Raw genomic sequence first — 111,941 nt, forward strand, 5'->3', positions numbered from 1 at the left:
GTCGGTCTGGTTGAAATCGTGGCCCCAGAATGCGTTGATTCTCTCTTCTTAAGCTACTTTCTCCGCACGAGTAGTTACCGCGCCCACATCTTAGCCTTGATCCACCGATCCGCCTGGGTGGGTGATCGGGATCCGGTTTCGGCGGGTTTGCGGGGTTGAGGGCATGATGGGGTGCCGGGCCTCGCTGCCCTTCGGTGTTCCACTGGTGGTCCTGGTTGCGCCGTGTGGCGGGGCGGACGGGGGTCAGGCGGCTTGCGGCGGCGGGTAGAGCTGGTCGAACAGGTCCTGCCATGGTGTTTGCCAGGGCCAGGCTTCGGGCAGGTGAAGCCGGATTTTCCGGGCGCTGGTGGCGATGCGGGCAGGGACGTGGATGAGTTTGCGGCGGACCGTGCCGGTCCGGGCTTTGCGGAAGGGCCCGGCGGCGAGGATCCCGGCGGTACGGGTGAGGTTGTAGGCCATGACCGCGGCAACGAGCCAGGCCGAGTTCGCGGCAAAAACGCTTGAGGGCATATGTGCCAGGGCGCTGTCCTTCAGATCGGCGTTGACCTGCTCGATGATGGCGTGTTTCCGGTGGATCTTGTCCGCCGCGACGGTGTCCAGGACGTCGGCGCGGACGGTGGTGAAGAAGGCGTGGTGCCGGTGGGTTTCGAACAGGGTTTCCTGCCCGTCGCTGGCTTTCGTGTTGAGTTCGGGGATGCGGCGCACGACCAGGCGGCCGGCGATCTGCTCGGCCTTTTTGCGTGAGCTGAACGCGGTGAAGGCGGTCTCGGCGACTTCGGCCTTTGAGACCCAGGTGTTGGTGGTCTCGTCGAAGACCGCGTCGGTGTATTCGATGGTTTTCCATGCCGTTTCAGGGATCCCGGCGATGGCGCGTTTGATGGCCGGGTCCATGCGCACGGTCACCGAGACGGCCGCTCCGCCGGCGAGGGCCGCGGAAACCGCGGCATGGCCGTAGAAGGCCGAATCGAAACGGCAGAGCACCCGCCCGCCGGCGTGGACGCGCTTGAGGGTGGACAGGGCGTCGGTGATCAGCCGTTTGGCTCCGCGGGCCGAGTTCGCCGCGCCCTTACGCAGCCGCTGGGCGGCGATTACCGGGGCGGTGTCTTTCGTGGAGACTATGGCCAGCAGGGTGTTCAGCCCGCGGACCCCGGAGTACCCGTAACCGGAGCCCTGCTTGGCGTAGCCGTGGACCTCGATGATCGTGTCATCGACATCCACGAACACGAAGTCCTCCGGGCCGGGACGCCCGAGCAGCGGGGCCCGGGATGCCAGGCTGGTCAGGAAACGCGACGCGACCGCGTCCAGCTGCCGGACGTGCCCGAACGTGAAGGCGCGCAGGAACGAGCCCAGCGTGGAGGGCGCGTAACAGGCGGTGAAGAGCCGTTTCATCCCGCCGTGGCGCAGCACGGCCATGTCATCAATCGAGTCCGCGCCGGCGACCATCCCGGCGACCAGGGACGCAACCTTCAGCCCGGCGTTCGCACCCTTGTCCGTCGGGACCGTCAGCCACTCATCGACCAGCTCGTTCAGGCCGGCGTCACGGGCCAGCGTCATCACCGGCAGCAGCCCAGCCGCCGACACGAGATTCGGCTCGTCGAAGGAAACTGACACCGCGGACGGCTTATGGGAAACTTGCATCTACGAGATGTCCTCTTCCGGTACGGAAATTTTGACTGTGGTAAGCCAATTTTCCCCCGAAAGACGGGCATTTCGTGTTTAAAACGCCGGACCCGATCCCACCCTCATCGGTGGATCAAGGCTTAGGAACGGCGTCGGGGAGCACCGTCCGTCACACCAGTCCGTCACGCATCGGTTCATTCGAGACTTCCCTTCCTCCGCTGCACGAACAAGCCGCGATTGCGGAGGTGCTGGGCGCCCTCGACGACAAGATTGCCGCCAACACCAAACTCGCCGACACAGCCAATACCCTTGCCGGGCTGATCTACGACCAGGCTACTGCCCAGATCGAGTCGCAGCCAATGAGCCAAGTGCTGCAGCCGGTATTAGGCGGAACACCGCCACGATCCCGCAGTGACTTCTGGGACGGTGAACAGCGCTGGGCCTCAGCTAGGGACATCACCGGAGCAGAATTTGGAGTCGTAACTGACACCGTGGAAAAGATCACGGATCTAGCCGTGACTAGTACCAAAGCCAAACCACTACCCAAGGGCAGCGTCATCCTGACGGCCCGGGGAACGGTGGGGGCGGTAGCACGCTTGGCCGCCCCAGCATCGTTCAATCAGTCCTGCTACGGATTCGTCCCCGGAGTCGTTCCGCCGGGAGTGCTGTTCTTCGCAATCATTAGAGCCACGGAGCGAGCCAAGGAAATCGCTCATGGTTCGGTATTCGACACGATCACCATGAAAACCTTTGATCATTTGGCGTTCCCGAGATTCGATTCAGGTTCGATATCCGAAACGGAATCTAAGATCGAACCTTTGCTCGATTCTGTATCCGCAGCGGTGACTGAGAATGCCAGTCTCGCCGCCACCCGCGACACCCTCCTCCCGCAGCTCATGTCCGGCAAGCTGCGCGTCAAGGATGCCGAGAAAGTGCTGGAGGACGCGGGAGTATGAAGTCGGACGAGCTGATCTGAGCCAGCCTCTCCGACATCGCAGGATTTGCACAAACATTTCAGCATGACATCCGGTCCATCAGGGGGAACCACCGTGACAGCAGCACCCGCCGTAGCCTTTTCCGAAGCCGACTGGGAAGGCATGGCGCTAGACCGTCTGGCCGAGCCGCTCCTATGGCGGCCGGCAAGCGGGCAGGACATCGCGCCCGGAAGGGGCGAGCGGGATACCTGGGACGAGCTGCTCATCCGGCCCCGGCTGCTCGCGGCCCTGCAGCGGTTCAACCCCACAGTTCCGGCCCAGTACCTGCAGCAGGCACTCGCCGAGATCGCCTCGCCCAAGTCCCAGGACGCCATTACCGAAAACCACCGGATCCACAACTACCTCGTGGACGGGTACCGGCTCAGCTACATCGACTCGGACGGCAACGAGGCCAACCCCACCATCCACCTGCTCAGCGCCGACCCGGACCAGAACGACTGGCTCGCCGTCAACCAGGTCACCTTGGTGCAGGGCGACTACAAACGCCGCTTCGACGTCGTGCTCTACTGCAACGGCATGCCGGTGAGCGTCATTGAACTGAAGAAGGCCGGCAGCGCCACCGCCGACGTCGCCTCCGCGCACGCCCAGCTGCAGACCTACCTGCGCGAGTTCCCCATGGCGTTCCGCTTCTGCGTCTTCACGCTCGCCTCGGACGGCATCCAGGCCAAGTACGGCACGCCGTTCACTCCCCTGAACCACTTCTCACCGTGGAACGTCGACGACGACGGCATCCCCGTCGCCGCCGGGTACATGGAAGACGGCGAAGCCGTCACGGCGTTGGAGACGGCACTTCAGGGCCTCTACAACCAGGAGCGGTTCCTGCAGCTGGCCCGCAACTTCACTGCGTTTGATGAGGGCTCGGACGGGCTGAGCAAGCGGATCGCGAAACCTCACCAGTACTTCGCCGTGACCAAGGCCGTGGGCAGCACCGTTCAGGCGGTGGAGAGCAACGGCAAGGCCGGTGTCGTCTGGCACACCCAGGGCTCGGGCAAATCCATGGAAATGGAGCTGTACGCCAACCTGGTGGCGCGGCACCCCAAGCTGAAGAACCCCACCGTCGTCGTCATCACCGACCGCAACGAACTCGACGGGCAACTGTTCGAGGGGTTCAGCCGGAGCCTCCTTTTGGCAGAGTCCCCCAAGCAGATCAAGAAGCGCTCCGAGCTCCGGGAAGAATTGAGCAACCGCACCACGGGCGGCATCTACTTCACCACCCTGCAGAAATTTGGCCGCAGCAAGTCGGAGAAGGACGCCGGCGCCGAGCACCCGCTGCTGTCCGAGCGGCGCAACATCATCGTGGTGGTGGACGAGGCGCACCGCTCGCACTATGACGATCTGGACGGCTACGCCCGGCACCTGCGTGACGCCCTGCCGCATGCCACCTTGATTGCGTTCACCGGAACGCCGATCTCGTTCGATGACCGCAACACCCAGGACGTGTTCGGCGAATACATCGACATCTACGACCTCTCGCGTGCAGTGGAGGACGGCGCCACCGTGCCGGTGTACTTCGAGCCGCGGCTGATCAAAGTGGGGCTGGCCTCGGACGTCACCGAAGAAATCCTGGACCAGGCGGCCGACGAGGCCACGCTCGGGTTGGACGAAACCGAACGGGCGCGCATCGAGGCGAGCGTCGCCGTCGTCAACGCCGTCTACGGTGCGCCGCAGCGTATCGCGGCCCTGGCCGCCGATCTGGTGGCGCACTGGGAGAACCGCAGGGCCCGAATGGGGAAGTTCATCGAGGCGCCCGGCAAGGCCATGATCGTGGGTGGAACGCGGGAAATCTGCGCAAAGCTCTACACGGCGATCGTCGAGCTGCGGCCGGACTGGCATTCCGATGACCTGGCCAAGGGCAAGATCAAGGTAGTTTATTCCGGGACCGCGTCCGACGGGCCGCCGGTCTCGGTCCACGTGCGCCGCGACTCCCTGAATGCCACTGTGAAGGAGCGGCTCAAGGACGTGGACGACGAACTGGAACTGGTGATCGTCAAGGACATGATGCTCACCGGCTTCGACGCCCCGCCGCTGCACACCCTGTACCTGGACCGGCCGCTCAAGGGCGCGCTGCTGATGCAGACCCTGGCTCGGGTGAACCGCACCTTCCGCGGCAAGGAGGACGGGCTCCTGGTGGCGTACGCCCCGCTGGCCGAGAACCTGGCCAAGGCGCTGGGCGAATACACGCAGTCCGACCGCGCCAACAAGCCGGTGGGTAGGAACATTGACGAGGCCGTCGTGGCTGCACGCGGTCTCGTTGAGACCCTGCGGGGGCTGCTTGCCGGCTACGACTGGAAGGCCGTCTTGATGAAGGGCGGGCCGAAGGCCTTTGTGTCCGCGGCGACGGGGGCGGCGAACTACCTGCGCAGCCCCGAGACACCGGGCAACCAGCCGGCCGAAGGCGAGGAGACGCTGGCCTCGAAGTACCGGCGGTTCTCCAGCCAGCTCTCCCGGGCGTGGGCGCTCTGCTCGGGGTCCGAGACCCTGGCGGAACTGCGGCCCGAGATCCAGGTTTACGAGGAGACCCGGGTGTACATGGCCAAGTTCGACGCCGCCGACCGGCAGGCCAGCGGCGAGCCGGTGCCGGAGGAGATCCAGCGGCTGCTCGGGGACCTGATCGCGACTGCGACGTCCTCCGGGGAGGTCCTGGACATCTACGAGGCCGCCGGCATGCCGAAGCCGTCCCTGGATGACCTGACGCCGGAGTTCATTGCGAAGACCCAGCAGGCCCGGAATCCGCAGCTGGCCATCGAAGCGCTCCGGAAACTCATCGCCGACGAGTCCGCGAAGACGACCCGCAACAACGTGATCCGCCAGCGCGCGTTCTCCGAGCGGATTACCGAGCTGATGAAGAAGTACACCAACCAGCAGCTCACGTCCGCTGAGGTCATTGCGGAGCTGGTGGAGCTGGCCCGGGAGGTTGCTGCGGAGGGGCACCGTGGAGCCCGGTTCACTCCCCCGCTGAATACGGATGAGCTGGCGTTTTACGACGCTGTGGCGTCGAATGAATCGGCCGTCGAAGTCCAGGGCGAGGGCGTCCTGGCTGACATCGCCCGCGAGTTGGTGTCCGTGATGCGGCGGGACGTGCGCACCGACTGGACGGTGCGCGATGACGTGCGGGCGAAGCTGCGGTCCTCGATCAAGCGGCTCCTGGTCCGCTTCGGCTACCCGCCGGACAAGCAGCCCGAGGCGATCAAGCTGGTCATGGAGCAGATGGAGTCCATGGCACCGCGTTTTGCCGAAGCGCGTGCTTAACCCAAGAATCTTCCGTCACCAGGCGGTTGCATCAACACTATGAAAACTGGGGAAATGACTATTCACGAAGCACCTGATGCTGGCATCAGGCCTGAAGTACCGCCGGCGCCAAACCACGCACCAGCACCGGCACCGCTACCGAAGCGGCCGAAGTTAGCGAAGCTCCGGTCGGCCAACGGCGCCCGGATCATCCTGGGCTCGCTTTTGGCGTTGCTGCTGATCGTCACCTGGTTGGCTAATAACCCCGGCTTGCACAGTGGCAGCAGCCCGTCCGACTGGAAGTCGGAACTCAGGGCGGCCGATCTAAAGAACAGCATGAACAACGGGGAGACCAAGGGCGCCCCGCAGCAGACGGTTGTCAACGGCTGGTATGCCAACGACATCGCCGTTGTGCAGGCCGCCCAGAACAGCTACATCGCCGGCAGTTCCATGCGCAACGGGAACCTGCTGGTCCTTATTGGCCTCGGCGTCGCCGGCGAACTGATCATCCGCGGGGTGGAGCGCGCACCCGTCAACCGCCGAGCTACCGCATAGCGACGTTTGCCTGAACGCCGCCGGAACTCACTTCTGGTAAATATCCCGACGATGCCCTAGGTTGACGACCACTACCAAGAGCACATCGTCCTGGATCGTGTAGATGATCCGATAGTCTCCGACACGGACCCGATAACCGGGACGGCCGCTCAAGGCAATTGCCTTGGGCGGCCGTGGGTCTTGGCCGAGGAGCGCTATAGCACCTTGCATGCGTTCTTTGTCCTCGGGATGAATCTTCTTGAGCGCGCGGATAGCCGCAGGTCTCAGCTCAATCCGGAAGGGACTCATGCCCAGCCCAGATCCGCCTTCACTTGTACCCAGGGAATGTTCTCGCCTTCTTCCGCCATTGCTGCATCGAATGCTGCAATGTCCTCGACTTCTTCCAAAGCATCAAGCATCTGCTCATATCGCTCTGGCGATACTAGAACTGCTGCCCGATGTCCGCGGCGCTCAATGAAGACCGGCTCCGATTCGGCCTTTTCGATGAGCTCCGGCAAGTGTGATCGCGCGTCAGTGATATTGATGGTCGACATGAAACAAATGTACATCCGCTAGCACTAGATGTACATCTGCTCCATCCGAAACCGTCCGAGCGGAGACTAGAAGTCCCAGTCGTCATCCTCAGTATTGACAGCCTTGCCAATCACGTAAGACGAACCCGAACCGGAGAAGAAGTCGTGGTTCTCGTCTGCGTTCGGTGACAGGGCCGACAGGATCGCCGGGTTCACGTCGGTGACGGAGGCCGGGAACATGGCCTCGTAGCCCAGGTTCATCAGGGCCTTGTTGGCGTTGTAGTGCAGGAACTTCTTGACGTCCTCGGCCAGGCCGACGGAGTCGTAGAGATCATGCGTGTACTGGACCTCGTTTTCGTACAGCTCGAAGAGCAGTTCGAACGTGTAGTCCTTGATCTCCTGCTTGCGCTCCTCGGACAGGCCTTCCAGGCCCTTCTGGAACTTGTAGCCGATGTAGTAGCCGTGCACGGCCTCGTCACGGATGATCAGGCGGATCAGGTCGGCCGTGTTCGTCAGCTTGGCCCGTGAGGACCAGTACATCGGCAGGTAGAAGCCCGAGTAGAACAGGAAGCTCTCCAGCAGCGTCGAGGCCACCTTGCGCTTCAGGGGATCGTCCCCCTGGTAGTAGTCCATGACGATCTGGGCCTTCTTCTGCAGGTTCACGTTCTCGGTGGACCAGCGGAATGCCTCATCGATCTCCTTGGTGGAGGCCAGCGTGGAGAAGATGGAGGAGTAGCTCTTCGCGTGCACGGATTCCATGAACGCGATGTTCGTGTAGACAGCTTCTTCATGCGGGGTGATCGCATCCGGGATCAGCGACACAGCACCGACGGTGCCCTGAATGGTGTCCAGCAGAGTCAGCCCGGTGAACACGCGCATGGTGAGCTGCTGCTCGTCCGGGGTCAGCGTCGCCCACGACTGCACGTCGTTGGACAGCGGGATCTTCTCCGGCAGCCAGAAGTTGTTGACGAGGCGGTTCCAGACATCCACGTCCTTCTCGTCCTGGATGCGGTTCCAGTTGATCGCCTCGACGTGGCTAAGCAGCTTGACCTTCTCGGTCATGTCATCCCCTAAAAAGTTGGGTTGGTTCTCTAGTTAAAGCGTACGACGGCGGGCGGGCGCCCGCCGTCGTACTCGCGCAATTTAGTTGAAGATTAAAGCATGCAGCTGACGCAGTTGTCCACCTCAGTTCCTTCCAGCGCGAGCTGGCGGAGACGGATGTAGTAGATGGTCTTGATGCCCTTGCGCCATGCGTAGATCTGGGCCTTGTTGATGTCGCGCGTGGTGGCGGTGTCCTTGAAGAACAGCGTCAGGGACAGGCCCTGGTCCACGTGCTGGGTGGCAGCGGCGTAGGTGTCGATGATCTTCTCGTAGCCGATCTCGTACGCGTCCTGGTAGTACTCCAGGTTGTCGTTCGTCAGGTACGGCGCCGGGTAGTACACGCGGCCCAGCTTGCCTTCCTTGCGGATCTCGATCTTGGACGCCACCGGGTGGATCGAGGAGGTGGAGTTGTTGATGTAGGAGATCGAACCGGTCGGCGGGACGGCCTGCAGGTTCTGGTTGTAGATGCCGTGCTCCATGACGGAGGCCTTCAGCTCGCGCCAGTCATCCTGGGTGGGGATGTGGATGTGCGCGAACAGCTCGGCAACCTTGGCGGTCTGCGGCACCCATTCCTGCTCGGTGTACTTGTCGAAGAACTCACCGGTTGCGTACTTGGACTTCTCGAACCCGCCGAAGGTCTGGCCGGTCCGGATGGCCAGCTGGTTGGAGGCGCGGATCGCGTGGAACACCACCGAGTAGAAGTAGATGTTCGTGAAGTCGATGCCCTCTTCGGAGCCATAGTGCACTCGCTCGCGGGCCAGGTAGCCGTGCAGGTTCATCTGGCCCAGGCCGATCGCGTGGCTCTGGTCATTGCCGCGGGCGATCGAAGGTACCGAGGTGATGTTGGACATGTCGGACACGGCCGAAAGCGCGCGGATGGCGGTCTCGATGGTCAGGCCGAAGTCCGGCGAGTCCATGGCCTTGGCAATGTTCAGCGAACCCAGGTTGCAGGAGATGTCCTTGCCGGTGGTGTCGTAGGACAGGTCATCGTGGTACGTGGTGGGCTGGCTGACCTGGAGGATCTCGGAGCACAGGTTGGACATGATGATCTTGCCGTCGATCGGGTTTTCCCGGTTCACGGTGTCCTCGAACATGATGTACGGGTAGCCGGATTCGAACTGGATCTCGGCGAGGGTCTGGAAGAACTCGCGCGCCTTGATCTTGGTCTTCTTGATCCGGGAATCGTCCACCATCTCGTAGTACTTCTCGGTGACCGAGACGTCGGAGAACGGCATGCCGTAGACCTTTTCGACGTCGTACGGCGAGAACAGGTACATGTCCTCGTCCTTCTTGGCGAGTTCGAAGGTGATGTCCGGGATCACGACGCCGAGGGAGAGGGTCTTGATGCGGATCTTCTCATCCGCGTTCTCGCGCTTGGTGTCCAGGAACCGGTAGATGTCCGGGTGGTGCGCGTGCAGGTACACCGCACCGGCACCCTGGCGGGCACCAAGCTGGTTGGCGTAGGAGAAGCTGTCCTCGAGGAGCTTCATCACGGGGATGACGCCGGAGGACTGGTTCTCGATCTGCTTGATCGGCGCGCCGACCTCACGGATGTTGGTCAGGGCAAACGCCACGCCGCCGCCGCGCTTGGAGAGCTGCAGCGCGGAGTTGATGGAGCGTCCGATCGACTCCATGTTGTCTTCGATCCGGAGCAGGAAGCAGGAGACCAGCTCGCCGCGCTGCTTCTTGCCGGCGTTCAGGAACGTCGGGGTGGCCGGCTGGAAGCGGCCTTCGATGATCTCATCCACCATCTGGGTGGCGAGCTGCTCGTCGCCGCGGGCCAGGTGCAGGGCCACCATGCAGACGCGGTCCTCGTAGCGCTCCAGGAAGCGCTTTCCGTCGAACGTCTTCAGCGTGTAGGAGGTGTAGAACTTGAACGCGCCCAGGAAGGTCTCGAAGCGGAACTTCTTCTTGTACGCGCGGTTGTAGAGCTCTCGGATGAAGTTCATCGTGTACTGGTCGAGGGTTTCCCGCTCGTAGTACTCGTTCTTCACCAGGTAGTCGAGCTTTTCCTCGAGGTCGTGGAAGAACACGGTGTTGTTGTTCACGTGCTGCAGGAAGTACTGGTGCGCAGCCTCCCGGTCGGCTTCGAACTGGATCTCCCCGTTCGGGCCGTACAGGTTCAGCATGGCGTTCAGCTCGTGGTAGCCCAGGCCCTGGTAGGCAGCGGGCATGGCCGGCTTCTCGCCCGGGACGGTGTGCTTCTCGACGGCGGTGCTGCTGTTCCCGGCGGCGCCCGGCCCGTTCACTGCGGTGTCTGCGACAGTCGTGTCCAAAATTCTTCCAATCCTTGTTGTACTCGGCTGACGTCTTCCGGCGTGCCCATGAGTTCGAAACGATATAGGTGGGGGACCTGGCATTTTGCGGCCACGATGTCGCCGGCCATGCAGTAGTTGTCCCCGAAGTTCGTGTTGCCCGCCCCGATCACTCCACGGAGCTGTTGCCGGTTCCTCGGGTCGTTCAGGAAGCGGATGACCTGCTTCGGAACGGATCCCTCTCCCCCGGTCCCCCCATACGTGGGAAGGACCAGCACGAACGGCTCGGTCGCCAAGAGTGCCGGTTCCCTCGCAAGGAGGGGGATCCGGGCGGCGTCGATGCCCAGCTTCGTCACGAAGCGTTTGGTGTTCTCGGAAGTGGAGGAAAAGTAGATGAGGTGGCTGGCCGTGGTCCGGACTGAGTCCCGGGATCCTGCAACCGGCGGCGTGCCGGCCGTTGCCAGTGCCATGGGATTCACCTCATTGCTGTGTTGGTGCTGTGGTCAGGCTTTCAGGCGACCGCGACGGCGGCGGCCTGCGCCAGTTCCTCGATCTTGTCCGGACGGAAGCCGGACCAGTGGTCCTGGTCGGTCACGACGACCGGGGCCTGCATGTAGCCCAGGGACTTGAGGCGCTCAAGGGCCTCGGCATCCTGGGAGATGTCGACGCTCTGGTACGCGATGCCCTTCTTGTCGAGGGCGCGATAGGTGGCGTTGCACTGCACGCAAGCCGGCTTCGTGTAAACCGTAACGGTCATGTCCTGAGTCCCCTTAGTTAAGTCTGTGATTCGTGTCCGGTGGGGCCGACTCGGAACAGGAATCCCTATCCGTTATGGCCTCGCCTCGCGGCCTTCAACCGCTGCGCTCGAACTGTATGTCGATACTACATGTAGTGCAAGAGCCCTGCGCGGACCCCAAGATGATGTATTACAAGTATGTCATTTAACCCACTTTTAATCCACAGGCAGGGACCTTCAAAATGTCCGGGTTTCAGCCGTTTTCGCGGACGGAATCCACACCCTGTGGAGTACTTAGCCACAATTAATCGCCCCGCGTGTCGCCCCGCGGACGGCGTGTCGCGCCAGTGGCCGCAGCCACAGAAAAAGCGGGCACAGAAAAGGCGGGCACCGCGGCGCCCGCCCAGCTTCTGCCGTGCCTGTGACCGTTGCTACTCCGGCCGGCTGCAGAGGAGCTGTTCCACGCCCATCCGGCCCTCCGCGAAGCTGCGCAGCGCGCCCACCAGGTACAGCCGCCAGACCCTGGCGATCTCCACGCCCATCATTTCGACGGCGGCCTCGTGGTTCTCCTCGAACCGGGCATACCAGGCCTCGAGCGTGCGGACATAGTCGCGGCGCATCGCCTGGACCGCCTCGACCTCCAACCCCGCCCGCTCCAGGAATCCCAGGGTCTCCCCGACCGGGCGCATGTGCATATCCGGGGCAATGAACCCTTCGATGAATGGCCCGCCGCCCGGGTGCTTGCCGCGCCGGGACATCTGCTGGACCAGCACCCGGCCGCCCGGTACCACGTTGTGGAACAGCGCCGCCGCGTACACGGGGTAGTTCCGCTGCCCTACGTGCTCACCCATTTCCAGGGAGGCGACGGCGTCGAACGGCCCGTCCGGGATTTCCCGGTAGTCCTGCACCCGGATCTCAACGCGCCCCTCCAGCCCGCGTTGCTTGATCCGTGCGTCGATGAAGACCTTCTGTTCCACCGACAAGGTGACGCCGACGACGTCGACGCCACAGTGCTGCGCGGCATGCAGGCTCAGCGAGCCCCAGCCGCAGCCGACGTCGAGCAACCGCATGCCGGGCTCCAGCCCCAGCTTGCGGCAGACCAGATCCAGCTTGTCGCGCTGGGCGTCCTCCAGTCCGTAACTGCCGGACGGGCCCCCCTCCCCTGCCTGCTGGGTCCAGTAGCCGCTGGAATAGGCCATCTGCGGGTCAAGGATCAGGGCGTAGAAATCGTTGCTCAGGTCGTAGTGGTGGCTGATCACCGCCCGGTCCCTGACCAGGCTGTGCAGCCGCCCCTTCACCCGGGCCTGGCTGGCCGGCGGTTCCGGCGGGGCGCCGAGGGCACCGGCCGCCTTCGCAAGCCGTGCCAGCCCGGCCAGGAGCGAAGGCGTGGGGCGGACGCCGGTGAGGCCGCGGTCCCGGACCACCTTCCACAGGTGTTCCAGGACCGAGTTCAGGTCGCCGTCGACGTCCAGTTCCCCGGTCACGTAGGCCTGCGCCGCGCCCAGTTCGCCCGGCGCCCAGAGCAGCCGGCGGATGGCGTTCGGCGACGTCAAACGCACCACCGGCGCGCCGGCCGGGCCGGCCTCGCTGCCGTCCCACACGGCCAGCCGGACCGGCAGTTCCCCGCCGACCACCGGCCGCAGGACTTCCTCGATGGTCTGCGCGAGCCCCTCGCTCATGCCCGGCCCGCTCCGCCGGCGCGTTTCGCGGCGACCTTGCCGGAGACCCGGTCCAGCACGATCTGCTGCACATCCAGGTACCCGGTTTCGAAGCCGGCCCGGGAATAGCACAGGTAGAAGAGCCACATCCGCTGGAAGACCTCGTCGAAGCCCAGGTCACGGACCTCCGGGCCGCGGGCCATGAAACGCTCGGCCCACAGCCGCAGGGTCTGGGCGTAGTGCTCCCCCATGGCCAGGCGTTCCCGGACCCGGAGCCCGGTCTGCTTCTCGGTGACCTCCTCAATGGCACGTACCGACGGGATGACCCCGCCCGGGAAGATGTACTTGTGCACCCAGGTGTAGCTGGTCCGGGTCGCGATCAGCCGGTCATGGCCGATGGTGATGGCCTGGATGGCGACCCTTCCGCCGGGTGCCAGGACCCGTTCGATGGTCTGGAAATAGGTGGTCCAGTACTCGTAGCCCACCGCCTCAATCATTTCGACGGACACGACGGCGTCATACTCGCCTTCGACCGCCCGGTAATCCTTGAGCTCGATGGTGACGGCATCGGCATAACCGGCCTCGGCCACGCGCCGCCGCGCCAGTTCCTGTTGTTCGCTGGAGAGGGTTACCGAGTAGACAGTGGCCCCACGGGCCGCCGCCCGGAGGGCGAGTTCGCCCCAGCCGGTGCCGATTTCCAGCACCCGTGTCCCTTCCCGGACGCCCGCCTTGTCCAGCAGCCGGTCGATCTTGGCCTGTTGGGCCGCGGCCAGGTCTTCCCACCCGACGCCGCGCAGCCCGTCACCGCGATCGGGGAACAGGGCACTGGAGTAGGTCATGGTGCTGTCCAGGAAGGTCCCGAAGAGTTCGTTGGACAGGTCGTAGTGCCGGGAAATGTTGGAGCGGGTGTTTTGCTCCGTGTTCCGCTCGGTCCGCGGCGTGCGGGGCAGGTAGAGGCCCCGCAGCTTCTGCAGCGGCTCGGGCACCAGGGAACCGACCCGGGCGGCAAAGACCTCCATCACCGCGGTGAGATCATCCGCGTCCCAGTCTCCGGCCATGTAGGACTCGCCCAGGCCGATCAGGCCGCCGTCGCCCAGCCGGGTGGCAAACGCCTCCGGCCGGTGCATCGTCATGACCGGGACGGGCGCGCCCTTCGCGCTGCCCAGGCCCAGCACGCTGCCGTCGGGATAGCGGACCTCCAGCGGCAGCCGGCGTACCGCGGCCCGGAAGATCACGTCGGCGGCCCGTCCGGCCAGCCGTGCCTTCAGGCTCGACGGTACGGCGGCGACGCTGGGCCAGATCCCGGCGTCGATCACGGCTGGAGGCTGCGGCACCGTGTAAGGAACCGTGTAGGGCGCCGCGGGGGAACCGGTTCCGGTGTCCGCCGCCTCCGCGGCGAGGGGCCCGGTCGCTTCGGTCATGGTCACTGGACTGCCTCCTGTGAGGGGTGGTGTGGTCTCTTGATGATGGGCAACCTGCGGGCCCAAAGCTTGATTCCCTGCCAGCGGATCTGCGCCGCCACCCGCAGCGGGGCCAGCGGGACGGCGAGCGCCGCCGACAGGATGTTCCGGGCCGTGGCGTCTTGGCGGATGCCGTCCACGGTGGCGACGAAGGGCTTCTGCCCGTCGCGTTCGAGCACGATCGAGACGGCCAGCCGCTCCGCGGGTTCCGGCAGCTTCATCCGGTACCGGCCGTCGACGTCGTTGAACGGCGACACGTAAAAGGCCTTGGGAACGGTGGCGCGGCCGGCGTCGTCCGTCTCCAGCAGGTAGCAGTGCCGCTCCCCGTAGGTGTTGTGGACCTCAGCCACCACACAGCGCAGGCTGCCGGCGGCGTCGTGGCACCAGAACAGGCTCAGCGGGTTGAAGACATGGCCGAACACCCGGGCGCTGGCCAGCATGCTGATCCGGCCGCCGTCGAGCGTGATGCCCTGGGTGGCGAGGTAGCGTTCGACGTTGCCGCGCAGGGTCCCGTCCGGGTCGCCCAGGTGGTCCGCCGGGGAGAAGCCGGCCAGCGGGGACAGCCAGCGCGGCAGCGCCGGAAGCGCGTCGACGTCGACATACCAGCTGTAGCTGCGGTAGGTGAACGCGTTGCGCAGCGGGGTGCGGCGGACGTGGGCGATCGAGGTGCGGTAGATCGCTGCGGTGCCGCTCATGCCCCCTCCAGGGCTGCATTCTGCAGCTCCGCATCCTGCAGCTCCGCATCCTGCCGCTCCGCATCCTGCCGGGCGACGGCGGGTTCCCAGTCCCGGCCCAGCCGGGCCGCCGCGCGCACCCCGGACAGGGCGCCGTCCTCGTGGAAACCCCAGCCGTGGTAGGCACCGGCAAACGCCAGCCTGCGGTCGCCGAGGCCCCGGATCTGCTCCTGGGCGCGCAGCGAATCCGGAGTGTACTGCGGGTGTTCGTAGACCATCTTCTCCAGCACCGTGCCGTCCCCGATCAGTTCGGACTCGCCCAGGCTGACAATGTAGCGCCTGCCGTCCGCCGGTTCCAGCCGCTGCAGCCGGGTCATGTCGTAACTGACCAGGACCCGGTCCGGGCGGGCGTTGCAGGAGGGCAGCCGGTAGTTCCAGGAGGCCTTGGCGTTGTCGCTGGCGGGCAGCACGGCATCGTCCCGGTGGAAGACTGTGTGGTTGACCGAATACGGCATCCCCCCCAGCGCCTGGCGTTCGGCGTCGGAGGCGTCTTCGAGCATCGTCAGCGCCTGCGCCGGGTGCGTGGCGATCACGACGGCGTCAAAGTACTCGGTGTTTTCCGTGCCGGTGTTTTCCGTGCCGGCCTGCCGGGAGCTGATCTCCACCCCGGCGGGGTGCCGCCGGACACGCGTCACCGGGCTGGCCAGGCGGATGTCCGGCAGCGTCGCGGCGAGCTTGTCCACGTAGCTGCGCGAACCGCCGGTGACGGTCCGCCACTGCGGGGAACCCTTGACCCCGAGCAGTCCGTGGTGGCCCAGGAAGGTGAAGAGGTAGCGGGCCGGGTAGGCGAGGGCAGTGGTCGGGTCACAGGACCAGACAGCGCTGACCACGGGGGTCATGAAGTGCACGATGAAGTAGCTGCTGAAGTTCTCCCGGTCCAGGAACTCGCCCAGGGTCGGCTCCGGCGTGCCTGCCGGTGCGGCCTGCGCCGCGCTGAGCAGGGCCCGGGCCCGCCGGTAGAAGCGGGTGACCTCCAGCAGCATCAGCAGGTAGCGGCCGCGCAGCACAGTTGAGGGCCGGGGAATGATGCCGCGCCCGCCGGCCCGGGCGCCGGCATATTCCAGTCCGCAGCCGTCGCAGCGGATGGACATGCTCATCTCCGAGTCCTGGGTCCGCACGCCAAGTTCCTCGAACAATCGCAGCAGGGTGGGGTAGGTCCGCTCATTGTGGACGATGAAGCCGGTGTCGATGCCCAATACCGAGCCGTCCGCCTGGCCGACGTCGTGGGTGTGGGCGTGGCCGCCGAGCCGCGCATCTGCCTCGAACACCGTCACGTGGTCCCGGCGGCTGAGGACATAGGCGGCCGTCAGCCCGGCCACCCCGCTCCCAATCACGGCAACCCGCCGCCCGTCCGGGATACTGGCTCCTCGCTCCACTGCTTTACTCCTGTCGGTCGCCTGCATTGCCTGAGGTGCCCGGGCGGGCCCCTTTGAGTGGCAATTCGTCGCCACGCGCCGTTCGGATGTGTGCGACTTTCCGGACAGCGCAAAAGCCACTGCGGGCAGCGCCTGCAACCAATGTGCCAGAATGAAGCGGGATTCCGCTCCCCCCTCACCGCCACCATTCGAAGGGCCCGCCGTTGATCAACCCCGTGCACCTCAGGACGCTGGTGGAGGTGGTCCGGCTCGGTTCGTTCGCAGCGGCCGCCACCCGGCTGGGCTACACCGCCTCGGCAGTGTCGCAGCAGATGTCCGCGCTGGAGCGGGACACCGGGGTGGAACTGTTCCAGCGCTCAGCGCGCAGCATCAAGCCCACGGACTCCGCCGTCGTCATGACCCGGCACGCCGCCAAGGTCCTCACCGATATCGACGCGCTCCTGGCCGCCGCGGCCCGCACCCAGGAGGGCGCCGGCCAGGAACTCCGGCTCGGCATCTTCCCCAGCCTGGCGACCTACGTCCTGCCCCGCATCCTGCAGAACCCGGCGTGGAAGAACCTCGGCATCGAGCTGCGGGTCTCCGTGGCCGAGCCGGGCCAGACCATCCAGGGCCTGCGCACCGGCGGCGAACTCGACATTGCACTGGTCTACCAGGTGGGCCAGTCGGGCCTGGCCTGGCCGCACACCTTGAACCGGCAGTGGGTCGGCGACGACAACTTCCGGGTCGTACTGCCCGCCGCGTGGGGCATCGGGCCAGGCTCCAACGTGGCTGCCGACCACCTCTCCGAGATGCCCTGGATTGTGCACCACCCCGGCACCTCCGACGCCACCGTGATCGAACGGCTCTTTGCCAGTTGCAACCTGCACCCCCGGGTGGTGGCCTACAGCGACGATTTCCACGCCAGCCTGGGCATGGCCGCCGCCGGCCTCGGCGCGGCCCTGGTCCCGGAACTGGCCCTGCAGCACCGGCCCGACGGCGTCGTGGTCCTCGACGTTCCGGAGATCCGGCTGGCGCGCAACGTCTTCGCCCTGCTGCCCAAGGACCAGCAGACCGCGCAGGTCCAGCTGTTCGTCGAGCTGCTCGCGGACACCATGCACCAACTCGGCGCCGCGCGCCGCGACTGACGCCCGGGCCACCGCCCTGGCAGCCAGGCAGTAACGGACAAATACCGCGCAATGCTGGAAGGGGCCAGTATTGAGGACTATGTTGAAGATATGCGCAGGGTAGCCAGCCAGCACTTTGGAGAGGTCGACCTCAACCACGGCCATGACCACTGCTACGCCGCGCGCCACGAGCTGGCGGGCCAGCCGGTGGAACTTGACCTGACCGTCAGCGCGCACGACCACTTCGACGAGGCGGCCCTGCACAAGGTCGACTACCGGCTGCGTTTCCTGCCCGAGGTGGTGGACCAGGTCCGCGAGATGATCGCCGAGGAGCTGGAGCAGGAAGGCACCAGCCCGCAGGAGTACCTCCGGTTTCATTGCAACGCCCTCAAGCCAGAGACGCTGCGGCAGATCTTCGGCGTAAACGAACGGTCCGAGCTCACCACCAGGGTGTTCCTGAACGCCCTGAAGCTGGGCCATGTGGGCATCTTTCCCGGCCAGCCCGAGCGTTACTTCGTGCTCGACTTCACCCTCGGCGCGCGCTTCACCGACGAGGTGCTGGTCGCCTCGACCGATGAGGACGGCGTGGTCGACGACGAGATTGTCTGGGCACCCTGAAGCGACTGCTCCGCAGCGGCCCTTTTGAGAGGTCAAAACGGCGTCTGCTCGGCAGTCGATGCCTCAAACGTACGACGGCGGCCGCTCCCCTTGCGGCGTGGGCGGACGCCGTCAGCCACTCCCCTACGCGCCGGGGCAGGTCTATCCTGAGGGCATGATCCAGCTACCAGCCAGTTACCAGGAGTACCTCGCCGGCCAGACCGAGAGCGTCGTCAACGCGGTCCGTCCGATTCTGATGCAGTCGGCCGCGGACCGGCGGCACGGCGTGCGGGTGGTGGTGCATCCGCACGACCACCAGGCGCACCTAGACGAAACGATCCCGTTCGGCACCGTGATCGAAGACATCGACTGACTGCAGGCCTGCTGTATCAGCCCTCCAGCAGCAGCCGCTGCGAACGCGGTGCCAGGGTGTGCTCCAGGACCAGGCAGGCCGCGCCCACCGCAGCCACGTCCTCGCCCACGCCGGTGCCCACCACCTCGATTCCGTGGATCTTGCCCGTGGCGCTGTTGGCCCGGACCAGGTCCGAAATGTGCCCCAGGTAGGCCGTCTCGAGGCACCTCCAGAACGGGCCGCCAAAGACCACGCGGTCCACGTCCAAGGCGTTGGTGACCGCAGAAACAGCCCGGCCCACCAGCACGGCGGACTTGTTGATGATGGCCAGCGCTGCCTCGTCGCCGGCGTAGGCCAGCGCGCACAGTTCCGCGAAGCGTTCCTGCACCGCCGGGGCGCTCCGCTCCGTGCGGTCCCCGTCCAGCAGCCCGTCGGCCTCCGCCTGGGCCACAAGGGCCTGCGGGATGGCGGACGACTTCAGGCAGCCCCGTTGGCCGCAGTCGCATTCCGGCCCGTCGGGATCCACGATAATGTGGCCGATTTCGCCGGCGTTGCCCGAGGTGCCGCGGATGACCTCGTCGTTGAGGACGATGCCGCAGCCGATTCCGGTGCCCATGTACACGAAGACGAAGCTCCCGGCGCCACTCGGGCCGCCGGCCCAGGTCTCGGCCACCGCCGCGCTGGTCACGTCCTTGTCCAGCAGCGTGGACAGGCCCGTCGCCTCGGCGAGGGCGTCACGCAGCGGGACGCGTTCCCAGCCGGGCAGCAGCGGGGGGTCCACCACCGCGCCCTCCTTGAGGTCGATGGGCCCCGGCGAGGCGACCCCCAGCCCGGCGACCCTGGTCCGGTCCACGCCGGATTCCTCGATCAGCTGCCGGATCGCGCCGGCGATGATCCCGATGATTGCTTCCGGGTCCGCCCGCGGCGGCGTGGTGATCCGGGCATGTTTGACGACGGAGCCGACCAGGTCCAGCAGCACGAATGTCAGGACCGCGGGATCGAGGTGCACCCCGACGGCGTACATACCGCCCGGGTTGAGCCGGAGCATGGTCCGGGGTTTGCCGGGGCCGGTCCCTTCCTTGCCGGCCTCGACAATGAGATTCTGGTCCAGGAGCCGGCGGGAAATGTTCGAGATGGTCTGCGGTGAGAGCCCGACGATCTGCGCCAGCTCCACCCGGCTGAGGCCGCCGGGGGCGCGGCGGATCGCGTCGAGGATGACCGTGAGGTTGAAGTCCCCCATCCGCGGGAGGTTGGTACCGCGCCGTGGCGACGGTGTGCGGATCTCAGTCACTGATACCTCTGTATGTCTTCGAAGTGTTGGCGGCGAAGCACTGCTGATGTCTGCATGCTACGGTACTCGCGCTTCAGATCCCGCACCTTCGCGGTACCCCTTCCGCACCCGGCGCGTCCCGCCGGACGTCCCGTCCGCTGCAGGGCCTACGCCCCTGCCCGGCGGACACTGGCGGTGACCGTGAACTTCGCGTTGCGGCCCACCTCGCGGGTGGGGCCGACCAGCCGTTCCAGCGCCGTCCGGTAGCGCAGGTGGCTGTTGAAGACGGTCCAGAGTTCGCCGCCGGGGACCAGCACCCTGGCGGCGGCCTCGATCAGCTTGACCGCCGCCCCGGCATGGACCGCCGCGCCGAGGTGAAAGGGCGGGTTGAGCAGGACCAGCTCCGCGGAGGCGTCCGGCAGGGTGCTCATGGCGTCGTCCTGCAGGGCCTCGATCCCGCCGTCAAGGCCGTTGGCGCGGGCCGTGGCGCGGGCGGACTCGACGGCGGCCGCGGACCGGTCGGTCGCCGTCACCCGGGTCCCGGGGTGGCTGCGGGCGTACATGGCGGCCAGGATCCCGGTGCCGCAGCCGAGGTCGACGGCGCGCGGCACGGCTGGCATGTCCGGCAGGAAATCCAGCAGGAACCGGGTCCCGATGTCGAGGCCGGTGCCGGCGAACACCGCACCCCGGGCGCAGACCGTTAGGTCCAGCTCGGCGTTGTGTTCGATCCTGGGAAAGGCCGGGGAACCGTCGACGGGCCGGGGTGACCGGGCCAGCAGGAGCCGGGACTTTTGCCGCGCCAGTTGGGGTTGCACCTCGCCGAAATAGCGCTCCAGCACGGCGTTCATGCCCAGGCTCATGTGTTTGACCCGCCCGCCGGCGAGCAGTACCACGCCCGGTGCGGCGTGCCGGGCAACGGCGTCGGCGATCTCCTCCAGTTCGCTGAGCGACCTGGGCAGCTGCAGCAGGACCAGGCCGGCGCCGTCGAGGGCCGCGTCCAGCGGGAGCTGCTCGAAGCCGTCCGTGAGTCCTGCGGCGGTGGCATTGCGAAGCAGCGCGCGTTCGCCGGTGACCAGGTCCTGGTGCACCCGCACCGCGCCGCCGTCGGTGGCGGCGTGCCATCCCTGGGTCAGCACGCCCAGGGTCAGCGCGCCGTAGCGGTCACCGACGACGGCGATCCGGGCGGCGGGGTCCAGCCGGCCGGCGGTGCGCAGTTCGGCGGCCGTGTCCAGCAACAGCCGGTCGGTGGCATCCCAGGCCTGCAGGTTGGCCGCTTCGACGTCGGGGAATCTCCGGAGCCGGGAAAGCAGGGTGTCAAGGCCTGCACTTTCTGCCATGGGTGCCCCTTCTGCTCTGGCGGATTCTTCTCTGCCGGACTCTTCTCTGCCCGTCACGTTCAGCCGCGCGTGGGTGACAGGGCCGGCTGCCGGCCGGGGCCGGTGAGCAGGCTGACGATACCGGCGACGGCGGCCCGCCCGGCGCGGTTTGCCCCGATGGTCGAGGAGGAGGGCCCGTAGCCGACCAGATGGACCCTGGGCTCGGCCGCCACCCGGGTGCCGTCCATGGCGATGCCGCCGCCGGGTTCGCGCAGGTGCAGCGGGGCGAGGTGTTCCAGCTCGGCCCGGAAACCGGTGGCCCAGAGGATGACGTCCGCGGCCAGGAAGCCGCCGTCGGCGAGCCGGACCCCGCCGGGTTCGATGGCGGTGAACATCGGGTTCCGGTGCAGCACCCCGCGCTTGGCGGCGGCGCGCAGGGCCGGCGTCCAGATCAGGCCCGTGACGGCAACGACGCTTTGCGGCGGGAGCCCCTGGCGCACCCGTTCCTCCACCAGGGCGACGGCGTCGTGTCCGGCCTGCCGGTCAAAGGCGGCGTCCCGCCATATCGGTTCACGGCGGGTGAACCAGGTGGTGCTGGTGACCTGGGAGATCTCGTCCAGCAGTCCGACGGCGGAGATCCCGCCGCCCACGACGATCACGTGCTGGCCGCGGAACGCTTCGGCGGCGACGTAGTCCGCGACGTGCAGCTGCCGGCCGCGGAAGCTGGACTGACCCGGATAAATGGGCCAGAAGGGCCGCGTCCAGGTGCCGGTTGCGTTGATCACGGCCCGGGACTGCCAGGCGCCGTCCGTGGTCGCCACGCGCAGGAGGCCGGCCGGGTCGCTGTCCTCGCGGCTGACGGCCTGGACTTTCACGGGGCGGCGGATGGCCAGGCCCAGTTCCGCCTCGTACTCTCCGAAGTAGCGGCTGAGGAAGCTTGAGCTTGCCTCCTGCGGGTCCACCGACGGCTGCGGGATGCCGGGCAGGTCGCTGATGCCGTTCACGGTGGCCATCAGCAGGCTCTTCCAGCGATGCCGCCAGGCACCGCCGGGGCCGTCCTCGGCGTCGAGCACCACGTAGCTGAGCGTTCCTGGTTCGGGGCGGCCGGCGCCGGAGCTGCCGGCTGGGATGAATCCGCGCCGCTGCAGGTGGTAGGCGGCGGAGAGGCCGGCCTGTCCGGCGCCGATCACGACCACGTCGGCGAATCGCCCCGAAGGCTCCTGCGGCGGGACTTCGTTCACGTTCCTCATCCTAATTGAGCGGCCGGCGGCAAATAAAAGCGAGAAATACAAAAACGAGGCCCCGCTCCAAGAGCGGGACCTCGATTGGTGGAGCTGAGGGGACTCGAACCCCTGACCCCCTGCATGCCATGCAGGTGCGCTACCAGCTGCGCCACAGCCCCAAAACCACCGTTGCAGCCGGCCCGCTGGCGGGTTCGATCAAGCAACCTGATTAGCTTAATCCACAAAGCCGCTGGACGCTAATCGGCGCGCCGCGGCATTCCAGCAACGGGGCGCCTTTTCCGGCTGCTCCAAAAAACAAAAATGTCCGCCGGAATCTTGCGATTCCGGCGGACAGTTGGTGGAGCTGAGGGGACTCGAACCCCTGACCCCCTGCATGCCATGCAGGTGCGCTACCAGCTGCGCCACAGCCCCGAATTTTCGCTGCTCCGTGATCGATCTCCGCGAAGCAACTCAAATATCTTAGAACAGCACTTCTGAAAATTCCAAATCGGGCATATTCGGCGCGGTCCGGCCCAGGCGGCGGCGTTCCGGGGCTAGTCCGTCTCGGTGGCGGCGGCAGCCTTCGCCGAAACGTCGTCCGCCAGCTGGAGGTCGACCACCGGGCAATCCTTCCAGAGCCGCTCAAGGGCGTAGAACACCCGGTCTTCCTCGTGCTGGACGTGGATGATGACGTCGGCGTAGTCCAGGAGGACCCAGCGTCCGCCGGAGCGGCCTTCGCGGCGGACCGGCTTGCGGTCGAATTTGGCCAGCTCGTCCTCGATGCCGTCCACGATGGCGTTGACTTGCCGCTCGGACGGTGCGGACGCAATCAGGAACACATCGGCCAGGGCAAGCCGCTCGCTGACATCCAGGGCGACGATGTCTTCGGCCAATTTGTCCGCGGCCGCTCGGGCGGCGTGGCGGGCTGTGGCGATGGATGAATCAGTTGCAGTCACGGGACTCCTTGGTAAACGTTAAAAGCTGTTGAAAGTGAAACTTACGAGTGGCTGCGGAACCGCGCCGTTCCCCGGGCGGGCCGCAGAGGCAAGACCGGCTCCCTCACGGGGTGCAGGCCATGTCGGTGTCGGTGCCGGTCCGGGGTCAGTGACCCAGTCCGGTGATGATCAGGACGACGCCGGTGATGAGCGCCAGGACGCCCAGCGCCAGAATCCCGAGCTGAAGGGTACGCAGGCGCCGGGCCCGGCCCAGTCCGGCTGTCGCCACGTCCAGTGGTTCCAGGCCGTAGGCGGCGTTGGCGGCCACCGGCGGACCGGCGGCCAGGTCCTCCCCCGCTGACGGTGCGTCCGGCCGGGCGGCGGCGGACCCCAGGAGCGGGCGGCGGCCCGCCTGTGCGGCTGCTTCCGCCCGGGCGAGGACGCCGGAGCGGCCGTTGACGGCGGAGCCATCGCGTTGGCGGGAGGAGCCGGGCCGGCGCGAGGTACGGGTCGGCTGGACCTTGGGGCTGGGGTTGGTGACCAGCGGCACATATGACGTGGCAGGGCGCTTCATGACCGGCCGCTCCACGCCAGGGACCTCGACAAATTCCAGCGGCGTCACCATGGCGAGGTTGCTGGCGGTCGAGGGGTCGTTGCGTGGCTGCTCGGCCCGCGGGTCGTTGCGTGGCTGCTCGGCCCGCGGGGAGGGCTGGCTGTTCTGCTCGGCCAGCTTCTGCTTCGCCGCGGCCCGCCGGTTCAGGACCGCCGCCCGCTCGGCAAGCGCGATTTGCTCGGCAAGTACCTCGGGATTGACGGCTTCCGGATCGGTGGCGGCGATGTGTTCCATCTTTGCCAGCTGGTTGCGGGCCTGTTCCGCGAGGAGTTCCCGCGCCGCAAGGGCCTGCTCAACGCTCATGCCTTCCGGCAGCTGGCCGCCCGGGCCGGCAGTTTCGGGACCGGCAGTTTCCGGACCGGCAGTTTCCGGACCGGCGGGCTGTCCCCCGGCACCGGGCTGTCCTGGGGCAGCAGGCTGCCCTGCGACGACGGGGTGCGAGCGGGTCCGCGGCGACGGCATCGGAACGATCGGGTTGGCGGAGGTGGCGGGCGCCGTCTCCTCGGCCAACTGCTGGAGCCGCAGCTGCCGGCGGGTGAGCGGTCCGCCGACGGACAGCTGCCCTTCCTTCTCGGCCAGCTCCTTGATGGTGCGCAGCGCGGCGCGGTCGCGGGCGCGGATCTGCGAGGACCGTTGTGACGTGGTCTGTACCTGGTCTACCGGGCCGGCATACCGGCGTCGGCCGGTGGTTTCCGCCTCGGTCGGCTCCGCCGGGCGGTCCGAGAACGCGGGGTTCGTGCCGCTCTTGGCAGGTCCGGAATCGGCCGGGCCGCCCGTTTGCGGCGCAACGGGAACAGCACCGGCACCCGTGGTACCGGCGCCCGGTTTCACTTCCTGGCGCTCATCCCTGGCCCGGCGCAGTTCGCGGCGGCTGCGGATGGGAGGCTGTTCCTGACTCATTGAAGGCTCATTCGGTGCTGGCGGTTTGGGTTGGTTCGGAGACCGGCCCGGAGGCGTGAATGTCGGGGCCGGACTGGCTGTCGTACAGTCCGTACTTGGCGATGTATTGGACCACCCCGTCCGGCACGAGGTACCAGACCGGGTTGCCCGCGGCGACCCGGACCCGGCAGTCCGTCGAGGAGATCGCCATCGCGGGGACCTCGAGCAGGCTGACGTCGTCGCGGCCCATGCCGTCAAGCTCATGCCCGGGCCGCGTCACCCCGACAAAGTGCGCGAGCGACCACAGCTCGTTGATGTCCTTCCAGGACAGGATCTGGGCCAACGCGTCGGCGCCGGTGATGAAGAACAGGTCGGCGTCCGGGCGCAGCCTGTGCAGGTCCCGCAGGGTATCGATGGTGTAGGTGGGGCCGGGACGGTCGACGTCCACCCGGCTCACCGTGAACCGCGGATTCGAGGCGGTGGCGATGACGGTCATGAGGTACCGGTGTTCGGCCTCGCTGACGTTCCTGCTGCTCTTCTGCCAGGGCTGACCGGTAGGAACGAACACCACTTCGTCGAGGCCGAATTTCGCGGCGACCTCGCTGGCCGCAACGAGGTGGCCGTGGTGGATCGGGTCGAATGTCCCGCCCATCACACCGAGCCGCAGGCGGCGTGTCGCGCCGTGCTGCTTCACTGTGGCGGAAATATCAGTGGCCCGGGCCCGGGTGCTTGGCCGGGTGCTGGCGGTGCGGATCCGCGTGCTCCTCGACAACTTCGTGGCGCTTGCCAAGGTTGCCGTAGGACAGGGTGATGAACATCAGGACCAGCAGGACCGCGAACATCGCGCCGCCGATCACGAATGGCGGCGCAATGAGCGGCGCCAACTCCTCGTGTTCGACGGCGGCGCTGACGGACGTGGCGATCTGCTGAAACAGCATGTTCTCCCCTACTAGGTTCACTAATTTACGACGGCGGACGTTCCCGCCGTTCCTGGCTTCTGTTCCATGTTACCGCGTGGGCCGGTGGACGCGCGTTGCTAGGCGCGGACCTGTCCTTCGCCCTGGACGATCCACTTGGTCGTGGTCAGTTCGGTCAGGCCCATCGGACCGCGGGCGTGCAGCTTCTGCGTCGAAATGCCCACCTCCGCACCGAGGCCCAGCTCGCCGCCGTCGGTGAAACGGGTGGAAGCGTTCACAATCACCGCGGCCGAATCCACCTCGGCAATGAAGCGCTCGGCGTTGGCCAGGTCGTTGGTCAGGATGGCCTCGGTGTGGCCGGTGGACCAGGTACGGATGTGCTGCACCGCCTCGTCCAGCGAGTCGACCATGGCCACGGCCAGGTCCAGGTCCATGTATTCGGTGGCCCAGTCCGCCTCGGTGGCCGGGACGGAGTCAACCTCCGCCGGCAGCGCCGCCCGGATCCGGTCGTCCGTGTGCAGGGTGACCCCCGCGCCGCGCAGGGCCGCCGCGACCGCGGGCAGCACCGTCGAGCCGGAGTGCACCAGCAGCGTCTCCACGGTATTGCAGACGCTGGGGCGCTGGGTCTTCGCGTTGAGCAGGATCTCGACGGCCATGTCCTCGTCCGCGGAGGCGTCGAGGAAGATGTGCACGTTGCCTTCGCCGGTCTCGATGACCGGCACCGAGGAGTTCGTCACGACGGTCTGGATCAGCTCGCGGCCACCGCGCGGAATCAGCACGTCGACGCGGCCGCGGGCACGCATCAACACATTGGCGCCCTCACGGCCGTAATCGTCGACGCTTTGGACGGCGTCGGCGGGCAGCCCGGCGGACTCCAGGGCCGCGCGGAGGATGCCGAGCAGGGCCGCGTTGGTGGCGGCGGCGGCGCTTCCGCCGCGCAGGATCACGGCGTTGCCGCTCTTCAGCGCCAGCCCTGCGATGTCCACGGTGACGTTGGGGCGCGCCTCGTAGATGGCGGCGACCACTCCCATCGGCACGTTCACCTGGCGCAGCCGCAGCCCGTTCGGCAGGGTCTGGCCGCGGACCACGTTGCCTACCGGGTCCGGCAGTCCGGCAAGGTTTTCGAGGGCCGCGGCGAGGGACCGCACCCGGGGACCGGTCAGGGTAAGCCGGTCCAGCAGCGCGGCGGAGGTCCCGCCGGCCCGGCCGGCGGCGACGTCCTCGGCGTTGGCGGCCAGGATCGCATCCTCATGCTCCAGCAGCGCCGCGGCCACCGAGCGCAGGCCGTGGTCCTTGAGGGCACGGTTGGCGCGGGCCATCCGGCGTGACGCCACGCGGGAGCGGTCCGCAATGGCGTGGACGGCCGCCTCGACCACCGCTGCGGCTGCCGGCACGCCGGCGGGCGCGTCGTTGGCAGGCAGGGCGGGGGGCGAAGTCAGGGCCTCAGTCATGCTCCAAGTTTAGGCGAGCGGAGAGCCTGGACCAGCACCAGGTCGTCAACATGAACAACTTCGCGGTCATAACCGCGTCCCAGCGTCCTGCCGAGTTCGCGGGTGGAGCGGCCGAGCATCTGCGGCAGTTCGTCGGCGCCGTAGTTCACCAGGCCGCGGGCGATCACCGTTCCGTCGGTGCCGACCATCTGCACGGCGTCGCCGGCTTCGAAGTCGCCGCGGACCGCGGTGATCCCGGCGGGCAGCAGCGAGGTGTGGCGGTCCCGGACGGCCCGGACGGCACCGTCGTCGAGCACCAGGCTGCCTTGTACGGACGCCAGGTGCGCGAGCCAGAGCAGCCGGATCGGTTTGCGGGCGCCGTTGACGGAGAACCAGGTGCCGACGTCCTCCCCGGCCAGGGCCGCGGCGGCGTTGGCGGTGGAGGTGACAAGTGCGTGGATACCGGAGCCGGCGGCGATGGAGGCGGCCTCCACCTTGGTGACCATGCCGCCGGTGCCGACGCCGGCCTTGCCGGTACTGCCGATGGAGACGCCCGCCAGGTCGCCAGGCCCGGAAACGTGCGGGATCCGGGTGGCGCCGTGGGAGGGGGGCCCGTCGTAGAGCGAGTCGACGTCGGAGAGCAGCACCAGTGCATCGGCGCGGACCAGGTGCGCTACCAGGGCTGCGAGCCGGTCGTTGTCCCCGAAACGGATCTCGTGGGTGGCGACGGTGTCGTTTTCGTTGACCACCGGCACCACGCCGAGGTTCAGCAGCCGGTCCAGGGCGCGGAAGGCGTTGGTGTGCTGGCTGCGGCGCATGAAGTCGTCGGCCGTGAGGAGCACCTGGCTGACGGTGACGCCGTGCGCGCCGAACGCATGCGTGTAGCGGGCCATCAGCAGGCCCTGGCCCACGCTGGCGGCGGCCTGCTGGGTGGCGAGGTCACGGGGGCGCTTCGCCAGGCCCAGCGGGGCCAGGCCGGCGGCAATCGCCCCGGAGGAGACCAGGATGATCTCGGTGCCGGCGTTGCGTTTGTGCGCCAGCGCGTCGGCGAGGTCGGTCAGCGCTTCGTCGTCGATGCCGCCCTTGATCGAGGTGAGCGAGGAGGACCCGACCTTGACCACAATCCGGCGGGCGCCGGCGAGGACGGCGCGCCCCGGTGCCCCGGCCGCGCCGGGAACGGCGACGGCGTTACTCGTCATCGGTCTCGCCGAGTCCACTCTCCTTGAGCGGCTGCGGAGCGCGGCGGCCACTGACCGACTCGGTCCAGATCCCGGCCTTGCGCTCGGCTTCGAGCTCGGCCCGGGCGGCGGCCTTGGCCTCGCGGCGCTCCTGCTGTTCCTCGCGCTTTTGACCGCGGGTCGGGCGGTCGCCGATGTCGGCGAACCGGACGTCGGTGCCGCGCGGCGAGGCCAGCAGCTCGGCGCCGGCCATCATGGTCGGCTCCCAGTCGAAGACGACGCCGTCGTCCTCGCCAATGACCACGGTGTCGCCCGGCTTGGCGCCCTGCTTGAACAGCTCGGTCTCGACGCCCAGTTTCGCGAGGCGGTCCGCGAGGTAGCCGATCGCTTCCTCGTTGGTGAAGTCGGTCTGCTTGACCCAGCGAACCGGCTTGTCGCCGAGCACGCGGAACAGCGGTTCCAGGTTCTTTTCCTCGCGGCGGATGATGAAGCCGCTTTCGTTGACGGCGCGGGGGCGCAGCACGGGGGCGTGCACCTTGGGCGGGGTCGCGGCCACGGCATCGCGCGCGGCCTTCACGATCTCGGCCATGGCGAAGCCGAGCTGGCGGAGCCCCTCGTGGCTCGTGGCGGAGATTTCGAAGACCTTGTAGCCGCGGTTTTCGAGTTCCGGCCGCACGAACTCGGCCATGTCCTTGCCGTCCGGAAGGTCCACCTTGTTCAAGGCGATCAGCCGGGGGCGGTGGTTCAGCGGCACGACTTCGCCGTCCGAACCGGCGTAACTCATGTCCACGGCGTACTTTTCCAGCTCGGCTTCGATCACCGCGAGGTCGGAGAGCGGATCACGGTCCGCTTCCAGGGTGCCGCAGTCCAGGACGTGGACCAGCGCGGCGCAGCGTTCCACGTGGCGCAGGAAGTGGTGGCCGAGGCCCTTGCCCTCGCTGGCGCCTTCGATCAGTCCCGGGACGTCGGCGATGGTGAACCGCACGTCGCCGGCCTGCACGACCCCGAGGTTGGGGATCAGGGTGGTGAAGGGGTAGTCGGCGATCTTGGGTCGCGCGGCGGACATGGCGGCGATCAGGCTGGACTTACCGGCGGAGGGGAAGCCGACCAGGGCGATGTCCGCGATGGACTTCAGTTCCAGGACGATGTCGCTGGAGTCGCCTTCGATGCCGAGCAGGGCGAAACCGGGGGCGCGGCGCTTCTGCGAGGACAGCGCGGCGTTGCCGAGCCCGCCCAGTCCGCCGGCCGCGGCGATGAATTCGGTGCCCTCGCCGACGAGGTCCGCGAGGACCGTGCCGTCCTTGGTCTTGACGACGGTGCCTTCGGGAACCGGAAGAACCAGGGTCTCGCCGTTCTTGCCGCCGCGCCAGTCCCCCATGCCGGGTCCGCCGTTGGTGGCGTGCCGGTGCGGGGCGTGGTGGTAGTCGAGCAGGGTGGTGGTTTGCGGGTCCACGCGCAGGATGACGTCGCCGCCGTTGCCGCCGTTGCCGCCGTCGGGGCCGCCGAGCGGCTTGAACTTCTCGCGGTGCACGGAGACACAGCCGTGGCCGCCGGTACCGCCGGATACGTGCAGTACTACCCGGTCTACAAAGCTCGCCACGTGGATCTCCTCAATGCTGTTCCTCGGGTCCGCGAGGGGCCCAAGATGATTGTAATGCGGTTAAAACACCGGTGGAGCGGACCTACTGGCCCGCTCCACCGATTTAGAACTGGTTGTTACTCTGCGGCTGCAGCAGCCACGATGTTCACAACGCGACGACCGCGGCGGGTGCCGAACTCGACGGCGCCGGGGGTCAGAGCGAACAGGGTGTCGTCGCCGCCGCGGCCAACGCCGGCGCCCGGGTGGAAGTGGGTGCCGCGCTGGCGGACGATGATCTCGCCTGCGGAGACGACCTGGCCACCGAAGCGCTTGACGCCGAGGTACTGGGCGTTGGAGTCACGACCGTTGCGAGTGGAGCTCGCGCCTTTTTTATGTGCCATTTGAAATGCCTGCCTTTAAAATTCTGGGGAATCTGCTGAAAACCTGAACAGTAACGCTAGTTACTTGATGCCGGTGATCTTGACCTTGGTCAGTTCCTGACGGTGGCCCTGGCGCTTCTTGTAACCGGTCTTGTTCTTGAACTTCTGGATGACGATCTTGGGACCACGAAGGTCTTCCAGGATCTCAGCCGTAACCGTTACCTTGGCCAGGTCCTTGGCTGCAGACGTGACCTTGTCACCGTCTACCAGGAGCAGTGCGGGCAACTCAATGGTGCTGCCGGCTCCACCGGGGACGCGGTTCAGGGTAACGAAGTCTCCAACGGAAACCTTCTCTTGGCGGCCGCCTGCGCGGACAATCGCGTACACCACTGTGGAACTCACTTCTCTCGACGTTTATTACTAGATTTGCGTGCGGAACCTGGGGCCAAAGAACTTCGGACCGGCTCACGCTGTGCCTCAACGCCGGCGGGTTCCCCGGGGGAACCCATGAGCTAACCCCCGGAAAGTCCCGTCCGAGATCCGGATGGACTGTTCCTCAAGGTCATAACCCAAGTGTTGGCGTAAGCACCGAAGATCAAGACTACGCTAATTTCGCCTTCGGCCGCAAACGAGGCTGGTCCCGGCGGGCAGTACGTGACAGGCAACACACCAAGCCCCTGGGGGCCTGCGTTGTGGAGCCGCAGTGACTTCCGGAACCGCGCCTCACGATCTTACCCGTACCGGACAGCTTTGCGGCTAAGGTCCGTCTTCGGCGCGTCGCACCTGGGTTGCCCGGGTTTATCCGGCGCGCGGCTTAACCGGCGCGCGGTTTAACCGGCACGCGGTTTAACCGGCACGCGGTTTAACCGGCACGCGGTTTAACCGGCACGCGGGCCCCTACCTGGTTCGACGCCTCGTTCGGCGCCTTTCCAGGCAGGGACCCGCAAGCGGTGGAGCTGGGGCGGCCTACAACTCCGACGCGGGGACGCCGACGCCGAGGATGAGCGGTTCGTTGGCGGCCGGCTTGGCGGCCGCCTTCGTCGGCTCGGGTGCCTTGGCCTCATGGACGGAACCGGCGGCGGACGACGGCGTGGCGGCGCGTTGCTCCACCGAGGTGGCGTTGGCGGCGCCCTGGGCGCGGCTGGCGCTCCGGTTCCGGCGCACCCGCCGGGTTCCGCTGGCCGGTTCGGCCTCAGCCGGTGACTTGGTCTGCTGCGGCTGCGCTGCAGGCACTGCGGCCACCGGTTCCGCTGTCCGCGCGCTCCCCTGCCGCTGCCCCTGGGGCTGGCCCTGGGGCTGCCTCTGGGGCTGGCGGGCGGGGGCCTGCGGGGTTTCGCCGGCAGCCGGGGCCACGGCTTCGCGGGTCCGGCCGCTGGGCGGCTGGATCCGGGCCGTCCGGGCGCGTCCCCTGCCGCGGGTACCGCGGGACGGGGCGGCGGGTTCGGCGGCTGTTGGTTCGGCGGGAGCCGGTTCGGCGTTAGCTGGTCCGGCGGAGTCGGCCACCGGCGGTGCGGCTGCAGGCGCGGGTGTGCTGCCGGCCGGGCCGCCCGCGGGAGCGTCACCGAGGTGCGCGAACGCTTCGGTCAGCAGGTCCAAAGTCAACGCAGGCTGCTGCGCTTCCTCGGCGTGTTCAACAAACGGAAGGGCCACCTGCTCGCCGCCGAAGGTCAGCACCGCCGCGGGACGGCCGGCTGCTTCCTCCGTGGAGGCGAGTTCCACCGCAGCGTCCATCGCGGCCTGGCGGGTTTCGGCGTCGGGCGCGGCGGTTGCCTCCCCGTCGTGCAGGTGCGCGGCGTGCGCGGCTGCCGCGATGTTGGCCAGGGCCGCACGGGTCGCCTCGGCCTTGGCGTGGCGTTCGGCCTCACTGGGCTCGCTGTGGGCCGCCACGGGTGCGGGCAGCATCGATTCGCCGTTACCCTGGCCGCCCTTGCCGCGACGGCGCTTGCGCTCAGTGCGGGCAGCAGGCTGGTGCTCGGTCCGCGGCACGTGGTGCTCCGCGGCGACGGTGTTGGCACGGCGGTGTTCGACCGGCTCGTCGTGGGTGACGACGCCGCGGCCGGCGCACGCCTCGCATTGTTCGCCGAAGACCTCCAGCAGCCCCGTTCCCATCCGCTTTCGGGTCATCTGCACGAGGCCGAGCGAGGTCACCTCGGCGACCTGGTGCTTGGTCCGGTCCCGGCCCAGGCACTCCACCATGCGGCGCAGCACGAGGTCGCGGTTGGACTCGAGCACCATGTCGATGAAGTCGATCACGATGATGCCGCCAATGTCCCGCAGCCGCAGCTGCCGGACGACTTCTTCGGCTGCTTCCAGGTTGTTCTTGGTGACGGTTTCCTCGAGGTTGCCGCCGCTGCCGGTGAACTTGCCGGTGTTGACGTCCACCACGGTCATCGCCTCGGTACGGTCGATCACCAGGGAACCGCCCGAGGGCAGGAAGACCTTGCGGTCCAGCGCCTTGTGGATCTGCTCGTCGATGCGCCAGGCCGCGAAGATATCCGTGTCCTTGGTCCACTTCTCCAGCCGGCCCACCAGATCCGGGGCCACGTACGTGACGTAGGCCTCGATCGTGTCCCACGCTTCCTCGCCGGAGACGATCAGCTTGGAGAAGTCCTCGTTGAAGACGTCGCGGACCACCTTGATGGTCAGGTCCGGTTCGCCGTAGAGCAGTTCGGGGGCGAGGAGCTTGGAGGACGTGGACTGGCTTTCAATGCCCTCCCACTGGGCGCGCAGCCGGTTGATGTCGTGGGTCAGCTCTTCTTCGGACGCGCCTTCGGCAGCGGTGCGGACAATGACGCCGGCATCCTCGGGCAGGCGGTCCTTGAGGATCCGCTTGAGCCGGTTGCGTTCGACGTCGGGCAGCTTCCGGGAGATGCCGGTCATCGAGCCGCCGGGGACGTACACGAGGTAGCGGCCCGGCAGCGAGATCTGGCTGGTCAGGCGGGCGCCCTTGTGGCCCACCGGGTCCTTGGTGACCTGGACCAAGACTGAGTCGCCGGACTTGAGCGCGTTTTCGATCCGGCGCTGCTTGCCTTCGAGGTTGACCGCTTCCCAGTTGACTTCGCCGGCGTACAGGACGGCGTTCCGGCCGCGGCCGATGTCGACGAAGGCGGCTTCCATGGACGGCAGCACGTTCTGGACCTTGCCCAGGTAGACGTTGCCGATCAGGGAGTCCTGCTGGGTATTGGACACAAAGTGCTCGGCCAGCACGCCGTCCTCAAGGACGCCGATCTGGATTCTGTCATCGCGCTGCCGCACGATCATCTGGCGGTCCACGGACTCGCGCCGGGCCAGGAACTCGGCCTCGGTGATGACGGTGCGGCGCCGGCCGGTGTCGCGGGATTCGCGGCGGCGCTGCTTCTTGGCCTCCAGCCGGGTGGAGCCCTTGAGGGAGGTGACGCGGTTGTTGACCGGGGTTTCGGCGGCCGCACGCGGTGCCCGGACGCGGGTCACCGTGTTGGGCGGGTCGTCGTCCCCGCCGCCGGTCAGTTCGAGGTCCTGTTCGCCGCGGCGGCGCCGGCGCCGGCGGCGCGAGGTGACGCCGTCCTCGTGGTTCTCCTCGGAGGTTTCGCCGGCCTCGTCGCCGGCGTCGGTGTCGTCGTCCGAGTCGTTGCTGTCATCACCGGAGGTGCGGCTGCGGCCACGGCGCCCGCGGCTGCGGCGGCGGCGGTGGTTTCCGGCATCATCGCCGTCTTCGTCCTCGTCCTCGTCGGTGCTCTCGCCAGTGGCGGCGGCGGTCGCGGCCGGCACGGGGCGGACGACGGTGCTGAGGTCCGGGGCCTGGAAAATCACCGAGGTGGCAGCACCCGGGGCCAGGAAGAGCGAGGGAACGTCCACTTCGGCGGTTTCGCTGGCCACCGGTTCCGCGGCTTCAGCGGGTTCGGCCGTTGGGGTGGTGGTAGCTGTCGGAGCAATGGAGTCGGCCTTCGTGGCGTCCGCCTGGGCGGCGTCAGCCTGCATGGCGTCCGCCGGGGCGGGAACCGTGGTGGCGTCCGGTGCTGCCGGGGCGGTCCTGGCGCGGGAAGCCCGACGGCGGACCGGCTTCTGCGGCGCTTCTGCGGCAACCTCGGCCGGTGCCTCCGCTACCGGGGCTTCGTCGCTGGGGCTGGCGGCGGTGTCTGCGTCCGCTGGGATGATCTTGCGGGCGCGGCTCCGGCGGGCGGGTGCTTTCACCACAGCTGGAGTCTCGGCGTCCGGCGCGTCGGGTGCGGCGGTTGCCTCCTGGACACCGGCGTCGCCGTCCGGCGCGGCGGCCTCCGGCTTGGCCACTGCCTTACGGCGGGTCCGGGTGGTCTTCTTGGGCGCTTCTGCTGCCGGTGAAGCTTCTGGTGCTGCCACCGCTTCGTTATCAGTGGTAGCTGCTAGTTGCTGGTCATTGTCCATATGTGGCAACACTCCTGCCCTGATGCGCCGCCACATCCGGCGCCCGAGGGGGCACATTGTTGTCAACACCCGCGGGCATTGACAGAAGTCAATTGGGTACCTCCAGGTTCGCACCGGCAGTGGGGTGCGGCAGCCCTGGAAGGCCGGCGAGATTGCGCTGAACCCGTTGCTCTGTACGTCACAACCAGGTGCCGTCCAATGGCATTGCGGGATAGGCCGGATCGAAGGATCCGAAGTAAGCCCTGCTCTTCATTGGCGGTCTTGAAGTCAAAGTCGCCGGACCGAAACCCGAATGTGGATCGGGTCCCAGCCAGGATCATTGTCTCACAGGAGCCGCAAAAGCAGGCCTAGGCGGGCCGGCAGACTTGTGGACGCTCCCACAGAGAACACGAGCCGTGCCGGAGCCATCCCCGCCTTGCGCCGACAAGCAGGCCGCCACTCAGCCAGGAACCAACCGCCCCGCCCCGCCCCGCCCCGGAGGACATGCCCATCCGCCCAGGGAGGACATGCCCATTCGCCACGCGCAGCAGCGGGCACAACCCCAATATGCCCATCCGCCGACTACAGCACCGGGCATGTCCCGTCTCCGGCCACTCTCATGGCACCGCAGTCGGGAAACCAACCGCCCCGCCCAGGAGGACATGTCCATTCGCCGAGCGCAGCAGCGGGCACAACCCCAATATGCCCATCCGCCGACAACAGCACTGGGCATGTCCCGTCTCCGGCCGCGCCCGACAGACCGCCCGACCCAACCGGCGAACCAGCGCCAAGTTGTCGCGCAGCGCCAAGGCCAAGCCGTGCTAGGCAAGGCATCCATGCCGCGCAGCGGGTCAACCCCAGGCCCGATGCGGACGGGTCCGCGGCTTCCTTCAGCCGGCAGAGTTAGAATCAGCCCAAGAGCACCCGACGCGAAGGACTGAATTCCCATGCCCAGCATCTCCCCCGCCCCCGGCGACGTACGCGTCCCCGAGCGCGGCACCGGCGCGTCCGGCGCGGAGCGTCCCCTTCCCGCCATGACGCGTGACCGCCCGTTCGCCTGGCTGTTGGTGATCACCAGCGTCGTCGGCTGGCTTGCCTCCGGGACTCTCGTGCTGGAGAAGCTGGAGGTCCTCAAGGACCCCGGCCACACCACGGTCTGCGACGTCAACCCGTGGATCTCCTGCGGGCAGGTGATGCAGACCTGGCAGAGCTCCGTCTTTGGCTTCCCCAACATGTTCATCGGCATCGTCGCCTTCGCCGTCACCCTCACCGCCGGCATGGCCATGCTCGCCGGGGCCCGCTTCGCCCGCTGGTACTGGCTCGGGCTCCAGGCCGGCGTCACGCTGGGCTTTGCCTTCGTGGTCTGGCTCTGGTCGCAGGCTCTGTACTCGATCCACATCCTGTGCCCGTTCTGCATGATTGTCTGGGCCGTGATGATTCCGCTGTTCGTCTGGGTGACCGTGCGCAACATCAGCCACGGCGTCATCCCGATGCCTGCGGGGGCCGCGCGGATCATCGGCGACGCCGGCTGGATCGTGACGGCGCTGCTCTACGTCGCCGTGGTCGCCACCATTTTCTTCGCCTTCATCCAGGTCTTCATCGGAACGTCAGGCTACTGACCCGGGCGACGCCGCGAGGTGACAGGTAAGGCCAATGTTCGAGTCGAACATTGGCCTTACCTGTCACCTCGGTGCGAAGGTGCGAAGGTGCGAAGGTGCGAGGGATGCGGTCCCTAGAACCAGATCTTGATCTCGCGCTCCGCGGACTCGGGTGAATCTGAACCGTGGACCAGGTTCTGCTGGACCTTTACGCCCCAGTCACGGCCGAAGTCGCCGCGGATGGTGCCGGGCGCCGCCGTCGTCGGGTCCGTGGTGCCGGCGAGGGAACGGAAGCCCTCGATGACCCGGTGGCCCTCGAAGATCGCGGCCACCACCGGACCACTGAGCATGAACTCGACCAGCGGTTCGTAGAACGGCTTGCCGACGTGTTCCTCGTAGTGCTGCTCCAGGAGTTCGCGGGTCGCGTCGACCTTTTTCAGCTCGGCCAGGGTGTAGCCCTTGGCTTCGATCCGGGCGATGATGCTGCCGGTCAGGTTGCGGGCGACGCCGTCGGGCTTGATCAGGACGAGGGTGCGCTCAGTACTCACAGCTGCTCCTAAGGGTTGGGGTGGGGTTGGGGACAAGTCTAATTGCTGGGGGCATCGGGGTTCGCGGCCTCCCAGGCCGCCTGCTCGCGTTCACGCTGGCCGGCTTCGCGGTCGATCCGGATCCCGGTCCGGATGCCGTACCACCAGGTGATCGCGAACAGCCCGCCCACCAGGTACATGGTCGGCTCCACGAGACCGGTGAGGATCAGCAGCAGTTGCAGGATCCAGCCCAGGGCGACGCCCCACGGCTTCGAGAGAACAGCGCAGGTAGCCACCAGCACCACGCTCAGGCCGATGCCGACGCCGAACACCAGCAGCGGCGGCAGCTCGCCGCGGCGCAGTCCGAACACCGCCAGGGTCCCGAAGAGCGCCACGAAGGCCTCCAACAGCAGCACCGTGGAGGCAAACATGACCTTGGTGGAACGCCGCTTCTTGGGCATGCCCGGGCGCCATTCGCGCTGGGCCTTGGTAAGTTTCGCCATGGTTACGCCTGGGCCTTTCCGAGCAGGATCCGGGCCTCGGCCACGAGCGTGATGGAACCGGTGACCAGGACCCCGCCGGCCAGGTCATCGTTGGCCTCGGCCCGTTCCACGGCCCACTCCAGGGCGTCGTCGAGCTTGTCCGCGACGTGGATATTGTCCCCGCCGAAGCCCAGGTCCTCGGCCAGGTCGGCAAGGTCCTGGGCCGGGACGGCGCGTGGTGAATTGGACTGGGTGAAGCAGTACTCGGAGGCGAGATCGCCCAGGGATTCCTTGAGCTGGCGCAGGATTTCCTCGGCGTCCTTGTCCTTGAGCACGCCGACCACCACCACGAGCTTGCTGAAGTTGAAGGCCTCGTGGATCGCTTCGGCGGAGACCTTGATGCCTGCGGGGTTGTGCGCCGCGTCCACGATGATGCTCGGCGCGGTCCGGACCACTTCGAGGCGTCCGGGCGAGGTGACCGTGGCAAAACCCTCCTGCAGCACCTCGGCGTCGAGCGGCTTTTCGGCGCCGAAGAAGGCCTCCAGCGCGGCCACGGCGACGGCGGCATTCTCCGCCTGGTGTGCCCCGTGCAGCGGCACCAGCAGGTCGGGGTAGCGCCCGGCGATGCCCTGGATGCTCACCATCTGGCCGCCCACGGCGACGGTGCGGGATTCGACGCCGAACTCGACGCCTTCGAAGCGGAACGGCACGTTGACGTCCTTGGCTTTTTCCAGCAGCACCTGGGCGGCGTCGACGGGCTGGGCGGCGCTGATCAGGAAGCCGCCGGGCTTGATGATGCCGGCCTTTTCGTAGGCGATCTCCTCGGTGGTCTCCCCCAGCAGGTCGGTGTGGTCCAGGGAGATGGGGGTGACGACGGCGACCTGGCCGTCGCCGACGTTGGTCGCGTCGGTGATGCCGCCCAGGCCCACTTCGATCACGGCGACATTGACGGGCTGGTCCGCGAAGACCGCGAAGCCCAGGATGGTCAGGCACTCGAAGTAGGTCAGCCGCGGCTCGCCGGCGTCGGTGAGCTCGGTGTCCACGATGTCCAGATAGGGCCGGATTTCGTCCCAGATCCGGACGAAGGTCTCATCCGAAACGGGTTCGCCGTCGATGCTGATCCGTTCGGTGACCTTGGACAGGTGCGGGCTGGTATACCGGCCGGTGCTGAGCCCGTGGGCCCGCAGCCCCGCCTCGATCATCCGGGCGGTGGAGGTCTTGCCGTTGGTGCCGGTGATGTGGATGATCGGGTAGGCCTTGTTCGGCTCGCCCAGAATGTCCATGGCCCGGTACAGCGGCGCGAGCCTGGGCTCCATTTTGTTTTCCGGCGCCCGGCCCAGGAGTTCGGCGTAGACGCTTTCCACCGAGAATTCGTCGGTCATGGCTTAGGCCCCTGTTTCATTGGCTAGTTTTTCGACACTGATCGCCGGTTCCGTGGCATCGGGCCCGGCTGGAGCGGTGGCCAGTTCCAGGGTCAGGGTCTCGGTCTTGACCAGTTCCGCGTGTGCCAGGAGCGCCGCCAGGGTGCCCGGCGCGGCCGTGACGGTGGTGCGGATCCGGTCGCTGACCTGCAGTCCGGCGTCCTTGCGGGCCTGCTGGATGGCGCGGACGAGGTCCCGGGCGGTCCCTTCGGCCTCGAGTTCCGGAGTCACCTCGGTGTTGAGCACCACGAAGCCGCCGCCGGGCAGCACGGCGGCTGCGCGGGAGGCCTCCCCTTCCGCGGCGGCAGCCACGACCGTTTCCAGCGTGTATTCCTGCGGCTCCAGTTCCAGGCCGCCGGCGGTGACCACGCCCGCGTCGTTCACCGACCAGTCCCCGGACTTGGAGCCCTTGATCGCCTGCTGGACATTCTTGCCCAGCCGGGGCCCGGCGGCCCGGGCGTTCACCACGAGCTTCTGTTCGATCCCGAATTCCTCCGGGGAGGCGCTTTCGGCGTCGAGCAGGCGCACCGAGCGCAGGTTCAGTTCATCGGCGACGACGGCGGCGAAGCCTTCCAGCGCGCCCGCGCCCGGCGCCACCACCGTCAGTTCCTGCAGCGGCAGGCGCACCCGCAGGTTCGCGGCCTTGCGCAGCGAGGATCCGGTGGAGCAGATCTGCTGCACCCGGTCCATGGCTTCCACCAGCTCCGGGTTGGCCGGGAACAGCCCGGCGTCGGGCCAGTCGGCCAGGTGCACGGACCGCCCGCCGGTGAGGCCGCGCCAGATCTCTTCGGTGACCAGCGGCAGCAGCGACGCCGCGGCCCGGCACACGGTCTCCAGCGCGGTGTAGAGCGCGTCGAAAGCGTCCGCGTCCTCGTCGAAGAAGCGCTGGCGGCTGCGGCGCACGTACCAGTTGGTGAGCATGTCCAGGTAGCCGCGCAGTTCGTCGCAGGCCCCGGAGATGTCGTAGCCGTCCAGCCGCGCTGTCATGTTCCGCACCAGGTCCCCGGTGTTGGCCAGCAGGTACTGGTCCAGGGTGTCGGCGTAGCCGTCGTAGCGCAGCTTCGCGTCGTAACCCGAGCCGCCCGAAGCGGCGTTCGTGTAGAGCGTGAAGAAGCTGTAGACGTTCCACAGCGGCAGGATGACCTGGCGGACGCCGTCCCGGATGCCCTGTTCGGTGACCACCAGGTTGCCGCCGCGCAGGATCGGGCTTGCCATCAGGAACCAGCGCATCGCGTCGGAACCGTCGCGGTCCAGGACCTCCGAGACGTCCGGGTAGTTGCGCAGGCTCTTGGACATTTTCTGCCCGTCCGAGCCCAGCACGATGCCGTGGCTGATGACGTTGCGGAAGGCGGGGCGGTCGAACAGCGCCGTGGAGAGAATGTGCAGCATGTAGAACCAGCCGCGGGTCTGCCCGATGTACTCGACGATGAAGTCGGCCGGGTTGTGCGTGTCGAACCATTCCTCGTTCTGGAACGGATAGTGGACCTGGGCGTAGGGCATCGAGCCGGAGTCGAACCAGACGTCCAGGACGTCCTCGACGCGGCGCATCACGGACTGGCCCTCCTCGGGGGTGCGCGGGTCGTCCGGGTTGGGGCGGGTGAGCTCGTCGATGAACGGCCGGTGCAGGTCCACCTGGCCGGCCTTGTTCAGCGGCAGCCGGCCGAAGTCGGCTTCAAGCTCGGCCAGTGAGCCGTAGACGTCGGTCCGCGGGTAGTCCGGGTCGCTGGACTGCCAGACGGGGATGGGGCTGCCCCAGTAGCGGTTGCGGCTGATCGACCAGTCGCGGGCGTTGGCGAGCCACTTGCCGAACTGGCCGTCCTTGACGTTGCCCGGGATCCAGTTGATTTCCTGGTTCAGCTCGGACATCCGGTCCTTGAACTTGGTGACCTCGACGTACCAGGAGGAAACGGCGCGGTAGATCAGCGGGTTGCGGCAGCGCCAGCAGTGCGGGTAGCTGTGTTCGTAGCTGGCCTGGCGGACCAGGCGGCCCTCGGCGCGGAGCACCTGCGTGATGGGCTTGTTGGCGTCGAACACCTGCAGGCCGGCGATGCCGGCCAGCGGACCCGAGTTGAACAGCGGAAGGAACTTCGCGCCTTCGTCGACGGAAAGGACGACGGGGATTCCCGCCTCCTCGCAGACCTTCTGGTCGTCCTCGCCGTAGGCGGGGGCCTGGTGCACGATGCCGGTGCCGTCCGTGGTGGTGACGTAGTCGGCCACCAGGAAGCGCCAGGCGTTCTGGGTGCCGTACTTCTCGGCGTCGGAGAAGTAGTCCCAGAGCGGTTCGTAGCCCAGGCCCTCCAGTTCGGCGCCGCTGTGCCGGGAGGTGACGGCTGCCTCGGCCGCGGCCACACCCTCGGCGCCGTCGCCGTAGCCCAGGTCCTTGGCGTACGTACCAAGCAGGTCCTCGGCGAGCAGGAAGCTGCCGGTGACCGGCGCTTCGGCGGCCGCGGCCTTGATCCCGTGCGGCCCGGCCGGGAGCACCACGTAGCTGATCGCGGGCCCGACGGCGAGCGCCAGGTTGGTGGGAAGCGTCCAGGGCGTCGTGGTCCAGGCGAGCGCCTGCACGCCGGCAAGCTGCCGGGACAGCTCCGAGTCCCCGGCCGTGATCGGGAACGTCACCGTGACGGTCTGGTCCTGGCGGTTCTTGTAGACGTCGTCATCCATGCGCAGTTCATGGTTGGACAGCGGCGTCTCGTCCTTCCAGCAGTAGGGCAGCACGCGGTAGCCGTTGTAGGTCAGGCCCTTCTCGTGCAGCTGCTTGAAGGCCCACAATACGGACTCCATGTATTCCACGTTGAGCGTCTTGTAGTCGTTCTTGAAGTCCACCCAGCGTGCCTGCCGGGTGACATAGCTCTGCCATTCGTCGGCGTACTTCATCACGGAGGCGCGGCAGGCGTCGTTGAACTTGTCGATGCCCATTTCTTCGATCTGGGTCTTGTCCGTCATGCCCAGCTGCTTCATCGCCTCGAGCTCCGCGGGTAGCCCGTGCGTGTCCCAGCCGAACCGGCGCTCCACGCGGTGGCCGCGCTGGGTCTGGTACCTGGCCACGAGGTCCTTGGCGTAACCGGTCAGCAGGTGGCCGTAGTGCGGCAGCCCGTTGGCGAAGGGCGGGCCGTCGTAGAAGACGAACTCGTTGCTGCCCGGCTCGCCTCCGGGCAGGTCGGGATCCCGCTGGTCGATGCTGGCCTGGAAGGTTCCGTCCTGGTCCCAGTACTTGAGGATGCGCTCTTCGATTTCCGGAAACTTCACGGAAGCGGACACGCCGGAGGCAGCGGAATTGGCGCCGGACGGTACGGCTGAGGCCTTGGGGTAATGGGTCATCTCGACATCCTGGGTTGAGCTGGTGAACAACGGTATTCATTCAGGATGCGAGGACGGCCCCCGTGCTGTCGCAACAACTGCTGTCGCAACAACGCCGGCACCGCGGTACCACCTCACTTACCGTCGCCGGTCCCGCCCTTCTCCCTCGGCTTCGGGGGAAACTGGCTGCACCGGCTCGGCCGCTCGTTGACTGCTGTGACGGGCTTACCCGTCCGGTTCTACCGGCCCTGGCGTGGCATTGTCCGCGCCGGGGCGTTCTTCCGGAAGCTCACCGGTGATTGCCGGGTCGTAGCTGCTACCTTGATGTTACCTGATGGCCTCGGGCTGGTCTTCCGTAGCGCCGGTGCCGAGCGCTACCGGGTGCGTTGATCCGGCCGCGGTCTAGCCAAAACGGCCCACGTGTGTAGAACTTACTGGTACGGCATCTACGTGTGCAGAACGTGGAACACGATCCGACGGAAAGGCACCCGATGAACACCAATCCCGGCATGGCGGACCGGCGCGGCGAGGAAGCAGTGGGGACGGACCGCACCGGAGAGGACGCGGCCGCAAACGACCCGGGCACAAAGGCCCCGGGCGCCAACGACAGGGTGAAACTCCAGTTGGCCATCTTCGAAGTAACCCGGGAGGCCCGCGGCAAGAGCCTGGCCGAGATCCGGGAGCTGCTGCTGACAGCGTTCGCCCGCCACGGGGTGAAGCCGCCACCCAACACGTGGCTTGACTCGGTGGCCTCGGCAGCGGTCTACGGGGAGCCGTACATCATCGACTTTCCCTCGGCCCTGGCCGCTGACCGCGAAGTGCCCGCCCCGAAGGAGAGCGTGCGGCGCAGGCTGGCGCTCCGCCGCGAACTGCGGCAGGAGCAGTTGCCGCCCGGGATCTTCCCCTCGGCCGCGGACTGGGACATCCCGGACGGCGCGAACGGCGGCGCGGGCGCCGGAATCGGCGCCCCTGCGGGGGCCGGGCTCTCCCGGGCAGTGAAGGAGAGGACAGCGGGGTTGCGCGGGCTCGTGGCGGCGGCGGCGCTCACCACCGCGGCGACCGTGACCGTGCTGGCCGTGTGGGCCGCACGCCGGCGTGCGGTGCGCCGGGAGCCGGGGCGGCACCAGCCGGCCCGGGGCACCGCAGCCGGCCGCTAGTTCTTCCGGATGACTTTGTAGTTCGCGGCCTGCGCCACGGGCCGGATCACGATCTGGTCCAGGTTGACGTGGTGCGGGGCAGTGACCGCGTACCGCACGACGTCGGCGACGTCGGCGGCCGTGAGCGGCTTCTCAACGCCGGCGTACACCTTGTCCGCGGCGCCGGGGTCGCCGAGCCGGTTCAGCGCGAACTCCTCGGTCTGGACCATGCCGGGAGCCACCTCGATGACGCGGAGGTTGTGCTCGGCTTCCTCCAGCCGCAGGGCGCCGGTGAGGGCGTGCTGCCCGAACTTTGCAGCGTTGTACCCGCCGCCGCCCTCATAGGCGGAGAGGCCGGCGGTCGAGGTCAGGTTCAGGACGGTGCCCTCGCCGCCGGCACGCAGCATCGGCAGGAACGCCCGGATGAGTTTCAGCGTGCCGAGGACGTTGACGTCGTACATCCATTCCCAGTCCTCGATCCGCGCGTCGGCCACGTTGTCCGCGCCGCGGGCCCCGCCGGCAATGTTGATCAGGGTATCGATGCCGCCGCCGCGGCTCACCTCGTCGAGCAGCCGGGCGACGTCGCCGTCGTCGGTCACGTCTGCGGCCACTGCGACGGCGCCGGTTTCAGCGGCGAGCGCCTCGAGCCGGTCGGCGCGGCGGGCGACGGCGAAGACCTTCCAGCCTTCCTGCCGCAGGGCGCGGACGGTGGCCTCGCCGATCCCAGTGCTGGCGCCGGTGACAACGGCCGCCTTGACTACTGTTGCTGCAGTTGCAGTTCCTGCGTTTTCAGTTCCCTCAGTCATGGCACCACCCTAGTAGATCGGGGCCACCCGTACCTGCCTGCGTCACACGCGTAAACACGGTGGCCCGGACGGACCGGACCTGCCCGGGAGCACCGCCGCGGCGCTGCGGTGCCGGGGCACCGGGCCGCCATGAAAGAATCGACCCATGGCTGAAGACACGCAGGGTACAGACACGCCCACCACCGCCCCCATCAACGTTCCGGACAAACCCGCCCTCGAGGGCCTCGAGTCCGCCCTCACCCGGCGCTGGCTGGACGAAGGGACCTACAAGTTCAACCGGGACACCACCCGGGAGCAGGTCTACTCGATCGACACTCCCCCGCCCACCGCGTCCGGATCCCTGCACGTGGGACACATGTTCTCCTACACCCAGACCGACGTCCTGGCCCGCTACCAGCGGATGACCGGCAAGAACGTCTTCTACCCGATGGGCTGGGACGACAACGGCCTGCCCACGGAGCGTCGGGTGCAGAACTACTACGGCGTGCGCTGCGACCCGGCCATTCCCTACGACGCCGGCTACCGCCCGCCGGCCGAGCCCGCCAAGAACCAGCGTGACTTCGACGTCATCTCCCGGCGCAACTTCATCGAACTGTGCGAGGAACTGGCCGTCGAGGACGAAAAGGTTTTTGAGAACCTGTTCCAGACCCTCGGCCTCTCCGTCGACTGGGACCTGACGTACCGGACCATCGACGACAAGTCCCGGGCCATTTCGCAGCGCGCGTTCCTGGCCAACCTCGCCGCCGGCGACGCCTACATGGCCGAGGCCCCCACGCTCTGGGACGTCACCTTCCGCACGGCGGTGGCCCAGGCCGAGCTGGAGGACCGGGAAGTCGCCGGCGCCTACTACCGCTACCCCTTCTTCACCGAAGACGGCGAGAAAATCTTCATCGAGACCACCCGGCCCGAGCTCCTCGCCGCGTGCGCCGCGCTGGTGGCCAACCCCGACGACGAGCGCTACCAGCCGCTGTTCGGCAAGAAGGTCACCTCTCCGCTGTTCGGCGTCGAGGTCGAGGTCAAGGCACACCCGCTCGCCAAGGCGGACAAGGGCTCGGGTATCGCCATGGTCTGCACCTTCGGCGACCTCACCGACGTCACCTGGTGGCGGGAGCTGCAGCTGCCCACCCGCGCCATCGTGGGCCGTGACGGCCGCATCGTGGGCGAGACCCCTGAGTGGATCACCGCCGCCGAAGGGCGCGCGGCGTTCGAGAAGATCGCCGGCAAGACCGTCTTCAGCGCCAAGGAAGGCGTAGTGGAACTCCTCGCCGCGGCGGACCTCCTCGACGGCGAACCGAAGAAAATAATGCATCCGGTCAACTTCTTCGAAAAGGGCGACAAGCCCCTCGAAGTCGTCACCTCACGCCAGTGGTACATCCGCAACGGCGGCCGGGACGAGGACCGCCGCGAACGCCTGATCGGCCGCGGCAACCAGATCGAGTTCCACCCGTCCTTCATGCGCTCCCGGTACGAAAACTGGATCACCGGGCTGAACGGGGACTGGCTGGTTTCCCGGCAGCGCTTCTTCGGCGTGCCGGTGCCGGTCTGGTACCCGCTCGACGCCGATGGGAACCCGGACTACGACTCCCCCGTGCTGCCGGCCGACAGCCAGCTCCCGGTCGACCCGGCCGCGGACGCCGCGCCCGGCTACGAGGAGTCCCAGCGCGACGTTCCCGGCGGCTTCACCGGCGACGCCGACGTCCTGGACACCTGGGCCACCTCGTCGCTCACCCCGCAAATTGTGGGCGGCTGGAGCACCGACGAGGCGCTCTTCGCCAAGGTCTTCCCGTTCGACGTGCGCCCGCAGGCCCACGACATCATCCGGACCTGGCTGTTTTCCACTGCGGTCCGCGCCGACGCGCTGCAGGACGTGGCGCCGTGGAAGCACGCGGCGATCTCCGGCTGGATCCTGGACCCGGACCGCAAGAAGATGTCCAAGTCCAAGGGCAACGTGATCGTTCCCACCGACGTGCTCAACGAATACGGGTCGGACGCCGTCCGCTACTGGGCGGCGTCGGCCAAGCTCGGCGCGGACACGGCCTACGAGATCGCGCAGATGAAAATCGGCCGCCGCCTGGCGATCAAGCTGCTCAACGCGTCCAAGTTCGTGCTGAACCTGGGCGCCACCGAGGACTCGGTGGTGACCACGGACCTCTCGGTCCTGAGCAATCCCCTGGACCGCGCCGTCCTGGCGCAGCTCTCCGACGTGGTCACCCAGGCCACCAGGGCGTTCGAGGCCTATGACTACGCCAGGGCGCTGCAGATCACCGAGAGCTTCTTCTGGCACTTCACCGACGACTACGTGGAACTGATCAAGGACCGTGCCTACGGCGCCGCGGGCGAAACCCAGCAGGCATCCGTGCTGGCGGCCCTGGCCACCAGCCTGGATACCCTGCTGCGGCTCTTCGCGCCGTTCCTACCGTTCGCCACCGAGGAAGTCTGGGGCTGGTGGCGGACCGGCTCAGTGCACCGCGCAGCGTGGCCGGCCGCCGTGGAGATCGACGGCGACACCACCCTGCTTGCCACCGTGGGCGCGGCACTGGGCGGCATCCGCAAGGCCAAATCCGAGGCAAAGGTCAAGCAGCGCACCGAGGTGCTCTCCGCGACCATCACGGCGTCCGAATCGCTCACGGCCCAGCTGACCGCCGGGCTGGGCGACCTGAAGGCCGCGGCCAACGCCCGTGAGCTGTCGCTGGTGGCCGGCGGCGGCGAGCTGGCGGTCAGCGACGTGGTCCTGGCACCCGCCGAGGAGCCCGGCCAGCAGTAAGCCGCTGGCGGTAGACCTTTCCGGGTGGGAGCGGAACGGCGGAGCCGGGCGCCTTAGGCGTCCTCGCTCCGCCGTTCCGCTTTGCTGATGGCCCAGGCAGCGTTGACCAGACCGATGTGGCTGAAGGCCTGCGGAAAGTTGCCCAGCAGCTCGCGGCTGTCCGGCGCGACCTCTTCGGCCATCAGGCCCAGGGAGTTGGCGAACCCGGCGGCCCGCTCGAAGACTGCCCGTGCCCGTTCCGTCTGCCCGGTCAGCGCCAAGGCCTGCGAGAGCCAGAACGTGCACAGCAGGAAGGTTCCCTCATCCCCCGGCAGGCCGTCGTCGCCGTGATAGCGGTAGACCAGGCCGCGGCTGTCGGTGAGACGGTGCTCGATGGCATCGACCGTGGCGAGGAACCGGGGATCGTCCGCCGGCAGGAATCCCACGATTCCGAGCATCAGGGCCGAGGCGTCCAGGTGTTCGGTCCCGTACGCCTGGGTGTAAGCCCCGGCGGCCTCGTTCCAGCCGTTCGCCAGGATGGAAGCGGCCATCTGTTCCCGCGCCTCCGCCCACCGCGGCACCCGGCTGGTTGCCTGCAACCGCGGGGCCAGGGTGATCGCCCGGTCCACCGCCACCCAGCACATCAGCTTCGAGTACAGGAAATGCCGCGGTTCACCCCGGAGCTCCCAGATCCCCTGGTCCCGGTGCTGCCAGCGGGCCACGGCGGCGTCGGCCGCGTCGGCGAGGAAACCGAGGGTCTCCGGCGGCAGGCCTGCCAAGAATTCGGGCATCGTTGCCGCCGCATCCAGCAGCTCGCCATAGACGTCCAGCTGCCGCTGGCTCCAGGCCCCGTTGCCGATCCGCACGGGCGCGCTGTCCCGCCAGCCGGGCAGGTGGTCCAGCACCCGTTCGGTCAGCTCCCGTTCGCCGCCGATCCCGTACATGATCTGCAGTTCCTCGCCCCGGGCCAGCTGGCGTGCGGCCGCCGTGGCGAGGAATTGGAAGAAGTCCCCTGCCTCATCCGGGCAGGCAGCCACCCAGAGCGCCTGCAGGGTCATGCTTGCGTCCCGGATCCAGGTGTAGCGGTAGTCCCAGTTCCGGCTGCCGCCGGCGACCTCGGGCAGCGAGGTGGTCGGGGCTGCCACCATGGCTCCGGAGGGGTAGTAACTCAGCGCCTGCAGGACCCGGCCGCTTCCTGCGACCAGGTCCTGCCAGGGTCCCCGGTAGTTCTGGTGGATCGCGGACCAGCTGGTCCAGCCCTCGACGGTGTCAACGAGCCGGCGGGCCATCTCGGTTTGGCTCCAGAGCACGGCGGCTTCGCCGGGTCCACGCTGGCGGTGCAGGGCAAAACCGAGTTCGTCCCCGGCGCTCAGGTGCAGGACGGCGGACGCGGTGCCGCCGTCGAGTCCGAGGCGCACCGGGGTGGAGAGGGCCAACTCTTCGTTGCCGGCGTGCACGAGGATCCCGCCGTCGACGTGTTCCAGCGCCGGCCGGATCAGTCCGTAGCCTGGCCGGGCTGCGAAGGACAGGTGCACCTCGACGGTCCCGGCGGTACAGGCAAGCCAGCGCAGCAGGGTGCCCGGCGAGTTCTGGCCGAGGTCATGGCCGCGCTGGCCGGCGCCAAGCACGAGGGCGTCGGTGACGGTGAGTTCTCCGGCGTCGGTGGTGTGCACCGACTCCAGGACCATGGAGGGGCCGACGTAGCGCCGGACGGTCTTGCGTTGGCCGGCGGCCCGGACGGACCAGTGGCCGGCGGCGTCGCCCAGCAGCCGGCCAAAGATGGAGGGACTGTCGAAGCGAGGGAAACACAGCCAGTCCACGGAACCGGCGGCGCTGACCAGCGCCGCGGACCAGCAGTCAGACAGCAGCGCGTAGTCGGCGATGGGCTCACTGCTCATGGCTCTACCCTGATGGGTCGGCGGGCAAAGGGGAAGCCCCATCAGCTTTTTGCGGTTGGTGGGGCTTCGACTTTCGGTTGCCGCGTGACGTCTTTGGCAATCTGGCAGGATCCGCGGACTTCCAGGTCTTCCTACCTCGTCACTGGTAGCCATCATCTGACTTTGCCGAAGGCTGCGTCGGATGAGTGTCACTGAATCGTTGGTTCCTGCGTCCCTCTTCTTTCGAAGTTGGTACATTCAATTTTTCTCCTCCGGCTGCGGATGCGCAAGGGCCCCGGCAGAACTACATCACAGTAGTTCTGCCGGGGCCCCGCAGCGCGGTGTTGCGCCAGCTCAGCTGAAGATCGGGCTCTCGGTGCGGCTCCGCTTGAGTTCGAAGAAGGACGGGAAGGAGGCCAGCGTCACGGCGGCGTCCCACAGTTTCCCGGCGTCCTCGCCGCGGGGAATGCGGGTGAGCACGGGACCGAAGAACGCCGTCCCGTTGAACGCGACCACCGGGGTGCCCACGTCCTGGCCGACCAGGGAGATACCGGCCTCGTGGCTGGCGCGCAGCGGGGCGTCGAATTCGTCGCCCTGCCCGGCCGCCGCGAGCTCGGCGGGCAGGCCCACCTCGGCCAGGGACACCGCGATGACCTCTTCAATGTCCTTGTTGCCCTCGTTGTGGATGCGCGTGCCCATGGCATCGTAGAGCGGCTTGATGTACTTGTCGCCGTGCTTTTCGGCAGCCGCGATGATCACCCGCACCGGGGCCCACGCCTTGACCAGGAACTCCTTGTAGTCGTCCGGCAGCTCGTCGCGGCCTTCGTTCAGGACAGCCAGACTCATGACGTGCCACTCGGTCTTGAGCTCGCGGACGGCTTCCACCTCCGAGATCCAGCGCGACGTCACCCAGGCAAAGGGGCACATCGGATCGAACCAGAAGTCAGCTTTATTCGTCGTAGTTTCAGGCACAGGGTTCTCCTTTGGAACGTTTCTGGTGGACGTGCGCCGCCGGGGCCGGCCGCGGGTCTGCGCCGCGGGCACCCCTTGGCGGGGATCCGACGGCGGCGCGGGTGCAGATCAGGCGGACTTACGGCGTTTGACGTCGTGGCCGATGATGGTGGGCGCTGCCTTCTTGGCGACGACGTCCTCGGTGATGACGACGCTGGCAACATCATCCCGGCTCGGCAGGTCAAACATCACCGGCAGGAGTACTTCCTCCATGATGGCCCGCAACCCGCGCGCACCGGTGCCGCGTTCGAGAGCCTGGTCCGCAATCAGGTCAAGCGCCTCGTCCTCGAAGACCAGCTCGACGCCGTCGAGCTGGAACATCTTCTGGTACTGCTTGACCAGGGCGTTCTTGGGCGTGGACAGGATCTGGATCAACGCCGGGCGGTCCAGGTTGGAGACCGTGGTGATGACCGGCAGCCGCCCGATGAATTCCGGGATCAGGCCGAACTTCAGCAGGTCCTCGGGCATGACCTCGCCGTAGGAGTCCGCGTCGTTCTTGGCTTCGTTGAGCGGGGCGCCGAAGCCGATGCCCTTGCGCCCGGAGCGCGACCCGATGATCTCCTCCAGCCCGGCGAAAGCACCGGCCACGATGAAGAGCACATTCGTGGTGTCGATCTGGATGAACTCCTGGTGCGGGTGCTTCCGTCCGCCCTGCGGCGGGACCGAGGCGACGGTGCCTTCCAGGATCTTCAGCAGCGCCTGCTGGACGCCTTCGCCGGAGACATCCCGGGTAATCGAGGGGTTCTCGCTCTTGCGCGAAATCTTGTCGATTTCGTCGATGTAGATGATGCCCTGTTCGGCCTTCTTGACGTCGTAGTCGGCGGCCTGGATGAGCTTGAGGAGGATGTTCTCGACGTCCTCCCCAACGTAGCCGGCTTCGGTCAGCGCGGTCGCGTCAGCTACCGCGAAGGGGACGTTCAACCGCCGGGCCAGTGTCTGCGCCAGGTAGGTCTTGCCGCAACCGGTGGGGCCGATCAGCAGGATGTTCGACTTGGCGATCTCCACCTCGTCGTGGTGGCCGCCCTCGGCCAGGGCGCCGCTCTTGGGCGCATGGCCGGCCTGGATCCGCTTGTAGTGGTTGTAGACGGCGACGGCGAGGGACCGCTTGGCGGGTTCCTGGCCGATCACGTATTCCTGCAGGAAATCAAAAATTTCGCGGGGCTTGGGCAGTTCGAAGCTGCCAAGGTCGGCTACTTCGGCGAGTTCTTCTTCAATGATCTCGTTGCAGAGCTCAATGCATTCATCGCAGATGTAGACGCCGGGCCCGGCAATGAGCTTGCGGACCTGCTTCTGGCTCTTTCCGCAGAAAGAACACTTCAGCAAGTCGGTGCTCTCGCCAATCCGAGCCATATGTGAACCCCTTAGTATCTTGCTGCCGGCTGGGTCGTGCTCCTGTGCAGCGCTGCACCCGTTACTGGAATCACAGGCATTCCGCTCGGGACGCCGTGACAACTTCCACTCTAGGTCACTTTGGGCCCGATGGGTGGAAGGAAGACGCCGGTGCGGCCCAATTCGGCGGGCCGCACCGGCGTCGTGGTTGACCTGAGGTCCTGCTACTTCGTGATCGCCTGCGGCTTCATCTTGCGCGAATCCAGCACCTGGTCGATCAGGCCGTAGTCCAGGGCGTCGGCCGCGGTGAGGATCTTGTCGCGCTCGATGTCATAGTTGACCTGCTCCGCGGTCCGGCCGGAGTGCATGGCCAGGGTCGTTTCCAGCCAAGAGCGCATCCGCATGACCTCGGCGGCCTGGATCTCGAGGTCGGAGGCCTGGCCGCCCTGGCCGCCGGACAGCGACGGCTGGTGGATCAGGACCCGGGCGTTCGGCAGCGCCAGGCGCTTGCCCGGCGTGCCCGCCGCGAGGATCACGGCGGCGGCACTGGCCGCCTGGCCCAGGCAGACGGTCTGGATTTCCGGGCGGATGTACGTCATGGTGTCGTAGATCGCGGTCATGGCGGTGAAGGAGCCACCCGGGGAGTTGATGTAGAGCGTGATGTCCCGGTCCGGGTCGGTGGACTCGAGCACCAGCAGCTGGGCCATCACGTCGTCGGCGGAGGCGTCGTCGATCTGGACACCGAGGAAGATAATGCGGTCCTCGAACAGCTTGGTGTAGGGGTCCTGGCGCTTGAAGCCGTAGGGGGTGCGCTCTTCAAACTGCGGCAGCACGTAGCGGCTGCTGGGCAGGTTGCCGGCAGTCGATCCGAAGTTGTAGTTCATGTTCATTGCTCCTGGAGTCGGTTCTGTCTGCGTGCCGGTTAGTTTTCGCTGCTGGCGTCGCTGGCGTTGGTTCCGCCGCCGCCTGCCACGGACCCGGCGTGGGCCGCGATCTTGTCGAAGAAGCCGTAGTCAAGGGCTTCGGCCGCCGTGAACCACTTGTCGCGGTCGTTGTCCTTGAGGATGGTTTCCACGGTCTGCCCGGTCTGCTGGGCCGTCAGTTCGGCCATGACCTTCTTCATGTTCAGGATCAGCTCGGCCTGGATCTTGATGTCGGAGGCGGTGCCGCCGATGCCGCCGGAGGGCTGGTGCATCAGGATGCGCGCGTTGGGGGTGGCGTAGCGCTTGCCCTTGGTGCCGGAGGAGAGCAGGAACTGCCCCATCGAGGCGGCCAGGCCGGTGGCGACGGTGACGACGTCGTTCGGAATGAACTGCATCGTGTCGTAGATGGCCATGCCGGCGGTGACGGAACCGCCGGGCGAGTTGATGTAGAGGTAGATGTCCTTTTCCGGGTTTTCGGCCGAGAGCAGCAGCAACTGCGAGCAGATCGCGTTGGCGTTCTCGTCACGGACCTCGGAGCCGAGCCAGATGATGCGCTCTTTCAGCAGGCGGTTGTAGATGTAGTTGTCCTGGGCGGCCGGATCGACGTTGGCCATCCGGGGTGCCCCTGCTTGCTGTGACATGTGTACTTACCTCTCGCTGGCGACGGTGACGCCACTGGACGGCGCCACTGAACTTTCCTACTTGGACCCTAACGGTTTTCCCGGCCGCATTGTGCTCAGGCGCAGGGCTGTTCGCTGACGGCGCACGATCGGCAGGGCGGGTTCATCGCAGGCTTAAAAAGCCGCACCCCCGGATCGCGGATCCGGGGGTGCGGGGCAAAACTGCGGCTAGCCCAAGTGCTAGAACTTCACAGCCGCAGGGTCATCGTTTTTCGGCGTTTCGGCGGCTTCGTCGGCTGCCGGCGCTGCGTCGGCTGCCACGTCGTCGGACGCATCGGCAGGTGCCTCTTCGCCGGCGGGGCGGACGAAGTCGCTCAGGTCGACCTTGTTGCCTTCGGAGTCGGTCACCTCGGCCTTGCCGAGGACGACGGCGAGTGCCTTGCGGCGCCGGACCTCGGAGACCATCATCGGAACCTGGCCGCTCTGATCGATGATCTGGGCGAACTGGTTCGGGTCCATGCCGTACTGGCTGGCGGTGGTGACGATGTAGTCGATCAACTCGTTCTGGTTGACGTCGACTTCTTCCTTCTCGGCGATGGCGTCGAGGATGATCTCGTTCTGGAAGGCGCGCTCGGTGTTGGCCTTCACCTCGGCGCGGTGCTCCTCGGTGTCGTGGTCGCCTTCGCCGTGGGAGTTCTCGGCGCTGAAGTGCTGTTCGAGCTGCTCCTCGACCACGGACGCCGGTACGGGAACCTCGACGAGCTCGACGAGCTTGTCCAGGACCTTGTCGCGGGCTTCGACGCCCTGCTCGACAGTCTTGGACTCGGCGGCCTGCTTGGCGAGGTCCTCGCGGAGCTCGGCCAGGGTGTCGAACTCCGAAGCCAGCTGCGCGAAGTCGTCGTCGGCCTCGGGAAGCTCGCGCTCCTTGACGGCCTTGAGCACCACCTTGACCTGGGCGGACTCGCCGGCGTGGTCGCCGCCGACCAGGGTGGTGTCGAAGATGGCGTCCTCGTCGGCGCTGAGGCCGGTGACTGCCTCGTCGAGGCCTTCGAGCATGGTGCCGGCGCCAACCTGGTAGGACAGGCCGGAGGCGGAATCAACCTCGGCTCCGTCGATGGAGGCGGTGATGTCGATGGTGAGGAAGTCGCCGTCGGCGGCCGGGCGGTCAACGGGCTTGAGCGTGCCGAAGCGGCCGCGCAGTTCGTCAAGGGCCTTGTCGACGTCGCCTTCGCTGGACTCGGCGGCGGCAACCTCAACCTTGATCCCGGCGTAGTCCGGCAGTTCGATTTCGGGGCGGACGTCAACCTCGGCGTGGAACTTCAGTTCGCCGTCGGTGGCGGAGGGGTCCGGCACTTCGGTGATTTCGACCTCGGGACGGCTCAGCGGACGGATGCCGGTTTCCTGCACGGCGGCCTGGTACCAGCCGTTGAGGCCTTCGTTGATGGCCGTCTCCAGGACGTAGCCGCGGCCGACGCGCTGGTCAATGAGCTTGGAGGGAACTTTTCCCTTACGGAAACCGGGAACCTGGATCTGCGAAGCAACAGTCTTGTATGCCTCTGCGATGCTGGGCTTCAATTCCTCAAAGGGGACCTCAACATTGAGCTTGACCCGCGTGGGGGTGAGGTTCTCGACAGCGCTCTTCACAGTCTAAGTACTCCTGGATTTGGGGGATGGGGTTCTGCAACGCCCCGTGTGAGGCAGTTGCTGCAGAGTCGGGGTGACAGGATTTGAACCTGCGACTTCCTGCTCCCAAAGCAGGCGCTCTAGCCAAGCTGAGCTACACCCCGTAAGTGCACAGGACAGTCTACGGTCTCACTGTGCCGGTTTGCACATTTGACACTGGGGGCCTGAATTGGGTTTAGTTGTATCCGGCTTCAACAGCCGCCCGGAAGTTTTGCCGGAATTCCAGCAAATCCCCCGGGGACGTAGCTTAATGGTAAAGCCTCAGTCTTCCAAACTGATTACGCGGGTTCGATTCCCGTCGTCCCCTCCGAAGATGACGAAAAGCCCCTCCGCCGGAGGGGCTTTTTTCATGCCCACTCCATCGGTTGCTCCGTGAGTGCCGTTATCGGGGGCCAGAACGGCGGTTTCGGAGCAATCGATGAGGGAGGTGCGGCGCTTCAGCCGGCGTTGCCCTGCTGGCAGGCCGGGCACCAGTACAGCTTCCGGGCGGCGTGCACTGTCAGTGCGACGGCGGTCCCGCAGTCCCGGCAGTCCATGCCCTGCCGCCGGTACACAAAGTGCGAATCCTCCGGGGCGGGCAGCGCGCCGGCCGGGCCGCGTCCTGAGCCGGGTTCCCCCGAGCCGGGTTCCCCCGAGCCGGGTTCCACGGCGCCGGGTTCCACCGGGCCGGGTCCTGAGCCGGGTTCAGCCACCGCCTGACCGGCCCAGTAGCGCGCCGGGGTGGTGATGATCCGGCCGTCGCGGACGCCGTCGGACATCAGCGCGACGGCGTCGTCCCACAGCCGGGCAGCCGCTTCCGGCGGCAGTTCCGTCCCGGGCAGCCAGGGGTCCAGCCGCTGCCGGAACAGCAGTTCGGCGCGGTAGACATTCCCGACGCCGGCCAGCACCGCCTGGTCCATCAGCAGCGTGGCCAGCGGGGTGCGTCTCCTTGTCACCGCGGCCACGAAGCTGTCCCGGTCCCCCGGCAGGTTGCGCAGCGGGTCCGGGCCCAGGCGCGCGCTGACCGCGTCTGCCTCGGCTTCGGTGAGCGTTTCGCAGGTGCTGGCCCCGCGCAGGTCGGCCCAGCCGTGCGCGCTGGCAAGCCGCACCCGGACCGCGCCCACCGGCGCCGGCGGCCCGCTGTAGGCCGGGTCCGGGCCGTCGTCCGCGTACACTTCCCGCTCCCCCATTTTGCGGGGCGCGCCAATGCTGGAGGCGCCGCGGAACCCTTCGTCGCCGCCGAAGTCCCAGGCCCCGTAGAGCCCCAGGTGCACGTGCAGCACCAGGCCGTGCTCGAAGCCGAGGAACAGGTGCTTGCCGTGCGCCACGGAGCCGGTCAGCACGTGCCCGTCGAGGAGGGCGGCGCCCTGCTCAAAGCGGCCCTGCGGGCTGGCGACGGCAAGGCGCCGGCCTAGGAAGACGTCGGCGAACTGCCGCGCCAGGCGGTGGACCGAGTGCCCTTCCGGCACTACTCGACGACCTCGCCGGTGGCTTCGTAGGCGGCGATTTTCCCGATCCGGCGGACGTGCCGCTCGTCGTGGCTGAACGGCTCGGTCAGGAAGGCCTCGATGATGGCGGTGGCTTCTTCGACGCTGTGCTGCCGGCCGCCGACGGCCACAACATTGGCATCGTTGTGTTCGCGGGCGAGCCTGGCGGTGTCAAGGCTCCAGGCCAGGGCGGCCCGGATCCCTTTGACCTTGTTGGCGGCGATCTGTTCGCCGTTTCCGGAGCCTCCCAGCACGATTCCCAGCGCGTGCATGCCCGCTGTCTGGTCAGCCACCACGGCGCGCGCGGCGTTGATGCAGAAGGCGGGGTAGTCGTCCAGGGCGTCGTAGACCTTGGGGCCATGGTCCACCACGTCGTAGCCCTGGGCGCTGAGATGACCCACCAGGTGGGCGCTGAGCTCCATGCCGGCGTGGTCGGTGGCAATGTGGACGCGCGGGAATTCCGGGGCAGTGGACACAGGAGGATCCGTTCTTCGGGGGCGCCGGAGGGACTCTCGGCGCTGTGGTGTGGGCTGTCTCCAGCCTACTAGGGCCGCGGGGCCGGCGCGCCGCCGTTACGGCGGGCGCGGGCGGCAACGCGGGAGAGCACCTGCGCCACGTTGTCCGCCGTCGTTGCGCTGCCCCCGCTTACCGCCAGCCGGCGCCCGTCGACGCGGTCCACCACGACGGCGGGCCCGCTTCCGACCAGCAGCGCCGTCGTCGTGCCGCGGCTCCGGTAGCCCCAGCCCCCGTAGTCGGCGGCCTTGAGCTCGAGCGGCGCAGCCGAAGCGATGGCCGCGGCAGGGACGTCCATGACCCGGACCAGCCCGGCGGCGAACACCCGCATCCCGGTCCGGTCCACCCGGATCCGGGCGAAGAGGAACGCTGCGGCCAGCAGCGCGGCCGCCGTCAGGAGCCCCGCCAGCCACGGCACCGCAATGGTCAGCAGGGCGGCCGGAAGCAGCGTCGCGATCCCGAGCATCACAAAGACCGAGCTGCGCGCGTGGACCCAGAGGCTCACCGAATCCCGCGCCAGCTCCGGGTCCCGCTCCCGTTCGAGGGCTTCCCGCACGGCCCGCTCATCGTCCGTGGACCAGCGTTCGTCGGCCTTGAACACAAAACCCATGACGACGCCCAGGCCCAGCGCGGCGCCGCTGCCCATCGCCAGGGTGGTCACGTCCACGTGGGACTCCCGCGCGTCGTCAAGCCCCAGCTGGCCGATCAGCGCGGCAGCCAGGACTGCGGTGAGGAAGAGGCTGACCGAGAGCCCGGTGCCCATCATGAACCGGCGCATCAGCGCCGGGCGGGACAACGGCGTCGCCTGCAGCAGCACCGCCCAGCCCACCAGGACGATCAGCGCGGCCCCGCCGCCGGCGACCACCCCGAAGGGCGCGAAATCGACGGCACCGGCATCAGTCCAGCGGACGGCCAGCGGCTCGGGCAGGTCCGCGCGGATCAGCAGGGCGCAGACCACAAAGGCGCCGGCGAGCAGAACGGGGAAGGCCACGGCGAAGCGCAGGGCCCTGAGGTCAACGGAATCGCGGATGTTTCCCATACTTCCAACGCTACCCCTGCCGGTCCCGGCGGGAGATGATGGGCCTTCGGGGCCGGGCGTTCGAGGACTTGCCAACCGACCCCACCGTGAAAGAATGATTTCACACTATCGTTCCGACCGTTCCAACCCCTTCTGGAGGCACCTCTTGCCCGGTATGAACCTCACCCGCGCCGAAGCCCGCGAGCGCGCCGCACTGATCGCCGTCGACTCCTATGAGGTCACGCTGGACCTGACCCGGGGCGCGGAGGTCTTCGGTTCCACCACCGCTGTCCGCTTCACCGCCACCCCCGGAGCCTCGACGTTTATTGACGCCGTGACCCGCACCGTGCACAGCGTCACGCTGAACGGCCGCGAACTGGACCCGGCCGAGGTGTCCGACGGCGTCCGGATCCAGTTGCCTGAGCTGGCGGCCGACAACGAACTCGTGGTGGTGGCCGACGCGCCGTACATGAACACCGGAGAGGGCCTGCACCGGTTCGTGGACCCGGTGGACAACGAGGTCTACCTGTACACCCAGTTCGAGGTTCCGGATTCGCGCCGGATGTTCGCCGTCTTTGAGCAGCCCGACCTCAAAGCCAGCTTCCGCTTCACTGTCACGGCCCCCTCGCACTGGGCCGTCGTCTCCAACTCCCCCACCCCGACGCCGGCCGGCACCACCCCCGGCGAGGATGGGACCGCGCGGTCGGTCTGGGAGTTCACCCCCACGCCGCGGCTTTCGTCCTACGTCACCGCCCTGATCGCCGGGCCGTACGAGTCCGTGCACAGCGAGGTGGTCTCCGCCACCGGCAAGGTCACGCCGCTGGGCGTTTTTGCCCGCAAGTCGCTGATGCAGTACCTCGATGCGGACAACATCTTCGAACTCACCCGGCAGGGCTTCGAATTCTTCGAGGCCCAGTTCGGCTGCCCCTACCCGTTCGAGAAGTACGACCAGCTCTTCGTGCCGGAGTTCAACGCCGGCGCCATGGAGAACGCCGGCGCCGTCACCATCCTTGAGGGCTACGTTTTCCGCAGCAAGGTCACGGACGCCCAGGTGGAGCGCCGTGCGATCACGGTGCTGCATGAGCTCGCCCACATGTGGTTCGGCGACCTCGTCACCATGCGCTGGTGGAACGACCTTTGGCTGAACGAATCCTTCGCCGAATACATGTCCCACCTCGCCGCCGTCGAGAACACGAAGTTCGACCACGCCTGGACCACCTTTGCCTCGGTGGAAAAATCCTGGGCCTACCGGCAGGACCAGTTGCCCACCACCCACCCGATCTTCGCCGAGATCAACGACCTGCAGGACGTCGAGGTGAACTTCGACGGCATCACCTACGCCAAGGGGGCCTCCGTGCTCCGCCAGCTGGTGGCCTGGGTGGGCCCGGACGAGTTCATGGCGGGGGTGCGCGAGTACTTCCGCAAGCACGCCTGGCAGAACACCGAACTCAGCGACCTGCTGGTGGAGCTGGAGAAGTCCAGCGGCCGCGACCTGGACCAGTGGGGCCGGCTCTGGCTGGAGACCGCCGGCGTGAACACCCTCAAGCCCGAGCTTTCGGTCGGCGCCGACGGCCGGATCGAGTCGTTCGCCATCCTGCAGTCCGCCACCGAGGCGCAGCCGACCATCCGCCCGCACCGGCTCGCCGTCGGCTTCTACAACCTCGACGATGCGGGGAAGCTGGAGCGCGTCCACCGCGAGGAGCTCGACGTCGACGGCGAACGCACCGAGGTTCCGGCCCTGGCGGGACGCGCACGGCCGGACCTGATCCTGCTCAATGACGACGACCTCGCCTACGCCAAGGTCCGGCTGGACCCGAAGTCCCTTGAGACCGCCACCGCGCACCTGAAGGACATCGGCCAGAGCCTGCCCCGGACGCTTGTCTGGGGATCGGCCTGGGACGCCGCACGCGACGGCGAGACCCCGGCACGCGGATACGTGGAGCTGATCCTGGCAAACATCGCCGAGGAATCCGACTCCTCCGTGATCCAGGTCCAGCTCCGCCAGCTTGCCACGACGCTGAACTTCTACGTGGCCGCCGACCACAAGGAAGCCACCGCCGTGGCAGCGGCGGACCGGCTGTGGGACTTGGCCTCCCGCGTCCGGGCCGGTTCCGATGCGCAGCTGCAGTTCGTGAAGTCCTACGCCGCGCTGGCCCGCAGCGCCAGCCAGCTGGACACGGTCGCCGGGCTGCTGGACGGCAGCCTGGTGCAGGACGGCCTGACCGTGGACCAGGATCTGCGCTGGGAGCTGCTGACCTCGCTGGTGGTCGGCGGGCGCGCCGGCCAGGAGCAGATCGACGCCGAGCTGGCACGCGACAACACCGCCACCGGACAAAACGCCGCCGCCCTGGCCAAGGCCGCGATCCCCAGCGCGGCTGCCAAGGCGGCCGCCTGGGACTCGATCGTGGTCACGGGTGAGCTGTCCAACGCCCTGCAGAGCTCCGCCGTCGCCGGCTTCACCCGGGTGCTGGACACTTCCCTGCTGGAGCCCTACGCCGCCAAGTACTTTGAGGCCGTCCCGGGCATCGTCAGGGACCGCACCCATGCGCTCGCGCAGCAGATCGTCGTCGGCCTGTACCCCGCGCAGCTGACAACGCAGGCCACGGTGGACCGCACCGACGAGTTCCTGGCGTCGCTGCCCGAGGACAGCGCGGCGCTGCGCCGGATGATGCTGGAAAACCGCGACGGCGTCGCCCGGGCCCTGCGCGCCCGCGCGGCGGACGCCTAGGCTCTGCGGCATGGGCCTGAACGAGCACCGCTACGCCCTGACCGTCCGCTGGACCGGAAACCTGGGTGACGGGACGAGCTCCTACCGGGGCTATTCCCGGGACCACGACGTCGAGATCCCCGGGCTGCCGGTCCTGCCGGGCTCCGCCGACCCGACGTTCCACGGCGACCGGGAACGGTACAACCCGGAACAGCTCCTGCTGGCCACCCTGGCACAGTGCCACATGCTGTCCTTCCTGCATGTGGCCGTCAAGCACGGCGTGGTGGTGACCGGGTACGAGGACCGCGCGGAAGGCCTGATGCGGACCAACCGGGACGGCAGCGGGCAGTTCGAGTCGGTGACGCTCAGGCCCCGCGTCATGACGGCCGCACCGGTGGCGGCAGAGCTGTTTGACGAACTGCACCGGGAGGCGAATGCGGTCTGCTTCATCGCCCGCAGCGTCAATTTCCCGGTGCTGCACGAGCCGACGGCGGTGCCGGACGACGGTCCGCGGCACCCGGACACCGCAGGCCGGACGGACTGAACCGCCGCCGGACACCCGCCGGCGCCCGGCGGCCGGCCTCCGGGCCGACCGCCGGGCCGACCGCCGGGCCAGTGCGGGGACCGGGTGCGCATGCGCCACGCTCCGGCGCTAATGTGGAAAGGGAACAGCAGTGTTAGGCGCCCGGCGACCGCGGGCGCACCGAAGGAGCAAACCCCGCCGATGTATCCCCTGACCGTCGCCCAGCCCATCACGCCGCCGGACATTTCGGCCATCAACCTGCCGGGCGTCCTGATCAGCGTCGGGGTCGGCGTTGCCGCCTGGCTGGTGGCCTCATTCCTCATCTCCGGGATCACCAAACGCGTGGCCGCCGGGACCACTTTCTTCAAGAAACCGCATTTCCGGTGGGTGGCGCCGGCGCTGCGGGCGCTGGATAACCAGCGCCGCGAACAACGCGCCAACACGATCGGGTCGCTGCTCAACAGCGTGGTCTCGGTCCTGGTGGTCGTCATCACCGTGATGTATGTCCTGCAAAACCTGAACGTCAACATCACACCGCTGCTGACCAGCGTCGGCATCCTTGGTGTGGCGATCGGCTTCGGCGCGCAACAGCTGATCCGGGACTTCCTCGCCGGGATCTTCATCACGATCGAGGACCAGTACGGCATCGGCGACGTGATCGAAACCTCTGAAGTGGTGGGCACTGTGGAATCGATGGGCCTGCGCATCACCCGGGTCCGCGCCGGGGACGGCACCGTCTGGTATCTGCGCAACGGCGAAATCCTGCGGGTCGGAAACCGCTCGCAGGGCATCTACGTCGCGCCCGACGCCGAACCCGCTGCCGCCGAGCCCGCCCTCAAGGCCGAGCCCGCCGCCAACGCCGTATCCGCACCCCAGCAAAAGGCCGGAGAATAGCCATGACCATCCCCCCATCCGGTGACCAGAGACAGCCGAAAATGCTGATGCAGAACGACCCGTTCAGCCAGCCGGGCTACACAGACAACTTCTACACCGCGGTCGGCGGCCACGAGACCTTCGTGAAGCTGATCGACGTGTTTTACGACGGCGTCGCAACCGACCCGCTGCTCCGGCCGATGTACCCGGAAGCTGACCTGGGACCCGCGAAACGGCGTTTCCTGATGTTTTTGGAACAGTACTGGGGCGGCCCCACGACCTACGGCGAGGAACGCGGCCACCCGCGGCTCCGGATGCGGCACCAGCCGTTCCGTGTCACGCCGGAGGCCAAGGAGGCCTGGCTCCGCCACATGCGCACCGCCGTCGATGCCCTGGAGCTTCCGCCGCTGTATGAAGGGACGCTGTGGGACTACATGGAGCGCGCGGCCCTCTCCATGGTTAACAGCCCCTCGGACGCCTGACCGGGGGTCCCGGTGGTCAGGCTAGGCTGACTGTCATGGCGATCATTTATCAGGCGGAACTGCGTCCGACGAAGCTGGATCTCCTCGAAGGCTGGCTGCCGCAGCAGCCCTGGTTCACGGCCGGCGCGGCGGTGAACAAGCTGGGATCTTTCCGCTTCGATGATCCGGACGGCGAAGTCGGTCTGGAGACGATCCTCGTCGAGGGCGACGGAACCGTCTTCCATGTGCCGCTGAGTTACCGCGGCTCCCCGTTGGAGGGGGCCGAGGCCTACCTCATCGGGACCATGCAGCACTCGGTGCTCGGCAAAAGATGGGTGTACGACGCCGCGGGCGATCCCTGCTACGTGGCCGCCCTCACCGACGCCATCCTGACCGGACGGCCACAGGCCGAACAACTCCTCGAGACTGGCGGAACACCGCAGCTGCTGCCGGAGTCGATGCAGATCAGGAGCACCGGCCCGCTCGATGCCGGGCTCCCCGCAGCAGCGTCTGTCACCGTCCGTGAAAGCCCCGCCGGGACCACGGTCCGGGCCGGAGACGCGGACCTGCTGATCATCCGGCGCCCCCTGCCCGCGCCGCAGAGCCCGGGCGCGCGGACTCTTACCGGTACCTGGGCCGGCCAACCGGAGCCGGTCAGCCTCGCAGTCCTCGCCGCCGGGTAGTCGGCTCCTCCGCCCACAGCAGGCACGCTACAGGTCTGCGCTTGCCCGGACCAGGACGTGGCCGCGCGGGCTGCTGAGCCGGAACCAGCGGCCGGAGCGGAAAAGGTGCTGTTCTCCGCCGGCCAGGAAGCCCAGCGTGAGTGCAGCGAACGCCGCGCCCGCCGGCAGCCCGCCGGTGCCCTCCAGGGGCCGGCCCCAGACGGTGGCGCGGGCGTTGTTGACGATCAGGGCACCGGGCTTGTCCGGGATGATCGCGGCGATTTCGCTGATGCCGGCCTCCGCGGCCCCCCTTAGATCCGCGTCCGGCAGCGCGCCGAGCTGGTCCCAGCCGGTGCGCGGGGCGCCGACGCCGGTCCACGATTCGGTGACGGTCATCGGCGGGACCGGAAGTTCGACGTCGTCGGCACCGGCGCGGGCGAGCCGGTCCAGAACGGCGGAGAGCGGAACGGTGACATCCAGTTCCGCGGGCACAGCCAGGGCCATGGTCCGGAGTCCCAGGATGGTCGGCGTCGACTCGCCCAGCAGGCGCGGCCGGAGCACGCAGACGTACGCCGCCAGGACCGCCCCGGCCGCGTGGAGCCGGATGGCGCCGTCGTCCACGGCCTTGGCGCGGGTGGCGAAGGTGCGCAGGTCGGCGAGGTCTCGGGGATCGGTGAACTGCAGGGGCTGGATCAGGACGTCAGGCACAATCCTGACTCTACCGGCTGTGCCTCTTTTGAGCCGCTCCCCTTTTGAGCCGCTCCCCTTTTGAGCCGCGCCCCTTTTGAGCCGCGCCTCTTTTGAGCCGTGCCGGGGTGCCGTCTAGAGTCAAACCATGACTGAAGCCGAAGCCGGATTACAGGCGTTGCCCCTGGCGGATCCCACCTCCTCGCTCATCCAGCTCCTGGACCTCGGCGAACTGGATGGTGCGCGGACCGACGAGGACATCTTCATGGGCCCCTCGCAGAAACAACCGAGGCAGCGGGTCTTCGGCGGCCAGGTGCTGGCGCAGTCCCTGATCGCCGGAAGCCGCACGGTCCCGGAGGGCCGCGGCGTGCATTCGATGCACGGCTACTTCCTCCGGCCCGGCGACGCCAACAAGCCCATCACCTTCGGCGTCCAGCGGCTGCGCGACGGCCGTTCCTTTTCCGCCCGCCGGGTGCACGCCTACCAGGAGGGCATGCCGATCCTGTCGATGATCGCGTCCTTCCAGGACACCGACGAGGGCATTGAACACCAGACCGAAATGCCGGCGGGCATCCCGGATCCCGAGTCCCTGCCGAGCACGGCGGACCTGCTGGGCAAGTTTGACCACCCGGTGGCGCAGCACTGGGCGTACGAGCGTCCGTTCGATATCCGGCATGTGGACCCGGCCTTGTATGTGTCGGCGGGCGGCCCGCAGGAGGCCCGCAACGCGGTCTGGATGCGCACCTTCGGTCCGATGCCCGACGACCCGGAACTGCACCGCGCGGCGCTGGCCTATGCCAGCGACTACACGCTGCTGGAATCGGTGCTGCGCCGGCACGGCCTGAGCTGGATTACGCCGGGGATGTCCGTGGCAAGCCTGGACCATGCCATGTGGTGGCACCGCCCGGTCCGGGTGGATGAGTGGCTGCTCTATGTCCAGGAATCCCCCAGCGCCCAAAGTGCGCGCGGCCTGGCGACGGGCAAGATCTTCAGCCGGGACGGCGTACACGTGGCCACGGTGGCGCAGGAGGGCATGGTCAGGCTGCCAACCACGTAGGCAGGCCGGCGGCACGGCCCCCGAACACGGCAAAGGCCGGCTCCCTCCGAAAGGGAACTGGTCCCCGAGAGCTGGCTGGCAAATTATGAGCCGGGAGCAGGCGCCGGAGTTTCAACGGCCGGTGTCGCTCAATTTGCAGAAGAGCTCCCTTCCGGACTCAGAGTTTGGAAGGGAGCTCTTTCGGTTTTGTGGTCAGTGACCGGCGCCGAGTTTGCCGCCGAGACGTTCGCGCATCAGGACGCTGGCATCGTTGAGCCCGATGACCTTCACGTCCTTGCCGTGGTGGTGGTACTTCTCGGTGATGGCATCCAGCGCTGCGATGGTCGAGGCGTCCCAGAGGTGGGAGGCGTGCATATCGATAACCACGTGCTCGGGGTCCAGGGCGTATTCGAACTGGGTGTAGAGGTCGTTGGAAGAGGCAAAGAACAGTTCGCCGTCGACCACGTAGGTGGCCGTTTCGTGGCCTCCGACGGTCTTGACCGACCGTTCGACGCTAACGAAGTGGGCGACCCTGCGCGCAAACATGACCATGGCCACGAGCACGCCCACGCCGACGCCGATGGCCAGGTTGTGGGTGGCAACGGTGACGATGACGGTGGCGAGCATGACGATGGTTTCGCTCTTGGGCATCATCTTCAAGGTCTGGGGGCGGATGCTGTGCCAGTCGAAGGTCGCAACGGACACGAAGATCATCACGGCCACGAGAGCGGCCATGGGGATGACGGAAACGATGCCGCCGAGCGCGACGACGAGGATGAGCAGGAAGACGCCGGCGAGGAAGGTGGAGATCCGGGTCCGGGCGCCGGAGGCTTTGACGTTGATCATGGTCTGGCCGATCATGGCGCAGCCACCCATGCCGCCAAAGAATCCGGTGACGATGTTCGCCATGCCCTGGCCCCAGGCCTCGCGGGTCTTGTTGGAGCGGGTGTCGGTGACGTCGTCGACGAGCTTGGCTGTCATGAGGGATTCAAGCAGACCCACGGAGGCCATGGCGAGGGCGAACGGGAAGATGATCTGCAGCGTGTCCAGAGTCAACGGCACGTTGGGGATGAACAGCGTCGGCAGGGAGCTGGGGAGTTCGCCCTTGTCGCCAACGGTCGGGACGGCCACGGCGGCGAAAACGGTGATCAGGGTGAGGACCACGATGGCTACCAGCGGGGCCGGAACGGCCTTGGTGAGTTTGGGCAGGCCGAAGACGATGGCCAGGCCCAGGGCCACGAGTGGGTAGACCAGCCACGGAACACCGAGCAGCTCGGGTACCTGGGACATGAAGATCAGGATGGCCAGCGCGTTGACGAAGCCCACCATCACCGAGCGGGGAATGAACCGCATGAGCTTCGCGACCCCGGACAGGCCCAGGATGACCTGGAAGACGCCGGCTAGGATCACCGCGGCGACGAAGTAGTCCACCCCGTGCGACTTCACCAGCGGTGCGATCACGAGGGCGATCGCACCGGTGGCCGCCGAAATCATGGCCGGACGGCCGCCGACAAAGGCGATCGTCACCGCCATGGTGAAGGAGGCGAAGAGCCCGATCCGGGGGTCCACGCCGGCGATGATCGAGAACGCGATGGCTTCCGGGATCAGGGCCAGCGCGACGACGAGTCCGCCGAGGACCTCTGTCTTGAGCCGGCGCGGCGACATCAGGGTTCCCCGGACGGATTGAAGCTGTTCAGGGGTGAACGCCGGGGGGCGTTCGGCTTGAGTGACGGCCATTGCTGGCTCCGTTCATGGTTAAGAAGACGCGCGACTGCTGCTTCGTTTTGCAAATGAATGAGGGGGCGCAGGGCCGCGCCGGGAAGAGGGGAAGTTAGTCCTGAAGGTTTCACCCACTACCCAAACCCTACCCTAACGTGATGGTAGGGTTGAATTCAGAACAGAACGGAGGCGCTGATGACGGCTAAGACCAGCAGCACCAACACCATGCACATCGGCGAGCTCGCGGAGCGGACGGGCCTGTCCCTGCGGACCATCCGCCATTACGACGATGTGGGGCTTCTCCCTGCAACGGCGCGGACTGATGGCGGCTTCAGGGTGTTCTCGGAAGATGATTTCGAACGCCTCATGGTCATCAAGCAGATGAAGCCCCTGGGTTTCTCGCTGGAAGAGATGGCTGAAATCCTTGCCCTCCTTGCGGCCCCGGAAGGTGCGGCCCCTGAAAGATCAGTGACGCTGGCTGGATTCCTGGAGAGGGCCGTCCATCAGCGGACCAAGATGGCCCGGAACCTGGCGCAGGCCGATGAGTTCATTGAACGGCTCAGCAACCGATCCTGAACGAGGCAGCGCATCATTGCGGGTCAAGCTACACCGCCAGCACGTGAGCGCGCTATTGAACCGGGCTTAGGCCGTGGAGCTTCTTTTGGTGTTGTACCAGTGGATGTATTCGTGAAGTGCTGCTCTCAGCGCATCGGTGTTGAGGAACAGGACACGGTGGAAGAGTTCTACTTTGAGGTGGCCGAAGAAGTTCTCCATGACGGCGTTGTCATAGCAGTTGGCTTTGCGGGACATCCCTTGGACCGCACCTGCGTTTTCCAGGAGCTTGCGCCACGAGGTGCGCTGGTATTGGAAACCCTGGTCCGAGTGCACGAGTGGTTTTTGTCCGCTCTCCAGTATGGCGACGGCGCCGCGCAGAGATGACTTGGTCAGTTCCAGATTGGGCGAGACTCCAATGGCGTAGGAGATGATCTGCCGGTCAAAGAGGTCCATGACCGGTGAGAGGTAGAGTTTCCGGTCGCCGACGCTGAACTCGGTCACGTCGGTTACCCACTTTTGGTTCGGCGCATCCGCTTTGAACTCGCGCTTCAACAGGTTCGGAGCCACGACGCCCTGCTCGCCCTGGTAGGAGGTGTAGCGCTTCTTCTGCCGGACCTTGCAGACCAGACGCAGTAAACGCATCAGTTTCAGCACGGTCTTCTTCGCGATCGTCCAACCGACCGGGGCAGCCTGGCGACGTCCAGAAGAACTTCCAACCGGTGATGGGCCTTGAGAGCGATGACAGCGCGGAGCTTCGGCGCTGTCCCTCGTCCCTCAAGGCCTTTACTTTTCCCAGGAAGGCCACCTCTGAGATCCGGCGAGGAGAGCTGAAGCTCTTTCGCCAAGGCGACCTGGCTCTCGCCGGCTTGGAACCGGCGCACGGCATCGAGTTTGAACTCGAACGAGAACTTCCGCTTGGTTTGTTTGGTCACCAGCGCCGTACCTCCGCGAACTCTCCACAGGTTGTGAATGCGGATGACAGCTTTCGGGCGGACCCCTGGGCTCGTCGCCGCTGCCTTCTCACCCCAACCAATTTCGAACAACGCTACCGCGGCCTCGCGCTGTTCTTCAGATAATGAACTGCTGTCTTGCATAAAACTGCTCCCCGAAAGTACGGACTGATTTTTCAGTCCAACTTTCGGGGAGCAGTTCACCGAAAGGGAACCGGCCTTTTCCGGGCCCGGAACAGTGCTCCGGGTGCCGCGCGTTGGGAGTCGCGGGCCGCGGGGGCCTAGTCGCGCGTGAGGCGGCGGTGCGTCACCCGGTGCGGTTTCGCCGCATCCGGGCCAAGGCGCTCGACCTTGTTCTCCTCATAGGACTCGAAGTTGCCCTCGAACCAGTACCACTTGGACGGGTTCTCCTCGTCGCCTTCGTAGGCGAGGATGTGGGTGGCCACCCGGTCCAGGAACCAGCGGTCGTGCGAGACCACAACGGCGCAACCGGGGAACTCCAGCAGCGCGTTTTCCAGGCTGCTGAGGGTCTCGACGTCGAGGTCGTTGGTCGGCTCGTCAAGGAGCAGCAGGTTGCCGCCCTGCTTGAGCGTCAATGCCAGGTTCAGCCGGTTCCGTTCGCCGCCGGACAGCACCCCGGCCTTCTTCTGCTGGTCCGGTCCCTTGAAACCAAACGCGGCGACATATGCGCGGGACGGCATTTCGACATGGCCGACCTGGATGAAGTCGAGGCCGTCGGAGACGACCTCCCAAAGGGTCTTGTTCGGGTCGATGCCGCCGCGGCTCTGGTCGGCGTAGGAGATTTTGACCGAATCGCCGATCTTCAGCTCGCCGCCGTCGAGGGGCTCCAGCCCGACGATCGTCTTGAACAGGGTGGTCTTGCCGACGCCGTTGGGGCCGATGACGCCCACGATGCCGTTGCGCGGCAGCGTGAAGGACAGTCCGTCGATCAGGGTGCGGTCCTCGAAGCCCTTCTGCAGGTTCTTCGCTTCCAGGACCAGGCCGCCCAGGCGCGGTCCCGGCGGGATCTGGATTTCTTCGAAGTCGAGTTTCCGGGTGCGGTCCGCCTCGGCGGCCATTTCCTCGTACCGGGCCAGGCGGGCCTTCGACTTGGTCTGCCGGCCCTTGGCGTTGGACCGGACCCACTCGAGTTCCTCGGAAAGACGCTTGGCCTGTTTGGCGTCCTTCTTGCCCTGGACCTCCAGGCGGGCGCGCTTCTTCTCCAGGTAGGTGGAGTAGTTGCCCTCATACGGGTACAGGTGCCCGCGGTCCACTTCGGCGATCCATTCGGCGACGTGGTCCAGGAAGTACCGGTCGTGGGTGACGGCAAGGACGGCGCCCTGGTAGGAGGACAGGTGCTGCTCGAGCCACAGCACACTCTCGGCGTCGAGGTGGTTGGTGGGCTCGTCGAGCAGCAGCAGGTCCGGCTTCTGCAGCAGGAGTTTGCACAGCGCGACACGGCGGCGCTCACCGCCGGAGAGGAGGGTGACGTCCGCGTCGGCCGGCGGGCAGCGGAGGGCGTCCATGGCCTGCTCGAGCTGTGAATCCAGATCCCAGGCATCGGCGGCGTCGATGGCTTCCTGCAGCTGGCCCATTTCCTCGAGGAGCGCGTCGTAATCCGCGTCCGGGTTGGCCATCTCTTCGGAGATCTCGTTGAAGCGCTGGATCTTGCCGTAGATCTCGCCGACGCCTTCCTGGACGTTGCCCAGAACAGTCTTTTCCTCGTTCAGCGGCGGCTCCTGCAGCAGGATGCCGACGCTGTAACCGGGGCTCAGCCGCGCTTCGCCGTTGGACGGGGTGTCCAGGCCGGCCATGATCTTGAGAATGGTGGACTTACCGGCGCCGTTAGGGCCAACAACACCAATCTTGGCCCCCGGGAAGAAGGACATGCTCACGTCGTCGAGGATGAGTTTTTCGCCAACGGCCTTGCGGGCCTTGGTCATTGTGTAGATAAATTCCGCCATGCCTACAAATCTAGTGGCTCCAGCCGCATAACTCACATTCCGCCAGCGTTCCTGCTGCCCCGCCGGTGGGTTGGGAGCTCCTCCCCCGGGCCTGGTCCGATGCTACGCGGGGGCGCCGATGAAGCAGCGCCCGTCGGCGAGGCCCGGCAGGACCGTCACCGATACGGTGCCCTTGCGCAGCTGCCCCACCACGCAGTCCTGGTCCTGCCGGACCGCGGCCTCCACCGCATCGGCCGCCAGCCCGGTGGGCGTACGGCTGGCCGTGACTTCGATGGCATCCGGCGCGAATCCCGCCGCGGCGATTGCGGCCCGGATCTGCTCCGTTTCAGGACTGGAACCGGCCGCCACGACCGTGGCGAGGACCGCCCTGAGGCGTGTAGCGGCCTCTGCGGTGGCGGGACCGGAGGCGCCCACAGCACCCGACGCGGTCCAGCCCGGAGACGCCGCGGCCGGCGCCGGCGGCAGGGACGGCGCCGGCGGCAGGGACGGCGTGGGCGGCAGCGACGAGGCGGGCGGCAGCGACGACACCGGGGAGGCAACGGAGCCGGCAGCGGGGCCTGTTGCGCTGGCGCCGAGGCTGGACGAACAGGCCGGGAGTACTGCCAGCAGCAGGCCAAGCACGCCGGCAAGGGGCCAGGGCGCGGGCCTCTGCGGTCGGGTCCGGGTCGGGGTCACCCGGCCATTCTGCCACGCAGCCGCAGGCCGTCGTCAGGCGGCCGTCCCCGGATCAGCGTCAGGCGGCCGTCCCCGGAGCAGCGTCAGGCGGCCGTCTCCTTCAACTCGCCGGTCTCCTCGTCGAACTCCGGCGTGGCGTCCGCGTCGTCGTCGGTGTTGGGCTCGCGGTCAGCGTCGTCCGTTGCATCCGGCCCGCCGTCGTGGCGACCGGCGGAAAGGTCCTGGCCCGGCACCGGCGCGCCGCCGGCCGAGCGGGTGAAGTTGGCGGAGCCCCACATGAGGTCGTGGCCGACGGACTCCGCGTCGATTTCAACCGCATGATAGATGCGGCCTTCCTTCTCCCAGCTGCGCAGCTTCAGCCGGCCGACGACGATGACGCGCTGGCCCTTCCTGATGCTGCAGCCCATATTTCCGGCCAGCTGGCGGTAGCCCTGCACGGTAAACCAGTTGGTATGTCCGTCCACCCAGGCGTTCGCGGCGCGGTCGAAGCGCCGCCCGGTCGAGCCCATCCGGAAGGAGGCGGTGGCGACGCCACCGGGCGTCGTCGAGCTCTTGATCTCCGTGGCGACGAAGCCGCGGACCGTGATGCTGTCGTTCATGGGTTGTCCTGTCTCGAATGGTCGTGCCCTAGCTGGCACTACCAGCCTCGCGGGCGCGCAGCGTCGGCGGCAGGGCCGGACCACGCTATGTGGAAAACCTGTGCGCCGCTACGGTCCTGGCGGCCGGGGCGTGGCCGCAGCGAGTTCCTGACCGGCAGCGGCGGTCGGGCACGGTAAACTTCTTGAGGCGTCCCCGGCTCGTGCCGGTCAGCGCCAGACGTGCCCCAGTAGCTCAGGGGATAGAGCAGCGGCCTTCTAATCCGCCGGTCGGGGGTTCGATTCCCTCCTGGGGCGCAACGGAAAGCGGCTCTGGCCGCCGGTCATCCGCCGGCCAGGGCCGCACCGCTCCGCCGGACCAGGCGGCACCGCTTCGCCGGACCCAGCTCCGCACCGCCGGACCTCCCGCCAGCCTCAAATCCATTTGTTGTGCCGGAAGGTGACGTAAAGGATTCCGCCCATGACCACCATCAAACCGAGCGCCATCGGGTAGCCGTACCTCCAGTCGAGCTCAGGCATCAGCCGAAAGTTCATCCCGTAGATCGAGGCAATCAGCGTCGGCGCGAAAAGAATGGCGGCCCAGGATGAGATCCGTTTGGTCTGCTCGTTCTGCGCAATGCTCGATTCCGTCAGCAACTTCATTTCATCGTTCTGCCGCTGGGCTACGAGGGCCGCGTTGACAGCGAGCGCGCTCTGCAACAGCGCGCGGAACGCCGCGATCCGTTCGCTGAGCCGCAGCGCATGGTCCAACACGTCCCGGAAATGGTCCTGGAGTTCTGGCCCCTGCGCCCGGTCGGGGCTGCCCGCCCGGAGCTCCTGCAGAATGGCGGTCAGCGGCGCCGTCGCGCGTTGAAACATGATCACCTGCCGGGAGAGTTCATAGATCCGCCGGGTGACGGCGGGATCCGCAGCGAACAAGTCGTCCTCAATCTCGTCGATGTCGTTCTCCAGGCCGGTGGCGACCGGCTCGTATTCGTCGACCACCTGATCCAGGATCGCGTAAAGCACGGCGTCGGGCCCGAGTGCCAGGAAGGCCGGGTCGGCTTCCATCCGCCGACGCACGCGGGCCAGGTCCGGCGCCTCGGCATGGCGGACGGTGACCACGAAATCCGGGCCGGAGAAAATATGGATCTCGCCGAACTGGACCTTTTCCACCTCATCCAGATACCGGGCCGGCCGCAACACCAAAAACAAAGTGTCCCCATAGTGTTCGAGCTTGGCGCGCTGATGGCCGGCCAGGGCGTCTTCCACCGCGAGATCGTTGAGGTCAAACTCTTCGGCGACCGACCGCAGTTCCGGGGCGTCGGGACGGTAGAGCCCGATCCAGGCCATGCCCTGCCGCTGCCGCAGGACAAAGTATGTCTCATCAAGATCTTCGGGGTCCGCGGTCCGATACCCGTCAACATAAACGGCGTTGTCCACGATGGTCATGGCCGGGCTCCTCTCCCGGGCCGCCCGCCGGGGCAGCCCCCTGCTGTGACGCTATACCGTCACCCGCCGGCTGCCAACAGGCGCCCCGGGACTGCGGCTGGGCGCAGCGCCGATGGGCGCACCGGAGATGCGCGGCGGCGTGCCGGTGGTCCGGCACAGTCAGCGTGGGACCTCCTAACCCCCAGCCATAAGTAGGCTTAGTATTGAGGGAGCCGGGACGGCAGGCTGCGCCTGCGCCCGCACCGCAACCGAAAGGTACGACCGCCATGACTCACACGCCCCGCGGATTCGACCCTGTGGATCCCCAGGCCGATCCAACACCTCCGCACCCCCGAACAGCCGACGTTCAGCCGCAAGCCGGGATCCCCGCGTCCTACGCCGCGACACCAGAGGACACGGCACCGCGGGCCAACGCGCCCATGCCTCCGGAGCCAACCGCGGCGCCTGCCGCGGCGCCTGCCCCTGCACCCGCGCAGACCACGACGCCAACTTCGGCGCGCGCGGCGGAGCCCACCCGGGTGACCCGCGCCGGAATGGTGTGGGCCGCCGTCGCCAGCGCATTGGTGGTGCTGGTCCTGCTCATCGTCTTCATCCTGCAGAACCAGGAATACGTCCAGGTGAAGTTCCTGGGCTGGGAGGGCGCGGTCTCGCTGGGCATCGCCCTGTTCATCGCTGCCGTCGGCGGCGGGGTGCTGGTCGCCATCGCGGGAGCGGCGCGGATCATCCAACTGCGGGTCGCGGCGCACCGCCAGCGCACCGGCCCGGCCGATCGCGGGACCCGGCGCCGCTGAGCCTCGAGAGGTGACCGCCCGGCCTGCTAAATGACCGGCCTGGTGGTCACCGGTTCCGCCGGCTTGCTGAACAGCTGTTTGGTCTTCGGGTCGAGGAAGATCAGGTACAGGGCGAACAGCAGCGCGATCAGCGCCGCTGCGTTGCGGGCCAGCGCCAGGGCCAACCCGAGGTCCTCGGTCTGCAGGTACGGGAAGACTTCCAGCTGGTCCGAAATGGCATACACCATGAAGAACGAGACCATGAAGTAGAGTGCCTTGACCTGCCAGTCATCCCGGATGCCGGTGACGGCGAACAACGGGATGAGCCAGACGACGTACCAGGACTGGATCATCGGCGCCAGGAAGACGACGGCGGCGAATGCCAGGGTGAGGCGCCGCATCAGGCGGTCAAAATCCCCGCGGAAGATCTGCCAGGCGACGATGCCCACCGCCAGTAGCTTCCCGGCGTCGTACACCCACTTCGCCAGGCCCCAGCCGTCCAGGCCGACGGCATTGAAGATCGAGGCGACCACCAGTCCCAGCAGGCCAACCGGTGCGTACCAGATCCAGATGCTGCCGGGCGCGGACAGCCCGTTGATCCAGCCGAACCCGAAGCCGTTGACCAGGCTCATCGCGTACAGCAACGCCAGGCTGATGCCGGCGGTCAGCGCCCAGAAAACGAACTTGCGGCCCCAGCCGGCGTTCTTGCCCGCCCAGAGCAGGCCGATGAACGGCAGGAACACGATGGTGATGGGCTTGACCGAGATGGACAGGGTGACCAGGACCAGGCCGAACAGCACCCGCCGGGTGGCGCAGTAGTAAAGCCCGGCAAGGGCCAGGCCGATCATCAGGGCGTCGTTGTGCACGCTGGCGATGAAGTTGGTCAGGAAGAGCGGGTTGGCGGCGGTCAGCCACAGCGCCCGGTGCGGGTTGACGCCGTGCAGTTCGGCCAGCTTGGGCACGTAGACAATGCACAGCACAACCCCGACGAGGGCTGCCAGCCGGAACAACATGACGCTGGCTTCCGGGTGGACGTGGGTGGACCAGACCACGAACTGTTCGATCCACAGGAAGAGCTGCCCGTACGGTACCGGGGCCTCGGTCCACATCTTGTCTGCGCCGAGCTGGAAGTAGTTTGAGAGCGCCGAGATGCCGTTCTCATAGGGGTTGAAGCCCTCCACCATCAGGCGGCCCTGGCCGACGTAGGCGTAGACGTCGCGACTGAACAGCGGAACCGAGAACATCATCGGGAGCCCCCACGCCACCACCGCCTGCAGGGTCGCTTTCCGGGCGCCCGGGCCCCAGTTCCGCACCCGCTGGCCCAGCCGGAGCCACGCGCGCACCAGCAGCATCCCGCCGACGGCCAGCAGCACGATGCTCAACCCGACGCCGACGGCCTCGGTCCGCATCCAGATGAAGAGCGGCAGCCGGCGCAACTCCGAGACGGGGGCCAGCCAGCCGACGCCGAGCGAGCCGACCGCCATGAACATGGAGCCAAGGAATCCCGAGAGAATCGGCGAACGTGCGTTGTCCACATCAGCGGCAGCCGCGTTTGCGGAGGTGCGGGACCCGCTGGCGGCCGTGTCCGCCGCTGCAGGTACAGGCGCCGTCATCTCAGGATCGTCCAATCTGTTGTGGAGGGTTCACTGCGGCCCGCAGCCTGCCGGGTCAGCAGTCATGGGGCATGCCGCGGCGCCGAAAAATCCGGGGGCCGCGTACCCGAAATCCTAGCACCGGACCGCTCGACGGCGGCGGAACGGTAGGCTGGGCGGGTGCCTATATCTAATGAACGCATCGTCTGGATCGACTGCGAAATGACCGGCCTGGACACCAAGAACGACGCCCTTATCGAGGTGGCGGCCCTGGTCACCGACTCGGAACTGAATGTTCTTGGCGACGGCGTCGACGTCGTAATCAAACCGGACGACGCCGCGTTGGCCCAGATGAATGACTTCGTCCGCGACATGCACACCCGGTCCGGGCTGCTGGCCGAGCTCCCCCACGGCAAGACCATGGCCGAGGCGCAGGCCATTGTGCTCGACTACATCAAGAAGTGGGTGCCGGACGCCCGGAAAGCCCCGCTTGGCGGCAACTCGGTGGGAACCGACCGGGTATTCCTGGTCCGTGACATGCCCGAACTGGTCGAACACCTGCATTACCGGGTGATCGACGTGAGCACCATCAAGGAACTGTCCCGCCGCTGGTATGCCCGGGCCTACTTCCAATCCCCCGCCAAGCTCGGCGGCCACCGCGCCCTGGGCGACATTCAGGATTCCATCGACGAGCTGCGCTACTACCGGGAGGCTGTCTTCGTGCCCGCACCCGGACCGGACACTGCCACCGCCCGGCGGATCGCCAAGCAGGTCATGGCGGCGGCGGACCCCATGGCGGCGGATCCCGCGGCCGCGGCGCCGGCGGAGTAATCTCCACCACGTTTGGGGTAATTTCGGAGGAATTCCTGAAAAATGGCCAAAGCACCCCCAAACAGCAGGTAAGCTATTTGTCGTTGCCTTTTCAGCCGCCGGTCCGCCGGACGGATTGAGCGGGCACATGGTGGGCGTAGCTCAGTTGGCAGAGCGCCTGGTTGTGGTCCAGGAGGTCGCGGGTTCAACCCCCGTCGCTCACCCTCACCGAGGACGGCACATTGTCCGACCTTGCCAAAGGCCGCACCGGATATCCGGTGCGGCCTTTGGTGTCTGTCCGGCGGGTTGTCCACTGCCCGTCCCAAGCGTTGTCCGTGCATGGAAGGAACCGCAATGAAGCGCCAGCTCTTTGAAGAAGACCACGAGATGTTCCGTGAAATGGCCGCGGAATTCGACGCGCGCGCGGTTGCCCCGCATTACGGCCAGTGGGACCAGGACCATGTGATGCCCCGGAGCCTGTGGACGGCCGCCGGTGAGCAGGGCCTGCTGGGCCTCGCCGTCCCCGAGGAGTTCGGCGGCGTGGGCATGGACGACTACCGCTACCGCGCGGTCCTGGACGAGGAGTTCGCCCGGCGGGACCACCTTGCCGTCGGGCTGGCCTTCCACCTGCACGATGACATGGTCCTCCCCCACCTGCTGGCCTACGGTTCGGACGACCTGAAGTCGCGCTGGCTGCCGGGCATGGTCTCGGGCGAGACCGTCACCTCGATCGCCATGACCGAGCCCGGCGCCGGATCCGATCTGCGCGGCGTCCGCACCAAGGCCGTCCGGGACGGCGACGACTGGCTCATCACCGGGCAGAAAACCTTCATCGGCAACGGCATCTCCGGCGACGCCGCCCTGGTTCTGGCCCGCACCGACGGCAGCACCGGGCGTGGCGGCCGGGAATCCTTTTCGCTGTTCATGGTGCGGAAGGGCGAGGGCTACCACACCGGCAAGCAGCTGGACAAAATGGGGCTGAAGGCCTCGGACACGGCGGAACTGTTTTTCGACAACGTCCGGGTCCCGCATGCGGACCTGGTCGGTGAAGCGGGCAGGGGCCTGCAGTACGCCGCCGAACAGCTCCCGCAGGGCCGCCTGGCCATCGCCGTGGCCGGCTCAGCCGTTGCCCGTGCGGTTTACGAGGCGACCGTGGCCTACACGAAAGACCGCAATGCGTTCGGCGAGCGGATCATCGATTTCCAGCACAGCCGTTTCGAACTGGCCGACATCCTCACCGAGGTCGAAGTCACCGAAGGCTACGTGGACCGGGCCGTCCTGGCGTTCAATGCGGGCGAGCTCGACGCTGCGTCCGCGGCCCGGGCCAAGCTCTGGGCCTCGGAGCGGGCCAAGTCCATCACCGACCGGTGCCTGCAGCTGCACGGCGGCTACGGCTACATCCTGGAGTATCCGGTGGCTCAGGCCTATCTGGCGGCCCGTCTGCTCACCATCTTCGGCGGCACCAACGAAATCATGCGCGACGTCGTCGGCCGCACCATCGCCGACTGACCCGCCGGGCCACCACCGCAAAGCATCAAAGGAAACAGCCGCTATGACAGTCCTGCCCATCACCATCTGGGGCGAGCCCGTGCTGCACCGCCGGGCCGCCGAGGTTGAAGCCTTCGACGACGACCTCCGCACCCTGATCGCCAACATGTTCGAAACCAACGACGCGGCCAACGGCGTGGGACTTGCCGCGCCGCAGGTCGGCGTGGGCAAGCGCCTGTTCGTCTACAAATTCGAGAACGACGACGGCGCCCCGCCGTCCGGCGCCGTCGTCAACCCGGTGCTGACCATCTCCAAAGTCTCCGGCGCGTTGCCGGACCCGGACGAGGAAGAGGAGGGCTGCCTGTCCTTCCCGGGCGCCCATTATCCGCTGAAACGCGCCGAATGGGCCCGGGTTCAGGGCTTCGACGGCGACGGACGCCCGGTGGAGTTCGAGGCCACCGGCTGGTTCGCCCGGGTGATCCAGCACGAATATGACCACCTCGACGGCAAGCTCTACGTCAACCGGCTGGTCGACCGGTACTCCCGGAAAGCGATGAAACAGGCCAAAAAGAACGGCTGGGGCGTTCCCGGCCTCACCTGGATGCCCGGCGTGGACCCGGATCCCTTCGGCCACTAGCAACGCGGCGCGGGCCCGGATTGCTAGGGCATCACCTTGTAGAGGTCGATGACGGTCTCCTCCGGCGGGGCGGTAAAGCCGCCCTCGATGCCCGCCTGCATCTTGGGCATCAGGACGCCGTCCCGGAATTTCTCCCAGCTCTCCTTGGATTCATGGACCGCCATAATAGTCCAGCCGCCAGCGGAGGCGCCGCCGGCGTGAAAGACCTGCCCTTCCGGCAGGCGGCCCTCACCGGGATGAACGGCGGCGATTGACGCCTCATACTGCTCCTTCGTTCCGCCCGCGAAAAAGTGCACAACCCCGTATGCCATCTTGTCCTCCTTAGCTGCGTTGCCCTGCCGACAGTCCCAGTCCTAGACCTGCCGCGCAGCCGTGTCAATGAGGTGAGCGCGGCCGAACAAGGTCAGGGCGGCACGACGGTCTGCTGCCCCGGGCAGCTGTCCAGGACCCGCCGCATCGCATCCTTTTCGGCCGGCGTCACCCACAGCGCATAGCTTGCCTTGACGGAGATCTGGCGGGCCACGTAATGGCAGCGGAACGCTTTGTTCGGCGGCAGCCAGGTGGCCGCGTCGGCGGCGCCCTTGTCCTGGTTGGCCTGCCCGTCTGCGGCGACCAGGTTCAGCGGATCATTGGCCAGGTGCTGGCGCTGGACCGCCGTCAGCAGCTGGGCGCCCGTTTGCCAGGCATCGCCCAGCGCGACGACGTGGTCGATCTGCACCGCTTTGCTGGACTCCGCGCCGCGTCGGAACTCGATGGTCCTGCCCGTGTACGGCTCCTGGAAGGTCCCCGCCCCGATCTGGCAGCGGGACCCCTCGGTGAACCGGGCGCCGGCCAGGTCGCGGCGGAGGATGTCGTTGCGGGTGTCACAGCCGTTGCGGTCCACGTCGAGCCAGGCCTGGCCGAAGGCGCTGCGCTCATAGCCGGTGGCCGGCGCACGCCCCTTGACCGGCAGCGCCTCCAGCACCTCGATGGCCCGGCCGGACGGCACGGCACGCACCGGAGCCACCGCCTTCATCCAGCCCGCCGCCAGCACGGGCGCCTCGCTGGGCCCCGCTGCGGGAGGTTCGGCCAGGTCAAACTGACCCGTGGTGAAGAACCAGAGGAGGGCTGCGGGCAGGGCAAGCAATCCGGCGGACAGGACGACCCATGCCTGCCGGGACCGGCGTCGGGCGCGTTGGAATTCGCTCCAGGTGACGCTCAAGGATGCCGCTTTACGGGCGGCGGCGCCGGGCGGGCGGGACGGATCGGCTGCACCCTCACAGCCTAGGGGCGGGCACCGACACCGGCCCGCTTGTCCACAGTGTGCAGGACGGGTCCCGTCCCGCGCCGGGGCCGCGTGCAGCGCCCGGGGCTCAGGGCTCAGGGCTCAGGGCTCAGGGCGCGGGAACTACTGCTCTTTGGTGACCCGGCGGAGGTCTTCCTCGGCGAGCCTCAGCAGGTCTTCGAGCTGGCTGATGCGGGCGTCATTGACCTCGCCGGCGTCGCGCTTGCGACGGGCGTCGTCAAGGAGGCGCTTGGCTTCCTTGGCGTTGCGCTGCGCCACGTCGAGGGCATGTTCGAGGGTCGTTTCGTGTTCCACAGCCTGGTTCTGTTCCATGGCTCCATTGTGGTTCCCTTTCCCGGCCGATTCCAGAGACACGGCCGGGAAAGGGAAAGGGTTCTAGCCGACCTCTACCGGCAGGCCGGCTGCTTCCAGGGTTGCCGCCGCGGCCTTGGCCGGGAACGACGGCGGGTTGACGCCGGCCATTTCCTCCATCACGCGGACCACCTGGCAGCTGTAACCGAACTCGTTGTCGTACCAGACGTAGAGCACAAGGTTCTTGTCGTTGCTGATGGTGGCGAGGCCGTCCACAATGCCGGCGCGGCGGGAGCCGACGAAATCGGTTGACACCACCTCCGGCGAGTCGATGTAGTCGATCTGCTTGCGGAGGTCCGAGTGCAGCGACATTTCCCGCAGGTAGTCGTTGACTTCGTCCTTGCTGGTGCCGTTTTCCAGGCTGAGGTTCAGGATCGCGAGGGACACGTCCGGGGTTGGTACCCGGATGGAGCTGCCGGTGAGCTTGCCGAGCAGTTCAGGCAGCGCCTTCGCCACGGCCTTGGCAGCGCCGGTCTCGGTGATGACCATGTTCAGTGCCGCCGAGCGGCCCCGGCGGTCGCCCTTGTGGAAGTTGTCGATCAGGTTCTGGTCGTTGGTGAAGGAGTGGACCGTCTCTACGTGGCCGTGCACGACGCCGTAGCGGTCATTGATCGCCTTGAGCACCGGGGTGATGGCGTTGGTGGTGCAGGACGCCGCGGAGACGATTTTGTCCGCCTCGTCGATGGAGCCGTGGTTGATGCCGTGCACGATGTTCTTCAACTCGCCCTTGCCCGGTGCGGTGAGGAGCACGCGGGCGACGCCCTTGCTCTGCAGGTGCTGGGAGAGGCCCTCTGCATCGCGCCAGCGCCCGGTGTTGTCGACCACCAGGGCGTCGTGGATGCCGTACGCGGTGTAATCCACCGTGGCCGGGTTGTCCGAGTAGATCACCTGGATCTGCACGCCGTTGGCGGTGATCGTGTCGTTCTCCAGGTCCACCTTGATGGTGCCTTCGAACGAGCCGTGCACCGAGTCACGGCGCAGCAGGCTGGCGCGCTTGGTCAGGTCGTTGTCCGACCCGCGGCGCACGACGATGGCACGCAGGCGCAGGCCGTGGCCGCCGCCGGCCTTTTCGATCAGGAGGCGGGCCAGGAGCCGGCCGATGCGGCCAAAGCCATACAGGACGACGTCGGTGCTGGTCCGGTCGTCACCGCCGCGCTTGCCGACGATCTCGGCCAGCTCCTCGCGCAGGAAGTCGTCCAGGCTGCGGCCTTCGCCTTCGGCGCGGTACTTCTCCGTCAGCCGGGCGATGTCGATGGCTGCGGCGCCCAGGTCCAAGGTGGTGAGGGCATCGAGCAGCGGCGCGGTCTCTTCGAGGCGCAGCTCTTCCTTGCTCATCCGGCGGGCGAAACGGTGCGCCTTGAGGATGTTCATCGTGGACTTGTTGATCAGGCTCCGTCCGTGAATGGAGGTCACCACGTTGTTCTCGCGGTACAGCCGGCCGATCACCGGAATCATCGCCTCGGCGAGTGCCTCCCGGCCCATCCACGTATCAAGACAAGAATCAGACGTCTGGCTCACAGAACTACCTTCCTAAAATCCACCACACACGTCCTCGTGTGTGGAAGCGGCTGCCGGCGGGGTGTCCGGAACCTGGCTGGCGCGGGGATTCGGTCCACCCCGCGCGCCTGTCGCGAGCGCAAAAGAAAGCCACCGGCTGCGAACGCAGACCCGGCGGCGGAACCTCTACGTTCATTCACCATTCTAGGGCGGCGGGGCGGGCAGGCGGAGCCGGGGCATGGTGAAATCACTCACACGGCAATACCGGGGTACGGGCGCGGCGTGGAATACGATGAGCCAATGGGACTCATAGTTGCACTACTTGTCATCTGGCTCATCCTTTCAATCCTCGGCTTTGTGGTGAAGGGCCTGCTCTGGCTGGCCATCATCGGACTGGTCTTGTTCGTCGCCACGGGCGTTTGGGGCTGGGTGAAACGGCGGGCCTAGCCTGAGAGCCGTTCCACCAGCTAGTCCTGACGGAAGGGGCCGGCACCTTTACGGTGCCGGCCCCTTCTGCGTCTGCGGGTGGATGGGTTGGCCGATACGCCGGGTTCTGTGTTCCCGCGCTGTTGCCGACGCGGGAGTAGCGGCCATCCATCTACGGACGCCGTTGCCGACGCCCTCCAGCAGCCTACCCGGACACTCGGGCGGGCAGCCCTCAAACGTGTCCTGTCTGGCCTTGCTCCGGGTGGGGTTTACCTAGCCTTCCCGGTCACCCGGAAAGCTGGTGGTCTCTTACACCACCGTTTCACCCTTACCTGCTCCCGTCCCGTGCGGACACGGTTCGGGGCAGGCGGTCTGTTCTCTGTGGCACTGGCCTGCGGGTTACCCCGAGTGGGCGTTACCCACCACCCTGCCCTGCGGAGCCCGGACGTTCCTCGAGCCACTTGCGTGACGCGCGGCCGCCTGGCCAACCCATCCGTCGCTCATTCTACGGCTTCCCCGACTGTCCCGCCGCAGCAGCGCCATTTGGCCACGCCGGTGGGAGAATTGAAGCAAGTATTCCGCTAGCCGAGGAAGCGATTCGGATGGACGTCACCGCCGTCGTCGTATGGCTGATCATTCTGGTTCTGCTGTTCATCGTGGCCCGGATGTCGATCCGGATCGTGCGCCAGTACGAGCAGGGCGTGCTGTTCAGGCTGGGCCGGGTAATCGGCGTCCGGATGCCGGGTCTGCGCCTGATTGTTCCGGTGATCGACAGGCTCCAGCTGGTCAGCTTGCGGATCGTGACCATGCCGATCCAGTCCCAAGGCATCATCACCCAGGACAACGTCAGCGTGGACATCTCCGCGGTGGCGTACTACCGCGTGATCGACGCCGTGAAGTCCGTCGTGGCGATCGAAAACGTGGCCGCCGCGATCAACCAGATCGCGCAAACCACGCTGCGGAAGGTGGTGGGCCGGCACAGCCTGGACCAGACCCTGTCCGAGACGGAACACATCAACAGCGACATCCGCGAAATCCTCGACGCCCTCACCCTGGAGTGGGGCGTCGAGGTGACCCTCGTGGAGCTCAAGGACATTCAGCTGCCGGAGAGCATGAAGCGCGCCATGGCCCGGCAGGCCGAGGCTGAGCGGGAGAAGCGGGCCAAGATCATCGCCGCCGAAGGCGAATCGATCGCGGCCGCGGCGCTGGGCGAAGCGTCCGACACCATGATGGCGCACCCGCTGGCCCTCCAGCTGCGCAACCTGCAGTCCCTCGTCGAAATCGGCGTGGACAAGAACACCACAGTCGTCTTCCCCGCCCCGCTGATGAGCACCATCGGCGAGCTGTCCGCGTTCTTGGCCCGGGAATCGCGGGCGGCCGCGGTCACCTCGCCGGCCGTGGCCCCGGCAACGGCTCCGGCGTTTGTCCCCTACGAGGCCTCCGCACCGGCTCCGGCACCGAGCCCGGTCGAGGCCTCCGCACCGGCACCGGTGGCAGCGGCACCCGCCAAGGTGGCGTGAGCGGATAGCCCGCCGACGCCGGTCCGCGGCCATCCCGCCGTCGCAGCCGCCGGTAGGATCGTACGGTGCTGATTCTGCTGCCGCCCTCCGAAGGCAAGACCCCCGCCACCGGCGGCGACGCCGTCGACCCGGCGTCACTCAGTTTCCCCAGCCTTAACGGCTACCGGGCGAAGGTCCTCGAGGCCCTTGGCACCGTCAGCGCCCACCAGGACGCCCTGGCGCTGCTGGGCGTGGGCGCCTCACTGCAGGCCGACGTCGAACGCAACACCCGGCTGCACGTCGAGCCGGCGGCCCCGGCCCACCAGGTCTATTCCGGGGTCCTCTACGACGCTTTGGATTACCGTTCCCTGACCGCCGTGCAGCGGCGAAAGGCGGACGCGTCCGTCCTGGTGATCTCGGCGCTGTGGGGCGCCATCCGACTCACCGACCGGGTCCCGGCCTACCGGCTGTCCATGGCGACGGCGCTGCCCGACGTCGGGCGGTTGGCGTCATTCTGGAAGCCGCAACTCACGGAGGCCCTCGCCGCCGAAACCGAAGGGGAACTCCTGGTCGACTGCCGCTCCAGCACGTATGCCGCGGCCTGGGCTCCCCCGCCCGCGCAGACCGTTGCGGTCAATGTCTTCACCGAGGTCAACGGCGCGCGGAAGGTGGTGAGCCACTTCGCCAAGCACACCCGTGGCGAGCTGGCCCGGCACCTACTGGCCCGCCGCGGCAAGGCCCCGCAGACGCCGGCGCAGCTGCAAAAAGCGGCGGCGGAGAAGTGGGCCGCGGAACTGGTTCCCGGCACGGCCCGGAAGCCGCACGCCCTGAACCTCATCCTGCCAGGCTAGCTGGGGGTTAGGCCCACTCGGCGGAGCGGACCAGGATGCAACCGGAATCGGGGCAGAAAACGATCTCGTCCTCGGAGGCGGCCTTGATTTCGGCGAGGTCGCCCGGGCTCAGTTGCATGCCCGACCCCTCGGACGTGCCATGGAAGAGCCGTGCCGCGCCGACGCCGCGTTTGGCCAGCGTTTTCTCGTAGACGGCGAGCATCCCGGCGTCCAGTCCGGCGGCAAAATCGGCGCGCCGGCCGCGAACCACCGTCACTTCGGCGGCCACTTCGGCGAGCTGTTCGTCCAGTTCGGCGCGGATGGTGCCAAAGGAGCCCTGGATGTCGTCGACGATCTGCTGCTGCGTCGCCTGCCGGAGGCGGAGCGAGTCCAGCCGCTCGAGCACCTCGAGTTCAACGTCTTCCAGGTCCGAGCGGCGCTTGTTCAGCGAGGCGATGTCGCGTTGCAGCGCCACGAGGTCCTTGGAGAGCCCGGTCCCGCTGTTGAGCTTGGCTTCGTCGCGCTCGATCCGGGACGCGACCTGTTCGACGTCGGCCTCGGCGCGTTTGAGTTCGAGTTCGGCGTCGTGCACCGCCACCTTCGCGGCGCCGAGTTCGCCGTTGGCCACCCCCAGCGCGGCTTCGAGGTCGGTGATCCGGGAGTCGCTTTCGAGGCTGCGGCGGCGGTTGGCCAGGGATTTGAGCTTGGCGTCCAGTGCCTGCAATTCGAGCAACTTCAACTGTTCCGCCGGTGCTGCCTTGGCCACTATTTCCTCCGCTTGTTCTCTTTCCGGCCGGCTTGTTCACTTTCGGTGCCGGGCCGGGCACCATACCGGCGCTGCTTAGACTCTAGCGCCTGGCGTGCCTAGCCCGGAGTCAGAATGAAGTCCCAGGGGTCGCTGTTGGTGTTGCTGACCCGGATCTCGATGTCATGCCCCTGGTCGGTCAGCACGTTTCCGAGCGCTTCGGCCGCGGCCGGCAGCCACAGCCATTCGCTCGCGAAATGCGAAACGTCGATCAGGTAGGGACGGTCATTGACGGCGCCCTCGCGGGCCTCCGATGCCGGGTGGTGCCGCAGATCCGCGGTGAGGTAAACGTCGGCGTTGCTGGCGCGGACCTCGGCGAAGAGCGAATCACCCGCGCCCCCGCACAGTGCCACCCGGCGCACCAGCCCGTCACGGTCGCCGGCAACCCGCACGCCTCCGGCCACCGATGGCAGGATGCCATAGACCCGCGCCGCGAAGTCGCCGAGGGTCTGCACGTCGGGAAGGTCGCCGACCCGCCCGATGCCCTCCTCCGGCAGCCCGTTGCCGGCCGGCGTCAACGGGGTCACGTCCTGGAGGCCCAGCGCATCGGCGAGGACATCGGACACGCCGCCGACGGCGGAATCACCGTTGGTGTGGACGGTCATCAGTGCGGTCCCGGATTCGATCAGCCGGTGGACGGCCTTGCCCTTGGGCGTGTTGGCGGCCACCGAGGTGACGCCCTTGAGCAGCAGCGGGTGGTGGGTGATCAGCAGCTCGGCTCCCCAGTCGATGGCCTCCTCGATCACGTCGAGGGTGGGGTCGACGGCGAACAGGATCTTGCTCACTTCCGCCGAGGGATGACCGGCGACGAGGCCAACCTTGTCCCAGTCCTCGGCCAGTGATTCCGGCCAGAGCTCCTCGACGGCCAGCAGGATCATGCCCAGTGTGGCGGCCTGGACCGGACCGTCCTGGTCTGCGGCCGGGCCGGCGGGCTGAACTGAAACGTCCGGGTTCTCAGGTTCCATACCCTTATTTTTACCCTATCCGCGAGTCAGACCGGCCGCGGCCGGCAGTACCAGGGGCACGCGGCCGCGCCGGGAATCCCGCGTGCGCCGGCCGGAGGCGGACCCGGACACGCCGCCGCGGGAATGATCCGGGCCGTTCGTCCATTGAACAGGACATGAGAACTTTCGTGCTTGGCGGAGGCTGCTTCTGGTGCCTCGATGCTGTCTACCAGAAGACCAAGGGTGTCAGCTCGGTGGTTTCGGGTTACACCGGAGGCCACGACCGCAACCCCGACTACTACTCTGTCTGCTCCGGGACCACCGGCCACGCCGAGGTGGTGGCGGTGACGTTCGATGAGGAGGTCATCCCGGCCGAAGTCATCCTGGACATGTTCTTCGCGCTGCACGACCCCACCACGCTGAACCGGCAGGGTTACGACGTGGGCACCCAGTATCGGTCGTCCATGTTCTATGAAACGACCGAGGAAAAGGCCCTGTTCGAGAAGGCGATTGAGCGCAACCAGCAGCTGTGGACCCACCCGATCGTCACCGAGGTGAGCCGGCTGCCGGCGTTCCATGTGGCCGAGAATTTCCACCAGGACTACTACGCCAAGTACCCGGAGCAGGGGTATTGCCAGGTCATTATCAACCCCAAGCTGGCCAAGGCCCGCAAGTATTACTCCGCGTGGCTTAATGCTTAGCCTGCGTTGCGGCGCCCTCGTTAGGCTGACCCTAAAATTCCCTCCTCACGGATAGGCATACCCCCATGGCACGGATTTATGACGATGTTACCCAGCTGGTCGGCGGCACTCCGCTGGTCCGCCTGAACCGGCTGGCCGAGGGCCTGGATGCCAGCGTTGCGGTGAAACTGGAGTTCTACAACCCGGCCAACAGTGTCAAGGACCGGATCGGCGTGGCCATTGTCGACGCCGCCGAGAAGGCCGGCGCGCTGAAGCCCGGCGGCACGATTGTCGAGGGGACCTCCGGCAACACCGGCATTGCCCTGGCGATGGTCGGCGCGGCTCGCGGCTACCGCGTGATCCTCACCATGCCGGAGACCATGTCCACCGAGCGCCGCGTGATGCTCCGCGCGTACGGCGCGGAAATCGTGCTGACCCCGGGCTCCGAGGGCATGCGCGGCGCCGTCGAAAAAGCCCAGGAGATCGTGGCCACGACGGAAAACTCCATCTGGGCCAAGCAGTTCGCCAACGAGGCCAACCCGGAGGTGCACCGCCGGACCACCGCGGAGGAAATCTGGTCCGACACCGATGGCAAGGTCGATATCTTCGTCGCCGGGGTGGGCACCGGCGGAACCGTCACCGGCGTCGGGCAGGTCCTGAAGGAGCGCAAGCCCGGCGTGCAGATCGTCGCCGTCGAGCCCAAGGACTCCGCCATCCTCAACGGCGGCAGCGCCGGCCCGCACAAGATCCAGGGCCTGGGCGCCAACTTCGTCCCGGAAATCCTGGACACCAGCGTTTACGACGAAGTCCTCGACGCCAGCCTGGAGGACTCGGTCCGGGTGGCCCGCGACCTCGGAGTCAAGGAAGGCATCCTCGGCGGCATCTCCTCCGGCGCCATCGTTTGGGCGGCGCTGGAGCTCGCCAAGCGGCCGGAGAACGCCGGTAAGCTGATTGTTGCCGTTGTCTGCGATTTCGGGGAGCGCTACATCTCCACCGTGCTGTACGACGACATCCGCGGCTGATTCCGGCCCGGCCACCATACGTAGAAAGGTCTTTGTGAGCTTCTTCGCAAGACTGAAGGAAGACCTCGACGCGGCCCGGTCCCACGACCCGGCCGCGCGGGGCTCCTTCGAAAACCTCTTTGCCTATTCCGGCCTGCACGCGATCTGGGCGCACCGCCTGACGCACCGGCTGTGGCAAAACCCGTCGCTGCGCTTCCCTGCGCGGCTCATCTCGCAGCTGGCCCGGTTCCTGACCGGGATCGAGATCCACCCCGGGGCGACCATCGGCCGGCGCTTCTTCATCGACCATGGCATGGGCGTGGTCATCGGTGAGACCGCGGACATTGGCGAGGACGTCATGATCTATCACGGGGTCACCCTGGGCGGCCGTTCTCTCGCCAAGGTCAAGCGCCATCCAACCATCGAAGACCGCGTGGTCATCGGCGCCGGGGCCAAAGTCCTCGGGCCCATCACGATCGGGCGTGACAGTGCCATCGGCGCCAACGCCGTCGTGGTCAAGGACGCCCCGGCCGAGTCGATCCTGACCGGTGTACCCGCCACCTGGCGGCACCGGGACGCGGAGCGCGAAACCAAACCCGCCGTCGACCCGGCCGAGTACCTCATCGAGTACCGGATCTAGGTCGCGCCGCCGCAGGCAAGACGAACGCCCCTGGCCCATCGGGCCAGGGGCGTTCGGCGTTGACGGCCCTAGTGGGTGTCCACCGCCGAGACTTCGGATTTGTCCTCGCCCCAGAGGGTGTGGAACGAGCCCTCGGCGTCGATCCGGCCGTAGGTGTGGGCACCGAACAGGTCGCGCTGGCCCTGGATCAGGGCGGCCGGGAGCCGCTTGCGGCGCAGGCCGTCGTAGTAGGCCAGTGAGGACGAGAACACCGGGACCGGGATGCCCAGCTGCACCGCGGTGGCCACCACGCGGCGCCATGCCGGGAGGACCTCGGCGATCGCCTTGGTGAACGCCGGGGCGAACAGCAGGTTGGCCGGCTTCTCGGCCGCGGCGTAGGCCTTGGTGATGTCCTTGAGCAGCTCTGCCCGGATGATGCAGCCGCCGCGCCACATCGAGGCGATCTCGTCCAGCTTGAGGTCCCAGCCGTACTCCGTGGCCGCGGAACCGAGCATGTCCAGCCCCTGGGCGTAGGAGACCAGCTTGGAGGCGTACAGCGCCTGCCGGACATCCTCGACAAAGGTTTCCGGGACCTCGACGGCGGCCTCGCCGCCGGTGAGCAGTTCCTGCGCCAGCTTGCGCTGGGCCGCCTGCGAGGACAGGGCGCGGGCGAAGACCGATTCGGCGATGCCCGACGTCGGGGAGCCCAGTTCGAGGGCGGAGATGACCGTCCAGCGGCCGGTGCCCTTCTGGCCGGCGGCATCCACGACGACGTCGACGAACGGCTTGCCGGTCTTGGCGTCGACGTGGCCGAGGACTTCGGCGGAGATCTCAATCAGGAAGGAGGCCAGGTCACCCTTGTTCCACTCGGCGAAGATCTTGGCCTGCTCGGCGGGTTCGATGCCGGCCCCGGAGCGCAGCAAGTCGAAGGCTTCTCCAATGACCTGCATGTCGGCGTATTCGATGCCGTTGTGCACCATCTTCACGAAGTGGCCGGCGCCGTCGGTGCCGATCCAGGCGCAGCAGGGCTGGCCGTCAACGTGCGCAGCGATCTTTTCCAGCAGCGGGCCAAGAGCGGCGTAGGACTCCTTGGAACCGCCCGGCATGATGGACGGACCGTTGAGCGCCCCTTCTTCGCCGCCGGAGACACCGATGCCCACGAAGTGGAGGTCCTTTTTCGCGAGTGCGGCTTCGCGCCGGCGGGTGTCCTCGAAGTGGGAGTTGCCGGCGTCGATGATGATGTCGCCCGGCTCCAGCAGCGGCTCGAGCTGTTCGATCACCGAGTCCACCGGCTTGCCGGCCTTGACCATGATCAGCACCCGGCGCGGCTTTTCCAGGGAGTCGACGAGTTCCTGCAGCGTCTCGGTCCGGATGAAGTTGCCCTCCTGGCCGTGCTTTTCGAGGAGCGCGTCGGTTTTTTCCACGGACCGGTTGTGGAGTGCAACGGTAAAGCCGTTACGGGCCAGGTTCCGGGCCAGATTCGCGCCCATCACGGCGAGGCCGGTGACACCGATGTGTGCTGACATCAAAACTCCAATTCATTCTGTGCGTCGAGTGCGGGGTGTCCGCGCGTGCTGCGTACACGCTTCCTGCAACCGCTGCTGTCGATAAACCATAGGCAGCTCCGCGGAGGGCGGGAAAGCAGCGCCCACGGGGCGGAACGGGCCGCGTCATAACAGTCTATGGTTTTCTGCGATCCCCGCGCCTGCGCTGCTGCGGACCGGGGGCCGCCATTATGCTTACGACTATGTCAACCAGTCTCCATCACCGGGCTATTGAGCATCTGGGCGCCCGGATAGTCGCCGGGGAACTCCCCCCGGGCCACGTCATGCTGGCCGAGCATCTTGAGGACGAGATGAAGGTGTCCCGTTCCGTGGTGCGCGAGGCCGTGCGGGTGCTCCAGTCGTTGGGGCTGGTGGAGACCATTAAGCGTGTCGGCATCCGGGTGCTGCCGGCCAGCCGCTGGAACCCGTTTGACCCGTTGGTGATCCGCTGGCGCCTGGCGGGTGAGGGCCGCGGCGCGCAGCTGCGCTCCCTGGCCGAACTGCGGACAGCCGTGGAGCCGGTCGCGGCGGAACTGGCTGCCGGAAACGCCCCGGCAGAACTGCGCAGCGAGCTGGTGGGAATTTCGCACGCGATGCACGAGGCGGGCACGGCAGGCGACGTGCAGCGGTTTCTGGACCTGGACATCCAGTTCCACTCGCTGCTGCTGGCCGGCTCCGGCAATGAGATGTTCGCCAACATGGTGGGGCAGGTCGCCGAGACCCTCACCGGGCGCACCGTCCACGGTCTGATGCCGGACCACCCGCGGGCCTCGGCGCTGCGGTGGCACGTGGAGGTTGCCGAGGCGATCGCGGCCGGCGACGGCCCGGCGGCGCGTGAGGCGTCGAACAAGATCATGCGCGAGACGATCGCCGAGATGGAACCCAGCTGGCGGGACCAGCCGCGGGTGTACGTGCCCGTCCGGCGGCCTTAAGCCGCCACCTTGCCAGGACACCGGCGAACGCGGGCTTGATCACCGCGTCTGGGGGTGCCGCCGGCGCCGCGGATGGGCGGGCCGCATGCGCCGCGGACGGGCGGGCCGCATGCGCCGCCAGGGCGTTGCCGGGCGTTTCACATTTGGACACATTCACGGTAATGTTTCTAGCGAGCCTTCCACCGCGGCATCCCCCAATAGTCGCGGTGGAAGGCTCTTCCATTTGCCCGCAACCATTGCCCGGAACTCGCGGGAGCTGGCAGGCACATTCCCTTCCCCGCCCGTTCCCTGAGGGCCCTCTTCGCCCCGACGTCAGGCGGCGTCCGCAACGGCGTCCCGCAGCCGCCAGCCGCCGCCGAGGCCGTCCCGGAGAATTTCCAGGGTGGTCAGCGCCGATCCGCTGTTCCGGCCGAGCCTGACCTGCACCTGCCAGACCTCGACGTCGACGCGGCTCAGGCCCTTGGGCATCCTGCGTTCCGCTTCCCACCAACTCACCCGTTCAAACCAGCGGACAGGTTCCGCCCCGACCACCCATTCCCGGCCGCCGCGGACTACGGCGGCTGGGCGCCCGTCCGGGCCGGCTTTGACCACAACATGTTCCATGCCGGCGACACTACGGGCGGGCACCGACAGTGACCGTCGGGAACCGGGGGTACCGGGGGCGCCGCGCTGGAGATAGGCCAACACGGGCCGGGACAGGCCGGCAGCACAGCAAAAACCCCGCCGTGGCCGGCCTGTTGGCCTGCCGCGTCGGGGTTTTTCTTGGTGGGTCCTACCGGGATCGAACCGATGACATCCACGGTGTAAACGTGGCGCTCTTGCCCGTCACTGCGCGGATTTCAGGAGGGTCAGGGAGGTTTCAGGGCGGTTCGGGTTGAGCAGGGCGTCCATCCTGGCGGCCACGTCGGAGAGTTCCTGGTCGAAGAGCCCGGAATACGTATCCAGTGTGAGCGCCGCGGAGGCGTGGCCAAGCATCCGCTGGACGGACTTCACGGAAGCACCGGAGTGCACGGCGAGGCTTGCGGCGGTGTGGCGGAGGTCGTGGACCCAGAGCCCCTCTGGGAGCCCGGCCGCCTCCACGGCCGGGTCGTACTCGCGGGTCTTGAAGTTGTTCGAGCGCAGATGGTGGCCGCGTTCGGAGGGGAAGACGAGGACATCCCGGCCCCGGCCCTGCAGCCGGGAGCTGAGCCGTTCGGCCATGAACGCGTTCAGCGGCACAGTGCGTTCCTTCCCGTTCTTCGGCGGCCCGATGACCATCGCCCCGTCGACCTCGGTCACGGACCGGGCGACCCGCACCCGCCCCCGCTTGACGTCGACGTCGCGGGTCCGGAGCTCCGCGGCCTCCCCAAAGCGCAGGCCTACCCTGCCGGACGCGGCCAAACCAGCGGACTGGCCGCCCAAAACGTGCGCCCCCGGACCATTCACAGCCGGGGGCGCACCCATGCGGCCAAGGAGGCGCACATGAAAAACACCCTGCACAGACTATGGCTCCGCGTGCAGGAGCCCCGGGCCCTCTCGGTGATCTATTTCCTGATCTACCTGGCCGTGTTCTTCCTGGGACTGCTCGTAGCGTTGTTCCCGCCGCGTGCGGTCCAGGGCACCATTGGGCAGACCCTCCTCGTCGTCTGGGCCTGCATGCTGGTCGCCGGCGGCGGGATCGGGTCGGCGACGGCGCTGCAGGGCGCCTGGTTCATCGAGCGGGCAGGGACGATCCTCTGCATGTTTGCGATGGCCATCTACGGGGCGGTCGTCGTCGGGCTGCCGGTCTCGCAGCAGAGCCTCCGCGCCGCGACCCTCTGCTTCGTCGCCTTCTCCATTCTCGCCTTCGCGGCCCGGCTCGTGATCACGCGGCGTTACGCCTTCGATCCTGAACGGTAGGACCTTTATGGACCAGGCAGCAGAACCGCATTACGTCCAGATGCTCGCGGCTATGTTCGGAATCCTCGGCAGCAGCGGCGCGCTGGTCGTGATCGTCAACGGCGCGGTCAAATATTTCAGCGGCACCGCCGGCCGGGAGCGGATCCGCAACGCCAGCATGAAGGAGCAGCGCAACGAGGCGTGGGCCGACGCCGAACGGGAGCGGGCCCGCGCCGACCTCGAGGCGCACAACCGGCGCCTCACCGAGGAATACGCCTCCCAGCTCCGCCGCGACTGCACCGAGCACGGCGTCACCGACCGTGAGCTCCGGCCCTGGCCAACCCTCAAGAAACCACCACCGGACCAGGAATAGGACACTGATGGCCACTTACTGCAAACCATTCACCAGGGGCGCCTCGTGGCGGTCCCAGAACTTCGGCGACAACGCCACGATCTACGGCCCGCACACCGGCATGGACGACGCCGCCCCCAGCGGCACCCCTGTCCACGCGGCCGGTGACGGGGTGATCGACTGGGCCGGGACGTTCGACGACACCTACATTGACAACCTGCTGTGGCTGCTGAACATGAGCGGCAACATCGTCGTCCTGAACTGCGGCGCCGCGGAGCCGTCCTTCGTCTACGCGCACCTGGACCGGTTCCTGGTCAAGCGCGGCGACAGGGTCCGCAAGGGCCAGATCGTCGCCTACTCCGGCAACAGCGGGTACGCCACCATCGGGTCCCACCTGCACACCGAAGCCGTCCCGCCCGGGTTCTCGCTGAACAGCCCCATGCTCGGCCGCGTCAACCCGGACCGCTACCTCACCGAATGGCCGGAAGACATCGCCGGGCTCGCCGCAATGGGCGGCACCACACCGATAGAACAGGATTGGTTCGACATGGCAACTGAAGAGCAAGTACGCGCAATCGTCAAGGCCGAAGTCCGGGGCGCACTGCAGGAGCGGTGGGCCGACTCTGAAGGCGTCCCGACCTCGGTGAAGGACATGGTGCAGATCATCCGTTCCCTCGTCCACGATGTGCCCCGCGCACTGCTGGACACCAAGATTCCCCGCGCTGGTGGCGAGTTCGGCGGCGACATGTCCCTCCGCGGCGTGCTCGCGTATGCGGACCAGAAGCACATCGAAGCTCTCCGCGCCACAGCCCAAGCAGCACACGGTGACGGGGCGTCCGCCGACCAGATCATCCAGACCGTCAAAGACGCACTCAAGGGAGCAACCATCACCCTCGGAGGTAAGTAGATGCTGCTGACATCCATCCTGCGGACCATCGTCCCGGCCCTGTGGGGCAGCGTCCTCGCGTGGCTGATCGGCGTCGCGCCAGTCCTCGCCCCTCTCGAGGCCGACCTGGCCGGCCTCGCCGAAATCGCCCTGCCAGTCATCACCGCCGTCACTATCGGCGCCTGGTACGCGCTCTGGCGCTGGGCCGAACCCCGCCTGCCCGACTGGCTCACCCGCGCCGTCCTCGGCTCCGCGAAAACGCCCGTCTACCTCGGCAAGCACGCAGCGGTCGGAGCGCGGCCCGGACCCTTTCCCAACTCGATGCTGGCGCACGACACCCGCGAACGCCCCACCGAGTAACGCAAAGCGCCGCCACCCTTCACGGGGTGGGGGCGCTCTTGTGCGTTCCAGTCACCGCGTCGACATGGGCTGATCGAATTCTAGGAACCAGGCCGGGTCCTCGTCGGCGGTCAACAGTTCGGCTTTCCACAGATTCACGATGTTCTCCAGCTGCTCATCATTCAACTTGGGAATGCGCCTACGATGAAGCCCGAACACTGCGACCCTGCTGGACCTTGCTGACTCAATGAGCGCCAAAAAGTCTTCCCTTTTCCGGGGCCACTTAGTGAATAGTGTGGCCGCCATCTTGTCCGCATGCTCATACAAGCATTCCCGGTCAGTCACGAAGAGATAGGCCCAGTAGAGAAAGAACTCAGTTGTCCCCGACAACTCGTCCTCAAAGAGATCCCGTAAGGCCTTACCAGCATGCCTCGACTCCAAATCTGAAATCATGTCCCGCACAAGACCGGCGTGCATGAGATAGGGGGTGGTTGTAGGCATAGCGAACTCTTCCAACTCTGCGGCCCGATCCTCTGCGCCGAACGCCCTGAACGAACCCTTCATCAAGAGACGCTGAGCCTTAGGGGCGGGCCGGCGGAAAGTCTTGATTGCCGTGTCGGTAAAGAAGTCCCGGACCACAGTTCGGTGCACGAAGTGGTTCTTTGCATCCAACACCAAGTAATAGCGGGCGACCAAATGGTTCGCCACTACGAGCTTGAGGAGCTGCTGCCCCCGCCACCCTAAAGGGTCGTGGCCGGGCAGCAAGGTAGAAGCCTCGACGTAGTCAATCTTCGCCGCCAGCTCGGGAGCGATGCGCGACTCAGTGTTGGCTTTCAGGAAAGCCTCCAGCTGGACGTTGTCCTGTCCGTTCAACACAACGATGTATCGGCCAATGTTGGAGTGGTCCAGGAGCCGGCCCACCGAGAGGATCTGGAGGACCGTAAGACGGATGTCGCCCTCGAAAGTGATCGTCACAAGGTCAACATCCTGGAAGTTTCTGGGCATGGCCCGAGATTAGCAGCATCCCTGGAGGGCGATAAATCAGGACCTCCCCTCCGCCCGTGTCACCGACTCCGAATGGGAATCGAAGAGTACCGGCGATACCCCGAGCACTTGCGGGGCGTCAGGTGGGGTGACCGGTTCCCGGGCTTCCTACCGGCTTAGCTCCCAGGGCGGTTTTAGGGCGGTTTAGTCCCGGCAGGCTGGTGCGAGTGACTGTTACTCTAAGGAAGCCGCAGGAACACCTCGGAAGAACTCTGCGGAACTCGACACGCCCGGGAACCACGCAAAGACCCCGCCGTTCCGGGGATTTCCAGAACAGCGGGGCTGCGTAACTTGGTGGGTCCTACCGGGATCGAACCGATGACATCCACGGTGTAAACGTGGCGCTCTACCAGCTGAGCTAAAGACCCAAAAATGTTGTTGCCGGCTCGCGGAGCCGCAACCAACGAACAACGACTCTACCGGATGCGGCGCAGAAAGCGCCAATCGCCGCCGGGGCAGCCGGCACGGTTTCAGAGTCCCGGAAGTTCTGCCGCGAGCCAGGTCAGGGCTTCACTGACGCCGGCGTCCAGCTTGATCGTGGCGAGGGCGTCACCGCGGGTCTGTCCCCGGTTGATAATCACCACGGCCTTGCCCTGTTTCGCGGCGTGGCGGACGAACCGCAGGCCGCTCATCACGGTCAGGGAGGAACCCGCCACGAGCAGTGCGCCGGCGGCGTCCACCATGGCGTAGGAGCGCTCCACGCGGTCCTTCGGGACGTTTTCGCCGAAGTAGACGAAATCCGGTTTCAGCGTCCCGCCGCAGGCCGGGCAGTTCGCAACGACGAACCCCGCGATGAGTTCCGAGTCCTCCACCGTCGCGTCGGCGTCGGGCGCCATCTCCACGACACCGGCCTCGAGGGCATCCGTGAGGAAGCCGGGATTGAGTTCCTCGAGGACCCCGGCCAGCAGCGCCCGGGTGTAGCGCCGCCCGCAGTCCAGGCAGAGCACCCGGTCGAAACGGCCGTGCAGATCCACGACGTTGACGCTGCCCGCGTCCTCGTGCAGCCGGTCCACGTTCTGGGTGATCAGGCCGGTCAGGAGGCCGCGGTGCTCCAGCCGGGCCGCGGCCCGGTGGCCGGCGTTGGGATCGGCCCGGCGCAGGTGGGACCAACCGATGTGGTTACGGGCCCAGTACCGGCGCCGGTTCTCGGCCTTGCCGACGAACTCCTGGTACGTCATCGGTTCCCGTGGCGCGGCGCCGGGGCCGCGGTAGTCCGGGATTCCCGAATCCGTGCTCAGCCCTGCTCCGGTCAACAATGCGAAGCGCTCCCCCGCCAGCAGGGCGTGGATTTCCTGCAGGACTTCGAGTTCGCTGCGCGCGGGTTCGGCGGCGGCGACCGGCGGCAGGCTGGCAAAACCAGTCATGCCGATCCCGGGGCGCCGCTGCCTCATGCTCCCCGTCCCGCTCAGGATCCCGCGAGCCCGGCTAGGGCGGCGCGGTACTCCGCGAAGTTCCGGGCCTGGCCGCGTGGATTGACGACAACGTAGCGGACGATGCCGTCCGCGTCGATGATGAAAGTGCCGCGCTGGGCCATGCCGCTGTCCGGGTCGAAAACACCGTACCGTTGCGCGACGGCGCCATGCGGCCAGAAGTCGGCGAGGAGGTCGAAGGTGTAGCCCTCTTTCTCCGCGTACGCCCGCTGCGCGAACTTGCTGTCGACCGAAACACCCAGCACAGCCGCCTTGGAGTCGTCGAAAACGCCAAGGTTGTCGCGGATCTCGCAGAGCTCGCCCGTGCAGATTCCGGAAAATGCGAAGGGAAAAAACACGAGGACCACGTTGCGGCCCCGGAGATCGGATAGCCGGACCGGTTCCCCAAACTGGTTGACCAGCTCGAAGTCGGGGGCCGGCTGCCCGACGGCGGGTACCGGCGCAGGCGGCGAGGCCGTCACCGCCGGTTGGGTCACTTGTTCTTCCGGGTGACCAGGCGGGTGGCGCTCCAGTCCTTGGAAACGCCCGCCGAGGTGGTGTAGTGCAGGCCCGCGGTGGGTGCCGCGTCCTGGATTTCAGCCGGCGAGACGTAGCCGACGCGGCCGTTCTTCGGAGTGAGTACCCAGACCACGCCGCCTTCGGTCAAGGTGGTCCGTGATCCGACCAGGGTGTCCACCAGGTCGCCGTCGTCGGACCGCCACCAGAGAATTACCGCATCGACGACTTCGTGGTCGTCCTCGTCGAAGAGCTCCGACCCGGTGAGGTCCTCGATGTCGTCACGCAAGTCGAAGTCGACGTCGTCGTCATAACCGAATTCCTGAATCAGATCTCCGTTTTTGAAACCCAATTTTTCCGCCACATTTACCGAAGTGGCGGCGTCGGCCTCGCTCACGTGTTGCTCCTATGCTGTTTGTGCTTCCTGGGGTACTGCATTTCGTGCTGTCGTATGTACTGCTTAGTTAAACCAATGCCGCTAGTGACTTCCATTACTACCAGCCAACACCCTTTGAGCCTTGGCTTCAAGCTGTGGAGCCCGCGTTCCGCCATATTCTGCGTCACACCGGCCGCCCGCGGACCGTGCCCGGGACACTGCGTCACAGAACCAGTATGCCCGGGAAGGGGGGCGGCTGCGCCACTTCATGGCTACGCATCCGCGGACGCACCCGGCTAGAGTGGCTGGTGACGACTTTGCCTGCGCGGACAACCGCCCGCTACGACAGGCAGGCATGGTTGTGATTGCACCTAGCCCGGCGCACAGGACCGGGCTGCTGTTACCGAAATGTCGCACACGTCGCGTTCACGCCAGGCAGTTACCCTGCCGAAGCTGAGGGTGCCGATGAATGCGCTCAAAGAGAGGTTGGACGTGGCTGCAGGAGAAGATACCTCCCATATCCTCAGCGGGTTGACTAACCAGCTGCCTGATCGTGATCCAGAAGAGACCGCCGAGTGGCTGGAGTCCCTGGATACCTTGATTCAGGAACAGGGCACGGCTCGTGCCCAATACATCATGCGGAGTTTGCTCCAGCGCGCCGGCGCGCAAAGCGTGGGTGTGCCGATGGTGACCACCACCGACTACGTCAACACCATTCCGGTGGACCAGGAAGCGCCGTTCCCCGGTGACGAGGAAATCGAGCGCAAATACCGCGCCTGGATGCGTTGGAACGCCGCCGTCATGGTGCACCGCGCCCAGCGCCCGGACATCGGCGTCGGCGGCCACATCTCGACCTACGCGGGAGCCGCGACCCTGTATGAGGTCGGCTTCAACCACTTCTTCCGCGGCAAGGACCACCCCGGCGGCGGCGACCAGGTCTTCTTCCAGGGCCACGCCTCCCCCGGCATGTACGCCCGCGCCTTCATGGAAGGCCGGCTCAGCGAAGAGGACCTGGACGGGTTCCGGCAGGAGAAGTCCAAAGAAGGACATGCCCTCTCCTCCTACCCGCACCCGCGCCTGATGCCGGACTTCTGGGAATTCCCGACGGTGTCCATGGGTATCGGCCCGATGAACGCCATCTACCAGGCACAGTCGAACCGCTACCTGCACAACCGCGGAATCAAGGACACCTCGGACCAGCAGGTCTGGGCCTTCCTGGGTGACGGCGAAATGGACGAACCCGAGTCCCGCGGCCTGCTCCAGCTCGCCGCGAACGACAAGCTGGACAACCTTAACTTCGTGATCAACTGCAACCTGCAGCGCCTCGACGGCCCGGTCCGGGGCAACGGCAAGATCGTGCAGGAACTCGAGGCGTTCTTCCGCGGCGCCGGCTGGAACGTCATCAAGGTCGTCTGGGGCCGTGAGTGGGACGACCTGCTCGCCAAGGACGAAGACGGCTCGCTCGTGAAGATCATGAACGAGACGGTCGACGGCGACTACCAGACCTACAAGGCCGAATCCGGCGGGTTCGTCCGCGAACACTTCTTCGGCAAGACGCCGCAGACCAAGGACATGGTCGCGGACATGACGGACCAGGAAATCTGGAACCTCAAGCGCGGTGGCCACGATTACAACAAGGTCTACGCCGCGTACAAGGCCGCCGTCGAGTTCAAGGGCAAGCCCACGGTCATCCTGGCGCACACGGTGAAGGGCTACGGCCTCGGCACCCACTTCGAGGGCCGCAACGCGACGCACCAGATGAAGAAGCTCACCCTCGCGGACCTGAAGGCGTTCCGCGACCACCTGCGCATCCCGATCACGGACGAACAGCTCGAAGCCGACCTGTACCGGCCGCCGTACTACCACCCCGGCGCCGACGCCCCGGAGATCAAGTACCTGATGGAGCGTCGCCGCGCCCTGGGAGGATTTGTGCCGGAGCGCCGCTCCAAGCACACGGCGGTGACCCTGCCCGGCGACAAGGCCTACGAGGTCGCCAACCGCGGCTCCGGCAAGCAGCTGGCAGCGACGACGATGGCCTTTGTCCGGCTGCTCAAGGACCTGATGCGGGACAAGGACTTCGGCTCGCGGATCGTGCCGATCATCCCGGACGAGGCCCGTACCTTCGGCATCGACGCGTTCTTCCCGACGGCGAAGATCTACAACCCGAACGGCCAGAACTACCTGTCCGTGGACCGTGACCTGGTCCTGGCCTACAAGGAATCCATTGCCGGCCAGATCGTGCACGCCGGCATCAACGAGGCCGGCTCGGTGGCCGCGTTCACCGCCGCGGGAACGTCCTACGCCACCCACGGCGAACCGCTGATCCCGATTTACGTGTTCTATTCCATGTTCGGTTTCCAGCGGACCGGCGACTCCTTCTGGGCCGCCGCTGACCAGATGACCCGTGGCTTCGTCATCGGTGCCACCGCCGGGCGGACCACGCTGACCGGCGAAGGCCTGCAGCACGCCGACGGCCACTCGCCGCTGCTGGCCTCGACCAACCCGGCCGTCGTCAGCTACGACCCGGCCTACGGTTACGAGATCGGCGTCATCATGCGCGACGGCCTCAACCGGATGTACGGTCCGGGGCTGGCGGACAACGACCCGTCACGGAACGTGATGTACTACCTCACGGTCTACAACGAGCCGATCTCCCAGCCGGTGGCCCCGGCTGAACTGGACGTCGAAGGCATCATCAAGGGCATCTATCTGCTGGCGCCGGCCAAGATCGACGGCCCGCGCACGCAGATCCTCGCCTCCGGCGTCTCCGTTCCCTGGGCTATCGAGGCCCAGCGGATCCTGGCCGAGGACTGGGGCGTCTCCGCCGACGTCTGGTCCGTGACCTCCTGGACCGAACTGCGCCGCGACGCCATGGCCGCCGAGGAAGAGTCTTTCCTCAACCCGGGCCAGCCGGCCCGCGTCCCGTTCGTCACCGAACAGCTCGCCGGCGCCACCGGACCGATCGTCGCCGTCTCGGACTACATGAAGGCCGTCCCGGACCAGATCCGGCAGTTCATCCCGAACGAGTTCGCTTCCCTCGGCGCCGACGGCTTCGGCTTCTCCGACACCCGCGCCGCAGCGCGCCGCTTCTTCAAGAACGACATCCACTCCATCGTGGTCCGTTCACTGCAGATGCTGGCCCGCCGCGGCGAAGTCGACGCCCAGGCGCCGGCGCAGGCCATCGAGAAGTACAAGCTGCTCAACGTCAACGCCGGCACCACCGGCAATGCCGGCGGCGACTCCTAGGCCGGCAGCCCCACCGGCGCGCCGGTTGCGCCAGCACACGCCCGACGGCGGTCCCCACCCACGGTGGGGGCCGCCGTCGGGCGTTTACGCCGGTGTGATGCACCCCAAGGCAACTTGTAGCCTTCGCACAAATGGAGCTTGAACCTCCTGCGCCGTATGCTCGAACCATGGCAGAGCCCACCACCCCTCCCGCAAAGCGCAAACCGGCCGTGCGGGCACTGGCCCCCGAGAAGGCCGAGACGCTGAAAAAGCTACGCTCCAGCGTGGGCCAACTATCCACCACCACCCTGCGCCAGCTGGAAAAATCGCTGCCCTGGTACAGCCGGCTCAACTCCGATGAGCGGTCGGCCCTCGGCATGGTCGCGCAGAACGGCATCGCCGCGTTCGTGACCTGGTATGAGCGTCCCAGCTCCCCGTCCTGGATCCTCTCCGACGTCTTCGGGACCGCGCCCACCGAGCTGACCCGCTCGATCAGCCTGCAGAAGGCGCTCCAGCTGATCCGGATCGTCGTCGAGGTGGTCGAGGACCAGGTGCCGGTCATCGCGCCGGAGGCGGACCAGGGCGCCCTGCGCGAGGCGGTGCTGCGCTACTCGCGCGAGGTGGCGTTTGCCGCCGCCGACGTTTACGCCCGCGCTGCCGAGACCCGCGGCTCCTGGGACACCCGGCTGGAAGCACTGATCGTCGATGCGATCCTGCGGGGCGAAAACACCGACGCGCTGCGGTCCCGGATCGCCGCGCTGGGCTGGAAAGCCCAGGAGCGCTTCACCGTGATGGTTGGCAACTCCCCGTCCGAGCCGAGCGCCAGCTACGTCAGCGAGCTGCGCCGCACTGCCGGACGGTTCGCCGAGGATGCACTGGTCGGCATCCAGGGCGACCGGCTCATCCTCATCCTTGGCGGCGTGCAGGACCGGGAATCGGCGTGTCAGAAACTCAGTGAGCTCTTCGCGCCGGGGCCGGTGGTCTACGGGGCCGAGGCCGGGTCCCTGCCGGAGGCCAGCAGCTCGGCGCAGTCCGCCTTTGCCGGCCTGACCGCCGCCCGGGCCTGGCCGTCCGCGCCGCGCCCGGTGGCGGCCGATGACCTGCTCCCGGAGCGGGTGATCTCCGGCGACGACGCCGCCCGGCGCTCCCTGGTGAAGAACATCTACCGGCCGCTGCTGGCGGCTTCCAACGGCCTGGTCGAGACGCTCGGGACCTACCTCGAGCTGGGCCATTCCCTCGAGGCCACTGCGCGCGAGCTCTTCGTCCACGCCAACACGGTCCGGTACCGGCTGAAGCGGGTCTGCGACGTGACGGGCTGGGATCCGCTCATTCCCCGGGAGGCTTTTGTGCTCCAGGCGGCCCTGGTGGTGGGCCGGCTTTCGGCCCCGCCCAGACCGTCGCCGGAGCGGCAGCCGTCCCGCAACCACTCATGACGCGTTGTAGACTTCCTACAAAGTGACTCTGTGAGCTTGGTGCAAGAAAGTACCGATGAATCTCGCGGCAATTTGGAAAGCTGGATACGTGCTTGCAATCGTCTGCCCTGGACAGGGCTCCCAGACCCCCGGTTTTCTGGCCCCCTGGCTGGAACTCCCCCCCGTCGCAGGCCACCTGGCCTCCCTGAGCGAAATCGCAGGGATCGACCTCACCGCCCACGGCACCACCTCGGATGAGGAAACGATCAAGGACACCGCCGTCGCGCAGCCCCTGATCGTCGCCGCCGGGCTGGTCGCCGCCAAGTCCCTCTTCGACGTCGAACTGGACACCCTGCCGGTGATCCTCGCCGGGCACTCGGTCGGTGAAATCACCGCCGCCGCGCTGGCCGGCGTCCTGACCGAGACTGAAGCCATGACCTTCGTTCGCGAGCGGGCCAACGCCATGGCCGCCGCCGCGGCAGCCACTCCCACCGGGATGAGCGCCGTCGTCGGCGGCGAGCCGGCCGAGATGCTTGCGGCGATCGAAGCCTGCGGCCTGACCCCGGCCAACGTCAACGGTGCCGGCCAGACCGTCGCCGCCGGGACCATGGAACAGCTCGCCGCCCTCGCCGCGAAGCCGCCGGCCAAGGCGCGGGTCATCCCGTTGAAGGTCGCCGGGGCCTTCCACACCTCGCACATGTCCCCCGCCGTCGCGGCCCTGCAGGCGCTGCGGCCCGCGCTGCACCCGCAGGATCCCCAGGTCCCCCTGCTCTCCAACTTCGACGGCGCCGAAGTGACCGGCGGAACCGCCGCGCTCGACAGCCTGATCGCCCAGGTCTCCCGGCCGGTCCGCTGGGACCGCTGCATGGAAACCCTCGTGCAGCGCGGCGTCACCGGCGTGATCGAGCTGGCCCCGGCCGGGACGCTGGCCGGTCTGGCCAAGCGCGGCATGCCCGGCGTGAAAACCGTCACCGTCAAGACCCCGGACGACCTTTCCGCCGCCTTGGCCTTATTCGCAGAACTGGAGGGAGTGAAATGAGCGCTCCAACCCTGAAGCAGGCCCCCGTGAACGCAAACACCCGGGTCCTGGGTCTCGGTGCCTACCGGCCGGATGTCATCGTCACCAACGAGGACGTCTGCCAGTGGATCGACTCCTCGGATGAGTGGATCCGGCAGCGCACCGGCATCATCACCCGGCACCGGGCCGCCGCCGACGTCAGCGTCATTGATATGGCCGAAGGCGCCGCGCGCGAGGCCCTGCAGCGGGCCGGCATCGAGGCCTCCCAGCTCGGGGCCGTGATCGTGTCGACGGTGACCCACCCGTACGCGACCCCGTCCGCCGCCGCCAGCCTGACCGACCGCCTCGGTGCCACCCCGGCGCCGGCGTTCGACATCTCGGCGGCCTGTGCCGGTTACTGCTACGGCATCGCCCAGGCCGACGCCCTGGTCCGTTCCGGTGCTGCCACGTACGTGCTGGTGGTCGGCGCCGAGAAGCTTTCCGACGTCATCGACAACACCGAACGCACCATCTCCTTCCTGCTCGGGGACGGCGCGGGCGCCGTGGTCATTGGACCCTCCGAGACCCCGGGCATCGGCCCCTCGGTCTGGGGTTCGGACGGCAGCAAATGGGACGCGATCGGCATGACGCACTCCATGCTGGACATCCGCGACTTCGCCGCCGGCACGAGCGGCACGGCGTTGAGCGAAGGAGAGGCCGCCGCCACCGAGGCGTCCCTGTGGCCCACGCTGCGCCAGGACGGACAGACGGTGTTCCGCTGGGCGGTCTGGGAAATGGCGAAGATGGCGCAGCGGGCCCTCGACGTCGCCGGCGTCAAGGCCGAGGACCTCGCGGCGTTCATCCCGCATCAGGCCAACATGCGCATCATTGACGAGATGGCCAAGCAGCTCAAGCTTCCCGACACCGTTAAGATCGCCCGGGACATTGCCGAAGCGGGCAACACCTCGGCGGCCTCCATTCCGCTCGCGACCCACCGTCTGCTGCAGGAAAATCCCGAACTGAGCGGCGGGCTGGCCCTGCAGATCGGCTTCGGCGCCGGCCTGGTGTTCGGCGCCCAGGTGATCGTCCTCCCCTAGCAGCCGCTGTCCTTCCCGGCTGCTGGCCTACCTCAACAGCACGGATCCCCAAACCAAGCCGAACCCTCGGTTTGAACCATTTCGCCAGAAACGCCCGGACCAACTCCGGGGGCCGACGGCACCAACGAGAAAAGGAGCCATCCATGGCTAACAACGAAGAAATCCTGGCCGGCCTGGCCGAAATCATCAACGAAGAGACCGGCCTGGCCCCGGAGGCTGTCGAGCTGGACAAGTCCTTCACCGAGGACCTGGACATCGACTCCATCTCCATGATGACCATCGTGGTCAACGCCGAGGAAAAGTTCGGCGTGCGCATCCCCGACGAAGAGGTCAAGAACCTCAAGACCGTCGGCGACGCCGTCAGCTTCATCGCCAACGCCCAGGCGTAACGCCGCCTGCACTGGCACCGGACGGACCGTCCGGACGGCCGGTCCGGAGGCCGGCCCGGGATGCGCACGCTGCTCCCCGGCCGGGCCTCCGCCGCCGCCGTCTTGTTTAGCACCACCGCAGAGTTTCCCCAGCAGGCCCCGGCCGTCCACCAAGATCCGGACACGGCAGGCGCACCGACAGAGAGTGATCCCCATGGCACGCAAAGTAGTCATTACCGGTCTGGGTGCCACCACACCCATTGGCGGCGATGTCCCCACGATGTGGAAGAACGCGCTGAAGGGCGTCTCCGGCGCACACACGCTCGAGGACGACTGGGTGGCCAAGTACGAGCTCCCGGTGCATTTCGCCGCGCGCGCCTCCACCCCGGCCCTCGAGGTGCTGAGCCGGGTCGAAGCCAAACGCATGGACCCTTCCACGCAGTTCGGCGTCGTCGCCGCCCGCGAAGCCTGGGCCGATGCCAACATCACCGACATTGACCACGACCGCCTGGCCGTCGCCTTCGCGACCGGCATCGGCGGTGTGTGGACCCTCCTCGACGCGTGGGACACGCTGCGTGAGAAGGGTCCGCGCCGCGTCCTGCCCATGACCGTGCCGATGCTGATGCCCAACGGTGCCGCGGCCGCGGTCAGCCTGGACCTCGGCGCCCGGGCCGGTGCCCACACCCCCGTCTCCGCCTGCGCGTCCGGTACCGAGGCCATGCACCTGGGCCTGGACCTGATCCGTTCCGGCAAGGCCGACGTCGTCGTCTGCGGCGGCGCGGAAGCCGCCATCCACCCGATGCCGATTGCCGCCTTCGCCTCAATGCAGGCACTCTCCCGCCGCAACGACGCTCCGGAACGGGCCTCGCGTCCGTACGACCGCGACCGTGACGGCTTTGTCATGGGCGAAGGTGCCGGCGCCCTGGTCCTCGAAGCCGAGGAGCACGCCCTGGCCCGTGGCGCCAAGATCTACGCCGAACTCGCCGGCACCTCGGTGACCGCCGACGCCTACCACATCACCGCCCCGGACCCGGAAGGCCTCGGCGCCACCCGTGCCCTCAAGGCCGCCATGTTCGACGGCCGGATCCAGCCCGAGGACGTCGTGCACGTGAACGCGCACGCCACCTCCACCCCCGTCGGCGACAAGCCCGAGTACAGCGCGCTCAAGGCAGCCCTCGGCAACCACGTCGACAATGTGGCCGTCTCGGCGACCAAGTCGCAGATGGGCCACCTGCTCGGCGCGTCCGGCGCCGTCGAAGCGGTGCTCACCGTCCTGGCCGTGTACGAACGCAAGGCGCCGGTGACGATCAACCTGGAAAACCAGGACCCCGAGATCCCGCTCGACGTCGTCACCTCCGAGCGTGCCCTCCCGGGCGGCAGCATCGTCGCGCTGAGCAACTCCTTCGGCTTCGGCGGCCACAACGCCGTCATCGCCGTCCGCAGCGTCTAGCTGTACTGACGCGGCCCGGCGCCCGGCGGCCCGCGCCGGGACCGGCGGGCCGGCCGGCTGATCGCGCCGAAATGACAGGTGGCGGCAATGTTCTTGGTGAACATTGCCGCCATCTGTCATTTGGCGTTGCTATGGAGTGTGCGGCGTGGTCCGGAGGGCTAGCCGACCTGGTGAAGCCAGCGCACCGGGGCGCCTTCGGCGGCGTGCCGGAACGGTTCGAGTTCCTCGTCCCAGGCCTCGCCAAGGGCCAGGGACAGCTCGTGGTAGACGGCAGAGGGGTCCCCGGCGCCGGATTCATAGGCATAGCGGATGCGGTCTTCGGAGACCATGATGTTGCCGTGGACGTCGGTGACGGCGTGGAAAATGCCCAGCTCAGGGGTGTGCGACCAGCGGCCGCCGTCGATGCCCTGGCTTGGCTCCTCGGTGACCTCGTAGCGCAGGTGTGCCCAGCCGCGCAGTGCGGACGCCAACTGAGCTCCCGTGCCCGGCGCTCCGGTCCACGACAGCTCGGCCCGGAACATTCCGGGCGCGGCAGGCTGGGGGGTCCACTCAAGGTCCGTGCGCTTGTCCACGACAGACCCAATGGCCCACTCAACGTGGGGGCACAGGGCGGTCGGGGCCGAGTGAACGAACAGGACACCGCGGGTTAGTGCAACAGACATTCCATCCTCCATAGCTATAGGTACGTCTTCCCCAACGACCTCTGCCTGGATGTCTGCCTGCTGCGTGAATCCGCGTGCGGGGCGGTGTGCCCCTGCCAGACTATTCAATTTCTTTAGAACCACAAGCTGCAAAAAATAGGTCCGGATTTCAGGTGGTGAGCGGATACTACGAGCTTCAAGCACCACTTGAAAGTTGCCGGGCGTGATTCTCATTCTGCCGTACCCCGCCTAATTACGCCAGTGCAATTCGGCGCGTCGCTCCCGGCGCGTCGTGGCGGGGCAGAACACCGGCCGTTCAGGCCCGCGGGTGGGCCTGCTGGTAGCTCTTTCGGAGCCGCTCGACCGAGACGTGGGTGTAAAGCTGGGTGGTTGCCAGGCTGCTGTGCCCGAGAATTTCCTGTACGGCGCGGAGGTCCGCGCCGCCGTCGAGCAGGTGGGTCGCCGCGGAATGGCGCAGGGCGTGCGGACCGGTGGCCGAGGTGTCTCCCAGCCCGTCCAGCAACCCTTTCACGACGCTGCGGACCTGGCGCTGGTCCACCCGCCTGCCGCGCGCGCCGAGGAAGAGTGCTGGTCCCGAGCCGTCAACTGCCAGGGCAGGCCGGCCCCTTCGCAGCCAGTCGTCGACGGCGACGGCAGCCGGGACGCCGTACGGGACCGTCCGCTCCTTGTTGCCCTTGCCGAGGACCCGCAGCGTCCGGCGGTCAGGGTCGAGGTCATCCACGTCCAGGCCGGCCAACTCACCGACTCGAACGCCTGTGGCATAGAGCAGCTCCAGCATGGCCCGGTTCCGCAGGGCCAGCGGTCCGCCGTCCGCCGTAGCGGACTCCGCGTCCGCCACAAGCCGCTGGACCTGGCCTTGTTGCAGCACGCCGGGCAGGGATCGTTCGCGTTTCGGGGCTTTCAGGCGCAGCGCTGGGTCGCTGGTGATGAGTTCTTCCCGGACGGCCCAGGCGGTAAAGGCGCGGGCGGTGGCGGCGCGGCGTGCCACCGTAGCCCGCGCCATCCCGGCTTCGCTCTGGGCGCCCAGCCAGCGGCGCAGGGCTCCCAGGTCGAGGCCGCCCAGGTCCGTGACGCCCTCCGCGGCAGCATGTGCCAGCAGGCTCGCGACGTCGGCTAGGTAGGCGCGCACGGTATGGGCGGAGCGTCCGCGCTCAGCCTCGAGGTATCGGCCGAAGCCGTGCAGGGCCTCGGCGAGCGTTGCGGGCAGTTGCTGGGAAGACACCCTTCCACTTTCCCAGCAGTTGGCCCCGCACCGCTGGAGCCCGGCGGCGCGTCGTTCGGCTTGGACGTCCACATACGGCGGCGCGTCGTTCGGCTTGGACGTCCACATACGGCGGCGCGTCGTTCAGCCGGCGACGTCCAGATACGGCCCGGCAGTGTTCAGCCGGCAGCACTCAGCCGGCGGCGGTGGAGCGTTTCCAGCCGCCGTGGAGGGACTCTGCCAGGCCGAGCAGCCCAAGCCGGCCCAGTCCCGCGCGCACGGATTCCGGACTGAGCCCGGCCACCGCGGCGAGTTTTTCGACGGTGCTCGTGGTCCGCAGCGGCAGGGCGTCCAGGACAATCAGGTCTTCCAGGGTGAGCCCGTCGTGGGCCTCCACCCTGCCGGCCTTGGACTCGGGCATCGACTCCCCGCTGGGCGACGCCAGTTCCGCGATCTCGCCGGCGTCGGTCACGCACACGGCGCCTCCTTCGCGCAGCAGGCGGTGGCAGCCGGCCGAGTTGGCGCTGTGCACCGACCCCGGGACCGCGCCCACGCCGCGGCCCAGGGTTTCGGCGTGGTGGGCGGTGTTGAGCGCGCCGGATCTCCACCGCGCCTCCACCACCACAGTGACCGCGGCCAGGGCGGCGATCAGTCTGTTCCGTTGCAGGAAGCGGTAGCGGGTTGGAGCTGATCCGGGCGGGACCTCGGCCAGGACGGCGCCCTGGTTGGCAACCGTCCGGAGCAGGTCCTCGTTGCCGGCGGGGTAGAACCGGTCCACACCCCCGGCCATGACCGCGATGGTGGGCAGGCCGGCCCCGGCTCCGGCCAGGGCTGCGCGGTGCGCGTGGGCGTCGATGCCGTACGCGCCGCCGGAAACAATGGTGAATCCGCGCTGTGCCAGCGCGTAGGCGAGGTCTCCGGTGACAGCCGATCCGTACGAGGTGCTGTCCCGTGATCCCACCAGTGCGATGGCCTTGTTTACCGGCGGCAATTCCTGTTCCACGCCCCGCCACCAGAGACAGAGTGGCTCCTGCAGCCCCAGGTCCGCCAACTGGGCGGGCCACAGCGGGTCCGCGGGGATGAGCATTCGTCCGCCCAGGCGCTGCACGGTGGCGAGGTCGCGGTCCGGGGCCAAGTCTGGGATCCGCGGCGCCCAGCGCTTCAGAGCCATGCCCAGACCGGTCCAGCCTGTGCCGGCACCGTGGTCCGCCAGCGTCCGGGACAGCTCCTGCTCCAGTCCCGGACCGGCCTGGAGCTCGCCGGTGGCGACCCGGAGGGCATCCACCGCGCCGGCCACCCGGACGAGGGCCAGGCCTGCAGCATCCTGCGGCTCCAGAAGTCGGGACAACGCGGCGCGGGCGGTCCTGTCATTCTCTGTCATGGTGCTGCATGCTCCTCACTGTGGTGCCTTAGTTGCTGAACTGGGTTCGTGTCGTGGCGGGGTCCTCAGGCGGCGACCGCTGCGGTCTGCCGGAGACCCAGCGCCTGCCCGATCTCATCCGCGCCGGGACTGTCGCTGCCGTTGAGGTCAGCGACAGTCCATGCCAGCCGCAAAACCCGGTCGTAGCCGCGGGCCGTGAGGACTCCGCGTTCCAGGGCGTGGTCCAGGATCCGCGTCGCTGAACCGACGAGCCGCAGCTGTCCCCGGAGCACCCGGCCCGGCACCTGGGCGTTGGTCTCCAGCCCCAGCGGGTGCAGCCGGTCCAGCTGGCGGCGCCGGGCCGTCAGCACACGCGCGGCGATGCCGGCCGTGTCCTCTTCGGCGCGGGGCTGGCCGAAATCGGCCAGCGCCACCCGTTCGACTTCCAGCTGGATGTCGACCCGGTCCAGCAGCGGACCGGAGAGCCGGGAGAGATAGCGGCGGCGCATCGTCGGGGTGCAGGTGCAGTCCACTCCCTTGCCGGAAGCCTTGCCGCACGGGCAGGGATTGGCGGCCAGCACCAGCTGGAACCGGGCGGGGTAGGCGGCCGTCCCCGCCGAGCGGTGGATGACTAGCTCGCCGCACTCCAGCGGTTGCCGCAGCGCGTCCAGGACGCGGCGCTCGAACTCCGGGGCCTCATCCAGGAACAGCACCCCGCGGTGGGCGCGGGATGCTGCCCCCGGACGCGGCAGCCCGGAGCCGCCACCAATAATGGCGGCGGCCGTGGCGGTGTGGTGCGGATTTTCATAGGGCGGCCGGCGCAACAGCGTGACCGGCGCGGACGTGAGGGCGCTGAGCGAATGGATGGCCGTCACTTCCATTGCCGCACGGTCCCGAAGATCCGGCAGCAGCCCGGGGAGGCGCTCGGCGAGCATCGTCTTTCCCGCTCCCGGGGGCCCGGTCAGCAGCATGTGGTGCGCGCCGGCGGCAGCCACCTCCAGGGCACGCCGGCCCTCGCCCTGCCCCGAGACGTCGCACATATCCGGTACGGACGCGACGGCTTCCGTGGCGGCGGCATCCTCCGGTTCCTCGGCGTCCGGTTCGAAGTCCAGGGCGAGCTCCTGCGGGTCGGCGCCGAAGTCGAAGGCGAGCCGGGCCAGGGTGCGGTAGCCGCGCACCTTGGCGCCGGGGACCAGGGCCGCTTCGGCGGCGTTGGCCTGGGCCACCACCACCTCCGGGTGGCCGGCGTTGACGGCTGCCATCACGGCCGGAAGGATGCCGCGCACCGGGCGCAGGCGCCCGTCCAGGCCGAGTTCGGCGATAAAGACATGCCGTCCGGTCGGGCGGATATCATTGGCGGCGAGCAGGACGGCCACGGCAATGGACAAATCGAACCCGGAGCCCCGCTTGGGCAGCGAGGCCGGGATGAGGTTCGCGGTGATCTTCCGGCGGCTGAGCGGGATGCCGGAGTTTTGGGCCGCGGACCGGATCCGCTCCTTCGCCTCATTCAGCGAGGCGTCCGGCAGGCCCAGGATGACGAACGCGGGAAGCGTCTGGCCGATGTCCGCCTCGACCTCGACGAGGTAGCCGTTCAGCCCGACCAGCGCGACGGCGTAGGTCCGGCCCAGCCCCATCTAGCCCACCCCTTTGAGGTGGTCAATGACCGGCGGCCCGCCGGTGCCGTCGTCGAGCACGGCGATGACGTCCACCCGGCGCAGCGGCATCCGCAGCTCATGGTCGCGGCACCAGGCCGATGCCAGCCGGTGCAGCCGCGCCAGCTTGTCCGCGCCGACAGCCTCGAACGGGTGCCCGTACGCGAGGGAGGTGCGGGTCTTGACCTCCGCGATGACCAGGGCGTCGCCGTCGAGCGCCACGATGTCGATCTCGCCCTCGGCGCAACGCCAGTTGCGGTCAATGATCCGCATGCCCTCGGCTTGGAGGTAGCCGGTGGCAAGTTCTTCGCCGCGCCGGCCCAGCAGGTCCTTAGCTCTCATGCCTCCAGCGTGCGCCGTCCATGCTGCGCGGCGCGGCGGAAAGTTGGGCTATGTGGGTAACCCGGCCGGAAGTGGCGCTAGTTCCCCAGGTCCTCGACCTTGGGCACGGCGAGCTCCTCGTTGCGCGGCAGCTCCTCGACGTTGACGTCCTTGAAGGTGATGACGCGGACGCTTTTGACGAACCGGGCGGAGCGGTAGACGTCCCAGACCCACGCGTCCTGAAGGGTCAGGTCGAAGTACACCTCGCCGTCGGCGCTGCGGGCCTGCAGGTCCACGTGGTTGGCGAGGTAGAAACGCCGCTCGGTCTCGACAACATAGCTGAACAGCCCGACGACGTCGCGGTATTCGCGGTAGAGCTGCAGCTCCATGTCGGTTTCATAGTTTTCAAGATCCTCGGCACTCATGCTTCCATCTTGCACCATTGAACGGCGGGCGCGCGCCACGGGCAGACCGGCAGCAGGCAGGCACGAGCGGCGGACGCCGGGCGCGCGCAGCGGCGGCTAGTCGCGCAGCAACTGCCAGCTGACCCGGTGGTACGGGCTGGGCCCGGCGGCGCGGAGGGCGTCCTTGTGCGCGGCGGTGCCGTAGCCCTTGTTCTCGTTCCAGCCGAAGGCCGGGAATTCGGTGTGCAGCGCGGCCATCTGCCGGTCGCGCTCGACCTTGGCCAGCACCGACGCCGCCGCCACGCTCAGGCACTGCATGTCGGCCTTGACCAGGGTGTGCACCGGCGCGTCACAGCCCGGGTCCTGCGGGCCCGCATCTTCGGGGTCCGTGTCAAACAGGGATCCCTGCGCCGCCGGCGAGAGCCAGTTATGGCTGCCGTCCAGCAACACCACATCGGGGGTCACGCCGGCGTCCAGCACGGCGAACCAGGCCCGGTTGCCGGCCAGGCGCAGCGCGGCAATGATGCCGAGGGCGTCGATCTCGGCGGCGCTGGCATGCCCGACGGCGGAGGCGACGCACCAACTGCGCACCAGCGGCTCGAGCCGTTCCCGGTCCGCGGCCTTAAGCAGCTTGCTGTCCCGCACGTCCGCGAGCAGGGTCTGCCGGTGCAGGTCGATCACGGCGATCCCGACGCTGACGGGGCCGGCCAGCGCGCCGCGTCCCACCTCGTCGATGCCGGCGAGCAGGCGGGCGCCCGAGCCGCGGAAGCGGTGCTCGTAATCGAGGGTTGGGGCGAGGGACACAGCGCCTGCCCTACTTCCCTGCCGGCGCCGGGACGCCGCGGAAAACTTCGGGATAGTTTCCCAGCCCGGTGATCCGGTTCAGCGGCCAGGCGATCACCGCTGCCTTGCCCTCGATGTCCGGCAGGTCGATGAACCCGCCGTTGGTGTCCATGTGGGCGCGGGAATCCGCGGAGTGGTTCCGGTTGTCGCCCATCACCCAGACCTTGCCGGCCGGGACGACGACGTCGAAGTCGCGTACCTGCGGAACTTCGGCGTTGTTGATGTACTTTTCGTCCAGCGGCGCTCCATTGACCGTGAGCCGGCCGCTGCCGTCGCAGCAAATGACATGGTCACCGGGCAGGCCGATCACGCGCTTCACGAGGTGCTGCTGCGAGTTGTCCGGGAGCAGGCCCACGAAGGTCAGCGCGTCCTGCACACCGGACAAGGGTCCGTTGGCCTGGGGCGCGCTGGGCACCAGCCAGCCCTTGGTGTCGCGGAAGACGACGACGTCGCCGCGTTCGAGCGCGATCGGCTCCGGCACCAGCAGGTTGACGAAGATCCGGTCGTTGACGTCGAGGGTGTTCATCATCGACTCGGACGGGATGTAGAACGCCCGGAACAGGAAGGTCTTGATCAGGAAGGACAGCACGACGGCGATCACCACCACGGTGGCGATTTCCTTGAACCACAGGAACGCGGGGCTCCGGCCTTCCCGGGCCCTGGCCCGCCGGGCGCGCGCCGACGTCGGGCCGGCGTGGGCGGGCCCGGACGCCGGGGCGTCTTCCACCGGTTCGGGCCGGAGCCCGTCGTGCCCCTGCGGATCAGGTCTCCGGGGTCCGTTCTCGGGCATCTACTGTCCGTTCCTCA

The 111,941-nt window shown here is 67.4% G+C and carries 106 protein-coding genes, 7 tRNA genes and 1 other RNA gene (1 of these 114 cut by a window edge); 41 read left to right on the plus strand and 73 right to left on the minus strand.

Annotated elements, in window-relative coordinates:
• Positions 1 to 243: 243 nt before the first annotated feature.
• A complete protein-coding gene (locus AC3ANP_RS15330; protein ID WP_488329978.1) occupies positions 244 to 1,638 on the minus strand; it encodes an IS1380 family transposase in 1,395 nt (464 codons plus the stop codon).
• A gap of 74 nt (positions 1,639 to 1,712) precedes the next feature.
• Here AC3ANP_RS15330 and AC3ANP_RS15335 point away from each other — a divergent pair, with 74 nt between their 5' ends.
• The 3 genes from AC3ANP_RS15335 to AC3ANP_RS15345 all read left to right on the plus strand — a co-directional run bounded on the left by AC3ANP_RS15335 (position 1,713) and on the right by AC3ANP_RS15345 (position 6,398).
• Positions 1,713 to 2,576, plus strand: a complete 864-nt coding sequence (locus AC3ANP_RS15335) for a restriction endonuclease subunit S (RefSeq protein ID WP_488331001.1) — start codon at positions 1,713 to 1,715, stop codon at positions 2,574 to 2,576.
• A gap of 63 nt (positions 2,577 to 2,639) precedes the next feature.
• On the plus strand, positions 2,640 to 5,864 hold the full coding sequence (locus tag AC3ANP_RS15340) for a type I restriction endonuclease subunit R (RefSeq protein WP_488331002.1): 3,225 nt from the start codon (positions 2,640 to 2,642) through the stop codon (positions 5,862 to 5,864).
• Positions 5,865 to 5,918: 54 nt separating this feature from the next.
• Positions 5,919 to 6,398: a hypothetical protein gene (locus tag AC3ANP_RS15345; protein WP_488331003.1), complete on the plus strand. Its 480-nt coding sequence runs from the start codon at positions 5,919 to 5,921 to the stop codon at positions 6,396 to 6,398.
• Positions 6,399 to 6,425: 27 nt separating this feature from the next.
• Here the strand turns inward: AC3ANP_RS15345 and AC3ANP_RS15350 are convergent, their stop codons facing one another.
• From AC3ANP_RS15350 to AC3ANP_RS15395, 10 genes are all read right to left on the minus strand, one after another.
• Complete coding sequence (locus tag AC3ANP_RS15350; protein ID WP_488331004.1) at positions 6,426 to 6,686, minus strand: type II toxin-antitoxin system RelE family toxin; 261 nt, start codon at positions 6,684 to 6,686, stop codon at positions 6,426 to 6,428.
• Entirely contained in the window at positions 6,683 to 6,931 is a 249-nt protein-coding gene (locus AC3ANP_RS15355; RefSeq protein ID WP_142037365.1) for a type II toxin-antitoxin system Phd/YefM family antitoxin, read from the minus strand. Before AC3ANP_RS15355 ends, AC3ANP_RS15350 begins: the two co-directional genes overlap by 4 nt.
• Positions 6,932 to 6,997: 66 nt before the next feature.
• On the minus strand, positions 6,998 to 7,972 hold the full coding sequence (nrdF, locus tag AC3ANP_RS15360) for a class 1b ribonucleoside-diphosphate reductase subunit beta (RefSeq protein WP_232082446.1): 975 nt from the start codon (positions 7,970 to 7,972) through the stop codon (positions 6,998 to 7,000).
• 92 nt (positions 7,973 to 8,064) lie between these two features.
• Positions 8,065 to 10,185, minus strand: coding sequence for a class 1b ribonucleoside-diphosphate reductase subunit alpha (gene nrdE, locus AC3ANP_RS15365; RefSeq protein WP_488333082.1), 2,121 nt, complete (start codon positions 10,183 to 10,185; stop codon positions 8,065 to 8,067).
• Between the two features lie 71 nt (positions 10,186 to 10,256).
• Positions 10,257 to 10,736 (minus strand): class Ib ribonucleoside-diphosphate reductase assembly flavoprotein NrdI, encoded by a 480-nt coding sequence (nrdI, locus tag AC3ANP_RS15370; protein ID WP_476897697.1) that lies wholly within the window; start codon positions 10,734 to 10,736, stop codon positions 10,257 to 10,259.
• 41 nt (positions 10,737 to 10,777) lie between these two features.
• Positions 10,778 to 11,023: a glutaredoxin-like protein NrdH gene (gene nrdH / locus AC3ANP_RS15375; RefSeq protein ID WP_018773329.1), complete on the minus strand. Its 246-nt coding sequence runs from the start codon at positions 11,021 to 11,023 to the stop codon at positions 10,778 to 10,780.
• Between the two features lie 410 nt (positions 11,024 to 11,433).
• A complete protein-coding gene (locus tag AC3ANP_RS15380) occupies positions 11,434 to 12,681 on the minus strand; it encodes a class I SAM-dependent methyltransferase (protein ID WP_488331005.1) in 1,248 nt (415 codons plus the stop codon).
• Positions 12,678 to 14,087 carry a class I SAM-dependent methyltransferase gene (locus tag AC3ANP_RS15385; protein ID WP_488331006.1) on the minus strand — a complete coding sequence of 470 codons (1,410 nt, stop codon included), beginning with the start codon at positions 14,085 to 14,087 and terminating at the stop codon, positions 12,678 to 12,680. Before AC3ANP_RS15385 ends, AC3ANP_RS15380 begins: the two co-directional genes overlap by 4 nt.
• Positions 14,084 to 14,815 carry a DUF1365 domain-containing protein gene (locus AC3ANP_RS15390; protein ID WP_488331007.1) on the minus strand — a complete coding sequence of 244 codons (732 nt, stop codon included), beginning with the start codon at positions 14,813 to 14,815 and terminating at the stop codon, positions 14,084 to 14,086. Before AC3ANP_RS15390 ends, AC3ANP_RS15385 begins: the two co-directional genes overlap by 4 nt.
• A complete protein-coding gene (locus AC3ANP_RS15395; RefSeq protein WP_488331008.1) occupies positions 14,812 to 16,230 on the minus strand; it encodes an NAD(P)/FAD-dependent oxidoreductase in 1,419 nt (472 codons plus the stop codon). The genes AC3ANP_RS15390 and AC3ANP_RS15395 overlap by 4 nt, the downstream gene beginning before the upstream one ends.
• 203 nt (positions 16,231 to 16,433) lie before the next feature.
• Between AC3ANP_RS15395 and AC3ANP_RS15400 the strand changes: the two genes are divergently transcribed.
• The 3 genes from AC3ANP_RS15400 to AC3ANP_RS15410 all read left to right on the plus strand — a co-directional run bounded on the left by AC3ANP_RS15400 (position 16,434) and on the right by AC3ANP_RS15410 (position 18,303).
• The gene (locus tag AC3ANP_RS15400) at positions 16,434 to 17,354 is read left to right on the plus strand and encodes a LysR family transcriptional regulator (RefSeq protein WP_488331009.1); all 921 of its coding nucleotides are present in this window, start codon (positions 16,434 to 16,436) and stop codon (positions 17,352 to 17,354) included.
• A gap of 90 nt (positions 17,355 to 17,444) precedes the next feature.
• Entirely contained in the window at positions 17,445 to 17,951 is a 507-nt protein-coding gene (locus tag AC3ANP_RS15405) for a DUF2004 domain-containing protein (RefSeq protein ID WP_488331010.1), read from the plus strand.
• 154 nt (positions 17,952 to 18,105) lie between these two features.
• Positions 18,106 to 18,303, plus strand: coding sequence for a hypothetical protein (locus AC3ANP_RS15410; RefSeq protein ID WP_488331011.1), 198 nt, complete (start codon positions 18,106 to 18,108; stop codon positions 18,301 to 18,303).
• 16 nt (positions 18,304 to 18,319) lie between these two features.
• Here AC3ANP_RS15410 and AC3ANP_RS15415 read toward each other — a convergent pair whose 3' ends face one another.
• The 15 genes from AC3ANP_RS15415 to AC3ANP_RS15485 all read right to left on the minus strand — a co-directional run bounded on the left by AC3ANP_RS15415 (position 18,320) and on the right by AC3ANP_RS15485 (position 34,382).
• A complete protein-coding gene (locus tag AC3ANP_RS15415) occupies positions 18,320 to 19,573 on the minus strand; it encodes an ROK family transcriptional regulator (protein WP_488331012.1) in 1,254 nt (417 codons plus the stop codon).
• Positions 19,574 to 19,719: 146 nt separating this feature from the next.
• Positions 19,720 to 20,889: a class I SAM-dependent methyltransferase gene (locus AC3ANP_RS15420; RefSeq protein ID WP_488331013.1), complete on the minus strand. Its 1,170-nt coding sequence runs from the start codon at positions 20,887 to 20,889 to the stop codon at positions 19,720 to 19,722.
• Positions 20,890 to 20,948: 59 nt separating this feature from the next.
• Entirely contained in the window at positions 20,949 to 22,109 is a 1,161-nt protein-coding gene (locus tag AC3ANP_RS15425; protein WP_488331014.1) for an NAD(P)-binding domain-containing protein, read from the minus strand.
• A gap of 85 nt (positions 22,110 to 22,194) precedes the next feature.
• Positions 22,195 to 22,270 (minus strand) — tRNA-Ala (locus AC3ANP_RS15430).
• Positions 22,271 to 22,447: 177 nt separating this feature from the next.
• Positions 22,448 to 22,523, minus strand: a tRNA-Ala gene (locus AC3ANP_RS15435).
• A 122-nt stretch (positions 22,524 to 22,645) separates the two neighbouring features.
• Positions 22,646 to 23,047 carry a ribosome silencing factor gene (rsfS, locus tag AC3ANP_RS15440; RefSeq protein WP_488331015.1) on the minus strand — a complete coding sequence of 134 codons (402 nt, stop codon included), beginning with the start codon at positions 23,045 to 23,047 and terminating at the stop codon, positions 22,646 to 22,648.
• 145 nt (positions 23,048 to 23,192) lie between these two features.
• Positions 23,193 to 24,539, minus strand: a complete 1,347-nt coding sequence (locus tag AC3ANP_RS15445) for a hypothetical protein (RefSeq protein ID WP_488331016.1) — start codon at positions 24,537 to 24,539, stop codon at positions 23,193 to 23,195.
• Between the two features lie 7 nt (positions 24,540 to 24,546).
• Entirely contained in the window at positions 24,547 to 25,170 is a 624-nt protein-coding gene (gene nadD / locus AC3ANP_RS15450) for a nicotinate-nucleotide adenylyltransferase (protein WP_488333083.1), read from the minus strand.
• Positions 25,171 to 25,225: 55 nt separating this feature from the next.
• Positions 25,226 to 25,456: a hypothetical protein gene (locus AC3ANP_RS15455; RefSeq protein WP_488331017.1), complete on the minus strand. Its 231-nt coding sequence runs from the start codon at positions 25,454 to 25,456 to the stop codon at positions 25,226 to 25,228.
• Positions 25,457 to 25,554: 98 nt separating this feature from the next.
• On the minus strand, positions 25,555 to 26,886 hold the full coding sequence (locus AC3ANP_RS15460; RefSeq protein WP_488331018.1) for a glutamate-5-semialdehyde dehydrogenase: 1,332 nt from the start codon (positions 26,884 to 26,886) through the stop codon (positions 25,555 to 25,557).
• Entirely contained in the window at positions 26,883 to 28,064 is a 1,182-nt protein-coding gene (gene proB / locus AC3ANP_RS15465; protein WP_488331019.1) for a glutamate 5-kinase, read from the minus strand. Before proB ends, AC3ANP_RS15460 begins: the two co-directional genes overlap by 4 nt.
• The gene (gene obgE, locus AC3ANP_RS15470; protein ID WP_488331020.1) at positions 28,054 to 29,643 is read right to left on the minus strand and encodes a GTPase ObgE; all 1,590 of its coding nucleotides are present in this window, start codon (positions 29,641 to 29,643) and stop codon (positions 28,054 to 28,056) included. Before obgE ends, proB begins: the two co-directional genes overlap by 11 nt.
• 116 nt (positions 29,644 to 29,759) lie before the next feature.
• On the minus strand, positions 29,760 to 30,023 hold the full coding sequence (rpmA, locus tag AC3ANP_RS15475; protein WP_009372867.1) for a 50S ribosomal protein L27: 264 nt from the start codon (positions 30,021 to 30,023) through the stop codon (positions 29,760 to 29,762).
• 60 nt (positions 30,024 to 30,083) lie between these two features.
• Positions 30,084 to 30,392, minus strand: coding sequence for a 50S ribosomal protein L21 (gene rplU, locus AC3ANP_RS15480; RefSeq protein ID WP_056738360.1), 309 nt, complete (start codon positions 30,390 to 30,392; stop codon positions 30,084 to 30,086).
• 576 nt (positions 30,393 to 30,968) lie between these two features.
• Positions 30,969 to 34,382, minus strand: a complete 3,414-nt coding sequence (locus tag AC3ANP_RS15485; RefSeq protein ID WP_488331021.1) for an Rne/Rng family ribonuclease — start codon at positions 34,380 to 34,382, stop codon at positions 30,969 to 30,971.
• Between the two features lie 926 nt (positions 34,383 to 35,308).
• Between AC3ANP_RS15485 and AC3ANP_RS15490 the strand changes: the two genes are divergently transcribed.
• Positions 35,309 to 35,980 carry a vitamin K epoxide reductase family protein gene (locus AC3ANP_RS15490; RefSeq protein WP_488331022.1) on the plus strand — a complete coding sequence of 224 codons (672 nt, stop codon included), beginning with the start codon at positions 35,309 to 35,311 and terminating at the stop codon, positions 35,978 to 35,980.
• A 113-nt stretch (positions 35,981 to 36,093) separates the two neighbouring features.
• Here AC3ANP_RS15490 and ndk read toward each other — a convergent pair whose 3' ends face one another.
• From ndk to ileS, 4 genes are read right to left on the minus strand one after another with little or no spacing between them, the layout of a single operon-like run.
• Positions 36,094 to 36,507, minus strand: coding sequence for a nucleoside-diphosphate kinase (gene ndk / locus AC3ANP_RS15495; RefSeq protein ID WP_488331023.1), 414 nt, complete (start codon positions 36,505 to 36,507; stop codon positions 36,094 to 36,096).
• A 38-nt stretch (positions 36,508 to 36,545) separates the two neighbouring features.
• Positions 36,546 to 36,989 carry a DUF4233 domain-containing protein gene (locus tag AC3ANP_RS15500; protein ID WP_488331024.1) on the minus strand — a complete coding sequence of 148 codons (444 nt, stop codon included), beginning with the start codon at positions 36,987 to 36,989 and terminating at the stop codon, positions 36,546 to 36,548.
• 2 nt (positions 36,990 to 36,991) lie between these two features.
• The gene (locus tag AC3ANP_RS15505) at positions 36,992 to 38,350 is read right to left on the minus strand and encodes a bifunctional folylpolyglutamate synthase/dihydrofolate synthase (RefSeq protein WP_488331025.1); all 1,359 of its coding nucleotides are present in this window, start codon (positions 38,348 to 38,350) and stop codon (positions 36,992 to 36,994) included.
• Between the two features lie 3 nt (positions 38,351 to 38,353).
• Positions 38,354 to 41,710 (minus strand): isoleucine--tRNA ligase, encoded by a 3,357-nt coding sequence (gene ileS / locus AC3ANP_RS15510; RefSeq protein WP_488331026.1) that lies wholly within the window; start codon positions 41,708 to 41,710, stop codon positions 38,354 to 38,356.
• Between the two features lie 470 nt (positions 41,711 to 42,180).
• Here ileS and AC3ANP_RS15515 point away from each other — a divergent pair, with 470 nt between their 5' ends.
• Positions 42,181 to 42,846 (plus strand): hypothetical protein, encoded by a 666-nt coding sequence (locus AC3ANP_RS15515; protein ID WP_488331027.1) that lies wholly within the window; start codon positions 42,181 to 42,183, stop codon positions 42,844 to 42,846.
• Here the strand turns inward: AC3ANP_RS15515 and AC3ANP_RS15520 are convergent.
• Positions 42,843 to 43,631 carry an SDR family oxidoreductase gene (locus tag AC3ANP_RS15520; RefSeq protein WP_488331028.1) on the minus strand — a complete coding sequence of 263 codons (789 nt, stop codon included), beginning with the start codon at positions 43,629 to 43,631 and terminating at the stop codon, positions 42,843 to 42,845. The two genes, AC3ANP_RS15515 and AC3ANP_RS15520, sit on opposite strands and share 4 nt — an antisense overlap.
• A gap of 145 nt (positions 43,632 to 43,776) precedes the next feature.
• On the opposite strand from AC3ANP_RS15520, the gene valS reads away from it, so the two are divergent.
• Positions 43,777 to 46,395, plus strand: coding sequence for a valine--tRNA ligase (gene valS / locus AC3ANP_RS15525; protein WP_488331029.1), 2,619 nt, complete (start codon positions 43,777 to 43,779; stop codon positions 46,393 to 46,395).
• 53 nt (positions 46,396 to 46,448) lie between these two features.
• On the opposite strand, the gene AC3ANP_RS15530 is transcribed toward valS, so the two are convergent.
• The 7 genes from AC3ANP_RS15530 to AC3ANP_RS15560 all read right to left on the minus strand — a co-directional run bounded on the left by AC3ANP_RS15530 (position 46,449) and on the right by AC3ANP_RS15560 (position 53,921).
• Complete coding sequence (locus AC3ANP_RS15530; protein ID WP_488331030.1) at positions 46,449 to 48,272, minus strand: glycoside hydrolase family 15 protein; 1,824 nt, start codon at positions 48,270 to 48,272, stop codon at positions 46,449 to 46,451.
• A 333-nt stretch (positions 48,273 to 48,605) separates the two neighbouring features.
• Positions 48,606 to 49,223, minus strand: a complete 618-nt coding sequence (locus AC3ANP_RS15535; protein ID WP_488331031.1) for a mycothiol-dependent nitroreductase Rv2466c family protein — start codon at positions 49,221 to 49,223, stop codon at positions 48,606 to 48,608.
• Between the two features lie 108 nt (positions 49,224 to 49,331).
• The gene (gene clpX / locus AC3ANP_RS15540) at positions 49,332 to 50,612 is read right to left on the minus strand and encodes an ATP-dependent Clp protease ATP-binding subunit ClpX (RefSeq protein ID WP_488331032.1); all 1,281 of its coding nucleotides are present in this window, start codon (positions 50,610 to 50,612) and stop codon (positions 49,332 to 49,334) included.
• Between the two features lie 203 nt (positions 50,613 to 50,815).
• A complete protein-coding gene (locus tag AC3ANP_RS15545; protein ID WP_488333084.1) occupies positions 50,816 to 51,475 on the minus strand; it encodes an ATP-dependent Clp protease proteolytic subunit in 660 nt (219 codons plus the stop codon).
• Between the two features lie 38 nt (positions 51,476 to 51,513).
• Entirely contained in the window at positions 51,514 to 52,128 is a 615-nt protein-coding gene (locus AC3ANP_RS15550; protein WP_488333085.1) for an ATP-dependent Clp protease proteolytic subunit, read from the minus strand.
• A gap of 246 nt (positions 52,129 to 52,374) precedes the next feature.
• Positions 52,375 to 53,778, minus strand: coding sequence for a trigger factor (gene tig, locus AC3ANP_RS15555; RefSeq protein ID WP_488331033.1), 1,404 nt, complete (start codon positions 53,776 to 53,778; stop codon positions 52,375 to 52,377).
• A gap of 68 nt (positions 53,779 to 53,846) precedes the next feature.
• Positions 53,847 to 53,921: transfer RNA gene (locus AC3ANP_RS15560), tRNA-Pro, on the minus strand.
• A gap of 132 nt (positions 53,922 to 54,053) precedes the next feature.
• Between AC3ANP_RS15560 and AC3ANP_RS15565 the strand changes: the two genes are divergently transcribed.
• A tRNA-Gly gene (locus tag AC3ANP_RS15565) sits at positions 54,054 to 54,124 on the plus strand.
• A 130-nt stretch (positions 54,125 to 54,254) separates the two neighbouring features.
• Here AC3ANP_RS15565 and AC3ANP_RS15570 read toward each other — a convergent pair.
• From AC3ANP_RS15570 to AC3ANP_RS15580, 3 genes are all read right to left on the minus strand, one after another.
• Positions 54,255 to 55,265, minus strand: coding sequence for an Fpg/Nei family DNA glycosylase (locus AC3ANP_RS15570; RefSeq protein WP_488331034.1), 1,011 nt, complete (start codon positions 55,263 to 55,265; stop codon positions 54,255 to 54,257).
• Complete coding sequence (locus AC3ANP_RS15575) at positions 55,265 to 55,705, minus strand: ribose-5-phosphate isomerase (protein ID WP_488333086.1); 441 nt, start codon at positions 55,703 to 55,705, stop codon at positions 55,265 to 55,267. The genes AC3ANP_RS15570 and AC3ANP_RS15575 overlap by 1 nt, the downstream gene beginning before the upstream one ends.
• Positions 55,706 to 55,827: 122 nt before the next feature.
• Positions 55,828 to 56,835 carry a hypothetical protein gene (locus AC3ANP_RS15580; RefSeq protein ID WP_488331035.1) on the minus strand — a complete coding sequence of 336 codons (1,008 nt, stop codon included), beginning with the start codon at positions 56,833 to 56,835 and terminating at the stop codon, positions 55,828 to 55,830.
• A gap of 154 nt (positions 56,836 to 56,989) precedes the next feature.
• Between AC3ANP_RS15580 and pepN the strand changes: the two genes are divergently transcribed.
• The 5 genes from pepN (at position 56,990) to AC3ANP_RS15605 (ending at position 62,061) form a co-directional block, all read left to right on the plus strand.
• Positions 56,990 to 59,542 (plus strand): aminopeptidase N, encoded by a 2,553-nt coding sequence (gene pepN / locus AC3ANP_RS15585; RefSeq protein ID WP_488331036.1) that lies wholly within the window; start codon positions 56,990 to 56,992, stop codon positions 59,540 to 59,542.
• A gap of 10 nt (positions 59,543 to 59,552) precedes the next feature.
• A complete protein-coding gene (locus AC3ANP_RS15590; protein ID WP_488331037.1) occupies positions 59,553 to 60,065 on the plus strand; it encodes an OsmC family protein in 513 nt (170 codons plus the stop codon).
• 180 nt (positions 60,066 to 60,245) lie between these two features.
• Entirely contained in the window at positions 60,246 to 60,938 is a 693-nt protein-coding gene (locus AC3ANP_RS15595; protein WP_488331038.1) for a mechanosensitive ion channel family protein, read from the plus strand.
• Between the two features lie 2 nt (positions 60,939 to 60,940).
• Positions 60,941 to 61,399: a globin gene (locus AC3ANP_RS15600; protein WP_488331039.1), complete on the plus strand. Its 459-nt coding sequence runs from the start codon at positions 60,941 to 60,943 to the stop codon at positions 61,397 to 61,399.
• A 35-nt stretch (positions 61,400 to 61,434) separates the two neighbouring features.
• The gene (locus tag AC3ANP_RS15605) at positions 61,435 to 62,061 is read left to right on the plus strand and encodes a CG0192-related protein (protein ID WP_488331040.1); all 627 of its coding nucleotides are present in this window, start codon (positions 61,435 to 61,437) and stop codon (positions 62,059 to 62,061) included.
• Between the two features lie 27 nt (positions 62,062 to 62,088).
• On the opposite strand, the gene AC3ANP_RS15610 is transcribed toward AC3ANP_RS15605, so the two are convergent.
• Positions 62,089 to 62,748 (minus strand): DUF8185 domain-containing protein, encoded by a 660-nt coding sequence (locus AC3ANP_RS15610; RefSeq protein WP_488331041.1) that lies wholly within the window; start codon positions 62,746 to 62,748, stop codon positions 62,089 to 62,091.
• Between the two features lie 127 nt (positions 62,749 to 62,875).
• Here AC3ANP_RS15610 and AC3ANP_RS15615 point away from each other — a divergent pair, with 127 nt between their 5' ends.
• Entirely contained in the window at positions 62,876 to 63,784 is a 909-nt protein-coding gene (locus AC3ANP_RS15615; protein ID WP_488331042.1) for an acyl-CoA thioesterase, read from the plus strand.
• A gap of 192 nt (positions 63,785 to 63,976) precedes the next feature.
• Here AC3ANP_RS15615 and AC3ANP_RS15620 read toward each other — a convergent pair whose 3' ends face one another.
• On the minus strand, positions 63,977 to 65,500 hold the full coding sequence (locus AC3ANP_RS15620; RefSeq protein ID WP_488331043.1) for a SulP family inorganic anion transporter: 1,524 nt from the start codon (positions 65,498 to 65,500) through the stop codon (positions 63,977 to 63,979).
• 177 nt (positions 65,501 to 65,677) lie between these two features.
• On the opposite strand from AC3ANP_RS15620, the gene AC3ANP_RS15625 reads away from it, so the two are divergent.
• A complete protein-coding gene (locus tag AC3ANP_RS15625) occupies positions 65,678 to 66,058 on the plus strand; it encodes a MerR family transcriptional regulator (RefSeq protein WP_488331044.1) in 381 nt (126 codons plus the stop codon).
• Positions 66,059 to 66,124: 66 nt separating this feature from the next.
• Here the strand turns inward: AC3ANP_RS15625 and AC3ANP_RS15630 are convergent, their stop codons facing one another.
• Positions 66,125 to 66,691 (minus strand): IS3 family transposase, encoded by a 567-nt coding sequence (locus tag AC3ANP_RS15630; protein ID WP_488331045.1) that lies wholly within the window; start codon positions 66,689 to 66,691, stop codon positions 66,125 to 66,127.
• 68 nt (positions 66,692 to 66,759) lie between these two features.
• On the opposite strand from AC3ANP_RS15630, the gene AC3ANP_RS15635 reads away from it, so the two are divergent.
• The gene (locus tag AC3ANP_RS15635) at positions 66,760 to 67,113 is read left to right on the plus strand and encodes a hypothetical protein (protein WP_488331046.1); all 354 of its coding nucleotides are present in this window, start codon (positions 66,760 to 66,762) and stop codon (positions 67,111 to 67,113) included.
• A 155-nt stretch (positions 67,114 to 67,268) separates the two neighbouring features.
• Here the strand turns inward: AC3ANP_RS15635 and ettA are convergent, their stop codons facing one another.
• The 3 genes from ettA to AC3ANP_RS15650 all read right to left on the minus strand — a co-directional run bounded on the left by ettA (position 67,269) and on the right by AC3ANP_RS15650 (position 70,225).
• Positions 67,269 to 68,951, minus strand: a complete 1,683-nt coding sequence (gene ettA, locus AC3ANP_RS15640; protein ID WP_488331047.1) for an energy-dependent translational throttle protein EttA — start codon at positions 68,949 to 68,951, stop codon at positions 67,269 to 67,271.
• 102 nt (positions 68,952 to 69,053) lie between these two features.
• A complete protein-coding gene (locus AC3ANP_RS15645; protein ID WP_488331048.1) occupies positions 69,054 to 69,626 on the minus strand; it encodes a DUF6993 domain-containing protein in 573 nt (190 codons plus the stop codon).
• Between the two features lie 83 nt (positions 69,627 to 69,709).
• The gene (locus tag AC3ANP_RS15650; RefSeq protein WP_488331049.1) at positions 69,710 to 70,225 is read right to left on the minus strand and encodes a single-stranded DNA-binding protein; all 516 of its coding nucleotides are present in this window, start codon (positions 70,223 to 70,225) and stop codon (positions 69,710 to 69,712) included.
• Positions 70,226 to 70,446: 221 nt separating this feature from the next.
• Between AC3ANP_RS15650 and AC3ANP_RS15655 the strand changes: the two genes are divergently transcribed.
• Positions 70,447 to 70,519 (plus strand) — tRNA-Arg (locus tag AC3ANP_RS15655).
• Between the two features lie 117 nt (positions 70,520 to 70,636).
• On the opposite strand, the gene AC3ANP_RS15660 is transcribed toward AC3ANP_RS15655, so the two are convergent.
• Positions 70,637 to 71,653, minus strand: a complete 1,017-nt coding sequence (locus AC3ANP_RS15660; RefSeq protein WP_488331050.1) for a magnesium and cobalt transport protein CorA — start codon at positions 71,651 to 71,653, stop codon at positions 70,637 to 70,639.
• 419 nt (positions 71,654 to 72,072) lie between these two features.
• Between AC3ANP_RS15660 and AC3ANP_RS15665 the strand changes: the two genes are divergently transcribed.
• The gene (locus tag AC3ANP_RS15665) at positions 72,073 to 72,444 is read left to right on the plus strand and encodes a LapA family protein (RefSeq protein WP_488331051.1); all 372 of its coding nucleotides are present in this window, start codon (positions 72,073 to 72,075) and stop codon (positions 72,442 to 72,444) included.
• 26 nt (positions 72,445 to 72,470) lie between these two features.
• Here AC3ANP_RS15665 and mptB read toward each other — a convergent pair whose 3' ends face one another.
• A complete protein-coding gene (gene mptB / locus AC3ANP_RS15670; protein ID WP_488331052.1) occupies positions 72,471 to 74,036 on the minus strand; it encodes a polyprenol phosphomannose-dependent alpha 1,6 mannosyltransferase MptB in 1,566 nt (521 codons plus the stop codon).
• Positions 74,037 to 74,237: 201 nt separating this feature from the next.
• Between mptB and orn the strand changes: the two genes are divergently transcribed.
• From orn to def, 4 genes are all read left to right on the plus strand, one after another.
• Positions 74,238 to 74,846, plus strand: a complete 609-nt coding sequence (gene orn, locus AC3ANP_RS15675; RefSeq protein ID WP_488333087.1) for an oligoribonuclease — start codon at positions 74,238 to 74,240, stop codon at positions 74,844 to 74,846.
• 130 nt (positions 74,847 to 74,976) lie between these two features.
• Positions 74,977 to 75,049, plus strand: a tRNA-His gene (locus AC3ANP_RS15680).
• A gap of 130 nt (positions 75,050 to 75,179) precedes the next feature.
• Positions 75,180 to 76,334 (plus strand): acyl-CoA dehydrogenase family protein, encoded by a 1,155-nt coding sequence (locus AC3ANP_RS15685; RefSeq protein ID WP_488331053.1) that lies wholly within the window; start codon positions 75,180 to 75,182, stop codon positions 76,332 to 76,334.
• A gap of 43 nt (positions 76,335 to 76,377) precedes the next feature.
• Positions 76,378 to 76,950, plus strand: a complete 573-nt coding sequence (gene def, locus AC3ANP_RS15690) for a peptide deformylase (RefSeq protein ID WP_488331054.1) — start codon at positions 76,378 to 76,380, stop codon at positions 76,948 to 76,950.
• A 23-nt stretch (positions 76,951 to 76,973) separates the two neighbouring features.
• Here def and AC3ANP_RS15695 read toward each other — a convergent pair whose 3' ends face one another.
• From AC3ANP_RS15695 to AC3ANP_RS15710, 4 genes are all read right to left on the minus strand, one after another.
• Positions 76,974 to 77,261 (minus strand): hypothetical protein, encoded by a 288-nt coding sequence (locus AC3ANP_RS15695; RefSeq protein WP_488331055.1) that lies wholly within the window; start codon positions 77,259 to 77,261, stop codon positions 76,974 to 76,976.
• Positions 77,262 to 77,353: 92 nt separating this feature from the next.
• The gene (locus AC3ANP_RS15700; protein ID WP_488331056.1) at positions 77,354 to 78,151 is read right to left on the minus strand and encodes an HNH endonuclease family protein; all 798 of its coding nucleotides are present in this window, start codon (positions 78,149 to 78,151) and stop codon (positions 77,354 to 77,356) included.
• A gap of 186 nt (positions 78,152 to 78,337) precedes the next feature.
• The gene (locus AC3ANP_RS15705) at positions 78,338 to 78,547 is read right to left on the minus strand and encodes a hypothetical protein (RefSeq protein ID WP_488331057.1); all 210 of its coding nucleotides are present in this window, start codon (positions 78,545 to 78,547) and stop codon (positions 78,338 to 78,340) included.
• Between the two features lie 63 nt (positions 78,548 to 78,610).
• Positions 78,611 to 80,068, minus strand: coding sequence for a glyceraldehyde-3-phosphate dehydrogenase (locus AC3ANP_RS15710; RefSeq protein ID WP_488331058.1), 1,458 nt, complete (start codon positions 80,066 to 80,068; stop codon positions 78,611 to 78,613).
• A 315-nt stretch (positions 80,069 to 80,383) separates the two neighbouring features.
• Between AC3ANP_RS15710 and AC3ANP_RS15715 the strand changes: the two genes are divergently transcribed.
• Positions 80,384 to 80,530, plus strand: a complete 147-nt coding sequence (locus AC3ANP_RS15715; protein ID WP_488331059.1) for a hypothetical protein — start codon at positions 80,384 to 80,386, stop codon at positions 80,528 to 80,530.
• A gap of 79 nt (positions 80,531 to 80,609) precedes the next feature.
• Here the strand turns inward: AC3ANP_RS15715 and rnpB are convergent.
• Positions 80,610 to 81,001: RNase P RNA component class A (gene rnpB, locus AC3ANP_RS15720), an RNA gene on the minus strand.
• A gap of 110 nt (positions 81,002 to 81,111) precedes the next feature.
• Here rnpB and AC3ANP_RS15725 point away from each other — a divergent pair.
• Positions 81,112 to 82,029 (plus strand): slipin family protein, encoded by a 918-nt coding sequence (locus AC3ANP_RS15725; protein WP_488331060.1) that lies wholly within the window; start codon positions 81,112 to 81,114, stop codon positions 82,027 to 82,029.
• A gap of 65 nt (positions 82,030 to 82,094) precedes the next feature.
• Entirely contained in the window at positions 82,095 to 82,859 is a 765-nt protein-coding gene (locus tag AC3ANP_RS15730; protein ID WP_488331061.1) for a YaaA family protein, read from the plus strand.
• A gap of 7 nt (positions 82,860 to 82,866) precedes the next feature.
• On the opposite strand, the gene AC3ANP_RS15735 is transcribed toward AC3ANP_RS15730, so the two are convergent.
• On the minus strand, positions 82,867 to 83,604 hold the full coding sequence (locus AC3ANP_RS15735; protein ID WP_488331062.1) for a zinc ribbon domain-containing protein: 738 nt from the start codon (positions 83,602 to 83,604) through the stop codon (positions 82,867 to 82,869).
• A 98-nt stretch (positions 83,605 to 83,702) separates the two neighbouring features.
• Positions 83,703 to 84,608, minus strand: coding sequence for a Nif3-like dinuclear metal center hexameric protein (locus tag AC3ANP_RS15740; protein ID WP_488331063.1), 906 nt, complete (start codon positions 84,606 to 84,608; stop codon positions 83,703 to 83,705).
• 155 nt (positions 84,609 to 84,763) lie between these two features.
• On the opposite strand from AC3ANP_RS15740, the gene msrA reads away from it, so the two are divergent.
• The 3 genes from msrA to epsC all read left to right on the plus strand — a co-directional run bounded on the left by msrA (position 84,764) and on the right by epsC (position 86,908).
• Complete coding sequence (gene msrA / locus AC3ANP_RS15745; protein WP_488331064.1) at positions 84,764 to 85,288, plus strand: peptide-methionine (S)-S-oxide reductase MsrA; 525 nt, start codon at positions 84,764 to 84,766, stop codon at positions 85,286 to 85,288.
• A gap of 65 nt (positions 85,289 to 85,353) precedes the next feature.
• A complete protein-coding gene (cysK, locus tag AC3ANP_RS15750) occupies positions 85,354 to 86,289 on the plus strand; it encodes a cysteine synthase A (protein WP_488331065.1) in 936 nt (311 codons plus the stop codon).
• 34 nt (positions 86,290 to 86,323) lie between these two features.
• The gene (gene epsC, locus AC3ANP_RS15755; protein WP_488331066.1) at positions 86,324 to 86,908 is read left to right on the plus strand and encodes a serine O-acetyltransferase EpsC; all 585 of its coding nucleotides are present in this window, start codon (positions 86,324 to 86,326) and stop codon (positions 86,906 to 86,908) included.
• A 68-nt stretch (positions 86,909 to 86,976) separates the two neighbouring features.
• Here the strand turns inward: epsC and gndA are convergent, their stop codons facing one another.
• Complete coding sequence (gene gndA / locus AC3ANP_RS15760; RefSeq protein WP_488331067.1) at positions 86,977 to 88,413, minus strand: NADP-dependent phosphogluconate dehydrogenase; 1,437 nt, start codon at positions 88,411 to 88,413, stop codon at positions 86,977 to 86,979.
• Between the two features lie 221 nt (positions 88,414 to 88,634).
• Here gndA and AC3ANP_RS15765 point away from each other — a divergent pair, with 221 nt between their 5' ends.
• The gene (locus tag AC3ANP_RS15765; RefSeq protein WP_488331068.1) at positions 88,635 to 89,363 is read left to right on the plus strand and encodes a FadR/GntR family transcriptional regulator; all 729 of its coding nucleotides are present in this window, start codon (positions 88,635 to 88,637) and stop codon (positions 89,361 to 89,363) included.
• Positions 89,364 to 89,675: 312 nt separating this feature from the next.
• On the opposite strand, the gene AC3ANP_RS15770 is transcribed toward AC3ANP_RS15765, so the two are convergent.
• Positions 89,676 to 89,966, minus strand: coding sequence for a hypothetical protein (locus AC3ANP_RS15770; RefSeq protein WP_488331069.1), 291 nt, complete (start codon positions 89,964 to 89,966; stop codon positions 89,676 to 89,678).
• A 222-nt stretch (positions 89,967 to 90,188) separates the two neighbouring features.
• Positions 90,189 to 90,764 carry a tyrosine-type recombinase/integrase gene (locus AC3ANP_RS15775; RefSeq protein ID WP_488331070.1) on the minus strand — a complete coding sequence of 192 codons (576 nt, stop codon included), beginning with the start codon at positions 90,762 to 90,764 and terminating at the stop codon, positions 90,189 to 90,191.
• Between the two features lie 60 nt (positions 90,765 to 90,824).
• Between AC3ANP_RS15775 and AC3ANP_RS15780 the strand changes: the two genes are divergently transcribed.
• The 4 genes from AC3ANP_RS15780 to AC3ANP_RS15795 are packed head-to-tail and all read left to right on the plus strand — an operon-like array spanning position 90,825 to position 92,818.
• Positions 90,825 to 91,241, plus strand: coding sequence for a hypothetical protein (locus tag AC3ANP_RS15780; RefSeq protein WP_488331071.1), 417 nt, complete (start codon positions 90,825 to 90,827; stop codon positions 91,239 to 91,241).
• Between the two features lie 7 nt (positions 91,242 to 91,248).
• Positions 91,249 to 91,593 carry a hypothetical protein gene (locus AC3ANP_RS15785; protein ID WP_488331072.1) on the plus strand — a complete coding sequence of 115 codons (345 nt, stop codon included), beginning with the start codon at positions 91,249 to 91,251 and terminating at the stop codon, positions 91,591 to 91,593.
• Between the two features lie 7 nt (positions 91,594 to 91,600).
• Complete coding sequence (locus AC3ANP_RS15790; RefSeq protein ID WP_488331073.1) at positions 91,601 to 92,479, plus strand: M23 family metallopeptidase; 879 nt, start codon at positions 91,601 to 91,603, stop codon at positions 92,477 to 92,479.
• A complete protein-coding gene (locus tag AC3ANP_RS15795) occupies positions 92,480 to 92,818 on the plus strand; it encodes a hypothetical protein (RefSeq protein ID WP_488331074.1) in 339 nt (112 codons plus the stop codon).
• A 51-nt stretch (positions 92,819 to 92,869) separates the two neighbouring features.
• Here AC3ANP_RS15795 and AC3ANP_RS15800 read toward each other — a convergent pair whose 3' ends face one another.
• The 5 genes from AC3ANP_RS15800 to AC3ANP_RS15820 form a co-directional block, all read right to left on the minus strand.
• Positions 92,870 to 93,802, minus strand: a complete 933-nt coding sequence (locus tag AC3ANP_RS15800; protein WP_488331075.1) for a DUF6492 family protein — start codon at positions 93,800 to 93,802, stop codon at positions 92,870 to 92,872.
• 331 nt (positions 93,803 to 94,133) lie between these two features.
• Positions 94,134 to 94,209 (minus strand) — tRNA-Val (locus AC3ANP_RS15805).
• Positions 94,210 to 94,311: 102 nt separating this feature from the next.
• Positions 94,312 to 95,232: an NAD-dependent protein deacetylase gene (locus tag AC3ANP_RS15810; protein ID WP_488331076.1), complete on the minus strand. Its 921-nt coding sequence runs from the start codon at positions 95,230 to 95,232 to the stop codon at positions 94,312 to 94,314.
• A gap of 14 nt (positions 95,233 to 95,246) precedes the next feature.
• Positions 95,247 to 95,747: a peroxiredoxin gene (locus tag AC3ANP_RS15815; protein ID WP_488331077.1), complete on the minus strand. Its 501-nt coding sequence runs from the start codon at positions 95,745 to 95,747 to the stop codon at positions 95,247 to 95,249.
• A complete protein-coding gene (locus tag AC3ANP_RS15820) occupies positions 95,744 to 96,163 on the minus strand; it encodes a DUF3052 domain-containing protein (RefSeq protein WP_441400597.1) in 420 nt (139 codons plus the stop codon). The genes AC3ANP_RS15815 and AC3ANP_RS15820 overlap by 4 nt, the downstream gene beginning before the upstream one ends.
• A gap of 444 nt (positions 96,164 to 96,607) precedes the next feature.
• Between AC3ANP_RS15820 and aceE the strand changes: the two genes are divergently transcribed.
• The 6 genes from aceE (at position 96,608) to fabF (ending at position 104,691) form a co-directional block, all read left to right on the plus strand.
• Entirely contained in the window at positions 96,608 to 99,388 is a 2,781-nt protein-coding gene (gene aceE / locus AC3ANP_RS15825) for a pyruvate dehydrogenase (acetyl-transferring), homodimeric type (RefSeq protein ID WP_488331078.1), read from the plus strand.
• Between the two features lie 167 nt (positions 99,389 to 99,555).
• A complete protein-coding gene (locus AC3ANP_RS15830; protein ID WP_488331079.1) occupies positions 99,556 to 100,800 on the plus strand; it encodes a PucR family transcriptional regulator in 1,245 nt (414 codons plus the stop codon).
• Between the two features lie 88 nt (positions 100,801 to 100,888).
• Entirely contained in the window at positions 100,889 to 101,818 is a 930-nt protein-coding gene (locus AC3ANP_RS15835) for an ACP S-malonyltransferase (RefSeq protein WP_488331080.1), read from the plus strand.
• Positions 101,815 to 102,873, plus strand: a complete 1,059-nt coding sequence (locus AC3ANP_RS15840; protein WP_488331081.1) for a beta-ketoacyl-ACP synthase III — start codon at positions 101,815 to 101,817, stop codon at positions 102,871 to 102,873. The genes AC3ANP_RS15835 and AC3ANP_RS15840 overlap by 4 nt, the downstream gene beginning before the upstream one ends.
• 143 nt (positions 102,874 to 103,016) lie before the next feature.
• Complete coding sequence (locus AC3ANP_RS15845) at positions 103,017 to 103,262, plus strand: acyl carrier protein (protein ID WP_488331082.1); 246 nt, start codon at positions 103,017 to 103,019, stop codon at positions 103,260 to 103,262.
• A 193-nt stretch (positions 103,263 to 103,455) separates the two neighbouring features.
• A complete protein-coding gene (gene fabF, locus AC3ANP_RS15850; protein WP_488331083.1) occupies positions 103,456 to 104,691 on the plus strand; it encodes a beta-ketoacyl-ACP synthase II in 1,236 nt (411 codons plus the stop codon).
• 158 nt (positions 104,692 to 104,849) lie between these two features.
• On the opposite strand, the gene AC3ANP_RS15855 is transcribed toward fabF, so the two are convergent.
• The 9 genes from AC3ANP_RS15855 to lepB (AC3ANP_RS15895) form a co-directional block, all read right to left on the minus strand.
• Positions 104,850 to 105,353 (minus strand): DUF3145 domain-containing protein, encoded by a 504-nt coding sequence (locus AC3ANP_RS15855; protein ID WP_488331084.1) that lies wholly within the window; start codon positions 105,351 to 105,353, stop codon positions 104,850 to 104,852.
• Between the two features lie 295 nt (positions 105,354 to 105,648).
• Positions 105,649 to 106,575: a tyrosine recombinase XerC gene (locus AC3ANP_RS15860; protein WP_488331085.1), complete on the minus strand. Its 927-nt coding sequence runs from the start codon at positions 106,573 to 106,575 to the stop codon at positions 105,649 to 105,651.
• Positions 106,576 to 106,747: 172 nt separating this feature from the next.
• The gene (dprA, locus tag AC3ANP_RS15865) at positions 106,748 to 107,935 is read right to left on the minus strand and encodes a DNA-processing protein DprA (protein WP_488331086.1); all 1,188 of its coding nucleotides are present in this window, start codon (positions 107,933 to 107,935) and stop codon (positions 106,748 to 106,750) included.
• A 65-nt stretch (positions 107,936 to 108,000) separates the two neighbouring features.
• Positions 108,001 to 109,548 (minus strand): YifB family Mg chelatase-like AAA ATPase, encoded by a 1,548-nt coding sequence (locus AC3ANP_RS15870; RefSeq protein WP_488331087.1) that lies wholly within the window; start codon positions 109,546 to 109,548, stop codon positions 108,001 to 108,003.
• The gene (locus AC3ANP_RS15875) at positions 109,549 to 109,908 is read right to left on the minus strand and encodes a YraN family protein (RefSeq protein ID WP_488331088.1); all 360 of its coding nucleotides are present in this window, start codon (positions 109,906 to 109,908) and stop codon (positions 109,549 to 109,551) included.
• A 77-nt stretch (positions 109,909 to 109,985) separates the two neighbouring features.
• Positions 109,986 to 110,312: a DUF2469 domain-containing protein gene (locus AC3ANP_RS15880; protein WP_488331089.1), complete on the minus strand. Its 327-nt coding sequence runs from the start codon at positions 110,310 to 110,312 to the stop codon at positions 109,986 to 109,988.
• Positions 110,313 to 110,408: 96 nt separating this feature from the next.
• Positions 110,409 to 111,095, minus strand: coding sequence for a ribonuclease HII (rnhB, locus tag AC3ANP_RS15885; protein ID WP_488331090.1), 687 nt, complete (start codon positions 111,093 to 111,095; stop codon positions 110,409 to 110,411).
• Positions 111,096 to 111,105: 10 nt separating this feature from the next.
• Entirely contained in the window at positions 111,106 to 111,924 is an 819-nt protein-coding gene (gene lepB / locus AC3ANP_RS15890; RefSeq protein WP_488331091.1) for a signal peptidase I, read from the minus strand.
• Positions 111,925 to 111,941 carry the end of a signal peptidase I gene (gene lepB, locus AC3ANP_RS15895; protein WP_488331092.1) on the minus strand. Its footprint extends 661 nt past the window's final position, so the window shows 17 of its 678 coding nt (coding positions 662-678); its start codon lies off the right edge, out of view; the stop codon is at positions 111,925 to 111,927.

The organism is Arthrobacter sp. JB02-1C (genome assembly GCF_057748045.1).

Excerpts from the sequence above, each read along its gene's own strand:
- AC3ANP_RS15705 (WP_488331057.1), bottom strand. The coding sequence starts at position 78,547 with ATGGAACAGAACCAGGCTGTGGAACACGAAACGACCCTCGAACATGCC.
- AC3ANP_RS15600 (WP_488331039.1), top strand. The coding sequence starts at position 60,941 with ATGACCATCCCCCCATCCGGTGACCAGAGACAGCCGAAAATGCTGATG.
- AC3ANP_RS15575 (WP_488333086.1), bottom strand. The coding sequence starts at position 55,705 with ATGGAGCTCAGCGCCCACCTGGTGGGTCATCTCAGCGCCCAGGGCTAC.
- AC3ANP_RS15635 (WP_488331046.1), top strand. The coding sequence starts at position 66,760 with ATGGGCCTTGAGAGCGATGACAGCGCGGAGCTTCGGCGCTGTCCCTCG.
- AC3ANP_RS15580 (WP_488331035.1), bottom strand. The coding sequence starts at position 56,835 with ATGGGAAACATCCGCGATTCCGTTGACCTCAGGGCCCTGCGCTTCGCC.
- AC3ANP_RS15345 (WP_488331003.1), top strand. The coding sequence starts at position 5,919 with ATGACTATTCACGAAGCACCTGATGCTGGCATCAGGCCTGAAGTACCG.
- AC3ANP_RS15830 (WP_488331079.1), top strand. The coding sequence starts at position 99,556 with ATGGCAGAGCCCACCACCCCTCCCGCAAAGCGCAAACCGGCCGTGCGG.
- msrA (WP_488331064.1), top strand. The coding sequence starts at position 84,764 with ATGAGAACTTTCGTGCTTGGCGGAGGCTGCTTCTGGTGCCTCGATGCT.
- def (WP_488331054.1), top strand. The coding sequence starts at position 76,378 with ATGACAGTCCTGCCCATCACCATCTGGGGCGAGCCCGTGCTGCACCGC.
- AC3ANP_RS15500 (WP_488331024.1), bottom strand. The coding sequence starts at position 36,989 with ATGGCGAAACTTACCAAGGCCCAGCGCGAATGGCGCCCGGGCATGCCC.
- AC3ANP_RS15520 (WP_488331028.1), bottom strand. The coding sequence starts at position 43,631 with ATGACTGAGGGAACTGAAAACGCAGGAACTGCAACTGCAGCAACAGTA.
- AC3ANP_RS15445 (WP_488331016.1), bottom strand. The coding sequence starts at position 24,539 with ATGAGTCAGGAACAGCCTCCCATCCGCAGCCGCCGCGAACTGCGCCGG.
- orn (WP_488333087.1), top strand. The coding sequence starts at position 74,238 with ATGACCGGCCTGGACACCAAGAACGACGCCCTTATCGAGGTGGCGGCC.
- AC3ANP_RS15505 (WP_488331025.1), bottom strand. The coding sequence starts at position 38,350 with ATGACCGACGAATTCTCGGTGGAAAGCGTCTACGCCGAACTCCTGGGC.
- rpmA (WP_009372867.1), bottom strand. The coding sequence starts at position 30,023 with ATGGCACATAAAAAAGGCGCGAGCTCCACTCGCAACGGTCGTGACTCC.
- AC3ANP_RS15650 (WP_488331049.1), bottom strand. The coding sequence starts at position 70,225 with ATGAACGACAGCATCACGGTCCGCGGCTTCGTCGCCACGGAGATCAAG.
- AC3ANP_RS15800 (WP_488331075.1), bottom strand. The coding sequence starts at position 93,802 with ATGCCCAGAAACTTCCAGGATGTTGACCTTGTGACGATCACTTTCGAG.
- valS (WP_488331029.1), top strand. The coding sequence starts at position 43,777 with ATGGCTGAAGACACGCAGGGTACAGACACGCCCACCACCGCCCCCATC.
- AC3ANP_RS15665 (WP_488331051.1), top strand. The coding sequence starts at position 72,073 with ATGCCTCCGGAGCCAACCGCGGCGCCTGCCGCGGCGCCTGCCCCTGCA.
- AC3ANP_RS15710 (WP_488331058.1), bottom strand. The coding sequence starts at position 80,068 with ATGGGCCGGGAGGCACTCGCCGAGGCGATGATTCCGGTGATCGGCCGG.
- AC3ANP_RS15380 (WP_488331005.1), bottom strand. The coding sequence starts at position 12,681 with ATGAGCGAGGGGCTCGCGCAGACCATCGAGGAAGTCCTGCGGCCGGTG.
- nadD (WP_488333083.1), bottom strand. The coding sequence starts at position 25,170 with ATGGGCGGGACATTCGACCCGATCCACCACGGCCACCTCGTTGCGGCC.
- AC3ANP_RS15625 (WP_488331044.1), top strand. The coding sequence starts at position 65,678 with ATGACGGCTAAGACCAGCAGCACCAACACCATGCACATCGGCGAGCTC.
- aceE (WP_488331078.1), top strand. The coding sequence starts at position 96,608 with ATGAATGCGCTCAAAGAGAGGTTGGACGTGGCTGCAGGAGAAGATACC.
- AC3ANP_RS15595 (WP_488331038.1), top strand. The coding sequence starts at position 60,246 with ATGTATCCCCTGACCGTCGCCCAGCCCATCACGCCGCCGGACATTTCG.
- AC3ANP_RS15530 (WP_488331030.1), bottom strand. The coding sequence starts at position 48,272 with ATGAGCAGTGAGCCCATCGCCGACTACGCGCTGCTGTCTGACTGCTGG.
- AC3ANP_RS15855 (WP_488331084.1), bottom strand. The coding sequence starts at position 105,353 with ATGTCTGTTGCACTAACCCGCGGTGTCCTGTTCGTTCACTCGGCCCCG.
- gndA (WP_488331067.1), bottom strand. The coding sequence starts at position 88,413 with ATGTCAGCACACATCGGTGTCACCGGCCTCGCCGTGATGGGCGCGAAT.
- nrdF (WP_232082446.1), bottom strand. The coding sequence starts at position 7,972 with ATGACCGAGAAGGTCAAGCTGCTTAGCCACGTCGAGGCGATCAACTGG.
- AC3ANP_RS15840 (WP_488331081.1), top strand. The coding sequence starts at position 101,815 with ATGAGCGCTCCAACCCTGAAGCAGGCCCCCGTGAACGCAAACACCCGG.
- AC3ANP_RS15740 (WP_488331063.1), bottom strand. The coding sequence starts at position 84,608 with ATGGAACCTGAGAACCCGGACGTTTCAGTTCAGCCCGCCGGCCCGGCC.
- nrdH (WP_018773329.1), bottom strand. The coding sequence starts at position 11,023 with ATGACCGTTACGGTTTACACGAAGCCGGCTTGCGTGCAGTGCAACGCC.
- AC3ANP_RS15685 (WP_488331053.1), top strand. The coding sequence starts at position 75,180 with ATGAAGCGCCAGCTCTTTGAAGAAGACCACGAGATGTTCCGTGAAATG.
- ileS (WP_488331026.1), bottom strand. The coding sequence starts at position 41,710 with ATGACCCATTACCCCAAGGCCTCAGCCGTACCGTCCGGCGCCAATTCC.
- AC3ANP_RS15845 (WP_488331082.1), top strand. The coding sequence starts at position 103,017 with ATGGCTAACAACGAAGAAATCCTGGCCGGCCTGGCCGAAATCATCAAC.
- dprA (WP_488331086.1), bottom strand. The coding sequence starts at position 107,935 with ATGACAGAGAATGACAGGACCGCCCGCGCCGCGTTGTCCCGACTTCTG.
- AC3ANP_RS15485 (WP_488331021.1), bottom strand. The coding sequence starts at position 34,382 with ATGGACAATGACCAGCAACTAGCAGCTACCACTGATAACGAAGCGGTG.
- AC3ANP_RS15490 (WP_488331022.1), top strand. The coding sequence starts at position 35,309 with ATGCCCAGCATCTCCCCCGCCCCCGGCGACGTACGCGTCCCCGAGCGC.
- AC3ANP_RS15725 (WP_488331060.1), top strand. The coding sequence starts at position 81,112 with ATGGACGTCACCGCCGTCGTCGTATGGCTGATCATTCTGGTTCTGCTG.
- AC3ANP_RS15350 (WP_488331004.1), bottom strand. The coding sequence starts at position 6,686 with ATGAGTCCCTTCCGGATTGAGCTGAGACCTGCGGCTATCCGCGCGCTC.
- AC3ANP_RS15765 (WP_488331068.1), top strand. The coding sequence starts at position 88,635 with ATGTCAACCAGTCTCCATCACCGGGCTATTGAGCATCTGGGCGCCCGG.
- AC3ANP_RS15695 (WP_488331055.1), bottom strand. The coding sequence starts at position 77,261 with ATGGCATACGGGGTTGTGCACTTTTTCGCGGGCGGAACGAAGGAGCAG.
- AC3ANP_RS15330 (WP_488329978.1), bottom strand. The coding sequence starts at position 1,638 with ATGCAAGTTTCCCATAAGCCGTCCGCGGTGTCAGTTTCCTTCGACGAG.
- proB (WP_488331019.1), bottom strand. The coding sequence starts at position 28,064 with ATGACGAGTAACGCCGTCGCCGTTCCCGGCGCGGCCGGGGCACCGGGG.
- AC3ANP_RS15340 (WP_488331002.1), top strand. The coding sequence starts at position 2,640 with ATGACATCCGGTCCATCAGGGGGAACCACCGTGACAGCAGCACCCGCC.
- AC3ANP_RS15545 (WP_488333084.1), bottom strand. The coding sequence starts at position 51,475 with ATGAACTACAACTTCGGATCGACTGCCGGCAACCTGCCCAGCAGCCGC.
- fabF (WP_488331083.1), top strand. The coding sequence starts at position 103,456 with ATGGCACGCAAAGTAGTCATTACCGGTCTGGGTGCCACCACACCCATT.
- AC3ANP_RS15790 (WP_488331073.1), top strand. The coding sequence starts at position 91,601 with ATGGCCACTTACTGCAAACCATTCACCAGGGGCGCCTCGTGGCGGTCC.
- AC3ANP_RS15590 (WP_488331037.1), top strand. The coding sequence starts at position 59,553 with ATGGGCCTGAACGAGCACCGCTACGCCCTGACCGTCCGCTGGACCGGA.
- AC3ANP_RS15780 (WP_488331071.1), top strand. The coding sequence starts at position 90,825 with ATGAAAAACACCCTGCACAGACTATGGCTCCGCGTGCAGGAGCCCCGG.
- clpX (WP_488331032.1), bottom strand. The coding sequence starts at position 50,612 with ATGGCTCGGATTGGCGAGAGCACCGACTTGCTGAAGTGTTCTTTCTGC.
- nrdE (WP_488333082.1), bottom strand. The coding sequence starts at position 10,185 with ATGCCCGCTGCCTACCAGGGCCTGGGCTACCACGAGCTGAACGCCATG.
- AC3ANP_RS15420 (WP_488331013.1), bottom strand. The coding sequence starts at position 20,889 with ATGGCAGAAAGTGCAGGCCTTGACACCCTGCTTTCCCGGCTCCGGAGA.
- AC3ANP_RS15660 (WP_488331050.1), bottom strand. The coding sequence starts at position 71,653 with ATGACCATCGTGGACAACGCCGTTTATGTTGACGGGTATCGGACCGCG.
- AC3ANP_RS15785 (WP_488331072.1), top strand. The coding sequence starts at position 91,249 with ATGGACCAGGCAGCAGAACCGCATTACGTCCAGATGCTCGCGGCTATG.
- pepN (WP_488331036.1), top strand. The coding sequence starts at position 56,990 with ATGAACCTCACCCGCGCCGAAGCCCGCGAGCGCGCCGCACTGATCGCC.
- AC3ANP_RS15410 (WP_488331011.1), top strand. The coding sequence starts at position 18,106 with ATGATCCAGCTACCAGCCAGTTACCAGGAGTACCTCGCCGGCCAGACC.
- AC3ANP_RS15715 (WP_488331059.1), top strand. The coding sequence starts at position 80,384 with ATGGGACTCATAGTTGCACTACTTGTCATCTGGCTCATCCTTTCAATC.
- mptB (WP_488331052.1), bottom strand. The coding sequence starts at position 74,036 with ATGACGGCGCCTGTACCTGCAGCGGCGGACACGGCCGCCAGCGGGTCC.
- AC3ANP_RS15770 (WP_488331069.1), bottom strand. The coding sequence starts at position 89,966 with ATGGAACATGTTGTGGTCAAAGCCGGCCCGGACGGGCGCCCAGCCGCC.
- AC3ANP_RS15515 (WP_488331027.1), top strand. The coding sequence starts at position 42,181 with ATGAACACCAATCCCGGCATGGCGGACCGGCGCGGCGAGGAAGCAGTG.
- AC3ANP_RS15605 (WP_488331040.1), top strand. The coding sequence starts at position 61,435 with ATGGCGATCATTTATCAGGCGGAACTGCGTCCGACGAAGCTGGATCTC.
- cysK (WP_488331065.1), top strand. The coding sequence starts at position 85,354 with ATGGCACGGATTTATGACGATGTTACCCAGCTGGTCGGCGGCACTCCG.
- AC3ANP_RS15880 (WP_488331089.1), bottom strand. The coding sequence starts at position 110,312 with ATGAGTGCCGAGGATCTTGAAAACTATGAAACCGACATGGAGCTGCAG.
- lepB (WP_488331091.1), bottom strand. The coding sequence starts at position 111,924 with ATGCCCGAGAACGGACCCCGGAGACCTGATCCGCAGGGGCACGACGGG.
- AC3ANP_RS15875 (WP_488331088.1), bottom strand. The coding sequence starts at position 109,908 with ATGAGAGCTAAGGACCTGCTGGGCCGGCGCGGCGAAGAACTTGCCACC.
- AC3ANP_RS15810 (WP_488331076.1), bottom strand. The coding sequence starts at position 95,232 with ATGAGGCAGCGGCGCCCCGGGATCGGCATGACTGGTTTTGCCAGCCTG.
- AC3ANP_RS15455 (WP_488331017.1), bottom strand. The coding sequence starts at position 25,456 with ATGCTGTTTCAGCAGATCGCCACGTCCGTCAGCGCCGCCGTCGAACAC.
- AC3ANP_RS15550 (WP_488333085.1), bottom strand. The coding sequence starts at position 52,128 with ATGGCCAACGTCGATCCGGCCGCCCAGGACAACTACATCTACAACCGC.
- AC3ANP_RS15620 (WP_488331043.1), bottom strand. The coding sequence starts at position 65,500 with ATGGCCGTCACTCAAGCCGAACGCCCCCCGGCGTTCACCCCTGAACAG.
- AC3ANP_RS15390 (WP_488331007.1), bottom strand. The coding sequence starts at position 14,815 with ATGAGCGGCACCGCAGCGATCTACCGCACCTCGATCGCCCACGTCCGC.
- AC3ANP_RS15795 (WP_488331074.1), top strand. The coding sequence starts at position 92,480 with ATGCTGCTGACATCCATCCTGCGGACCATCGTCCCGGCCCTGTGGGGC.
- AC3ANP_RS15355 (WP_142037365.1), bottom strand. The coding sequence starts at position 6,931 with ATGTCGACCATCAATATCACTGACGCGCGATCACACTTGCCGGAGCTC.
- AC3ANP_RS15405 (WP_488331010.1), top strand. The coding sequence starts at position 17,445 with ATGCGCAGGGTAGCCAGCCAGCACTTTGGAGAGGTCGACCTCAACCAC.
- AC3ANP_RS15870 (WP_488331087.1), bottom strand. The coding sequence starts at position 109,548 with ATGGGGCTGGGCCGGACCTACGCCGTCGCGCTGGTCGGGCTGAACGGC.
- ettA (WP_488331047.1), bottom strand. The coding sequence starts at position 68,951 with ATGGCGGAATTTATCTACACAATGACCAAGGCCCGCAAGGCCGTTGGC.
- nrdI (WP_476897697.1), bottom strand. The coding sequence starts at position 10,736 with ATGGCACTGGCAACGGCCGGCACGCCGCCGGTTGCAGGATCCCGGGAC.
- AC3ANP_RS15615 (WP_488331042.1), top strand. The coding sequence starts at position 62,876 with ATGACTGAAGCCGAAGCCGGATTACAGGCGTTGCCCCTGGCGGATCCC.
- AC3ANP_RS15460 (WP_488331018.1), bottom strand. The coding sequence starts at position 26,886 with ATGACTGAGGCCCTGACTTCGCCCCCCGCCCTGCCTGCCAACGACGCG.